Genomic DNA, 115,343 nt, shown 5'->3' with positions numbered 1-115,343 from the left:
GGCAAGCGGCGGCGGCCGCCTTTCCAAGGCGGACGGCTATATCTCTCTGCTCAACTCCAATATCGGTTTCCTGCGCACCAAGGGCATCGATGCCGAGCTCGCCTATCGCGGCCGGTTCGACGATCTCGGCCTGGGCCTGCCGGGTCGCTTCAGCCTGTCGGTCATGGCCACCCATGTCCGCACCTACGACCAGAAGCTCAATCTCGATTCACCGGTGCAGCAATGCGCGGGCACCTATGGCTTTGTCTGCGGACAGCCCAATCCGAAATGGCGGATCAATACGCGGTTCAGCTGGTCGCCGAACGACGATGTGCAGATCACCGCACGCTGGCGCTATGTCGGCGCGGTCACGCTCGACGTCGACAGCTTCAGCGGGACGGTCAGCGACGCGGTCGCGCATCGCATCGGCAGCGAATCCTATCTGGACCTGACCGCGCAGTTCGATGTCGGCAAGGCGTTCGCGCTGCGGGCAGGCGTGATCAACGTCACCGGCAATGGCCCGCCGATCGTTCCCAACACCGCGGCGGGCGCGAACAATCGGGGACTCTCCAATACCTTCCTGGGCACCTATGATCTCGGCCGGCAGCTGTTCGTCGGGCTGACGACGCGGTTCTGACGACAGGACGGTTGATGGATCGGGAGGTGGCCTTGGTTGATCCGGTCTCGAACGACGGCGTGACGCGGCGGGATTTCGTCAATGGGACGATGGTCGCCGCGGGCGCGCTGCTCGCGGGCGGCCGGTCGGCGGCGGCGCCTCCGCAAAGCGAGGCCGCGGCATGGGACGGTTTCGGGGGCGTCGGCGATTATGCCCGCGCGCACGGCAACAGCCATGCGATGCAGGCGGCCGGCCATCTCGTCCGCGACGGCGCTTATGAGGCTGCGCCGCGCACCGTCTCCACCGGCGAGACCTATGATCTGGTGATTGTCGGCGGAGGGCTCAGCGGCATGGCCGCGGCGCTCGAATTCCTCGGCAAGCGCCCCGGCGGATCCTGCCTGATCATCGAGAACCATGCGATCTTCGGCGGGGAGGCGAAGCGCAACGAATTCGATGTCGACGGCATCCGGCTGGCCGGGCCGCAGGGCGCCAACTCCTTTCCGGTGCCGGCCGGCCCTGGCAGCCGTGGTTACGACATATTCACCGCGATCGGCATGCCGCGCAGCTTCGATTATCTGCCGCCCAGCGGCGCGGCGAAGGCGCTGGAATTCAGCAAGGACAATTTCGAGTTCCAATATTGGAAGGACAGGTCGCCGTCCTTCGGCTGGTTCTTCGGCGAACCGGGCGGGGCGGGGCGATGGGCCCGCGATATCTGGAGCGACGATCTTTCCCGCGCCCCTTATCCCGATGCCGTGAAGGCCGATTTCGTCAAATGGCGCGCATTGGTCGCGCCCAATGGCGGCGCGGACCAAAGCGAAGCGGGCTTCCAGCGCTGGCTCGACAGCATGAGCTACAAAGAGCTGATCGAAAAGGTGATGGGCCTGAGCCCGCAGGTGACGGCCTATGCCGATCCGATCGTCGCATCGGCGATTTCGGGCATGGGCTGCGATGTGACCTCGGCTCGGGCGGCCTATGGATCGGCGATGCCGGGCTTCCGCGCACCACAGGACCTCGCCCGGCTGCTGGAGCCCGAACAGCACAGCTTTCCCGGCGGCAACGACGTGCTGACGCGCCACTTTATCAAGGCGCTGATCCCGGCGGCGCTGCCCGGCGATGCTTCGCTCGACGCGATCATGAACGGCCGCGTCGATTTCGCCGCGCTCGATCGCGTCGGCGCGCCGGTTCGTATGCGGCTGGGCGCGACGGCGGTCCGCGTCGCGCATGACGGCCCCGCCGATGCGGCGCGCGGCGTGAAGATCGATTATGCGCAGGGCGGCAAGCTATTCAGCCTCACGGCGCGCGCCGTCGTCATGGCGGGCGGCAGCTGGGTCACGCGGAACATCGTGCACGACCTGCCCGAAGCGCACCGGGCGGCCTATCGGCAATTCCATCGCACGCCTTTGCTCGTCGCCAACGTCGCCGTCCGCAACTGGCGGTTCCTGGCCTCGCTCGGCCTGACGGCATGCCGCTGGTTCGACGGTTTCGGTTATTGCTGCAATATCCGCGCGGCGATGGCGGTGGGCCGCGATCGGCCGCCGCTTGATCCCGACAAGCCGGCGGTGATCACTTTCTACGTCCCCATCTTCTATCCCGGCGAAGGCGGCATCCAGGAACAGGCCGCGCGGGGCCGGTACGAAATGCTCGGCACCAGCTATGCCGATTACGAACGCCGCATCAGGGATCAGATGGGGCGACTGTTCGGCGCCAGCGGCTTCCGTCAGTCCGACATCGCCGGCATCATCCTCAATCGCTGGGGCCATGCCTATCTGTGTCCGCAGCCGGGCTTCTATACCGGCACGGACGGCAATGTGCCGGCGCGCGACACCATCCGGACGGCGCATGGCCGGATCGCCTTCGCCCATTCGGAATTGAACGGACAGCAGAACTGGATCGCCGCGACCGACGAAGGCCGCCGCGCCGCCGAGCAGGCGATGGCGGTTCTCTAGATCCATGCAGCCGCCATCCCGTCATTCCTTTCCAGGCCTGTTTCCGGGGCACCCGCCCGGGCTGACGATCATCGTCCTGACCGGGCTTTGGGAAGTGTTCGCGCTGTTCGGCATGCGGACCATCCTGGTCTTCTATCTGCTCGAACTCGGCTATAGCGCGGGGCAGGCGATCGAGATCTACTCGCTGTCGACTGCCGCCGCCTTTGCGATCACGCTGGTCGGCGCCGTGCTGGCGGACCGCGTGCTGGGCGTGCGTCGCGCCGTCCTGATCGGCGCGACCGGCATGGCCGCGGGGCATTTGCTGCTGGTCTGGCCGGCGATGCTGTTTCCGGCGCTGACCCTGGTCGTGCTTGCCAACGGACTGTTCAAGCCGTCGCTGGTATCGCAGATCGGCACGCTCTACCGCCGCGACGATCCGCGCCGCGACCGCGCCTTCCTGTTGTACAAGGCCGGCTGCAATGCCGGCGCGATCTTTGCGCCGATCGTCTGCGGCCTGATCGGCCAGGCCTATGGCTGGCGTATGGCGATCGCGCTGTGCGGTGTCGGCATGTGCCTTGCGGCGCTGATCTATCTGTTCGGAAACCGGCTGATCCATGCGGTCGAGACCGATGCGCCGGAAGGCACCTCCGCCGCTGCGCCGGACCGGGGAGCCTCGAACCGATGGGCGCTGCTCTTGCTCATTTTCCTGAGCGGCGTGCTGTTCTGGGCCGCGCACGGCCAGCAGGGCGGCACCATCGCGATCTGGGCAAGTCGGTCGGTGGATCGTGGCATCGGCTGGGCGGGCGAGGACTTCATGGTTCCCGCCGCCTGGTTCCAGTCGGTCAATCCCGTCATCATCGTGCTGTTCACGCCGCTATTGGCATGGATCTGGTCGCGCCGCGACCGGCGCGCCGACGGCCGCCACGAACTGCGCAAGATGGCGTTCGGCGCGGTTCTGCTCAGCGCGTCCTTCGCATTGCTCGTCGCGGCGGCGGGCACTGCCGGGCAGGGCCATGTCGCGATGCCATGGCTGATCGCCGCGCTGGTCCTGCTGGCGGTGGGGGAATTATATTTCGACGCGATCGGCCAGGCTCTGCTCGTCCGCCTTGCCCCCGCATCGCTGACCACCGTCTTCATCGGCCTGTGGTTCCTCGTCCAGGCATTGGGCCTGGCCATCGCCGGCTGGCTTGGCGGCACATGGGAAACCATGTCGCCGGCCGCCTATTTCCTGATCGTTGCCGGTCTCGCCTTCGCTGCGGCGATCGTCGCGATATCGGCCGCCACAACATTGCGTGAGCGTATATCATCGTGAACAGCCATGTCCTTTCTCCCGCCGCTTCCCACTATATCGATGGTCAGGCCGCAGCGATCGACGCGCTTTCACCCGACGAGATCGTCGGGCGGATCGAGGCGATGGTCGACATGCAGGAACGCTGGCGCGGATCGAGCCTGAACCTCAACCCGGCGGAAGGGCTGATCTCCCGCCGCGCGCGCGCATTGCTCGACAGCGATCTGGCGACGCGACTGACCGAGGGCATTCCCGGCGACAAACTGTATCCGCACGGGCGGCTCAACGACCATGTCGACGCGATCGAGGCGACGGTGATCGCGCTGGCGCGCCGCCTGTTCGGTGCCACCCATGTCGAATGGCGCCCGGTCAGCAACTCGATGGCCAATATGGCAACCTTCGCCGCATTGCTCGAACCCGGCGATCGGATCCTGGCGCAGGACGAGGATGGCGGCGGCAATTTCAGCTATCACCGCTCGGGCGTCGCCGGCGTGCTGCGGCTCGATCCGATCCCGCTGCCGATCGTCTCCGACTGTTTCGAGATCGACCTCGACGCCGCCGAGCGCCTGGTTGCCATGCATCGGCCGAAGCTGATCGTGATCGGCGGCGGCAAGGTGCTCTTCCCTTATCCGGTGGAGGCATTGCGTGTGCTGGCCGATCGCGTCGGCGCGATCCTCGTCTATGATGCGGCGCATCTCGGCCTTCATATATCGGCGGGCGATTTCCAGCGCCCGCTGGCGGAGGGCGCGCATGTCGTCACGCTCAGCACGCACAAGGTGATGGGCGGCCCGGTCGGCGGCCTGATCCTGACCAACGACGCCGACATCGCACGCCGCGTCGTGCGAACCTGCTTTCCGGGGCTGCTCCAGACCCGCGACCTCAACAAATATGCCGCGCTTGCCGTGTCGCTGTCCGAAACGCTGGCGCATGGCGCGGCACTGTCGCGCGCCATGGTGGTCAATGCACAGGCGCTCGGCCGCACGCTGATCGCCCATGGCTTCGATGTGATCGGCGCCGATCGCGGGATCAGCCGGACGCACCAGCTGTTCCTGCGTTTCGGCGACGGCGACGAAGCCGGGCGCTTCGAGCACGCATGTCATGCGGCGAATATCTTCCTGTCCGACTGCGCCCTGCCGGGCGACATGGCGCTGGGGCGCCGGTCCGGTGCGCGCTTCGCGACGCATGAGGTGACGCGGCTCGGCATGACGCCCGCCGAAATGGAGGAGGTCGCCGGCCTGATCGCGACGGCGGCGCGCGATGGCGACACCATGGCTCTGCAGATCGCCGTCGCCGCCTTGCGCACCCGGTTCCCCGCGATCGGCTATAGTTTCGACCCCCAATCCGGGCCGGCGCGATGACACCACGCTTCGATTTCGCTTCGGACAATATCTCGGGCATCGCACCGGAGGCGCTGGCCGCGCTTGCCGACGCCAATTTCGGGATGTCGGCCGGCTATGGCGAGGATGGAACCACCGAACGCGCGGCGCGGCTGGTGCGCGAATTGCTCGACGTCGACGCATCGGTCCATTTCGTGCCCACCGGCACCGCCGCCAATGCATTGGCGCTCGCCACATTGTGCGGTGCGCATCAGGCGGCGGTCGTGCACGAACACGCCCATGTCCGCAAAGGAGAGGCCGGCGCCCCCGGCTTTTTCGGCGGCGGGCTCGGGCTGGTGCCCGTGAGCGGCGATCATGGCCGGATCGACCTGACGCAACTGGAGGCGTTGCTGGCGCGGCCATATTCCTCGTCCGACCAGCCGATCGCCGCGCTCTCCATTTCCAATCCGACCGAATATGGCGCGCTCTATTCGATGGAGGCGCTCGGCGCGCTCGTCGCGGCGGCGCGCGATCGCGGGCTGATGGTTCATCTCGACGGCGCACGCCTCGCCTGTGCCGCGGCGGCCGGCGTTGATCTGCGCGCCATCGCGCGGCTGGATATTTCGATCCTGGTGCTGGGCGGCACCAAGGCGGGCATGCCGGGCAGCGAAGCGATCGTCGTGCTCGACAAGGCCTGCGATCGGCATTTCGTCGCGCGCATCAAGCAATCGGGGCATCTGCTGTCCAAGGGGCGTTTCCTGGCCGCGCCCTGGATCGGTATGCTCGAAAGCGGCGCCTGGGTCGAACGAAGCCGCCATGCCAACCGGATGGCGCGCCGGCTGATCGAACGGTTGCCCTTCGCGCCGGTGCATCCGGTGGAGACCAATGCGGTGTTCGTCGCGATGAGCGCCGAGCATCGGGAACAGCTGCACGCCATGGGCTGGGTTTTCTACAGCCTGGCCGACGGCAATGCCCGTTTCCTGTGTTCCTGGGCCACCACCGAAACCGCCGTCGACCAATTCGCCGCCGCCATCGTCGCGACGCGCCCATGATTCGTTCGGGAGCAGACATGATGTTGAAGATCCGCCTGGCCGCATTGCTGCTGATCATATCGTCGAGCGAAGCGGCCATCGCCGCTCCGTCGTGCCTTGTCGGCGCTTATGGCGCAGGCACGGAGATTGCGGCGCTTACCGAGACCAATCCGCCGAACGCACCCGGCACGCTGCGCTTCACCAGCGTCGACGGCTCGAACGGCGCGCTGACGCCAAGACCGGACGGCAGCTATGCCGGCACGCTATGGACACCGACGGGAAAGGCCGATGCCGTTCTCAGCGCGAAGAGCTGCGAAACCGGGGAAGTCTCCATCACGATCGGAACCGCACCCGCACGGAATTGGACGCGGTTCAAGCTGCGCGAGACGCCGGTCGCGTTCTCGAGCGATGGCGCGACATTGCACGGCAGGCTGATCGAACCCGATGCCGCGTCGGGGCCGGCGCTTGCGGTTCTGGTTCACGGATCCGAGAACAGCCGCGCGATCGGCGTCTATTCCTTCCCCTATCTGCTCGCGGCGCAGGGCGTCGCGGCCCTGGTCTATGACAAGCGCGGCACTGGATCGTCCGAAGGCAGTTATTCGCAGAATTTCGAGCGACTGGCGAAGGACGCCGCTGCCGCGGCGGGCGCGGCGCGGCGTGCCGCCGGCGATCGCTATCGCCGCATCGGCTTTTTCGGGGCGAGCCAGGGCGGATGGATATCGCCGCTCGCAGCGCGCAAGACCCCGGTCGATTTCGTCGCCGTCGCCTATGGGTTGATCGAAACGCCGCTGGGCGAGGATGCCGAACAGGTCGCCGACGAATTGCGCCGCAAGGGCTATGGCGAGGATGTCATCGCCAAGGCGCGCATCGTGACCGACGCCACCGGCGCCATCGCCGCATCGCATTTCACCACGGGCTTCGATCGGCTGGAAGCGGTCAAGCGGCGTTTCGGCCGCGAACCCTGGTTCAGCGCGTTCGAGGGTGAATATAGCGGGCCGATGCTGCGGGAAACGCCCGAAATGCTGCGGGCTTCGGGCCGGGATCGCTACGACAATCTCGACATCATCTGGAAATATGACGCCTATGGCGCGCTCAAGGCGCTCGCCATTCCCCAGCTCTGGATGATGGCGGTCAACGATATCGAAGCGCCCAGCGCGCATTCGATCGCGCAGCTTCGCCAGTTGCAGCGCGCGGGCAAGCCGATCGATCTGGCGGTGTTTCCCGACGTCGATCACGGCATCCGCGAATATCAGGTCGAGCCGGACGGTACGCGGAGAGGGACGCGCTTCGCCACCGGCTATTTCCCGCTGATCGCCGACTGGATGAAGGGCACGCTCAAACCCTCCTATGGCCGTTCCATTATCGAGCTTGCGCCGGTGTCGGGCCGGCGGCCATAGCCGGACAATCTTTGCGACCAAGGAGACGGTGACCCATGTATCCGACGATCAACATGCATATTGCCGGCGCCGCCATTTCAGCGGCCGATCGCGCGTCGGAACCGGTCATCGATCCCGCGACCGAGGAAGTGCTGGGGCATGTTCCGCACGCGACCATCGACGATCTCGATCGCGCGCTCGCGTCGGTCGATCAAGGTTTCGCCGCGTGGAGCGCCGTGGCGCCGCTGACCCGTGCGCAGATCCTGCGCCGCGCGGGCGACGTGCTCCGCGCGCGCGCCGACGATTATGCCGCCGTCCTGACCGCCGAACAGGGCAAGCCGCTGGCCGAGGCGAAGGGCGAGGTTCTGACCTGCGCCGACGTGCTCGACTGGTATGCGGAGGAAGGGCGCCGCGTCTATGGCCGCACCATTGCCGGGCGCAATCCGGCGGTACGGCATATCGTGGTGCGCGAACCGATCGGCCCCGCATTGGGGCTGACGCCGTGGAATTTCCCGATGTTCATGGCGGCGCACAAAGTGGGCGGCGCGCTGGCGGCGGGATGCTCGCTGATCCTGAAGCCGTCCGAGGAAACGCCCGCCAGCGCGATGCTGCTGGTCGAGGCGATGTACGAGGCGGGATTGCCCGCCGATGCGCTCGCTTTGGTCTTCGGCGTGCCCGCGCAGGTCTCGTCGCACCTGATCGCGTCCGATATCATCCGCAAGGTCTCGTTCACGGGTTCGGTCGCCATCGGCCGTCATCTGATGACCTTGTGCGCCGACGGGCTCAAGCGCACGACCATGGAACTGGGCGGCCATGCGCCGGTGATCGTCAACGACGATGTCGACGTCACCGCGATCGCGCGCCAGGCCGGGGCGGCGAAGTTTCGCAATGCGGGACAGGTCTGCGTCTCGCCCACGCGCTTCTTCGTGCACCACGCGGTGCACGATCAGTTCCTCGAGGAATTCACGAAGGCGGCCTCGGCGATCCGCGTCGGCCCGGGCAGCGATCCGCAATCGCAAATGGGGCCGCTCGCCAATGCGCGTCGCATCCAGGCGATGGAGCGGTTGGTGGCCGATGCCCGGCAGCGCGGTGCGCAGGTCGCGACGGGCGGTGAGCGGGTCGGCAATCAGGGCTTTTTCTTCGCGCCGACGATCCTGCACGATATCGGTGAAGACGCACAGATCATGCAGGAGGAACCCTTCGGCCCGATCGCGACGGTCTCTCCCTTCGCCGACCTGTCCGAGGCGATCGCGCGGGCGAACGAAACGCCTTACGGCCTTGCCGGCTATGCCTTTGCCCAATCGAGCACGGCGCTGGCCGAACTCGGCAATCGGGTGCGCGTGGGCATGCTCGGCCTCAACACCTTCTCGATATCGACGGTGGAAACGCCGTTCGGCGGGATCAAATATAGCGGCCATGGCCGGGAAGGCGGCAATGAGGGGCTGGACGGCTATCTCGACACAAGGCTGCTGACCCAGGCCTGAAGGTTTGATCTGTGCAAGACAGAGGCTGCGCGCACGCCGAATAGGGCGGTGAAGCTCTTAGACGCTGTCCTTTGTTGACCGTGATTTCCGAGCCGGCAGGAGATTCCACCTGTCTCGAAATCACTCCAATTCACCAGCCCGCATGCGACGGGCGATCGGGAGACGCGTGATGTGCCTTGATATGATTGTTGACGATGCGCCCGTGGCGACACCGCTTCGGTTTGTCGCCATTGCCGATCTGGCTGGCTTGCTTGCCGGCCAGGCCGCTCAGGTTCAGGCGCGGGTCGAACAGTCGGGCTTTTCGGGTGCTGCGGGGCAGGTGGTGCAATTGCCCGATGCCGACGGATCCTTATGGGTGGGCGTCGGTGACGGCATTTCGCGCCGTTCGGCCGCGGCGGCGGCGATGGCGGTTCCGCCGGGCGTCTATCGGATCGAGGGCCTGTCGGCGGAGACAGGGACCGAGGCTGCGCTCGGCTGGGCGCTCGGCAGCTACAGCTTCGACCGGCTGAAGCGCACCGACGATGCGCCCAGGGCCCGGCTGGTCTGGCCCGACCAGGCCGATCGTGCGGCGGTCCGCCTGTTCGCGGAAGCGGTCTCGCTGGTGCGCGATCTGATCAATCTGCCGCCGAACCTGATGGTCCCGAACGATCTGGCCGATGCCGCGCGTCAGGTCGCCTCGACGGGCGGCGCGACGCTGGAAGTGATCGAGGGCGACGACCTGCTGACGGCGAATTATCCGCTCGTCCATGCGGTCGGCCGCGCCAGCACCCAGCTGCCATGCCTGATCGACCTGCGCTGGGGCGATGCATCGCATCCCAGGGTGACATTGGTCGGCAAGGGCGTGTGCTTCGACACCGGCGGCTCGAACCTCAAACAGGCGCCGGGTATGCTGCTGATGAAGAAGGACATGGGCGGCGGCGCGCATGTGCTCGCACTGGCGCAGATGATCATGGCCGCAAAATTGCCCGTCCGCCTGCGCGTGCTGGTGCCCGCAGTCGAGAATTCGCTGTCGGGCGATGCGATGCGCCCGCTCGACGTGATCAAGGCGCGCAACGGGCTGAGCGTCGAGATCGGCAACACCGATGCCGAAGGCCGGCTGATCCTGGCCGATGCGCTGGCCGAGGCCGTTACCGAGACGCCCGACCTGCTGATCGATTTCGCAACCTTGACCGGCGCCGCCACCACCGCGCTCGGCACCGATATCGGCGCGATGCTCACCAATGACGAGGCGATCGCCGCCGAGGCTGCGGTTTCCTCCGCGGCCATGGACGATCCGCTGTGGCGGTTGCCGCTCTGGGCACCCTATGCGCCGCACCTCAAGGGCAAGTCGGCCGATCTGATCAACATTCCGGACATGAATATCGGATCGATCTCCGCGGCCGGCGCGATCTATGGCGGGCTGTTCCTCCAGAATTTCGTGCCTGCGGGAACGCCCTGGGTCCATCTCGACATCTTCGCCTGGAATCTCTCGCGCAAGGATGGGCGGCCCGAAGGCGGCGAGGCGCATGGCCTGTTGGCGATGTATGACCTGATCGCGCGCCGGTGGCCGGCGGCGGGATAGACGGTCATGCTCGCGGGTTCGAACTTCCCTGCCGTCGACGGCGATCGGCTTTGGCGGTCTTTGATGGACCTGGCGCAGATCGGCGCGACGCCGAAGGGCGGCGTCTGCCGTCTGGCGCTCACCGACGAGGATCGCCGGGCCCGCGAAACCTTCGTCGAATGGGCAAGGGCGGCAGGCTGCACCATCCGCGTCGATCCGATCGGCAACATCTTCGCGCGGCGCGCGGGCCGCGATCCGGCCCGGCCCGCGGTCATGACGGGCTCGCATATCGACACCCAGCCGACCGGCGGCAAGTTCGACGGCAATTACGGCGTGCTGGCCGGGCTGGAAGTGCTGCGGACGCTCGACGATCTCGGCATCGAGACCGAGGCGCCGGTCGAAGTCGCCGTCTGGACCAATGAAGAGGGATCGCGCTTCGTGCCCGTGATGATGGGATCGGCGGTGTTCGCGGGCGCCTTTCCGCTCGACGATGCCCGCGCCGCGCGCGACGGCGAAGGGATCAGCGTTGGCGAGGCGCTCGATCGGATCGGCTTTGCCGGCCCGTCATGCGACCGGCCGGCGATCGACAGCTATTTCGAAGCGCATATCGAGCAGGGTCCGGTGCTCGAGGATGCCGGCCGGACCATCGGCATCGTCACCGGCGCGCTGGGGCAGCGCTGGTTCGACTGCGAGGTGACGGGGTTCGAGGCGCATGCCGGGCCGACGCCGATGGAATTGCGCCGCGACGCGCTTCAGGCTGCCGCGGTGCTGATGCGGCGTGTCGTCGAGATCGCACTGTCGCACGCGCCGCATGCGCGCGGCACGGTGGGGCAGGTCCAGGTCCGCCCCAATAGCCGCAACGTCATTCCCGGCGGCGTGACCTTCAGCGTCGATTTCCGCGCGCCCGACGATGCGATGCTGGAGGCGATGGAACAGGCGTTCCGCACCGCCATGGCGGCCGTCGCGGCGGATCACGGGGTCGGGACGGTTCTTCGTGAAACCTCTCGTTTCGCAGCGCTCCGGTTCGATCCCGGCCGTGTTTCCGATGTCGCCGCGGCGGCGCGCGAGCTTGGCGCGGAGGCCATGGAGATCGTCTCGGGCGCCGGGCATGATGCGATCCATCTCGCGGCCTGCGCGCCGAGCGCGATGATCTTCGTCCCCTGTGCCGGCGGCATCAGTCACAACGAACTGGAGGACGCCGATCCCGAACACCTCGCGACCGGCGCCGACGTGCTGCTCCGCTGTATCCTCAGCCGCGCGCAAGTGGTGGAGCAAGGCTGAGCGCGGGTCTAAAGATCCAGCACCAGCTTCGCCGTCCGCGCGCGCGAGCAGCAGGGAGTGAAGACCGCGCCGCTCGCCCGTTCCGCGTCGGTCAGGAAGCGGTCATGATGTTCGGGCTCGCCCTCCAGCACCGGCGTCGCGCAGCTACCGCACAGGCCCTGGCGACAGGATGTGACGACCTTCACGCCATTCTCCGCCAATATGTCGGTTACCGTGCGATCGGGCGGAATGTGCAGCACACGCCCGCTGCGCGCCAGTTCGACGTCGAAGGGGCGGGCATCGGGATCGGGAGCATGGGTGGCATCGAACAGCTCGACATGCAGCCGTTCCTCCGCCCAGCCAAGCGCGCGTGCGCTCGCCATCACATCGTCGATCAATCGCGCCGGGCCGCAGACATAGAGCTCGGCATCGGGGCCCGCCGCGGCTAGGGCGGCGCGGCTGTCGAAGCGTGGCCGGCCCGCGAAATGCGGTGAGACATTGCCCACCCAGGCCGTCTGCTCGATCTGCGACAGCAAGGCGGCCTGGGTGGGGCTGCGCGCCGCATAATGGAGCGTGAACGGCCGTCCGATCGCGTGCAGCCGTGCCGCCATCGCCAGCAAGGGCGTGATCCCGATGCCGCCCGCGATGAGCAGGGTGCGGGGCGCGGTCTCGACCAGCGGGAAGCTGTTGCGCGGCTTTCCGATGCGCAGGGTCTGGCCTTGTTCCAGTGCATGGACGGCGTCCGATCCGCCGCGAGAGGCGGGCTCGCGCAACACCGCGATGCAATAACGCTCGCGATCGGCGGGGTCGTTCCACAGGCTGTATTGCCGGATGAGGTCGTCGCCCAGCATGACGTCGATATGCGCACCGGCAGTGAAGGGCGGGAGCGGCGCGCCATCGATCGCGCGCAGTTCGACGCTGCGCACATCCGGCGTCTCGTTCCAGGCGCGCGCGACGCGGACGGTGACGGTGTCGGGCGATGCCAGCACGGGCAGCGCGGCCGCCTGCAACCGCCTGCGCGCCACCCACATCCAGAAGCCGGTGATGCCGAATCCGGCGAGCGCGAGCGCTTCGAACAGGAACAGCCAGCGCCCCGGGGTGCCGAGGAATTCGCCGCTATGGATCGGCAGCATCCAGTCGATAAAGCCATTGCCCGGCGGATTGGTCGCGGCCTCATAGGTGCCGAGCGGTTTGGCGGTATAGCCGTCGAGCCAGATCTGATTGCTGGCGCGGGGACGCGGATAATCATCGGCCTCGAGAAAGACGTTGATCACGCGCCCGGTTCCTCCGGGGAAGCGGACGTTGCGCACTTTCGCGCCGCCATAATGATCGATGGCGGCTTCGACGACGCGATCGAGCGGCAGCAGCGCCGTATCGGTACGTTCCTTCACCTTGACCGAAGGTTTGGCATTGGTCGACGCGACAAGGTTGATCACGGGCTGGAGCGGCGCTTTCCAGACCATGACGATGCCGGTGAAGGCCGAGGTCGCGAGCAACAGTGCGAAGGCGATGCCTCCGACGCGATGCAGGTCGCGCGCGCCGCGATAGCCGCCACCCTTGAACGTGACCGACAGGCCCTGCTTGATCCGGCCACGCCCCGGCCACCACAGGAACGGCCCGGTCAGCGCCATGAACAGCAGCGCGATGCCGCCGATGCCGACCAGCATCGCACCGGTGTCGCCGACCAGCAATTCGTGATGCAGTTCGAACAGCCATTCGATCGGCCAGTCGCCCAGTTCGCCGTCGCGCGTGATCGTGCCGCGATAGGGATCGACCGCAACCATCCGGCGATGGCTGCCGTCCTTGGGTTCTATCCGGAACAGAAAGGCTTCGTCGGCGGTGGTCGGATATTCGATCCGCGTCACCGGGGCATCGCCATGCGCCGCGCGGACCATGTCGAGCATCTGCTGCACCGGCATGGCCGGGCCGGTCGGCACGACCGTCAGCGCATCGGCATGGATGGTGCGATTCAGCTCTTCGCGGAACACGATCGCAACGCCGGTCAGCGCCTGGACGATCAGCAACAGGCCAAAGGCCAGGCCGATCCAGCGATGGATCGACAGCAGGGCAGGGCGGACGGCCATCGGGTCAGCTCCCGGCGAGATCGTCGGCGATCACATTCTCGGTCTCGCTGCGGATCTGGGTCTTGATCGCATTGAGCGCGGCCCAGGCGGGTTCCTTGCGCAGCGGTTCGCGGACCTTGGCGATGGTGGGTTCGCGGCGGCCGAAGGAATCGAGATCCTTGTATTCGTAGATGAACAGCGCATCCCAGCGATCGCCGACCGGATAGCGGTTCATGAAGATGCGATAGCGCGACAGGATGCCCTCGCGCATCCATCCCTTGACCTGCGGGATCACATAGCCGTCGACATATTTTCGATATTCGCCGGCGTCACGATATTCATAGGGAATGACATAGAAGACGCGGCTGCCGCCGGGTGCGGACGCGGTCCCCTCCTCCCAGTCGAGATCGGCCGATGCGGTGAGGATCGGTTGGGCGAGGGCGAGCCCCTGTGCGTCGAGCCCGCCGGGACTGGTGCGCTCCAGCGTCTTCCAGCGTGCGACATCGGCATAGGATTTGAACGTGACGACCGCCATTGCGTCCCACGTCGATGCGTCATTGTACCAGTTGAACAGCAGCTCGAAATTCTTGATCGCCCCCTCGCGCTTCAGCGCCTCGAACCGCGCCGCGCCGGCGCCCTTCAGATAGTCGCGGAATGCAGGCCGGTTGGCCGGTGTGCTGCGATAGGTGATGAGCAGGCTGGTCGGGCCGGTCTCCTCGCTGGCGCGCGCGGGCATCGCCGCGAGCAGCAGCGCCAGCATCGCGGCGACGAGAAGCCAGAGGCGTGCCGCATGCGATCGGCTGAAACGGACAGTCGTCATGAAGATCCCCGGATATCAGGCGCGGGTCGCGCGCACGGTGGGCAGGAAAAGGTCGGCGGAATTGATGTTCACCTTGCGGTCGAACGTCATCGTGTCGCCGGCGAAGCGGCAGATGACGGTGTCGCGGAACGCGGTTTCTGCGAATTGCCAGGTCATTTCGAAACTGTCGGGAGCGGTCCATTGCCCGCCCGCCACGACCACCATCGAATCGGGCTGATATTGATGGTGCAGCTTGTTGCCGGTCATGCTCGTCCGGCCTTCGATCCAGCGGCCCAGCCCGACATCGACCTGATGCTCGCCGCGCACGTCGGTCAGCTTGAAGATGCAGTGATCGCCGTCGAAGGTCAGGCTCATCGCCGTGATTCCTTCCGCGTTCGCCGCCGCGGTGAAGCTCTTGCCGGAAATCTGCGCCGCGAGCGGAGAGGATGCCTCGCCGAGCGGCGGCAGCAGCGACAGATGTTCGGTCCGTCCCGTCAATGCGGCATAGCCATTGTCGTTGTTCGGGCGGCCGGGTGCGGCAAAGGCGCCGGGGAAATGTTTCCAGATGATCGGTTTCAGCTTCTTGCTGCCGTCGATCGCCGCGGTGATCGCCAGCACCGCATCCTGCTCGGGAAAGACGATCGCCATCTGGGTGAACAGGCCGAGCGCGTAATAGGCCTTGCCCGGCCCGATCCACCATTGATAGCCGTAGCGATCGTCGGGATCGTCCTGGTTGCCCGCCTGTAGCGTGCTCGCGGCCGCCACCCATTCGGGCGACAGGATCTGCTGGCCGTTCCATTTGCCTTTCTGGGCATAGAGCATGGCGAGCTTCAGCGAATCCGCCGTCTTCCAGGTGAGCCCGTTGCCGCCGGGATTGATCCCGCCCGGTCCGACGTCCCAGGTGAGCCCGGTGATGCCCAGCGGCTTGAAGAAGCGCGGTTCCATATAGTCGCGCAGCGTCTGTCCGGTCACCTTCGTGACGATCGCGGAGAGCATGAAGCTGGCGGCGCTGGTGTAGACGAATTTGGTGCCCGGCTTGTAGACCACCGGCACTTTCAGGAATTCGGCGACCCAGCTCGTCTTGATCTGGCGCCAGACCGAACCTGAAATCTCCTTCTCATGCCCGGTCTGCATGGTAAGCAGGTCGCGCACCGTCATCGCCGCCAGATTGTCGCTCACCTGGGGCGGCAATTCGTCGGGGAAGAAGGAGATCACGGTGTCGTCGAGCTTGAACCGCCCTTCCTTGAGCGCGATCGCGACCCCGGAAACCGCGACGCTCTTGGTCAGCGAATGCATCATGTGCGGCCGGTCCGCGCGATAGGGCGACCACCAGCCTTCGGCGATGACGTTGCCGTGGCGCGCGAGCATGAAGCTGTGCAGTTCGAGCCCGGCGGCTTTCACCTCGTCGAGGAAATCCAATATGGCCTGCGGATCGACGCCTTCGGTCTCGGGGCGGGCACGGGGGAGGCCGTCGATCGGCGAGACCAGGTTCGCCTTGGGCGACAGGCAGCCGCCGAGCCCCGGCAGCAGGAGCAAGCCGGTGCCGCCGCCGAGCAGCAGGCCGGTGAAGCTGCGGCGCGAAAAAGTCTGGGTTTCCGGTTTCGTCATGCCAGCGATGCCTCCCCTGGCCGCGATTCAATCCCGGCCGTTGGCAAAAGGGTTAGGAAAGCTTGCTGTCGTCAAGCTGTCACATCGCGGTTTCGGCGGCGCTGCGCGCAAGAATCATCGGAATGATCCCGCCGTCGCGCAGAACCGCAAGCTCGAGCGCGGTCTCGATCTCGGCCGTCGCCTCGAAGCGTTCGACGGCGCCGCCGCGACGGCGCAGTGCGACCGAAATCGCGGCGTGCGGCGCGATCCCGGCCTCGCGCGCGTCGATCGTGATCGTGTCGCCGGGCATCAGCGCCAGCGACGACGGGTGGCGATCCGTGGGAAGGCGGAGCGGCATTATGCCCATATTGACGAGATTGGACCGGTGGATGCGCTCGAAACTCGATGCGAGCACCGCGCGTGCGCCGAGCAGCGCCGCGCCCTTCGCCGCCCAGTCGCGCGACGATCCCATGCCGTAACGCTCGCCGGCGACGATCACGACGCTGTCGCCGTCATTGCGGTAGCGCTCCGCCGCATCGCGGAGCGACAGCATGTCGCCCGTCGGCGCATGAATGGTCTGGCCGGGCGGTATCGCGGGGGCGAGCAGGTTGCGCACCGCCTTGTTGGTGAAGAGTCCGCGGACCATCACTTCCCAATTGCCCCGGCGCGAGGAAAAGACGTTGAGATCCGCCGGATCCTCGCCGCGCGCGACCAGCCAGTCGGCGGCTGCGCTGTCGGCCGGGATCGCGCCCGCCGGCGAAATATGATCGGTGGTGATGTCGTCGCCCAGCACGATCAGCGGATGGGCGGTATAAAGGTCCAGATTCTGGCGCCCGTCGACCGATGCGAAGGGCGGGCGGCGCAGATAGGTCGATGCCGGATCCCAGGGATAGAGCGGACTGTCGGGCGCATCGATCGCCGTCCAGGCCGGATTGCGTTCGGCGGCGGCATAGGCCGCGTCATAATCCGCGGCATCGGTCGCTCCGGCCAGCGCTGCGGCGATCGCCGCGTCCGACGGCCAGATATCGGCCAGCCGCACGACATCGCCGTCATGACCGGTGCCGATCGGGTCGGTCATGATGTCGCGCTTCACATCGCCCGCGATCGCGAAGGCGATGACGAGCGGCGGCGAGGCGAGGAATCCCTGGTCGAGCGCTGGGTGGATGCGGCCGGGGAAGTTGCGATTGCCGGAGATCACGGCGACAGGCCGCATGCCGCGATCCATCGCCGTCTGGATCGGTGCGGTCAGCCCCCCCGAATTGCCGATACACACCGCGCAGCCATAGCCCGCGATCGCGAAGCCCAGTGCTTCGAGATCGTCGAGCAGTCCGGCGCGGCGCAGATATCGCTCGGCGGTGGGCGATCCCGGCGCCAGCACGGTCTTCACCCAGTGCGGCACGGTCAGGCCGCGCGCCCGCGCATTGCGGGCCAGCAGCCCGGCGGCGATCAACAGCGACGGATCGGACGTGTTGGTGCAACTCGTGATCGCCGCGATCGCGACCGCGCCGTCGGGCAAGTCGCCCGGCGCATGATCGGGCGCGCTCATCCGGGCCGGCAATTGCGCGGGCGTCAGCAGGTCCTGCGGCCGGCGCGGGCCGGCCAGGCCGGTCCCGACATCGGCCAGGTCGATCGCGATGATCTCGTCATAGATCGGCCGGGCTTCGGGATCGAACCACAGGCCGTGCGCCTGCGTGTAATCGCGCACCATCGCGATATGCGCGGGTGTGCGGCCGGTCGTCGCCAGATAGTCGAGCGTCGCCCGGTCGATCGGGAAATAGCCGGTGGCGCCACCGAATTCGGGCGCCATGTTCGCCACCACCGCACGCGTGCCCGCCGACAAGGTGGAAACGCCGGGGCCGAAGAATTCGACGAAGCGATTGGCCAGGTCGTGCCGGCGCAGCACGCTGGTGACGAACAGCGCAAGATCGGTGGCGAGTATACCGGCGCGCAGATGGCCGGACAGGCGGACGCCGACCACCCGGGGCACGCGCATCATCACCGGCATGCCCATCATCACCGCCTCGGCCTCCAGCCCGCCGACGCCCCAGCCGAGCACGCCGATGCCGTTGACCATCGGCGTATGGCTGTCGGTGCCGATCAGCGTGTCGGGAATGCGCACGCCGCAATCGGTCTCGCTGACCAATGTGGCCAGCCGCTCGAGGTTGATCGTGTGCATGATGCCCGTGCCCGGCGGATGGATCGTCACATTGCCGAGCGCGCGCGTCGCCCATTTCATGAAGCGATAGCGCTCGGCATTGCGCGCCATTTCCTGCGCCATGTTGCGCCCCAGCGCATCGGGTGCGCCGAAATGGTCCATCGCGATCGAATGATCGGTCGAGACATTGACCGGCAGCACCGGGCTCAGCCGCGCCGGATCGCCGCCGCGTTCCGCCAGCGCGCTGCGCGACGCCGCGATATCGACCAGCGCGGGGCCGCAGGTCGTGTCGTGCATCATGATGCGGCGGGGGTAGAAGGCGATCTCGGCGTCGCTGCGGCCATTGCCGATCCAGCCGGGCAGGATCGCGTCGGCCGTCGCCGGGTCAGTGCGGACGATATTCTCGACAAGGATGCGGTGGATCCAGGGCAGATGGACGATCTGTCCGCTGATCGTGTCGAACCGTCGGGAGGTGGGGGCGGGGGATTGCATGGCGGCCGATCGCTGGAAAAGACAATTTTGTATTATGTCATTTCAAAATGTAATCCAACCCGGATTTGGAGAGCGGAGATGCCTGTCAGCCCAATTGCGACAGAGGCAGGGGGGCATTGTTCTTCCTGCCGATCGCGAACGCGGCCTCAATACCGCCTGCTTCGGGCTTGACGTCGATCGTTCGGGCGATCCGAATGAGGGCGTGCTGGTCGTGTTCGGCGACGACCATGATCGCCGCTTGCGGTATGCGGCTTCGGTCCGTGAAGGCAGCGGCACTCAGGGCGACGCTTGCCGAACTTGCGCGTGCGTGACGGTTGCCGCAACATTTCGGGGATCGGTTGGTTGGTGATATGAGCGCGTAGCCGTGAACTCGCTCGTCCCGGTGCTATCGGCGATGCGAGTGGGGCAGGGACGAGGAGTGCCAGCCGTGGAAGCCCCGCAGGATCCCAGGCCGATGTCGCGCAGTGTCGCGATTGCCTATGCGATCGGGTTGCCGCTGTCCCTGCTGCTCTTGCTGTTCCTTCCCGCCGGCGGCCTGGGTTGGCGTGCCGGATGGTTGTTCGTCGCGGTCCTGTTTCTCGGCTTTGGCGCGTCCGCCCTCATTCTTGCCCGGGTGAATCCGGTGATCTACCGCGCGCGCAGTCGGTTTCAGCCGGGGACCAAAAGCTGGGACAAGTCGCTGCTCGCGGTGATCCTGCCGTCGATGGTCGCGATCCTGCCGGTCGCGGCGCTCGATGCCGGACGTTTCCATTGGTCGGCGGTGCCCGGCTGGATCGTGGTGGCGGGCTATGTCGCGACGCTTGCCGGCATGGCGATCACGGCATGGGCACAGGCGGTGAATCCCTTTTTCGAACCGGGCGTCAGGATCCAATCGGAACGCCACCAGCATGTCATCGACACCGGCCCCTACAGGTTTGTCCGCCATCCCGGCTATGTCGCCGCTTTGCTGTTGTTCTTCGGCATGGCGCTCGCGCTCGCTTCGCTCTGGGCGCTGGTGCCTGCCGCCATCGCCTCCGCATTTCTGGTGTTGCGGACCGCGTGGGAGGACCGCCTGCTGCGCGCCGAGCTTCCCGGCTATGCCGATTACGCGCGCAGGGTCCGCGCGAGGCTGATCCCCGGCATCTGGTGACGTCGAAAATCAATTGCGCGGCGATGTCGATTTCCGGAAACCCCGTTCGTCGTTCCGATGTCGGGCCGATCAGGCCGGATTCAACCAGGAGACAGACAATGCGTGTGATGGTGCTCGTGAAAGCGACCGAAGACAGCGAACAGGGCTTCAACCCAACGCCCGAGACGATGGCGATGATGGAGGCGATGGGCAAATTCAACGATGAACTGACAAAGGCCGGCATCATGCTTGCCGGCGATGGCCTCAAGCCTTCGTCCGAGGCTAAGCGTGTCGCGTTCGATGGCCCCGGCCGTTCCGTCATCGACGGGCCTTTCGCCGAAACCCGCGAACTGGTCGCCGGCTTCTGGCTCTGGGAAGTCAAGGACATGGACGAGGCTGTTGCCTGGGTGAAACGCTGCCCCAATCCCATGCCGGGGCCCAGCGAGATCGAGATCCGGCCGATCTACGAATTGGAGGACCTGCTGCCCCATAGCGGCGCATAGGGCTTGCCCGAACTTTCGGGCTGCCCATGACCCGCTTGCCTCCCCCACGGCTTTGGCCGACAAGGCGGCATGGCTGCGGGTGAGACGCAACAGGCGATCGAAGCGGTTTTCCGGATCGAACGGGCCAGGCTCATCGCGGGTCTGGCCCGTGTCGTGCGCGATGTCGATCGGGCGGAGGAACTGGCGCAGGATGCGCTGGTCATCGCCTTGTCCGAATGGCCGAGGATCGGCGTTCCGGCCAATCCCGGCGCCTGGCTGATGACCGCCGCCAAACGCCGCGCCATCGACGCGATCCGCCGCGATACGATGCGCGCGCGCAAGCATGAGGAGATCGCGCGCGAACTGGACGATGCGTATGAGGATAGCGCCGAGGCCGAGATCGTAGCGGCCATGGACGACGATCTGGGCGACGAACTGCTGGGTCTGATCTTCACCGCCTGCCATCCCGTGCTTTCGCCCGATGCCCGTGCGGCGCTGACGCTGCGTATCGTGGGTGGCCTCACGACCGACGAGATTGCCCGTGCCTTCCTGTCGAGCGAGGCGACGATCGCCCAGCGCGTCGTTCGTGCGAAAAAGACGATCGCCAAGGCCGGCATCGGCTTCGAGGTTCCGCGGGGTGCCGAGCGCGCGGCGCGGCTTTCATCGGTGCTGGAGGTGATCTACCTCATCTTCAACGAAGGCTATGCCGCCACGGCGGGGGAGGATCTCGTCCGGCCAAGCCTGTGCCTGGAGGCGCAGCGGCTGGGGCGCATCCTGGCGGGGCTGATGCCCGGAGATACCCCGGAGGCCGCGGAAATATTCGGCCTGCTGGCGTTGATGGAAATCCAGGCGTCCCGCCTGTCGGCACGGACCGGAGCGGACGGCGCCCTCATTCCCCTGACCGAGCAGAATCGCGCACGCTGGGATCAGTTGCTGATCCGCCGCGGTCTCGACGCGCTGGCGCGCGCCGAAGCGCTCGGTGGCAACGGACCCTATGCGTTGCAGGCGGCGCTCGCGGCCTGCCATGCCCGTGCGCACAGCCCCGCCGACACCGACTGGCCCCGCATCGCGGCGCTCTACGACCGGTTGCGCGCGGTGATGCCTTCGCCGGTGGTCGATCTCAATCGTGCGGTCGCGCATAGCATGGCCTTTGGGCCCGAAATGGGCCTGCGGCTGCTGGAGGAGATTGCCGACGATGCCGCGCTGCGCAATTATGCGCCATTGTCTGCAGCGAGAGGCGATTTTCTGTTTCGGTCCGGCCGGCTGGCCGAGGCGCGCCTGGAATTCGAGGCCGCGGCCAGGCTCACCCGCAACGAACGGGAAAGCGCCTTTCTTCTCGCCCGCGCGGACGCGTGTAATTGACGCGATCCTCGTAAAAATCCGCGAAAGACCGGCCTATGGCGCAAAGGCGCGAAGAAAGGCCTCGGCGGCGAATCTCGCATCGGCTTCCATCTTTTGCGCGTCTGCAGGGGGGCGGCCCCACAATGTCTCATGCTGCGAGGCCAGGCAGAGGCTGGACAGTGCGCGTGCAGCGAGTTCGGGGCTGTCCTGACGCAGATGGCCGTTGGCCATATGTTCGGCGAGGAAGTGGGCGAGCATCATCTGCGTGATCCGCGGCGCGCGCTCATAGAAAATCCTGCCGACTTCGGGGAAGCGCCCGGCTTCGGCGGAAACCAGCCGATGAAGCGCGATCGCATCGGGCATGTTCACCTTGCGAACGAAACCGCGGCAGAATTCCATCACCGTATCGCGCAGATCGTCCTGCGTCGCGAGCAGCGATCCGAGTTCCTCGCGATAAGCGGCGACCCGATCCTCGATGACGGCATCGAACAATGCCTCCTTCGACGGAAAATAGCTCCACAGCGTGCCCTTGGATCCACCCAGTTCGGCGGCGATCGCCGACATCGAGGTGCCGGCATAGCCGAGTTCGAGAAACGACTGCGCGGCGATCGCGATAATGGCTTCGCGTCGCTCCTGTTTGCGCGCCTCGCGCTTGCCCGGCGGGGCTCTCTCCTCGGCTTTTATCACAACCGTACTATAGGGTACGATTTCATGTTGACAAGCTTTTCGCGAGGGACCATCTGATACCGTACCAACCAGTACGGTATATTGATGATGCGCTACATGATGCGCCGGGCGTTGCTGACAACGCTTTTCGGCTCGACCCTTCTTGCGTCCTGCGCGGCGGTGCCCGATCTCGGCGCCCGCCCCGAGATACGTCAGCCCGCCAGCTTCGCTGCCGAGCGTTCGCTCGCCGGCGAAGGCGTGTCGTTCTGGCCCGTCGAGCAATGGTGGAGCGGCTATGGCGACGCCCAGCTATCCGGCCTGATCGAGGAGGGGCTGGCCGACGCACCCGATCTTGCCGCCGCCGCGGCGCGGCTGGACAGGGCACGGGCGCTTGCCCAACAGGCCGGCGCCGCGACGCTGCCCAGCCTGATCGCCGATGGCAGCGTCAACGGCAGCAAGCAGAGCTATAACAACGGCATCCCGCCCGCCTTCGTGCCGCATGGATGGCAGGATACCGGGCGTGTCGCAGCGACGCTGAGCTTCGATCTCGACCTGTGGGGCAAGAACCGGGCGGCGCTGCGCGCCGCGACCTCGGACGCCGAGGCCGCACGCATCGAGCTGGAAGAGGCGCGGCTCGTGCTCTCGACCGGGATCGCCGGTGCCTATGCCGATCTCGCGCGCCTCTTCGCCGAGCGCGATGTGCAGGCGACCGCGCTCGATCTGCGCTTGCAGACGCGCAAGCTGGTATCGGATCGCGTCGCCATCGGACTCGATACGCTTGCCGAGCTCAAACAGGCCGATGCTGCGGTGCCCGCGGCGCGCGCGGAACTCGCCGCGACCGACGAGGCGATCGGGCTCACCCGCAATCGCCTCGCCGCGTTGCTCGGTAAGGGGCCGGATCGCGGCCTGACGATTGCACGACCAGCGGCGGCGGTGCAGGCGAGGGGGCTGCCCGATGGTGTCACCACCGACCTGATCGGCCGCCGCCCGGATATCGCCGCGGCGCGCGCACGCGTCGAATCCGCAGCACAGCGGATCAAGGTCGCGCACGCCGATTTCTACCCCTCGGTCAGCCTTACGGCGCTGGCTGGATTCCAGTCGCTCGGGATCGATGCCTTGTTCAAGAGCGGATCGACGTTTGGTCAGGCCGGCCCCGCGATCAGCCTGCCGATCTTTCGCGGCGGGGCGATCGCGGGACAATATAAGGGCGCCCGCGCCAGCTATGACGAGGCGGTCGCGACCTATGACCGCGCCGTTGCCGATGCCTTCCATCAAGTCGCCGACGCCGTGACCAGCCGCAAGATGCTGGCCGTGCGTCTTTCCGAAAGCCGTCAGGCACTGGCGGATTCGGAAGCGGCATTCGGCGTGGCCCGCCAGCGTTACCAGGGTGGGCTGTCGACCTATCTCGACGTTCTGAGTGCCGAGGAGAGGCTGCTGCAGAACCGCACGATCGTCGCCGATCTCGAGGCGCGGGCGTTCACGCTCGACGTCGCGCTGGTCCGCGCGCTCGGTGGAGGCTTTTCCATTCCCCAGGGGGCCGTCGCGGCGGCCCCGATCGTCAAGGACATTCCCCATGGCTGAGGCCGATCCCGCACAGCTCCACCAGATCGAACGGGCCGATGCCGGCCGCACCAGCCTGCGCAAGACGCTGTTGACCGGCATTGCCGGTGCGGTGCTGCTCGTCGGTGCGGTGAGCATCGCCTGGTATGTGCTCGTCGCCAGCCACCGCGTCACCACCGACAACGCCTATGTCGGCGCGGACAGCGCACAGATCACGCCGATGGTCGCAGGCCAGGTCGCGGCGGTCGCCGTGAGCGACACGCAGGCGGTCAGGCGCGGCGACGTGCTGGTCAGGCTCGACGATCGCGACGCGCGGATCGCGCTCGCCGAGGCCGAGGCAGAACTTTCCCGCGCCGAACGCCAGTTCGGCAAGACTTCCGCAACCAGCGCGGCGCTTGCCGCGCAGGTCCAGGCGCGCGCCGCCGATGTCGCGCGCGCCCAGGCTCAGCTCGTCGCCGCGCAGGCCGATTATGAAAAGGCGCGTGTCGATTTCGAACGGCGCCGCGCGCTCGCCCCCAGCGGTGCGGTGTCGGGCGACGAGCTGACCACGGCCACCAACGCCTTTGCTTCGGCACGTGCCAATCTCGACCTAGCCAGGGCCGGCGTCGCGCAGGCGAGTTCGACACGCGGTGCGGCGGCCGGCGATCTCGCCGCGAACGATGCGCTGATCAGCGGGACGACCGTCACGGGCAATCCCGATGTGCTCGCGGCGCAGGCCAGGGTCGATCGGGCGAAACTCGATCTCGAGCGCACGGTGATCCGCGCGCCGGTCGATGGTGTGGTCACGCGCCGCGCGGTGCAGGTGGGGCAGCGTGTCGCGCCCGGCGCCAATGTGATGACGATCGTGCCGCTGGCGCAGATGTTCGTCGACGCGAATTTCAAGGAAGGCCAGCTGGCGCGCGTCAAGGTCGGCCAGCCGGTGACGCTGACTTCCGACCTCTATGGCGGAGATGTCGTCTATCACGGCAAGGTCGTCGGCTTCTCCGGCGGGACCGGCTCGTCCTTTGCGTTGATCCCGGCGCAGAACGCCACGGGCAACTGGATCAAGGTGGTCCAGCGCCTGCCGGTGCGCGTGACGCTGGATTCCAGGGAACTCGCCGAGCATCCGCTGCGCGTCGGGCTGTCGATGGATGCCGAGATCCACCTCAACTGAAGGCAGGTGTCATGAGCGGCAATGCGGATGCGGCGGTCACGCAGCTCAAGGGTGTGCGGCTGCTGCTTGCGGGCTTCGTGCTCGCGCTCACCAATTTCATGGTGGTGCTCGACACCACCATCGCCAACGTCTCGGTGCCGCATATCGCCGGCAGTCTCGGCATCTCGGCGAGCCAGGGAACCTGGATCATCACCTCCTATGCCGTTGCCGAGGCGATCTGCGTGCCGCTGACCGGCTGGCTCGCCGGTCGGTTCGGCACGGTGCGGACCTTCATCTTCGGCATGGTCGGTTTCGGCGTCTTCTCGATGCTGTGCGGCATGTCGACCAGCCTCGGCATGCTCGTCGCCTGCCGTATCGGCCAGGGGCTGTGCGGCGGCCCGCTGATGCCGCTGACCCAGACGCTGTTGCTGCGCATCTTCAGCAAGAAGCAGCATGCCCAGGCAATGGGCGTGTGGGCGATGACCACCGTCACCGCCCCCATCCTCGGGCCGATCCTCGGCGGCACGATCAGCGACAATTGGTCGTGGCACTGGATCTTCTTCATCAACCTGCCGGTCGCTGCCCTTTGCGTGTTCGGCGCGACCAGCCTGTTGCGTGACTCGGAGACCAAGACCGCGAAGCTGCCGGTCGACACGATCGGGCTGGCGCTGATGGTCTTCTGGATCGGCGCGCTGCAGATCATGCTCGATATCGGGCGCGAGCATGACTGGTTCGGTGACGCGCGGATCGTGATGCTGGCGGTGGCGGCGGGAATCGGCTTCCTCGTCTTCCTGGCGTGGGAGATGACCGAGAAGAATCCGATCGTCGATCTCAAGGTGTTCCGCCATCGCGGCTTCAGCGTGTCGGTCGCTTCGCTCGCCTTCGCCTTCGCGGTGTTTTTCGCGACGATCGTGATCATTCCGCAATGGCTGCAGGCGAGCCTCGGCTACACCGCGACCTATGCGGGCTATGTCACCGCATTCAACGGCGTCGCGGCGGTGGTGATGTCGCCGATCGTCGCCAAGCTTTCGACCCGGGTCGATCCGCGCGCTTTGGTGTGCTTCGGCATATTATGGATGGCGTTCACTTCGCTGCTCCGTGTGTTCTGGACCAGCGACGCCGATTTCTGGACGCTCGCTTTCCCGCAGATGCTGCAGGGGTTCGGCATGCCCTTCTTCTTCATCCCGCTGACCACGATCGCGCTCGGCGCGGTCCGGCCGGAAGAGGCCGCTTCGGCGGCGGGGGTGATGAACTTCCTGCGCACCATGGCGGGCGCGATCGGCACCTCGATCGCGGCGACGATGTGGGACGATAGCAGCCGGGTCGCGCGCAGCGAACTGGTCTCAAAGCTCAACACCGACACCGCCGTGTCCGCGCTTCAGGCGAACGGCTTCTCGCTCGATCAGGCAGGCGGCGTGGTGGCGCAACTGGTCGATCGCGAGAGCCTGATGCTCGCGACCAGCCATGTCTTCCTGCTGGGCGCGGTGGTGATGACCTTTGCAGCGCTGCTGATCTGGTTGTCGCCGAGGCCACGGCGGGCGGTGGACAGCAGCGCGGTGCATTGAGCCGGGGCGCGGGCCGTTGAGCGGGTGGATGGGTCGTGTCGATAGCCGCTATCATATGAATGAATTTCAGGTCGTGACGATGGCCTCCTAGGATCGACGGATTCGGCAATTCAACGTCGAATCGAAAGGGCGTCAGGATGCCGTTGAACTATGGAGACATTCTGGATGCTGTTGCGCCATTGCGGGCTTCGCGAACGGCGATATCGAGCGACGAAGGCGAATTGAGCTGGGCAGAGTTCGACCAGCGGACCAATGCACTGGCACGCGGCTTGATGGAGCGCGGCGCTCTACCCGGCGACAAGGTCTGCTTTCTGTTGTTCAACGGTGCGCAATATCTGGAATTGTTGGCCGCTTGCTTCAAGGCGCGTCTCATTCATGTGAACGCCAACTTTCGATACCTGGCGCATGAACTGGACCATATTCTGGAGAATTCGGACAGCAAGGTGCTGGTCTATGACTGGCGTCTGGTCGAAACCGTCGCGAACCTTTCGCCGCAACGGCGCGCCTCCATCGTCCTGGTGGAAGTGGGCCGGGCCGCCGCGACAAATGACGCCATGGCCTATGAGGACGTGATGCGCCGCCAGGAGACCGGGCCGTTGAAGATCGAGCGGTCGCCGGATGACCTGATCTTCATTTATACCGGTGGCACGACCGGCCATCCAAAGGCCGTCATGTGGCCGCATCGCAGCCAGGTTGCCGGCCTGTTGGGCGGTGTCGTCACCGACGGCGTCTTTCCGCAAACGGGGGCCGAGCTCGTCGCAAGGCTGGACGAGCCGAAGCCCTATCTGCGCCCGCTCATCGCATCGCCGCTGATGCATGCCTCAGGCCTCTATGCCGCGATCACGACACTTTGCAACGGAGGGCATATCGTTCTGACCGATAATAGCGAGCCCTTCGATGCGGCGCATCATTGGTCGCTTGTCGACAAATATCGGGTCGATGCCATTTCGCTTGTCGGCGATACCTTCGCCAGGCCCATGCTGGCGGCTCTCGAAGAGGGAAGTTTCGATGGCGGCTCGGTGAGGCTGATCGGTTCGTCGGGCGTGATGTGGAGCCGCGAGGTCAAGCTGGGCCTGCTGAAACATCTGCCACAGGCTACGCTCTATGATGCGCTTGGTTCGTCCGAAGCGATGGGGCTCGGGAGCTCGATCATGACGGCGGCTGGCGAGGCGAAGACCGCGACATTCAGGATCGGTCCCTCGACGAAAGTGTTTACGGAAGAGGGGCTGGAGGTTGCGCCCGGATCGGGAGAGGTGGGCTATCTCGCGCGCAGCGGGCCGATGCCGCTCGGCTATTACAAGGATGATGAAAAGACCGCGGCGGCGTTCCGAACCATCGCCGGAGAACGCTATATCGTTCCGGGCGACCTTTGCACCGTCGATGCGGACGGCACGATCCACCTGCTGGGACGCGGCAGCAATTGCATCAACAGCGGCGGCGAAAAGATATTTCCGGAAGAGGTCGAAGAAGCGCTGAAACGCCATCCCAATGTCGCGGATGCGCTGGTTTTCGGCATGCCCGATCCGCAATGGGGCAGCGCAGTTCAGGCGGTGGTCCGGTTTGAAGCGGGCCTGTCCGCAAATGGCGGCGATCTGAGAGACTATTTGAGGGACGCCATTGCGAGTTACAAAATACCCAAAAAAATAGCCGTTTCCGACAAGGGGTTCCGGCTTGCTAACGGGAAACCGGATTACAACGCGGCGAAGCAGTTTTTCGCGGCTTATTGGAAATCGCTCTAAGTTTCGATCTGTTCAAGATTCGATCTGGACGCCGCAGCTGTTGATGAATGTCGCAAGCGTTGCGTAGGCGCCCACCGTGAAGATGATATCGATGGTTCCGGGAATCCCGAACGCGGAGATCATCGCGTCCCATGTTCTTAGGGAGAGCCGCTTGTTCGCGCTCAGTTCGTCGGCGCAGGCGAGAAGCAGGTTGTGCGCTTCGTTCTCCATCGCACTTCGATCCCGGATCTGCCGAATCTGTTCTTCCGTCATCCCCACTTTCAGCGCAATGTTGCGATGATGATGCCATTCATATTCGCATTCCGCGTTGAGCGCCGCGCGCAGAACGACGACTTCGCGCAAGAGAGGATCGAGGTCCGAATTGCGCATGGTGTAGAGACCGAAATCGCGCCAGGCATCGACAATATCCATATGGTGCGCGAGCGTGCCGAAGACATTGGGATATTCACCGCGCGCGTTTGTGAAGGGCTGCAGGAAACGGCTTTGCCGTTCGTCGAGTTCGGCCGGCTTCAAAGGGGGCAAACGCGAGCTGGCCATGGCATGGCTCCTCTACCGATCGCCGAACGAGTCTGGCGCGTCCCGGTTTTTCGGGATTTTCGAGCTGGCAGGTGAATCCTGCCTGACTTGAAAATACTCTAACAGACCGGATCGAAGCGCGTGATCGATCTTGCAGATACTCCCTATGCGCCAGTTCGATGACCGCCGCTGCCCGGGCCAGCTATCCTGAACCTGGACAACTGCGTCGCCGGGGAGAGAAAAATGAGGCTGGAGGGCAAGGTGGCGATCGTCGTCGGCGCGGGGCAGGCCGACGGCGACACGATCGGCAACGGACGGGCCACGGCCATTTTATTTGCCCGCCACGGCGCGCGCGTCCTGCTTGTCGACCGTGTGGAGGCATCGGCCATCGAGACCATGGAGATGATTTCGGCCGAAGGCGGGATCTCGAGCGTTTGCCGCGCCGACATCGTCGATGAGCGCGATTGCGAGCGCGTCGCCGCGGCTTGCATCGAAGCTTACGGGCGTATCGACATTCTGCAGAACAATGTGGGCATCGGCCATGGCGACAATGACGTAACCCGCCTCGAAGCCGAGGCCTGGGATCGTATTCTCGGCGTCAATCTGAAGGGAATGTACCTGACCTGCAAGCATGTCGTTCCGCACATGCGCGCGCAGAAAAGCGGCGTGATTACCAATATCTCGTCGGGCGCTGCGGTCGTGTCGACGACCTACATCGCCTACAAAGTGTCGAAAGCGGGGGTCAACGCGCTGACTCATTCGCTGGCGATGGCGAATGCCAAATATGGCATTCGTGCGAACGTGATCATGCCGGGGTTGCTCGATACGCCGATGGCGATCGGCCATCATACCGCCGCGCGCGGAATCGACGCGGAAAAGCTGCGTGCCGAGCGCAATGCCATGGTGCCCCTGAAGAACCAGATGGGAGACGCGTGGGACACGGCCTATGCGTCGCTCTTTCTCGCCTCTGACGAAGCGAAATTCATCACGGGAGCGGTATTGCCGGTGGATGGCGGCCAGGCGGCTCGTATCGGGCTATGACCGCCATATCGAAGGAGAACATCGTCGATCCGGCGCTGCTTCCATTTGTGGAAGAGCAGACCCGCCTCAACGCGGCTATCCGCCGAGCCGGCCTGGCCCTGCCGCCGATCGAGCGCATCGATCCCGTTGCGCTTCGCCATTCGCGCAGCCGCAACGAAGATGGCAGCATCAAACCGCCACTCGACGAGATGGCGCATGACGAATGGATCGTCCTGGCGAATGGCCGGACAGTCGCGACCCGGGTTTTCGCGGTGCAGGAACCGAAAAGCGTTTTCGTCCACTATCATGGCGGCGGCTGGGCGCTGGGTTCGATATATGAACAGGACCTCTATCTGGGTGCGATCGCTAGGCAGGCGAGTGTCAAGGTGGTCAGCGTCGATTATCCCCTCGCGCCCGAGCATCGGATGCCGGAGATATTGGAGGTCGGCGCGTCGGCGCTCGGCGCGATCGTCGCCAGCCATCCAGGCACGGTTATTTGTGTGGGTGGTGAATCCGCGGGTGCACATATCGCGCTGACGAGCCTCATCCGCCTGAAAGCGGAAGTGGAGCTTTTCGCCGCAGTCGCCGGGCTTGTTCTCTGCTATCCGATCACCGACCTGTCGATGACGCCCTCGCAGCGCAATTGGGGACCTGATTTCCTGAATCTCTCGACGATATGGCTCGAATGGTTCTACAGTCTGGCGCTGCCAGAACTTTCGCGCGACGAGCGAAGCGATCCGGTATTGTCTCCGCTTTATGCCGATCTCCGCGGCCTCCCGCCCGCCTTATTCTGCGTCGGCGAACTCGACCCGCTGCTCGACGACACGCTGTTTCTGGAGCGGCGATGGGTTGCGGCGGGGAATTGCGGCCAACTGCATCTGTTTCCGTCCGCACCCCATGGATTCAATGGTCAACCGACGCAAATGGCAGCGGCATGCAACCGGCTTATCCGGAATTTCATCGTCGAAAGGGCAGGGGCTCCGAGACTGGACGGGCGGCCCCCGGGCCCCATAGATTGATCGCAGGCAAAAATGATCGGCCATCGATGAAGCGGAGGCCGGCGGGGTGGGAGTTTGGTGTCCATGAAGCCGTCCTATTTGAGGAGCATCGACCTCAATCTGCTGCCGATACTGGATGCGCTGATCACCGAACGGTCGGTGACGAAGGCGGGCCTGAAAATATCCCTCACCCAATCGGCCACCAGCACCGCGCTCCGCCGTCTGCGCGAGACCTTCAGCGACCCCATCCTCGACCGGCAGGGGCAGGCGATGGTCCCATCGCCGAAAGCACTTCAGATCAGCAAGGAACTGAGAGCCGCGCTGTCGAGTCTGAACGATGTCGTCGGTACGTTGAAGAAGAAGGTCGGGCAGCCCGAAGGACGGACCGTCACGATCAGCGCGCCCGAGCATGTGCACCTCACGCTCGCGGACGCCATCCGGAATATCATGTTGAACGAGGATCCGCCGCTTTACGTCGGCGTCCAGACTTTCAATCGCAAGAACATTTTCCAGCTGCTCGAACGCGGCGAGGCCGATCTGGCGCTCGGCATATTCGACAAGCTGGCACCGCCCTTCCATCGTCAAGCGGTCTATGAGGAAGAGATGATCGTGATCCTGCGGAAAGATCATCCGATCATGACATCTTCGTCGGAGGGCGAGCGTATTTCGATGCGCGATTTCACCGCCTTTCCGCACATGGTTGTCGCGGATACTGACAATATCGAGGATGCGAGTATTTCGCGCTGGCTGAGGCGCAAGGCCGTGGTGCGCAAGGTTGGTGCGATCGTCGGTCATATTTCGATGGCCGTGGACGTGTTGCGCAACACCGACCTGATCTGCCTCGGTTCGGTGCGAAGCCTTCAGGCGATCCCCAATGGCGAATCCTATCTGTCGTCGCTGCGACTTCCCGAGGCCCTGGGGCAGGATCATTATCAGGTCGAGATGATCTGGCACGACGATACGGAGCATGATCCGGTGCTCGACATGATCCGCCGGACGCTGATCGATTTCGGGAAGACGCTATGACCTTTGGTGATCGCAGCGCTTTTGGGCAACGATCCTATTCGAAGACGGAGAAGAGAATCTCGCGGACGCTGTCGGCCCCGTTGGGGAGGTCGTCGGTCAGGCCCAGTGTCGCCGCGGCCCGCATGCTTGCGGTGGCGACCGCGTCGATATCCTCCGGCTTGCCGCCGGCCGCGGAAAGCGTGGTGGGCAATCCCAATCCGCCAATGAGCGCCGACAGCCGGTCTGCGGCCTCATCGGCCACGGCTTCGCGTTTGCGCCCCGAGGTCTCGACGCCCATCGCCGCCGCGATCCGCACCTGAGCCCCGAGAGTATCGTCGCGCAGGTAGCGCATGACGGCGGGCAGGAGGATACAGGACGTGATGCCATGCGCTATATGCATGCGGGCGCCGATCTGATGGCCCAGAAAATGGCTGAGGCGCATTCCCGAAGCCCCGACGCCCGCGATCGACATCCATGCGCCCAATTGGCAGGCGGCCCGTGCTTCCAGATTGGCTCCGTGGCGCGTGGCCGGCAGATTGTGAAAGAGCAAACGAACCGCTTCGAGCGCGAGCGCATCAACATAAGGGTGCGGCCGCCGTGACCAGATCGCCTCCAGCGCATGGTCGAGTGCCTTTATGCCGGTGCCCAGCCACAATGCTTCGGGCGTATCGACGGTCGCGGTCGGATCGAGGATTACGCAGGCGGGCGCAACGCGAAAATCGACCACCAGCATTTTTTCGCCCGTGGTGGCGGAGGTGTATCCGGCCCCGGGCGAAAACTCGCCGGCCGAAAGTGTTGTGGGAATGGCGATTTGCGGAACGGGATCGGTGCCGAGACGATCGGCCAATCGGCTGGTCGCCACCTTTACCGTATCGAATACGCTGCTTCCGCCAATCGATAGGATGACGTCCGCGCCGCTCGATTCCAGCGATGCCACGACGCGATCGACATCTTCCTCGGGCGAATGCTCGCGACATTCGGCGAATATGCCGGCCAGCCGGTCTGCGATCAGTGTTTCGATCCGGTGCACATTGGGCGTCTTGGCCAGCACGCTTCTGGAGGTCGCGATCAGCACGCGCTTTGCGGCCATATTGTCCAGCCGCTTCGGAAGGCGGTCGATACTGCCGGCGCCTGACTCGATCCGGTCGGGGCCAATGGCGCGAAAGCTGCGGGGTGCCAAATATGCTGTATTCACGCCGTTTCTTCATTCCTCCCGCATGCGGGGCTCTGTCCGTACGGCACTGTAACATCGGGCATCGATCCCGGCGTCATCCATATCGCAGATGCCACTCATGTCGTTCAGGGATTTGACCTGTTTCCGCTTTGCTGCTTCAAATTGCGTAATAAAATTACAAAAATGCTGCAAATAATGCCCGGCGCGCTCTTCGTGCGGGTTGCGGTCAATCGGCTGGGGAGGGTCAGGATGAAAGCGGATTCAGGTCATTGCGCTGTGGGGCTGCGCAACTTTCTCCGTTCGAAGACGGCGGTGAAGCGATTCTCGTTCGGCGTCTGTTTCCTCGCCGCGATGGGCGCCGGCGGCCCGGCCTATGCGCAGGCGGCCGACCAGGCGAAAGATGGAAGCGCGGCGACTTCGTCGGACGGCGATATCGTCGTCACCGCGTTTCGTCGCGATCAGCGGCTGATCGATATCGGCGCCAGCATTTCGGCACTTTCCTCGGAGAACATTGCCGAAGCACGCATCGAACAGGTCAAGGATATTGCGCGCTCCATCCCCAATATCGACGTCCGTGAATCCATTCCGGGCATCTCGCCGGTATTGACGATCCGCGGGGTCGGTCTGGACGATTTCAGCACAACGAACAGCCCGGCGACCGGCGTCTCGATCGACGATGTTCCATTGTCGTCGATCGCGCTGATGAACACCGACTTTTTCGACATCGAACGGATCGAGGTGGTCAAGGGGCCGCAGGGGACGCTGTACGGCCGTAACACCGTTGCCGGCGCGATGAACATCATCTCGGCCAAGCCAAAAGGCTCCTTCGATGCGGCGGTGTCAGCGGGATACGGAAGTTACCAGACGTTCGATGTCGAGGGGATGGTCAACATCCCGCTGGCCCAGGGTCTGGCCATGCGGCTGAGCGGCAAGACGATCCAGCAGAACAAGGGATTCTGGACGAGCTCGCGGTTGATCGGCGGTGCGATCGGCGAACGCGATGTGGGCGAACGGCATGTCTGGATGGGTCGCGCCCAGCTTGGTTATGCCTCGGGCGAAGGGCTCGATCTCAACCTGAAATATGAATATCAGCAGGCCCGGTCCGAGATGGGCCAGTATGAATTTTTCGGGGCGTTCGTTCCGGGCTCGCCTTTTGTGGCCTGCGCGCCCGTGCTGGCCGGCACGGTCGACAACAGCAAGTGCGCCGACGCCTATGGCTTCACCAACAGCAGCAACGATCCGTACGATATCGATCAGGCTTTCGACCTGCCTTACAACCTCAACCAGCATTCGCTGGCATTCTCGGCAAATTACGACCTGGGCGATGTGAAGCTGACTGCGATAACCGGTTATATCGACTTCAAACGCGCTTATCGGATCGATGTGGACGCAACGCCACGCGTCGCGCTCGACTTCATCCAGCGTGACAAAGTCCGGCAATTCAGCCAGGAACTGCGCCTCGCATGGGATTCGGATCTGGTCGACGTGATCGTCGGTGGTTTCTATTCCTGGGATCGGGCGAGCGGCGTCAACGACAATATGCTGAACGAGTTTCCCCTGGTGTTGTTCGGCTTCCCGGGGCAGGTTGGCACCACCACCTTCGACCAGCGCACAAAATCGGCAGCCGGCTTCGTCAACGGAACCTGGCATCTCGCCGGCAATCTCGACCTGATAACCGGCGCGCGCTACACTTGGGAGCGCCGTCATTACGCCGGCGGCACCAATTTTCCGCTATGCCCAATATCGACAAATCCTTGCGCGCCCTTCGGCATCTTCAGCTCCTATGTCGATACGACGATCAGCGACAAGAATCTCTCGTGGAAACTCGGCCTGGACTACCGCGTCGCGCCGGACACGCTGCTTTACGCCAGCGTGTCGAAGGGCACGAAAAGCGGCGGTTTTGTATCCCGCATCTCCACCGTTCCCGGCCAGTTGTTGCCGTTCAAGCCGGAGGCACTGATCGCCTATGAAATTGGCGTGCGATCGCAACCTTCGCGCAGCGTCTCGGTCAATGCGGCGACCTTCTATTATGAGTTCAAGGATGTGCAGGCGCTCATTCGAGACGGCTCGCTCTCGGTTCCGATCGAACGGCTGGGCAATATTCCCGGCACCTCGAAAATCTATGGCGTCGAAGCCGACGTGACTTTCCGGCCGTTCAGGGGGCTCACGCTGCAGTCCGGAATTGGACTCCTGAATACGAAGCTGGCGACATTCACCAATGGTGGCGGCACGTTCACCGACAATGATTTCGCGAATGCGCCTGGGATCACCTGGAACGGTCTCGCCCGATACGAAACGCCGATCGGGGGCGGGGATCTCAACCTCGCGCTACAGGGCAATTTCGCGCACCAGGGTTCAGCCTTCAAGGATGCGTCGAACAACATCTTCACCGTCCAGAAGCCCTATTGGCTGTTCGACGCCCGCGTTGCGCTGTCGTCGGAAAGCGGAAAATGGGAGGTTGCCTTGTGGGGCAAGAATCTGACCGACGAGGTCTATACCGTGTCGGGATCGACGCTGACCGGGCTGGGTGTCATTGCCCGAACCGTCAATCCGCCGCGCACTTACGGTCTCTCGCTTTCCTGGAAATATTGAGAAGATCGTGATGACGACCGGCACGGAAATCGCAAGGCATTCGGGCCATGTGTTCATCGGCGGCGAGTGGGTCCTTCCAATGGGCGGCAACCGGATCGCCATCGTCTCCCCCGACAGCGAAGCAGAATTCGCGAGTGTCGCCGAAGCGGTGGAAGCGGACATGGACCGGGCGGTGGCGGCCGCCCGGGACGCCTTCGACAATGGCCCTTGGTCGGGGATGGCGGCGAGCGAACGCGCGGCCCTGCTGCGCAAGATGGTCGACTATCTGACGACGGCGGAACCGAGACTGGCGCAGGCATGGACCCGGCAGGTCGGCGGGCTCACCACGCATGCGCCGGGCATGACGACGCTCGGTACGATGACCTTTGCCAACACGCTGTCGATGGCTGACAGTTTCGAATTCGAGACTTTTCGCCGGGGTCAGATGGTCGGTGGCGTGATCGTCAGGCGCGAACCTGTTGGCGTCGTCGCCGCGATCGCGCCTTGGAATGCGCCCTACATCATCATGATCTCCAAAGTCGCCAATGCCTTGTTGGCGGGCTGCACGGTGGTGATGAAGCCGGCACCGGAAACCCCGCTCGAGGCCTATATCATTGCGGAAGCGGCCGAAGCAGCGGGTCTTCCCGCCGGTGTACTGAATCTCGTCTGCGGCAATCGAGCAGCGTCTGATCATCTCGTGCGCAATGTCGATGTCGACAAGGTCAGTTTCACTGGATCGACCGATACGGGAAAGCATATCGGCTCGCTATGTGCCGGACGGGTAGCGCGCTGCACGCTGGAACTGGGTGGGAAATCGGCGGTGATCGTGCGCGACGATTTCGCGACCCAGGACGTGGCGGCGTTGCTCGTCGGCACGATCAGCATGATGAGCGGGCAGATCTGCGCAATGCTCAGTCGCGCGATCGTCCCGAGAAAGCGCCATGACGAACTGGCCGACGCGATCGCCGGCGAAATGCGGAAGATCCGGATCGGCCACAGCGACGATCCGGCAACGCAGATGGGCCCCGTGGCGATGAAGCGGCAGCTCGAAAAGGTCGAAGCCTATATCGCTGACGGCAGACAGACCGCCGACCTGGTCACCGGAGGCAATCGTCCATCCCGCCTCAATCGCGGCTATTTCATCGAACCGACCTTGTTCGCCAATGTCGATAACCGATCGCGTATCGCACAGGAGGAAATCTTCGGCCCGGTTCTCTGCCTTATCGCTGCAGACGACGAGGACCACGCCATTCATATCGCCAATGACAGCCGATATGGCTTGTCCGGCGCGGTTCTGACGCACGATGCCGACGCCGCCTATGCGATTTCCCGGCGCGTTCGGACGGGGACGATGAATCAGAACGGCATCAAGCTCGAACTCGGCGTGCCCTTCGGCGGCTATAAGCAGTCGGGTATCGGTCGTGAGGGCGGGCCGGATGGCTTGATGGCGTATCTTGAGACCAAGACCATCCTGCTGGACGGGGTGCCGGGCAAATTCGTAAACTGATCGTCAGCGGAGCGGTCGGCGATCAGTCCGGCTGTTCGGCCCTGCTGGCCAGCCAATCCTCGACATTGGGCTGCCCCGTGCCGGCCATTCGGCCGCCGTCGACGACGAGCGTCGTCCCGGTCACATAGGACGCCTCGTCGGATGCGAGAAACAGTGCTGCGCTGGCAATTTCTTCGGGACGTCCGGCGCGTCCCAGCGGCAGGCTGCGCATATAATCCCTGGTGAAAGCGGGGAGGGCGTCCAGCGCGCCGTTCAGCATCGGCGTATCGACCAGACCGGGGCACAGCGCGTTGATCCGGATATTGTCCGTCCCGTGATCGAGGGCGAGGGTGCGGGTGTAGTTGATCACCGCCGCCTTGGCCGCACTGTAGGGGGAGAAATCCCGATCGCCGCGCATGCCCGAGATGGACGCGGTGTTGACGATCGACCCGCCCCCCCTTCGCTGCATCAGCGGGATGGCGCGGCGGCAAGCAAAGAATACCGCATGCAGATCGACCTCGATCACCCGCAGCCATGTCTCGATGGCCATATCCGGCGTTTTTCCGTTGCCGCCAATCGCGGCGTTGTTGATCAGTATATCGACCCCGGCACCGGCGGCCGAGAGCCATCGGTCGGCATCGTCGATCATCGCATTGACCTGCTCGGCCTTGCCGACGTCACAATGGACATAGCGGCAATCCTGCTCGCCGAACTGCTGGGCAAGCGAACGCCCGAGATCCTCGTTCACATCGACGACGACCGCCTTGGCGCCTTCGGCGATAAACCGCCGCACGATCGCAGCCCCGATGCCGGACGCCCCCCCGGTCACGATGGCACCGCGGTCCTTCAACCTCATCGGATCTGTCCGGTCGAGTGCATGTCAGCCATGCGGTTTCAGCTTTTCCAGCCGCATATATTTCTCACCCTGTTCGACGATGATCCAGGTCAGCGGCTGATGCAGTTCGATCGGGACGCCGCTCAGCGTTTCCGCATACCAGCCGAATTGCGCGGTCGCTTCGAATCTTTGGTCGGGCAGGGGAGTGACCTCGATCGATTCAAAGCGGTGGGTATTGGATTTGAGCAGCGAAGGCCCCGTCGCGAACCATTCCCTGACGCCATCGAATCCGCGAATGACCGTATCCTCGGTGCCGTCGGTTCCCGCGAGCATCCCCTTCATTTCCTTGAAGTCGGTCACCGTCTCGGCTCGTCCGTCGCTCCGATCCTGCTTGGAGGAGATCAGCCCGTGAAACTCGAGCTGCGGCATGACCAGTTCCTCGAGGCCGGAGGCATCGCCGTTCAACGTATCCATGACGGCCTGCCACTGTATCAGGGCGGCCTTGATCCGGTGCTCGACATAGCTATCGACGAATTCCGCTCGTTCGATCGTCTTGCCCAGCCCGCCGCTAACCCGGGTGAGCACCATGCGCGCGGGGCCGATCTTCTTCAGGATATTGTCGCAGTGACTGTGGCCGCTCACAAGCTCTCCGTCGGTTTCGAGCTGATAGGTGTAGTTCGCCTGAAGCCGGTAGTACCCGTCACCCAAAGCGGTCACCTTGATATCGTTATCGTTGATGGCATGCGACCTGCGAATGCCGGACGGCAGGGCCGCCATGGTGGCCTTGACCGCATCGATGCCGGTGATGTCGACGCCGCCGTCGGGTAAATCGATATGAACATCCTCGTCGAAAAGCCCCTCGTAAAATGGGGCGATGTCCATGCCCTCCGGAGCTTCGAACAGGCCCCACCAGCGATAGAGCATCGACGCCGCGGCATTGTGGTCGCCAAGATCGGCGTCCACATAGGCCGGGCGTGAGGAATGGATGTCAGGCACTGTGTCGGCTCCCTCAATTGGTTGAATGCGGTGCCGGCGTCGTTTGCGCGGCTTCGTAAGTCTTCCATTGCTGTTCTATGGCGAACATATGGATCAGGTCGGCATCGGGCCGTGACAGAACGCTGCTGAAATTGCCCATGCCCTTCGCGGCGCGGCTGCCCTGCATTACGATCGCCATGAAATCCTTGTGCGTTTGTGCGGACATTCTGGAGAGGTCCGGTACCTTGCCGCCCGCCGCCGCGTGGCACACCGCACAGTTCCGCTGGAACAGCTGCGCGCCCGCGCGGTGCTGAGCAGGCGAACCTCGCCGCGGCACAGGCGGCGGCGACAGCATCTCTTCGTCATGACGGGCCAACGGGCGCTGAGGCACAGCGCCGCCGCCCAGCTTGAAGGCGACGATACGCCCGCGATTGCCGAATTCGTAAGCCGCGGTTCCGGGCGGGCCTGCCCTGCCGAGCGCGCCGCCGAGGCCCGCCATGATTGCGACATATTGCTCGCCGTCGATCCTGTAGGTCATGGGTGCGGCCATCATGCTGGTACCGACATCGACGACGCCAAGCTGCTTGCCCGAGGCGGCGTCGAGGATCGCCAGCTCGCCGGTGCTGCGGCCCTGGAATACGAGCCCTCCGCCGGTGGACATCACACCGCCGCCGTTCCAGCTCGCAAAAAAATCTCCGGCCCAGGCGCCCGAAGTATCGACCCGCCAGGCTTCTTTTTCGGCGATCGGATCCCAGGCAAGAAGGAACCCGCGCGTTCGATAATCGGGCTGCCCCTCGGCTAGCACCGCGATCGGAGGCAAGCTCTTGGCTGCTTCACCGTCGAGCCCGAACGGACCAGGCGTCGGAAAGATGACTGAAACCGCGGTGTTGGCGCCGCCCTTCTGGTAAGCGAATTTCCCGACCGGAAGCGTGTAGATCATGGGGAAGCTGTAAGCGGGGATATAGACCAGCCCGGTGTCGGGGCTGAACGACATCGGGTGCCAATTGTGTCCTCCGGCGCTTCCGGGGAAGACAAGCTTCGGCCCGGTCGAATAGTCGCCCTGTCCAGTCTCGACCGGTCGGCCCGTCGCCATTTCGACATGGCTCGCCCAATTGACCGGTACATAGGGTTTGGCGGAGAGCAGTTCTCCGGTCCGGCGGTCCAGTACGTAGAAGAAGCCGTTCTTGGGGGCCTGCATCAACACCTGCCGAACCTTTCCGGCGATCTTGATGTCGGCAAGGACCATCTTCTGCGTAGCCGTATAATCCCAGCTTTCCGCTGGCGTCGTCTGATAGTGCCACAGCAGCCGGCCGCTTTCGGGGTCGATCGCCAGGATCGACGACAGGAACAGATTGTCGCCGCCGACCGGGCTGCGAAGCTTGCGGTACCAGGGCGCCGCGTTCCCGGTGCCGACATAGAGAATGTTCAGCCTGGGATCCCACACCATCGAATCCCACGCCGTACCACCCAGGCCGACGTCCCAGCGACTCTTCGGATCCCAGGACTTCGCGGCCATCGCGAGCTCGGGATGTTCGAAGCCCTTGGCCGGATCGCCAGGCACGGTGAAGAAGCGCCAGGCCTGTTTGCCGGTCTCGAGGTCGTAGGCAGTGAAATATCCGCGCGCGTCCAGCTCTGCGCCGCCATTGCCGATCACGACGACCCTGTCCGCAACCTGCGGCGCGCCGGTGATCGAATAGCCGCGCTGGCGATCTGTGATGGTGTCGACCTTCCACGCGACGGCGCCCGACGCGGCGTTCAGCGCATAAAGATAGCCATCGAGCGATGCGACGTAGACTTTGCCCTTCCAGACGGCGACGCCGCGATTGACGACGCCGCAGCAAAGCTTCTGCATGACGCTGTCGTCGATTTCCGGTGTGAAGGTCCACAGCGCGCTGCCGGTTCTGGCATCGAGCGCATAGACCGCGCCCTTGGGGCCGCTGGCGTACATCACGCCGTCCACGACGATCGGCGTCGCCTCGAACCCGTCGGTGGTGTCGATCTCGTACTGCCACGCAAAGCCGAGCTGCGCAGCATTGTCCCGATCGATCTGCGCCAGCGGCGAAAAATAGCTTTGCTGATAATCCCTGCCGCCCGTCAGCCAGTCGCCGGGCGCCTCGCCGATGTTCAGCAGGCGTTCGGTTGAGACGTCGCCCGGCTCGCGGCGCACCTGACTCCGGCTTGCTCCAGCCATGCAGAGGAGCAGCAGAACCAGCGATGCGATGCTCCGCCGCCGCATGCTCAGTCCGTTTCCGGCAGGTCGAAGCGGTGCACGTCATCTCGTTCTATCCGAATCTCCCTGATCCGGGCAAAGCGTTCGGAAACATCGTCAACGATGCTCCAGGACTGGCGGTTCTTGCTGATAATGCCGCTGCCGTCGGGAAAGAGCGCCTCCGATTCCATGACGACAGTGACGATATATTCGCCGGCTTCGATCGTTTCGAACGAGACGTCGTGGATCATGTGATTGCTGGCGACAACCGATGCCAGTCGGCCAGTGACCCAGTCGTCAAGCATCGCCAAGGTGCTGATCGGAGGCTCGACATAGTGCAGAGCGAATGTGTCGGAGAGCAGTTCGCGAAACGGTCCCGGATCGCGGGCCGGGTTTTCGACCAGACTGGTGAAATAGTGCACGAGGCTCAATAGGCGGTTACGTACAAAAGGATCTTCGGATACGCCGGCTTCGCCGTCCTTGCCCTCGGAAATCTCGATTTTGGTGAAGTGGGGCAGGGCTCCATCCAGAGATATCTCCGCCTCGCAGCGCACCGTCATTCTGCGGACCGCATCGCCCTGCGGCGCGCCGACGTCGTAACAATCGAGTTCAGCCGTCACTGCGACGCGCCCGTCCTGCATGACATCCAGCCTGTGCGATCTGAGGCTGTGCGCACTGGGCTCGCGAAACTGGCACCACCGATGGAGCTGCGCGAGCGCACCATGTTTGACGAAACTCTCCTCCAGCCGCTTTTTCCTGGCAGGATCGATCTGCGGCCACCGGGTCATGCTATGCTGCCTTGGTCAGGTCGAACTCGCCGAAGTCGGGCGCGCGAACCATTTCGTAAAAATCCTGCAACGTCCAAGGCATGTTGACCCCAGAGCGTCCGAATTCATTGACGTAGTAGCTGCCGCCGCCGCCCTTTTCCTCTTCCCACAGCATCTCGCGCATCTCGGCATCCAGCCGGTCGTTATAGGCCTGATAGGCCGGCCGTTTGACTTCGATTGCGCCGCTTCCCGTTTCGATGACCTGCGTGATCAGGTTGCAGATATAGCGTGAGAAGATCTCTACCCAGCTGTGGAAACTGCCTGCGCGAACCCCGGCATTGGGGCCGTAGAGCATGAAGAAATTGGGAAAGCCCGGCATGGTCATGGTCATATGCGCGCGCGCACCGTCCCTGGCCCAATTATCCTGCAACCTGATGCCGTCCCGACCGACATAGTCGACGGGCCAGAGATATTGCGACACCTTGAAACCGGCGCACAGTACGACGAGGTCGAACGCCCGCTCGACGCCGTTTTTATCCAAGATACCGTCTGCGGTGAAACGGGCGATGCCGCTGGTTTCGAGCGTCACGTTGGGCCGGGTCAGGGTCTTGTAGAAGCCGTTGTCGACAACCAGTCGCCGCGAGATCGGCGCGAAGTCCGGAACGAGTTTCTCGAACAGATCGTCGCGGTCACCCACCTGTTTGCGAATGAAGTTCTTCAGCCCCTCGCGGAGCTGATCGTTCTTCTCGTTAATGAGCCCGCCCTTGGCCTGCCACGCGCGGTCGATCCGGTGGAAAGCCTGCATCTGCAGTTGTGACACATGATGGCTGTAGCTGTACCATTGGGCATAGCCGGGCATATTATCGAGCAGCCAGCGCTTCTCCGGCTCGACCTCGTTGCGATAACCCGGAATGCCGGTGACCCAATTTGGCGTCCGCTGGTAGATCACGAGCGATTGCGCCTTGTCGGCCACCCCGCGCACCAGTTGCGACCCCGTCGAACCGGTTCCGACGACGGCCACCCGCTTGTCCGCATAATCATAGCTATGATCCCAGTCGGTCGAGTGGAACATCTTGCCCCTGAATTCGGCAATCCCTGGGATATCTGGCAGCTTTGGCGTGCTGAACAGGCCACTCGCGCTGATCACGAAATTGCTGCGGATGGTTTCTGGTACGCCGTCCGGACCCTCGATCTGGAGGATCCACCTGTTCTCGCCAGGCGACCATTCAGTGCGCGTTACCTTGGTGTTCAGCAAAATCTTGTCGCGCAGGCCGTATTTGTCGACGATATAGTCGACATAGTTGCGCAGCTCATCCTGCGTCGCGAAATAGCTTTTCCACGGATAGTTTTTCTCGAATTTGAACTGGTAGAGGAAACTGGTGATATCGACCCGCGCGCCGGGATAGTCGTTCAGGAACCAGGTGCCGCCAAGCCCTGCCTGCCGCTCGACGATGCGATAGCGAATTCCCAGCCCCTTCAACTGGATCGCAGCGATCAGGCCGCTGAACCCTGCCCCGATGATCGTGACATCATAGTCGGCAATGACCGATGGTGATGGCGGATTTGACCATTGGGCCGCCCGTGGAAAACCCTCGAACGCAAGTTCTTCCCATCCGAAATCATATTCCGAGGGACGAAGTGTATCGCCGGTAAAGAGTTCGATCAGGCGGGCGACCTCGGCTTTCCCGGGTTTTTTCGCAGGTTTGGTGCGGTCGCCTAGGAGGTAAGCCACGGCCTTTTGCCGGACCAGTTCATCGTTTTCCGGCGACAGAACCGAAAACAGAAACGGGCTTCCCGAACGCGCATGTTTGATCACCGTCATCGCGTGAAGTTCGGGGTCCTGGGTGTGCTGATAGAGCGCGATGCGCAGGACGTTCAGATTGGCGTGCTCCAGCGCACGGCGGACAAAGGCCTCGTCGATCTTTGCAGGCGATCGCGCTGTGCCGGCGTTGGGGGCAAATTTTTCGCCGGGGGAGTTTTCCAATGCGCTGAATTGCATTCTTCTCTCCCGGCCTCGTCCTATTTGCCGAATGGGATAGGTCACCGCCGCGGCGATCTTCAAATTCAATGGTCCAATGGTCGGTATCCGCCTCGTGCATCTTGGCACGAGCGTGAAAGCCGGTTCCGGGCAGGCGCAGGATGTGAAGTCTGTCGGAAAAATTCGAGCATGAGCGGGCGGCATCGCCAAATACGCCTTCAGCGCATTTTCAACACTCTCAGGCGGCGGTGCGCAGCATGCGTTCGAGCCAGTCGTTCATCCTGCAGTCGATGACGAGATGGACACGGTCCTCGGTTCCGCGGTTGGCGACGCGATGCGGGTCGGAAAGCCGCAGATACCAGGCGCTGCCGGGACGCATCGCGACAGGGATGCCGTTGAGCATGAATTCCACATCGGGGTTGGTGGTGATCGGTATGTGGATCCGCGCCTTTCCCCAGTCGGCGGCAAGGTCATGGTCCTCATGTTCCTTGATCAGCGACCCCGGGGTCAGCCGCATCAGCCGCGCCGCATCCTTCGGGCAGTCGAATGCCGCCAACACTTCGGTGAGATAGGGGGAGGCGGTCAGATTGGGCCCGTCGACGAATTCGGTCGCGGTCGGATCGGCATAGATCATCCTGACCGGATGGGTCTCGCCCTTGGCGTAGCGCAACGGCAGGACGCTCCAGTCGCCCTCGTAATTCTGCGGCACATAATGCCTGGTCCATGCGTCGCGTTCGAGCCGTTCGAGATCCTCGCGCAGCCGCGCCGGATCGAATGACAGCGGCAGGCACAGTCGATCAGCATAGCTGTGATCGGATTGTTGCGACACGATGAGCATGTTAGGCGGGCACCCCTGACCGGGGTCGATGCCCCGATATCCGGCCAGACTATCGGCCGCGGGGGCGGTTGGAAAGACGGCGTTCACGATCCATGTCAGCCAGCACCGATATCCGTGACGTCGCCGCTTCGCTCGACCGGTTTCGCGACTATGCGATGGGCGATGCCGCGCTGCTCCAGCGCCTTGCCCAGATTTATGACGACGCCGTCTTCGCCGCGGCCGTCGTCGAGGCCGCCATGGCGCAGGGCATAACGCTTTCGACCGGCGATGTCCGCAGTGCATTGATGCCCGACCCCCTCGGCCTGGCGCGGTTCGACGCGACGCCGCCGCGCGGGACTGCCTGGCCCGATCCGCAATGGCTGCCCTCGGCGATGGTTGCGGCCGGGCCGGAGATGGCGGTGGACTGGGTGCATCTTGCCGGCCGGCGCCTGACCGATCCGTTCTTCATGGAGTCGCTGTTCCGCGCGCGGCCGCTGCCGATCAACCGGCTGATGCGCTGTCGCACGTCACTGTCCGGCTTCGCACAGGGCGTGCCGGCAGAGGGCCTCGCCGTTCCGGACGGCTTCGTGTTTCATCTGTCGCGCTGCGGCTCGACGCTCGTCGCGCAGATGCTGGCGGCGATGGACGACGCCATTGTCGTGTCGGAGCCGCCCCCGCTCGATGATGTGATCCAATGGGCCCGCATGCGCGCCGATCTGCCGGCCGAGTTTCGCGTTGATCTCGTGCGGGCGATGATAGGGGCGCTTGGCCGCGATCGGACCGGCGGATCGCGACATTATGTCGTCAAGCTCGACTGCTGGCATATGCTGGCATTGCCGCTGTTACGGCGTGCCTTTCCCGACACGCCATGGGTCTTCCTCTATCGTGACCCTATCGAGATCCTGGTATCGCATATGCGCATGAGGGGTATCCAGACCATCGCCGGCGGCCTCGCCGAAACCTTCGGGATCGTCGATGGCGAAACCATGCCGGTCGAGGAATATACCGCACGCGTGCTGCGCCGCATTTCGGAAGCGGCGATCGAACATCAGGCGCTCGGCGGGGGACTGCTGATCAATTACGACGCGCTGCCGGGCGCGGTGGAGGCGCAGATCCTGCCGCATTTCGGGATCGACCCCGATGACGAGGCCCGCGCGGCGCTGCGAGGGGCCAGTGGGAAGGATGCCAAGGCGCCGGCGCAGGCGTTCAGCCGCGACATCGAACGCAAACAGCAAGCCGCGACGCCGGCGGTCCACACTGCGGTGGCCGAACATCTGGCCGAACCCTATCGTCAACTCGAGGCACTGCGCCTTGCGCAGAGTGCTGTCCCGGTTTCCTAACAAGCGCGATCCGTTATCGTCCCGACCCTTGCCTCTATCTCGGCGCAGGCCGGTATTCCAGGGTTTCGGTTGATGTCGCGCTGGCACGGACCTCGTCGAGGCTGAGCGGAATCTTTTTCAGCTCATTGGTCTCGTGCATCATGGTCTGGTCGGCAAGGTGCGGATTGCCCCTGCCTTTGGGATCGATAAACAGATTCTGGCCGCCCGCATCGATCACCGAATAAAGTGCGCGCCGGTCGCGACCGACCTCCATCAGTCCGACCCAGCTTTCCCCGCCATTGTGCGGTGCCATTGTGGGGCCGAGCCGGAGCACGGCCGACAGGCGGCTCTGCGGGCCGTCTTCCGCAAGCGGCGGGCGCTCCGGCGTCGCGAGGCTGGTGTCGAAATATTTCCAGAAGATCGGCTGCTTCCATTCGGCTATATCCTTGCCGGGAAAGCGGGGCTTGAGCTCCGCGATCACCGCCTTGATCGTGTCGATCATGACGGCGGTGCGGTCGCGCCCGTTGAAATAATCGACGCTCAAGGGCGCGCCGGCATCGCCGCCCTGGAAAGCGCGCAGCAACAGGCTCGTCTGGTAGGTCAGGTAACGATCGTCGTCGATCTTCTTCCACCAGTCGCCCATGTCGTCGCCGAACAGCGTCCGTGGCGCGACCTGCAGCCAGGCCCGGTAAAGCGTCAGCCCCGGATTGTCGTATCTCTGGTCGGCGTCACGGTCCTGATAGAGGCCGTCGAAGCTCAGCATCAATTCGCCGGCGCGCCTGACCTCCGGATCGGTGCTCGTCTCGATCGCCTTGCGGATATAGGGCGCGAAGAAGTCCGGCGCGGCCTGGTTGCGATCGACCGCGCCGAGCGCGTTGAATATCTTGCCGTTGAACTCGCGCATGTCGAGCAGTGTCAGCGCGCGGCCCGCCTTGGCTAGCCGGTCGCCCAGCCAGGTCCGGAACGTCGCGCCGATCCGGGCATTGTCGCCTTCGGGCGACCAGGCCGTCGCCTTGCTGTTCCATGAAAAGAGATAATCCTGGCGCGGATTGATCGTCCGGGGTTTTTCGTCCGGGGTCAGGAAACCGGTCCAGTCATATTCGCCCGTCCCCGGCGTCGGCAGCCGCGGATCGACGCCTGCGGCCTTTTTGGGGAGCGCACCGGCCTCGAAATAGGCGATCGTGCCGTCTTCGCCGCCATAGCAGGCGCCGAGATTCCAGCCGAGACGGTCGACGCCCTTTTCCTTGAATTCGGCCAGGCTCTTCGCGCGGCCCATTTCCGCAAAGGCGACCCATGTGTCGAGTTCCCGGCCATGGACGCCCATTTGCTGCGAATAGGCGACGCCGCTTTCGGCGTCCCAGGAGATCACGGGGCCATGGATCGTCCAGGCGACTTCATGCGCGATGGGCGCGGCATCCTTGACGATGATCGTCTCGGTCCGGTGCAGCATCTTTTTCCACGCACCCTTGTACCAATATTCGTAGCGGGCCCTGGGGTTGAGCTTTTCGGCGAACACGGTGCCGGCTTCGCTGCTGCCCGAGACCAGCAGCCAGCCATGCTGTGCGCCGCGTCCCATCGTCGGGACACCCCAGCCGGTGGTGCCGAAACCCGCATTGTCGAAACCGCCGCCCTGCAAATGGATTTCCGGGCCGTCGGCCGTGGCCTCCAGCATCAGGACTTTCCCGCTTGCCGATTTTTTCGGGCCGATGACCATGCAGCGGCTCGCGCCCTTCGCCGGTTCGACCGGTGCGGCCTGGGCCGCGGCAGACGCCACGCTGCGGTTCGGCGCCAATTGCGCCGGGACAAGGACGGGGACGGGCATCGGCCGGGCAGGGGCGAGGTCCTCTCCGGCGGGGATTGTCGTCGGCGAATCCGGATCGGAGATCGGCACCACGTCGTTGAAGATCTGCCAGGCCTTCTTCTCGCCGTAGCGGGCCGTCATCTCCTTCAGAAATTTGAGATTCTGTATTTCATACGTGTCGCGTCCGAGCGGCGCCGCGGCGATGAGGGCAAGATATTCGACAAGGCTCCAGCGTGTGGGCCGGATGCCCCAGCGGATGAACTCGAGGGGCGTCCTGCGATCGGGATCGGCGTTCACCTCGTCGATGCTTTTGTTGATGCCGTCGACCATCGCTTGGATCATCTTTTGATGCTCGGGCGCCAATGCCCGATAACGGCGCATCAACTCGTCATCGGAAAGCCTGCGGCCCCGCATGACCTTGTCGATTTCGATCGCCGACTTGCCCAATAGCTCGGCGCGGCGGCCCTGTGTGCCATGCCGCGCCAGTTCCATCGCGGCGAGGCGATCATGGGCGATCGCATAGCCTGCGCCGAACATCACCGCGTCCGACGTATCGGCCAATATGTGCGGAACGCCGAACGCTCCGCGATAGATGGTCACCTTTTTCCCGGTCTCGTCCTGTGCATGGGCCGCAGCCAGCATGGCGGGGAGAACCGCCAGGCTGCTTGCCTTGCGCAGGAAGGACGAACGATGATTCCACATGAGAATGGCTCTCCACCGATTGGATCGAAGCGATATGAGGTTCATGCACGCATGTGCGGCATCAACCTCATCCGCGTCGGCCCTGGATCAGAAGTTCAGTTCGATGCCGGCCCGGATCACGGGGCCGAACTGGTCGAAACCGCCCCCGGACGGATCGATGACCTGGACCGATTCCATCACCGGCAAGCGTACGTTGAGGATATTGCTGACGCCAAAGGTGAATTTGGCTTCCTGGCCGCCCCTGATCCGCAGCCGGTACGATGCCGATATGTCGTTGTAGAAACGTGGGCCTGTTCGGTCCGGCGACTGCAATTCCCGGCTGATCCCGGGGGAAATATCGGTCAGGCTCTGGCTCGACTGATAACGGCCCTGCCAGCCGACCGTCAGGTCGCCGACCGAATAGGTGAGGCCGACGACGCCCTTATATTTGGGATAGCCGAAATAGCCGTCGAGCACATTGTACTGATCCGGGCGCGCCTGAAAGGTGAAGGTCCGGAGGCGATGCAGATAGGTGAATGCCAGATTGGCGGAGATGCGGCCGGCGCCGAGCGGGCGGGCGTAGAATAATTGCGTGTCTAGCCCCGATGTCTGCAGCTTCGACGTGTTGACATAGGTGCTGTTGCCGGTGGTGATGCTGAAGAAATTCGCTCCGGGCGTCTTGTCGCGGGTGATCAGCGCGCACAGATCCTTGTCCGGGCCGCCAGCGCGATCGACGCAATTCTCGGCGATTTCCTGTGGGCTGAGGAAACTGATCGCGTCCTCGATCTTGATGTCGAACCAGTCGGCCGAGATCTGGAGGCCCGGCAGGAAATTCGGGGTCAGGACGAAACCGGCCGTCCAGCTGTCCGACACTTCGGGTTTGAGGTTGGGATTACCCGATACGATGAACGGCACGCCGATCCCGCCATTGACCGGGACGAAGCCGGCTGGCCGGCCCAGCGCCGCGCAATTGGCGGCGCGATTGGGATTGTTGCCCAGGTTGTTCTGCGAACAGGGATCGTTGACATTGGTCGTCTGCCCCTCGCTCGGTCGGAAGGCTTCGAAGATGTTGGGCGCACGAATGGCGCGGCTCAGCGTCGCGCGCAGGCGGAAACCGTCGAGCGGTTCCCAGATCGCCCCCGCCTTCCACGAGGTTGCCTGTCCTGCATGGCTGTAGCTCGCATGGCGCACGGCGCCTTCCACCGACAACAGCTTGGCAAAGGGCATGTCGGTCAGGATCGGCACGCTCAATTCGCCGAAGAATTCGGTGACGTGATAGCCGCCCGAATAATCCTGCGACGCCGCCTGGTTGGTCACGCCGGCCTTGATCAGCGGATCGGTGGTCCGGCCGTTGCGTTCCTTGCGATATTCGGCGCCGAGCGCGATGCCGATCGACCCGCCGCCCGGCATGGTGAGGAACTTGCTCGAATCTCCGGCAAGCGAGAAGCCCGCGGTGGTCTGCCGCACAAAGGCATTGGACACCGTCGTCGCGCGCACGAAATCCCGTGCCTGTTGCGAGCTGGCGGTCGAACCGAACGGATTGAAAGGCGCGCAGGCCGCGCTTCCCACGATATTGGGCCGCACATAACCCACCGGCTGCAGCGCCGGCACATCCATCCGGCATCGCACCTGCTGCGTGGCTGGATCGACCACGGCATCGAGCGCCGCGCGCAGATTGGGGATCAGCATGCGGTTGAAACCCGTGAACTTCGCCTTGGTGCGGCCATAGGTGCCGTAGATATCGTATCGGATATCGGAGACGCCGGTTTCGAGCTCACCCTTGAAGCCGCCGACGAAGGACAGGCTGTTGCGATCCACCTGGCTGTAGCGCAGCCCGACATCGGTAAACAGGCGATCGAGCAGCAGGGTCGTCGCGCCGGCCTGCAGAAGATTTTGGCGGAAGCTTTGGTTGAGGTAGGCGTTTTGCGCGATGTTGATCGGCAATGCCGACCGCAACACGGGCTGCCCTCGGCCATAGCTCGACGTATTGTTGTAATCGGCGCCGAAATAGGCGCGCACAGTGTCGCTCAGGTCATAATGCGCGCTCAGGTTGAGATTGTAGCGCTCGATGTCCGGAACCAGCGAAATCGAGTCGTCGAAGCGGAAGCAGGCCGGGCCGCAATTGTCGAATTTCCCGAACAGGCTGCCGTCGGTCAGACGGGCGATGGGGGCCGCGCGCGGCGTGCCGTCATCGTTGAAAATGAACGCGCCCAGGCCCGCCGTGTCACCGCGCACACCCACCGATCCATAGCCGGAGAACTGATATGCCTCGCCGCCGGCGACGACGATCCGGTCGGGAATGCCGTCATTGGGGCCCGTGTCGGCGGGATTGATCATGGCGACATAGTTTTTCATGTCGGCCTGGCGCGGCGTGATTTCCTTCACTTTCGCATAGTCCGCCGCCACGGTGATGTTGCCGCGGCCGTCGCCGAAATTATGCCCGGCGACGAGGCTGCCGCCAAAAGTGAAGCCTTCGGGGCCGCGTGAGGGCTGCGATCCGTTGAAGGACAGGCGGACTCCGTCGAAATTGTCCTTGAGCAGGATGTTCACCACGCCGGAGACCGCGTCCGAACCATAGATCGCCGATGCACCACCGGTGATGATCTCGACGCGTTCGATCAGATTGGGGTTGATCGAGTTGAGGTCGACCGCCGCACTGTCGGTGGTGCCCGAAACCCGGCGCTTGCCGTTGACGAGCACAAGCGTGCGGTTCGAACCGAGGCTGCGCAGATCGACGACGGCAAGGCCGCCGCTGGTCTCGCCGCGCGAGCCCGAAGCGCCGCCTTGCTGGTTCTGCTGCATGCTGCCCGAAAAGCCGATTGCGGGCTGCTGGGCGAGGGCGCGGCCGATGTCGAACTGCGCATTGTTCGATTCGAGCGTTTCGGAACTGACGACGCCGACCGGGGTCGGGAGGTCGAGCACCGGGCGGCCGATGCGCGAGCCGGTCACGACGATATCGCTTGCCGCGGCCGCTTCCTGATCGCCGGCGCCATTGTCCGGCACATCCTGCGCATATGCGGGACCGGCCAGCCCGGCCAGCATCGCTATCACGAGAAGGGAACTCGAAATCCTGAATTGCTTGTCGAATTTGCTGTGCGCAGCCGGCCCCTGGATCATTTTTTTCTCCACCCATGCCCTCTTGCCAAACGTCCCGTTGGTCGGGCGATGCGAGGGCCCGGCCTGTCTAGGTAAAGGGGGGGCATGATCCCAATGCAGGTTCGACATAGAATCATTCATGGATTATTTTGTAAGCAATCTCAGATTCTTGATGGGATTTCCGTTCGCCGTCGCGGCGCAATATGATCAATTCGGTCGAGTGGTCGTTCGACCGATCGCCTTTGAATATGCTCCGGAATGCTTTCACGCGCTCCTCACCGGCCGGAAAGCTTCGATAGCTTCGTTGCGTGGGTGGCGCTGATCCTATGAAAGGAGCAGGAGGCTTTCGACCGCCGTGTCAGCGCGGGCCTGATGCGGCCGCCAGGATGACCTGCTGAATCCGGATCGACGAGCACCCTTCACTTCAGGGCGAGCAACTCCCCGCGCGCACAGGTTCAACCGTTGCGTGTCGCCTTCACCTTGATCCGGATCCGGATCTGCTCCGACACCCACTCCGCCCTGGGGTCGGAGCTCTGGCCCAGATCGGCGCCGCGCCGCTTGATGACGATCTCGCCGCTCATCGATGCGACACCGTCCTGCACTTTCAGCTCGAACGGCAGCGTGACTGGCAGGTCGCGCCCCTTGATCGCGAGCACGCCCGTCGCCTCGAACCGGTCGCCGCCAAGCTTGCGGAACTGAGTGGCGGTGAAGGTGGCGATCGGATGACGCGCGGAATCGAACCATTCGGCCTGGGGCAGGGTCCGGTCGTGAAGCGGGATGCCGTCGCGCGCCGATGCGGTGGCGACTGCCACACGCACCGCCGATTGCGCCGGATTGGCCGGATCGAAGCGGATCAGCGCTGCCCAGTCGCCAAAGGCGCCGTCGAAGGCGACGTCCGCATGCGTTCCCGCGAAGCGGATGCTGCTCGCCTGTCGGTCGACCTGCCATGCCGGTGCCGGGCTGGCGGATACCGGGCCGGGGGATAGGGCGAGCCATGCCTGCGCGGCCGAGTTGACGGGGGCCGGAGATGATGCGGGGGCGGGGGCGCCGCCCGCCATGTCGGGGGTACCGCCGATGCGGATCGCAAGGCTCGCACCGACGAAGAACAGTGCGATCGCTGCAAAACCCAGCGCCAGCGCCGCGACCCGACCCCGCGGTGCAGGCGGCAGCGCGATCGCGCGTGGCGTGACACCGGGGACCATCTGGCCCAGCACTTCGTCGCGATCGACGAACTGGTGCTTCAGCGCCGCGCCGACATGCAGCACGAGCAACGCGACCGCGACCAATGCCATATTGGCGTGCAGCCATAGCAGCAGGTCGGCGGTGCTCGCGCGTGCGCCGTCGGCAAGTGTCGCGAGGCCGGGCAAATGCGGCACCGGCACCAGCCCGAAATAGACGGTGGGCACTTCCAGCGGGCTCGAGGTCGGGCTGCTCCAGCCGGTGGAGGCATAGGCCCAGCCCGACAGCGGCAGGCCGATCATCAGCGCGTAAAAGGCCCAATGCGTCGCCCGTGCCGCCCAGCGCTCCCATGCCGGCTGCTCCGCCGGGGACGGGGGCGGTGCGTGGAACAGCCGCCAGCCGAGCCGCACCAGGCTGAGCGCCAGGATCGTCAGGCCCACTGATTTGTGGATCTGGAATCCCGCCACTGCCTGTGCGCGGGTCTGCGCATCGTCCAGCGCCGTGCTCATCCACCAGCCGAGCAGGATCTGCCAGACGATCCCGATCGCGATCGCCCAGTGAAGGAGGATCGCGACCGTGGTGTAACGCTTGCCGGCCGTCGCCACGCTTATTTCGTCGGTTTGAGGTGCAGGTCCGTTTCGATGTCGAGCTGAACGTCTTCACCCAGCATGCCGGTCATTGCGGTGATTCCGAACTGCGAACGCTTGATGGTGGTGGTGGCCGAAAAGCCGAGCGCGGCCGGCATGTCCGGGTGCATCTCGCCCGCCGCCATCCCGCCGCGGAAGGTGGCGCGCAGCGTCGCCGGCTTGGTGATGCCGTGCAGCGTCAGCTTGCCCTCGACATCGGCGGTGTTGGTCCCGGTCAGCGTGATCTTTTCCGATTTGAAGCTGGCGGTCGGGAATTTCGCGGCGTCGAACAACTCGGCATTGGTGAGCAGCGATTCCTCGAAACTCGCCTCCTTCGCCTTGGGATGGGCTGCGCGATAATCCGAAGTGTAGGGGGTCCGCAGCGAGCCGATCTGCACGGTCGCTTCCAACTGCGCATCCTGCGGCTTGGCGGGATCGATGGTCAGCGTGCCCGAAACCTTGGTGAACTCGACTGGATAATGCGACAGGCCGAGGTGGGAGATGCGCGCGATCACCACGGCATGATCGGGATCGATCGTATAGGTGCCGGCCGGGGCCGTGATCGGCGCGGACGTTGCGGCGCCGGCATTCTCCGTGTGTGCTGCCGCATTGCCTTCCGGCGCGTTCCCGGCCTGTTGACAGCTCGCCAGCGCGAGCGCGAGCGGGGCGGTGATCATCAGCTTCTTCATCTTTGGTCTTCCTTTCCAGGCCGGCGTGCGAATGTGATTAAGAGCAGAGCGACTGTCAAACCAACGGATTCTGGTCTGTTTTCGTTGCAGCGGAGGGCGGAATTGGCGCTCCTTCCGTCGAATGTTCAGGGTCGAATTCGAGAACGCATCAGATCGGCAGTCCGGTGTCGGCATAGCTTCACGGCGTGACTCGGGGCGTAGCGTCGGGTCGACGCCCGCGGAATCTCAGCGGCATATCTGGGTGAGCCGGCTGTGACGGAATGACCTGCCCGGGTACTTCGGGAGTGCAAGCCGGACTCGATGGCGCGCCTGGCTACAACCCTTAGGCAGCTTTGGCCTTGAGCGCCTTCCGGGCAGTTTTGCGCGCCGCTGACAGGGCCTGTTCGCCGCACAGGATATCAATGTAGAGCTGCGTGTTCCTGCGGCGTTCGGCCATGCTTTGCCGGGTGCCGATCGCGTAAAAGCCGATCTGGTGGAAATAGAAGACGCGAGCCCGGATCGCGGCATATTCTTCATCATAGCCGATCGCCTCGAAGAAGCGCTGCAGAACTTCGAGCCGCTCGCGATCCGCACGTCCGATGGCCCATCCGGCGCGCTTGTCGGTGCGCGCCCATTCACGCACCGCAAGGTCGAAACGATAGTCATAGCCGTCGGACTCGATCAGGCGCGCAACGATGCGCTCGAGCCATTCGACGGCGTCACCGGCTTTGGCCGGAGGGGCCTCCTCGGGCAGGAAGCGGCACGCCGCTTCCCAATGGGCGATGAACCGGTCGAAGAATGCGTCGCGATCTTTGAAATAATGATAGAAGCCGCCACGCGTGACACCCAGCCGCCTGGCGAGGCGATCGACCTTCAACCCGGCAGAGCCTTCGTCGATCAGCGTGCGCCGTGCCGTGTCGATCCAGTCCTTCACCGTGGTCTTTGGTGTGCGTCCGGCCATATGCGTTCATATTCCTAGCCGCTATCCGTGCGAGTTGGGCTTGCAACTTCATCGTTTTCCACAAGCATCCTGGAACCGGCTCGTCGCGAAAATCGCTTTTAAGTCAACGGATCGATGGCCGTTTCGGCCCGGACGAAGCCGCTTCTGGCGGTGCTCGAAAGCCTTTTGGCGACGCTCGAAAGCAGTGTGGGCTATGTCCCGAACCGACATCTTGTTGTCCGGGCCAACAAAGCTGACAGGGTTTTGGCGCGTCGATCATTTGGAGAGGGAACATGCACGACGATAATCTTTCGATGGCGACACAGGCGCGTGAAGCTGCCAACTCGCCGGCGCGCTCGCCCGTCGTGCGCCCGGGGGCCGAGCAGTGGGATGTGACGTCCGGGATCACGGGCCGCACCTACCGCATCTATGTCTCCATGCCCGCAGAGAGCGTGCCGCCGCCTCCGGGGGGCTATCCGGTGGTCTACCTCACCGATGCCGACTATATATTCCACACGGCTGCCGACACACTGGCGATGCAGAGCATCGCCATGCAGGCAAAGCCGGCGATTATCGTTGGTATTGGCTACGGCAAGGGCTTCGATGCGGCGACGGTCGCACGTTTTACCGACCTGACCCCTACGCCGCCCGGGGCCGCTATGATCCCTTACCTCGAAGGGACGCCGATGTTCGAGGGCGCGACCTATGGGGGGGCGGAAGGCTTTCATCGTTTTCTGACCGAAGAGTTGAAGCCCCGGATCGACACCGATTACAAAACCGACAAGAGCGACAGCACATTGTGGGGCCATTCGCTGGGCGGCCTGTTCACCCTTCACGTGCTGTTCAACCATATGGAGGCCTACAAGGCCTATGTGATCGGCAGCCCATCGATCGTCTGGAACGACGGAGAGGTTCTCGAGGGAGAGGCCAAGCTGGCCGCATCCCTGGCGGGCGGAACAGTCGCGCCCCGCATATTGCTGACGGCCGGCGGGCTGGAGGAGACGGTGGACGATGACGCCAAGCTTCCGCCGGGCATGACGCGCGAGCAATTGCAGGCGATGTTGAAATCCGCCGGCGTGGTCAGCAGCGTCATTGCCCTGGCCGGTCGTCTCGAGGCGATGAAAGGCCCTCCCGGCTACAGGGTGGAGATGGTCGTCTTCGACGGCGAAACGCATGTCAGTGTCATGCCCGCTCTGATCAGCCGCGGCTTACGGTTTGCTTTGAAGCCCTGAAATTGGAGCGATCTGCAGTCCGATGGAACCATCGAACAGTTCTAAAATCGCGATAAAGCAAACATCCAGATCGATCTGTGTGATCCCGAAATCACGCAGATCGATCTGGAAAACCGGCAATCATCGGCGCTCCTTATTGCGCTGAAGGCGCATGCCGGGAGGCGCTGGCGTTCCGCTGATCGCTTGGCAGGACGCCACGTCTCCGGAGTTCGGAAGGCGTAGCGCCAAAATGGCGCTGGACTGCCACCGAAAAGCTGGAGGCGCGATTATAGCCGACGGCGTAGGCAATTTGGGAAATCGAAATGTTGCGCTCGTTCAGCATCACCAGCGCATGCTGCATGCGCAGGTCCTGCGTGTAATCGAAAACCGACTGGCCCACGATCTGGCGGAAGCCGGCGCACAGGCTACTGCGGCTCAGGCCCACTTCGAGCGCGAGATCCTCCAGCGACGGCGGCGTCACGAAATTCTCCATCAGAAGGCGCTGGGCTTTCATGACGCCCCGAGCCGTCAGCCTTGTCGTATCGGGTGACCCGAAACTTTCGCTATGTTCGAGAGCTTCGATCGCCTGGCACAGGATTTCCACAGCCTTCGACTGCAGGAACAAGCGGCGCTGGAACCCTTCAAGGGCGCTGGCATGCACATCCTCGAGGCAACGCAACAGGGCGGTCCCCAAGGGCAGCGTATGCGCAACACTCTGCTGCAGGGAACCATCGAGGAAGGATTGGAGCACAGCCGGCAGTTCATGCTCACCACCTGCGTAGAGCGCCTTCAGTGACTCGCGATGGATGAACACACAGGCGAAGCGTGTGCGTCCTGCGACCCTGGCTTCGGTTTCGGGGGCGCCGGCCGGCTGGATCAGAATGGCGATGTTCGGTGCGTCCAGGCTGATCGTGTTGCCTTGTGGCGACCCATATTCGAAATCGCCATTGCTCGTCATGTAGATCCGCAAGGTGTCCGGGAATGACATATGCACCAATTGCGGCGTGTCGACTTCCATATCGCCGAACGTGACGAGGAAGCCATCGGCCAGACCGCAAAATTCGTAGCGTCCGCTTCCCAGAAGCCTGGTGCGCCAGCAATAATGCAGGGGGTCGCTCAGCGGCAGGAGACCTTCCCATAGCGCGCGCGCGCCTTCCGCCGGGTCGATCTCGTAATTTTGAAGCGCATCACGAGCAGCCAGGTGCGCGGCATTTTCAGCGGAATTTGGTGGACTCGAAGCGGCCGGGGGCATCGCTGTCGATCGCGCCGCTATGGCACTTTGCACCCCCCGTTCGGCCGCCGGCCAGTCGGTGGTGGAGGATCGCACCTCTGTGGTTCCCTTGGCTGGTCGGTCCATCCTGTTTCCTCTGCTCAATCCAGTTCGACGTGAAATGCCTTTCACGTCAACACATAGATGGCCAAGGCGGCGCTTTCGAAAGGCATTTGGCGATGCTCGAAAGCCTTTTGGACACACTCGAAAACGGTGCGGCCTATATCCTCAGCATATTCCGGGGTCTCAAAAAACGTAACCGATCCGACCCGGCGGACCATATGCGGAGGTGGGGGATATGCGCGACAAGACCATAGCGATCGGCGGCGGCGGACAGGGTTCGACGATCGCGCGGGCCAAGATGATGTGTCGCGCGTCGGCAAGCTTGCTTGCGCTGTGTCTCGCCGCGACCGTTGCCGAAGCCCAGACACAAGCCAGGGCGCAAGCGCCGGCGACCACTGCCGAGCCGGATGACGCGACCTCTGGCGAGATCGTGGTGACCGCGAGCAAACGCGGGGAGAAGCTGCGCAACGTGCCGTCGGCGATTACCGTGCTCGGCGGCGACGAACTCGACAATCTGGGCGTCCAGACGGTTCGCGATTATGCGACGCTGACGCCCGGCCTCGTCGTGGAAGACACCGGTGCCCCGGGCTATGGCAAGGTCTCCATCCGCGGGTTGACCACCGGCTCGCTCCAGCAATCCGCGACGACCGTCTATTATCTTGACGACGTGCCCTTTACGTCGAGTTCGGCCAATGGCGGCGGATCCTTCATCGCGCCGGAACCCGAACTCGCGGATATCGACCGCATCGAGGTGCTGAAGGGCCCGCAGGGCACGCTCTACGGTGCTTCGAGCCTTGGCGGCGTCATACGCCTGATTTCGAAGCGACCCGATCCATCGCACTTTTCCGGGAGCGCGCGGGCAGAGCTGACCGCGATCGATGGTGGCGGCACCGGCTATTCGCTGAGCAGCACCCTCAATATTCCGCTGGTATCGGATCGGCTGGCGGTCCGTGCGACCGGTTTCTACCGCCGCGCGCCGGGCTTTGTCGACAATATCGGCACCGGCACCAGGAACGTCAACGAGAGTGTCGCCAAGGGGGCCCGCCTCGCAATCGGCTGGACGCCGACCGATCGGCTGACCATCGACGCCGTCGGCATGATCCAGGACATCGATACCAAGGGGCTAGCCGCCGAGCATGTCGCACCCGGCACATTCACGCCGGTTTACGGCACGCGCAAGTACAGCAATTTTTTCAATGCACCGACGAATGTCAAATACCGCCTCGCTTCCATCACCGGTAAATATGACGTCGGCGTTGGCCAGGTGATCGCCACTGCAGCCTATCTTGAAAGCGAACTGCATGTCGACCGCGACGTAACCTCGACCTATGCGCCCTTCTTCCCGCTGTTCGGACAGTTCGGTTATGTTTATCCGGCAAACACCGGGGCGGCCGTTCCCTCCACGATTCCCCAGAAGAAGAAGACCGCGGAACTGCGGTTCGTCTCCAATCGGCTCGGCCCGGTCGAATTCATCGTCGGCGGATTCTATACCAAAGAGCGCTCTTCGATACCGACCGACATCGTCGCGCGCGACATGGCGACCAATACGCAACTTCCCGGAGCGCTGGGCTTCATTGTCCGGTCTCCCGTCGAGGACGCCTATGAAGAGCTCTCCGCCTTCGGCAATTTGACATTTTATCTGACGGACAATTTCGACGTCACGGGCGGCGTGCGCTATGCCCACTATAAGGAGAATTTTACGTTCGCCTTCAGCGGCGTATATTATGACCTGTTCCTCGGTGGCCCGCAGCAGCTCCCGCCATTTGCAGGCAGCAACGACAAACTGACCTATCTGGCGACATTGCGCTGGCGGCCGACCAGCACGCTCAGTGCATTCCTGCGTGCGGCGAGCGGCTTTCGGCCTGGCGGGCCGCAGCCTGCTGCGATCCTGCCGCCCGGCGCCCAGACCCAGATCAACCCCGATACCGTCTGGAATTACGAGGCCGGAATCAAGGCAGACATCATCGACAGGAAATTGAGCATCCAGGCCTCGGCCTACCGGATCGATTGGAACGATATTCAACTCTATACGATTTTTCAGTCGCAGCAGCTGCTCGCCAACGCCGGCAAGGCCAGGGTGCAGGGCTTCGAACTCCAGCTGAACGCACGACCGACGCAGTTGCTGAGCATCGGCGCCAATGCCGGCCACACGGATGCACGGATCACACGGGTCGACCCGGGCGTCACTGCCTTGATCGGCGCAGCCGCGGGAGATCCAATTCCACAAACGCCGCGCTGGACGGTATCCGCGACCGCTGATCAGCTGATTCCGCTTGGTGACGATCTCCAGGGACAATTGGGCGCGACGGTGCGGATGCAATCGCACAGGTACACATCCTATCCGAACAGCGTCAGCAATCCCAATGTGCGTCTGCCGGAAATCACCACGGTCGATCTGCGTGCGAGTGTCCGTTACCAGCGCTATCAGCTGCAGTTGCGCGCCGAAAACATCTTCGATCGGAACGGGATAATCAACTACACCTTTGCTGGGGCGGGTGCGCCGGCAGAGGCCTATCTGATCCGGCCACGCAGCTTTACCGTGTCACTGAGCGCCGACTTCTAGGGGTGAGCACTCGGTTATCAGTATTGGACTGGTCCTGTTTGTCGCATTCGGCGACAGGCAGCGATCCCTCCTTCCGCCGCCGGCCGGAAATCCTATCAACCTTTCAAATCGAAGCGATCAGAACATGATCCTACTGGAAAACGCGCGCATTTTTGACGGCGTGAATGGCGACTGCGCCGAAGGCATGTCGGTCCTTGTCGAGGATGGCGCGATCAGGGAAGTGTCCGATCGTCCGATCAAGGCTGATGGCGCGCAGCGGATCGACGTGGTCGGCAAGACGCTGATGCCCGGCCTGATCGACGTCCATATCCATGCCTATTTCTCGGACCTCAATGCCAAGCTGGTCGACAGCCGTGACGCGCCTTACCGAACGGCGCATGCGGTCAAGAAGCTCGGCCACGCGCTCGATTGCGGCTTCACCAGCGTCCGCGACATCGGCGGCGGCGATTATCCGCTGGCATCGGCGATCGAGGACAGGCTGATCCGCGCGCCGCGTTTCTTCTATGCGGGCAAGGTCCTGTCGATGACCGGCGGCCATGTCGACTATCGTACGCCCAACGAAACGCATCACACCCATGGCTATTGCTCATGCGGGTCGATGAACTGGGGCGGGGTCGTCGTCGACGGGGTCGACGAATGCATCAAGGCGGCACGCGAGGAACTGCGCCGCGGCGCGCATTGCGTCAAGATCACCGCATCGGGCGGGGTGATGTCACCCAGCGATCCGATGTGGATGAACCAGTTCCGCGAGGATGAGATCCGCGCGATCGTCAATGAATGCGTGGAGCGCCGCACCTATGTGTCGGCGCATTGCCATCCGGTCAGCGCGATCCGCCGTTCGATCGAATTCGGCGTCCGTTGCATCGAACATGCGACGTTGATCGATGCCGACACGGCGCAATTCGTTGCGGAGCGCGGCGGCTATGTCGTGCCCACCATGTCGGTGATCTTCGTGTCGATGGAGCGCGGCGTGAAACTGGGCATGACGCCCGACAGCATGGCGAAGCTGAAGGTCGCAGCGGATTCGGCGATCGAGGGTCTCCAGCACATGCGCAATGCCGGGGTGAAGATGGGATTTGGCACCGATCTTCTCGGGGAGACCTATGACCAGCAGTGCCGCGAGTTCGAGTTCAGAAGAGAGGTCTTTACCCCGCTCGAAATGCTGCGCCAGGCAACGTCGGTCGGCGCCGAGATCCTCATGCAGGAAGGCAGGCTCGGCTGCGTAACGCCCGGCGCGCATGCCGATCTGATCGTCGTCGATGGCGATCCGCTGAAGGATATCGGCCTGCTCGCCGCCGATGGCCGCAAGCTGGATTTGATCATGCGGGATGGAGAGATCGTCAAGAACCGGCTCGACTAGGGCATTTTGAAGTCAGGTGGACTCATCTGACGGCATCGCGAGATGCGGAAAGCAGGGAATGGGCTGCAAATTCGGCGTATCGGTCGTTGCGCTGATCATGGCATTGGGATCGGCCGTGGGCGGGCTGGTGCTGTTCGATCTTCGGGACCGGTTGAAACCGTCGGAATGATTCGAGAATAAGCCCCCGTCCGCTGCCCGTCTGATCAGGAACTGCCATGAGTGACGTCAATGTTAGAGCAATCGTCGATTTCCTGCGTAGCCGCGAAACCATGGGGCGCGAATGGGGCATCGAGATCGAGGAGGTTCGTGAGGGCTATGCGCGGATCGCCGTGACTGTCAGCGAGACGATGCTCAACGGCTATGCGACCGCTCATGGCGGCGCGCTGTTCACGCTTGCCGACACGGCCTTTGCCTATGCCTGCAATTCCTATGGATTGCAGACCGTCGCCCATGCGGCATCGATGAATTTCCTGAGCCCGGCGCGGACTGGCGACCGCATCGTTGCGGAAGCGCAAGCGGTCATGAAGTCTGGCCGGAGCGGCGCATATAATGTTACCCTGCGCACGATCGATGGTCGCGACATCGCGTCCTTCCACGGCCTTTCGCGCACCGTCGGCGGTGCGATCCTGGATTCAGGCATCTCCGGCGTTGTGCCGACCAGCTGACTTTTGAGGGCACAAACCGGGATGGCCGGAGGGGCGCGGAAGGCGGCCGAAGCCCATGTCACAAAATTACCTGCGAGCGGCTGCAGGACGATTTCAGCGTGGAACGGCAATGGTGTCTTGCTCCCCTTTGGGGATGGGGACCGCGTGATCCCAAGTCATTACCTGATTCTACCAAGCGCGTCCTTCGAATTTGGTTGGAAACGTGCTTCCAGAAAGTCGATGAAACTGCCGGCGATGGGATCGGAATTTCCCGCCACGCGATGCCCGCGCCAGAAGCCGGCATCGAACCCCGTCATTGGTTCCACCACACCTCAAGCATGTGGCGGGCCTGTTCGGGGTCGCCAGTGAAGGCGGCCACCTGGCCCAGGACGTACGTCTGGCTGGTGTCCTTGATCGCAAGGGTTTCGTCCACCGCATCGTCACCGAGCTCGGCCAATGCGTTGGCGACCGTGGCGATGGCGCCCAGGGCAGTGGCAAGGTCGGGCGCAAATCGTTGCGGCGCATTCCAATGCCCCATGCCAGTGTAGTGAAAGAGCACGCTGCCGTCGTTGCGGTCGAAGATGAAGGGGAGCGAGCCCTCCTGCGCGATGACAAGCCAATGCTCCGGCCAATCCTCAAGCTTGTTCTCGGGATTGCGTGACCAGGCATAGCCGTCCTGCCGCGCCCAGAGCTTGTGGAGCGGATGGACCTCCACGGGGTTGCCGCCGGTGTTGATGGTCAGCCCGACGGGGCCGTAGGCCTGGTTATAGACATCGCCCCAGGGGCCGACCTCGCTGTAGAATTCGGCAATGATCGCAGGCAGCGGGAAGGGGCCTTCCCAATCGGCGGCGGGCTGGGGTTTCAGGGATCCCCAAGGGGCGAGGAGTGGTCGAATCCGGTCAAAGCTGGACATGATCAATGACCTGGTTGCGGCTGCATGTATCGGGTCGCTTTGCGTGCCCAATCGATCGATTTTTCTGTTCTTCCCATGTCGACAAACCCATGCGCCCAGCGTGCTATCATATTCATCAGAATAGATTTCCAGCCGAGCCTGGTCTACTCAAACCACGATCGGAGAAGTCCTGAGTCCTGCAGGGCGCCACCTCGACAACTGCCGCAGGAGTATCAGCCGCGACGTGAGCGCATATCTGCGATGCCGGTGGGAGACAAATGAATGAAGCGGCAGAGCATCTTCTTGATCGGCAGCCTTTGGTTTGGACTGGCCACACCAATCATTGCGCTCGCGGGTGGCAGCAAAGCCGAGCATGCCTGTGCACAACTGATCAAGGCGGCGCAAAGCCTGCACCTGGTAGGCATCAAGGCGCGGGGTGCCTATTATTGCGAACGACAGGATGAGGAGTCCGCCCGCTATGTGTTCGCGTTGCGCTGGCGCGGCGACGGCCTTCCTGCCACGGGAAGCAATCTTGTAGGCTATTATCTCGTCGATCCAATCAGCGGCGCAATCCATGTCTGGGACCTGGGCGAGGGCATGCGCGGCGAGGCGGTGCGCTGATGGCGAAGCCGGTCAACGCACTCCATTTCCGTGCGGCGAGCAACAGGCCCTTCTGATGCCCTTCGATCCCGATCACGGCACCTTGCGGCTGACCGACGGCCTGCACCTGCACCACCAGCTGCGCCGCAGCGAGATAATCCAGGACGAGCGTGAATGGGAGGAATGGCTGCATTATCGTGACGAGCCTGTGGCGTGGCGCTGGCTGGGGCAGGATGTGGACCATGGCGAGGAACTGGTGCTGATCCTGTGGTTCTGGCCCGACGATGGCATTCTGCGCGAATGGCAGCTGGGACCGATGCACTTGGGCGACGGAGCGCAGGCGCGCCACGACGGCCCGCATACGCGTGCGCTGCGCAACTGGTTTCTCAAACGACACGGCGCGGCGCTGCCGTGCAAGCGCGCCTGGGGGAACATCGATGCCGTCTACGATCCGCATAACCTCTGCACGACCATCCTGTGCAGATTTGCGTCACCATGAGCCTCGCCGTTGCTTTCCGGATTGCCCGTAGTCGGATGATGCCGTCATGTTGACGTCGAAATTGCCCTCTCGCGCGATCAATTCCTGTCGCTTCCATTGTTGTGATGGCCTTGGTTGCTCGAGCCCCCAGGGGGCTCGTTATCTTGCCTCGTTCCTTGTGATGGGAATTCAGCCATGACGCAAAGCAGCCTTCTCCCCGCCATCGACTGGCCGACATTGTTGCGCCGGGCCCCCTGTTTCAGCGCGGCGATCATGGACGCGCTTTGCGAGGCCGATCCGGAGGACTTCGCGCCTCATGTCCGCGCTGTCTATTATTTCGACCTGTTCGATGCGCAGGTGTCGAATGGCGGCGTGGATCAATATTTCGACAATGTCGCTGCGCATCTGCCCGACGCCATGCAGGTGCCGGCAATCATTGCGCAGAATCCGCTATTTGCGTCGGCCCTGCCGCTCATCGAGGAAGCGCACGCAATCTGGCACAATGTTTCCGCTGCCCATCCGGAGGGAACGGAGAACGATGCGGACGAAGACGAAAACTGGGAAGCCTATCAGGGGCTGCTGGCCCCGCATGCCTCACGGCTCGAAGCGATCGGCGAGGCTTTTTTCGCGATCCACCATGCGATCCGGCAAGATATCGAAGCGGATATCGCGCGCGATCCGCACCGCTATTTCGCGATCGAGGAAGTGCCGGGCCTGCTCGGGGTCGGCGTCGAGCATGTTGTGTTGACGAATGGCGCCTATCGGTTGCGGTTCGAGGATGGTTTCCCGGTCGGCCCGAATATGTTCGAGCATGATGACGGTAGCTGCGATGTCGTGTGGTTCTCGCGCGACCGTACGCTGCTGCAAGCCGAGACGCCGGGGTTTGGCAGCGGGCGGGATCGCAATTGGATTCACTATCCCAGCCAGGCCAGCGGTAGCTGGATGTTCGGTTTCGACTATCTGGGCGAAGGCCGGATAGTGCGCAACGACAGGCTCTCGCTGGGCTTGGGCCATCATGGGCTGCATGAATATTTTGCTGCCGATGGCCGGCGCGAAAGTGCCTCCATCTACTGGCATGGCGAGGAATTGTGCAGCGAGCATTTCTACCCTGACGGCACGCCGCTGCTCCGCTGCAAGCGCCAGGGCCAGCGGGAACATCGAATGCGTTTTTGGCCGAATGGTGCGATCAACACCGAAAGCATCGAGGATCGAGACGGTCGCGAGCGCTACCTGCGTTGCCTCGATCGCGAAGGGCGCGATCTCGCACCGAACGGCACCGGCCGGCTGGAAGAGATGCTCAGCCTGGATGACGGGATCGCCCAATGGCTTGAGGGCGAGCTGGTTGGCGGGTTTCTCAACGGGCCGGTACGCCGCATGGTCCGCCGACCGGATGATAGCGAGCCGCGCGAGACCGAACGCAATTTCTTCAAGAATGGCCGCGCGCAGTAGGGCGCAGGATGGTTCAAATGGCTTTCCAGGGCTCGTTGCGAGCCATCCCATACGCCGGATTGGCGGGGGCGCCGGACCTGCTCGACATGGGCTTTTCGTGGAAAATATTCAGAGTTTGGCCGCTGGAGGATCAATGAACGCAGACGATTATCGGGATGCGCTGCTGACCATTCTCCGCGCCCATTCCGGAGAGGCCTTGGAAACACTTCGCGCCCTGGACGCCGCCTTGCCGGAAAAAGCTCGTGCGATAGAGATTGGCGTTCACCCTAGCCAGGATCGGGATGGTCTGTTCACGATCATGATCCATCTCGATGGACCCGACCTCTATGTTCTGAACAAAGCCGTCGATGCTTGTCGAACCTTGTTCGACGTGCGCTTTGGGGACGCAGGCCGTCCGGAGCCCGATGTTCCTCAGTTCAGCTTGAGCGGGCCGTCATTCGAGGTGAACGACGTGATCGTGGACACAGCCTTTCTTTGGCTCGAAGAGCTCTGGAAAATTCATGGCGGCGGAAGCCGGAGCTTGCCGGTCTCGGCGTTTGGGGACGACGGCTACGGGGCCGAGGCAACCAGAAGGATCAGCCCGTAACAGCGTCAGGTGCAGTGCATGGTTGGTTGGCAAGGCACAGAAGCGATTGCCGCTAAGTCATTGAAAGGGTTTGGTGGATGCATTTGGGCTCGAACCTAGGACCCGCTGACTAAGAGGTGCGGCGCTATGCCGATTTTTATAAATAATATCAGCAATCTAGGTAAATCTGTGTACTGTTCATATGAACTTTGAGCCGCCGCATTTGATCATATTCCACCATCGGCTACGTCACAAACTCACCTATATCGGCAGAGTCCGCTCACGCCCTCATAACGGCCATTGATGGACGGACTCGGCTTCCCGAAACCTGCCATTCATTCATTCGCCACAGGGTGCGTTAGGAATGGATTGGTATGTGTTTCTCCGGCTAGAATCAGAATGACTCCCCTCCCGAGAACATTCGGGCTGCATTTTGATCCGAAAGCAGTCACATGTCTCAGTGCAGCAAGTCGGCTGCTGAATGCATCGTCATGCAGCGCCAACGAGTCGGTACGCGTAGGAAGCCGGGGGTGTTTGATGAACGGATTGCTGAACCGGCTTCGACAGGGGCTCGGCCTTTCCAGCGGTCGATCGGGGGGCGCGGGGAGCGGCCCGCCGGCGGGTAGGATCGCCGATCACTTCAAGGAGCTCCGTAAGGCTTCTTTCGGCTTGCCGACGCAAGTCGCCCGGTTTGTGATCGATGGCGACAATTCATCGGTTCTCTCGACTCTTCAGGGCAATGCGGCGCGAACCGCATGGCAGCAGCGAGCGCATTATTATCCGCCGCGCGATGAGGCCAAGCTGTTCACCAACCTCGCGGCCTGGCGCACGGACCAGATGCGGCGATTGGGCGAGGCGGTCGCGATGCTCCAGTCGATCACTTATGATTACGGGTATTTCGGAACCAAAAAGTCGCCCGACTGGCTTCGGCATGTCGTCACGATCTGGCTCGGCCAAGGCCGCAAGGAACAGCCGATCGAGAGGCTGCAGGCACTGACGGCGGAAACGGGTGACGGCACCGCATTGACGCTCGACATCCTGTTCTGCCGCGACACCGGGAACTACGGGTCCAACAACAGCGTCGGCCGGTTTGCGGGCGTGGGGGAATGGCTGGCCACCTCACGCGATGCGGTTCACGCCGCGCTTCCGGAGCTCGCCGCGGACGTGCGGGCCGAACTGGCGGCGGCGATCGGCCGGTTCAAGCTGCACCAGACCTATCTCGATTTGCTGCTGAACACCGCCACTGGATCCTCGAAGAAGGCGCGCACCACTGCGCGCCAGGCACTGACCGGGGCCGATAGGGCAGCGTTGACCGAAGCGCTTCGCGCGCAGTTCACGAGCGCCGCGCCCGGGCGCAAGGCGGAGTTGATCGAGATCGCGGCCGCGACGCTGGGGGAAGCGGGGGCACCGTTGCTGGCCGAGTGGCGGGACGGCGAAAGTTCGGCCAAGGTGCTCGCCGCATTCGATCGCGTGTCGGGCGCGGTGGCGCCTTCCGTGCCGCTGCCGGGCACTGAGAAGCGTTCGCCCTGGCAGATCGATGGCGCGCAGGGCTATGTCGCGGTTGATGGCAGCTGGGTCGGGCTTTCCGTGCTCGAACCCGCGCCTGGACCGAGTCCGGTGCCGTCCGAAGTGCTACGTCTGCTCGAACCGGCGATGGCGGAGTTCAATCGCTTGCTGATCATCGGGAAGGCCGAAGCGAAAACGGACAAGCACTGGCACTGGAGCCGACAATACCGTCCGAAGGATGCCGGCGATCTGAACAATCTTGCCAAGCTGGCTGAAGGCAATTGGCAAATCGACACAAATGGTAAACGAACCGCGGTGGATTGGCTGGGTTGGCACCAGCTCAAACACCCGGCGGTATCCCAGTTCTTTCACGATGACCGGTTGTCGCTCAGGCATTTGATGCGGCTTGCGGTGGCGATGACCAATGGTCATCTGCAAGGCTTGTTCGGCGACTGGAGCGGGCCGGTGGGTGCCGCCGTCCAGCATCGTCTTGCCAATGGGGCCGACATTCGCACCGTACTCACCCTCTGGCTCGAGGCAGGCGGGCACGACCATATTCAGGAGCATCTCACGCGCCGCTGGTACTGGCCGCTGCCCGATTTGAACCTGCCGCTTTGGCCGGTGCTGTGCCAGCGTTTCGCGCAGCTCGACGAAGCGTTGGGCCTGGTGCCGCAGAGCGGCGGTGAGACCATGCAACGGGTGCCCGCGATCGAGCTGCTCGGGATGTTTCCGAAGCTGCCCGAGCGCTATCAGCGCGCGCTGATGCTGCTGGCTGGCGACAGCTCCGCCCGGCTGCGCCAGGGCGCGCGGGCGCTGCTCCAGGGGACACCCGGACTCGGCAACGCGATCGCGCTGCAGCTTCAGGACGGCAAGCAGGATACGCGCGCGCTCGCCGCGGACTGGCTGGCGGCGCGCGGCGAACGCGAGCAGGCGCCAGTGATCCGCAGGGCGCTGGCGAAGGAGCGCAGCGATGCCGCCCGTGCGGCGATGATCACCGCGCTCGAACGGTTGGGCGAGGACGTCTCAGAATATTTCGACCACGCCGCATTGACGAAGGAGGCGAAGGCGGGTCTCGCCAAGCCGCGGCCGAAGGGGCTGGAGTGGCTGCCGTTTGGCCATCTGCCAGCGCTCAAGTGGAAGGACGGCAAGCCCGTCGATCCCGCGCTCCCGCAATGGTGGGTAGTGCTGGCGGCCAAGCTCAAGCAGCCGGGTGGAAATGCACTGATCAACCTTTGGCTCGACCGGCTGGCGCCAGAGGACGCGCACCGGCTCGGCTGGATGATCCTGACCGGCTGGATCGACGAGGACACGCGCACGCCGACCGACGAGGAGGCCAACGCCTATGCGGCCCAGAATGTCGATGCGACATTGCAGCAGAATATCGCGGCGGCGAAGCGCTGGCCGCACAGCGCCGACTATTATTCCATCGATCGCGCGGTGGTGTTCGCGCAGCTCAAGCGCGCCAAGGCCGGCACTTATCTCGGCAGCGCGGCCGACAGCAAGGGCGTGCTCGCGCTGGCAACGCGGGTCAACGGGGCCGACGCCGCCCAGCGCATCCGCATATTCCTCAAGGACCACGGATCGCGCGTCTCTCAAGCCAAGGCGTTGATCGAGCTGCTCGCGGCGATCGGCACCGGCTCCGCGCTCCAGCTCCTGCTTTCGGCAGCCAACCGATCGAAGCAGCGCAGCGTACAGGCGCATGCTGCGGCGCTCGTCGAAGCCGTCGCGGAGCGTAACGGCTGGAGCGCGGCGCAGCTTGCCGACCGCACCGTCCCGACCGGCGGCTTCGATACCGACGGCACACAGGACGTCGAATGCGGCGAGAATCGCAGCTATCGCCTCCAGCTCGATGCGCAGGATGCGGTGATCATCCTCAATGCTGAGGGACGCGAGGTGAAGGCGCTGCCTGGACCGCGGATCGAGGAGGAGCGTCCGCTGGTCGAGGCCGCCAAGAAGCAGCTCGCCACCGCGCGCAAGGAAGTGAAGCAGGTGCTGGCAGCCCAGGCCGAGCGGCTGCAGGAGGCGATGTGCCTGCAGCGGAGTTGGACGCGTGGCGATTGGGAGAGCTTCGTCGCGGGACATCCGATCGTTGGGCGGCTCGCCGCGCGGTCGATCTGGCAGGGCGTGGATGCCGAGGGGCGACCGGCGAACACCTTCCGCCCGATGGGGGACGGGAGCTACACGGACGCGACGGACGGTGATGTGGACCTCTCGGCATTCGCCGAGATCCGGCTGGTCCATTCTTCGCTGCTCGACAGCGAGACGATCGGCGCCTGGCGCGCGCATCTTGCCGACTATGCGGTGGCGCCACCCTTCGACCAGCTTAGCCGCGACCTGCCACGGCTCGCGGAAACGCAGGGCAAGGATCGCACGATCACCGATCGGGAGGGCTGGATGATCGAGAGCTTCAAGCTGCGCGGTACTGCCACCAAGCTGGGCTACCAGCGGGGCCAGGCGCAGGATGGCGGCTGGTTCCTGACCTATGAGAAGACCTATCGCGAGGCCGGCCTGCTCGTCGAGATCGAGTTCACCGGCAGCCCGCTCCCCGAGGAGAACCGGTCGACCGCACTGCAGTCGCTGAACTTTCGCAAGCTGCGCGGCGGTGCGGGCGGCGGGGGACAGGTCGCGCTCGCCGATGTGCCGCCGGTGCTGCTCGCCGAATGCTGGCGCGATCTCCACGACATCGCCGACAAGGGAACCGGCTTCGATCCCGAGTGGCAGAAAAAGGCGTATATGTGATGGCCGAGATTCAATCGATTCGCCCGCCGGCGGAGCAGCGCTACGCGGCCGAACTCGCGGCGCTGGCGGCCGACGACCACTTTCCCCGGCCGGCGGGATGGCGGCTCTCGCCGCGCGCGGTGCGCCGTTTTCTGGTCGGCGATCCCAAGGTGGGCGTTTCACGCAAATTCTATGGCGATGATCCGCTCGTCGACCGCGCCATCGTCAGCCTGATGAGCCATCAGGGGCTGATGCTGGTCGGGGAACCGGGTACCGCCAAGTCGCTGCTGTCCGAACTGCTCGCGGCGGCGATCTGCGGCACTTCGGCGCTGGTGGTCCAGGGCTCGGCAGGGACGACCGAGGACCATATCCGCTACGGCTGGAACTATGCCCTCCTGCTGGCCGAAGGGCCGAGCGAGCGCGCGCTGGTCCCGTCGCCGGTGCTCAACGCCATGCGCTCGGGGCGGATCGTCCGGTTTGAGGAGATCACCCGCTGTCCGCCCGAGGTGCAGGACGCGCTGATCTCTATCCTTTCGGAAAAGTCCCTGGCCCTGCCCGAACTGGGCGCCGATATGGTTGCCAGCGCCGCTCCCGGGTTCAACGTCATCGCCACCGCCAATCTGCGTGATCGCGGGGTGCATGAGATGTCGAGCGCATTGAAGCGGCGCTTCAACTTCGAAACCGTTCACCCCATCGCGGACGCCGAGTTCGAGCGCGAGCTGGTGCTGAAACAACTTGCCGAGCGGCTTACGCCAACTGGTGTGACCGTGACGGGCGAGCGTGACGTCGCTGACGTGCTGGTGCGTGTTTTTCAGGATCTGCGCACGGGTCGGACTGCAGAAGGAACCAGCCTCAATCGTCCGGACGCCGTGATGTCGACGGCCGAGGCCGTGAACGTGATGCACGCAGCTGCGCTAGAGGCGGTCTATCTCGACAATGGCAAGCTTTCCGCTGCCCATGTCGCGCGACAGTTGCAGGGTGTCGTGCTCAAGGATTCGCCCGAGGACGGCAAGCGCTTGCGCGCCTATGTCGATCATATCGTCAAGGAACGTGCCGGACGATCCGGGGCCTGGAAGGAATTCCACCAGGCGGCGCGAGCGTTGAAGCTGGGTTGACCGGGTGAAGAACCCGGTCGTCCTGGATGCCGAGCGGCAGCTGTGGGTGGTGCCGATCCGGCACCATAGCCCGGCTTGCGCCGCGCATCTGGAGCGGCTGATCGCGGCAGTCGCGCCTGCGGCGATCCTGGTTGAGGGGCCGTGCGATTTCGATCCGCTGATCGACCTCCTCTGCGATACCCGGACCCGGGCGCCTGTGGCCATAGTATCGCTGCGCGAAGCGAGTGCGGGACAGGCAACCCGTCGGGTGGCGAGCTATTTTCCCTTCTGCGCGCACAGCCCGGAGCTGATTGCGCTGCAGGCAGCCAAAGCGCGCGGCGTAGCGGCGCGTTTCATCGACCTGCCCTCAACCGCGCGCGACATGGATCTCGACGGCGACGTACCGCGCGAGGGCAGGTCGCTTCTGGGCAGCGAGCGCCTGTTCGGCGTCGGCGACTATGTGATGGCACTGGCGCGCGAACTGGGATGCCGCGACGGTGACGAAGTGTGGGATCAGCTGTTCGAAACCCGCATCGCCGGGCAGGATTGGCAGACATTCTTCGCCGATGTCGCGCACTACTGCAGCTGCATCCGCGCGGCGACCGATGCCGCCGATATGGAGCATGACGGCACGCTCGCCCGCGAAGCACAAATGCGTGCGATCCTGAGCGAGGTGCGCGCCGCCACGGACGGGCCGATCGTCGCTGTTGTCGGCGGCTTTCACGCCGAAGCGTTGCTGGAGGCGAGCAGCAACAAGCCGCTTGCCCCCAGTCCCGGCGCAGGCCGATCCTATCTTATCCGCTATGGGATGCGTCAGCTCGATGCGCTGCGCGGTTATGGCGCCGGGTTGCCGCTGCCCGGTTTCTATGATCGATTGTGGCAGCGGCGCGAGTCGGGCGGCGCGGAGCTGGGTATCGACCTGATCACGGGCTTTGCCGACCATCTGCGGAGCGGCAAGGGCGAGGCTCCCTCCTTTCCAGTGATAGCCAATGCGATAGAGCAGGCAGAGCGCCTCGCGGCACTGCGCGGGCGGCCGTTTCCGATGCGAGACGATCTGATCGACGCGATCCGCTCCAGCTTCATCAAGGACGAAATTCCGGCCACGCAAGCGCCGTTTCTGGGTGAGCTGAAGGCCTGGCTGACCGGTACGGCCATCGGTGAGGTGCCGCCCTCGGCTGGATCGCCGCCCCTGGTCGAGGCGGCGCGCGCGCAGGCGAGGGTGCTTGGCTTTTCCATCGCCGATGGCGAGCGCCGCAGCCGCGAGCTCGATATCTATCGCAAGCCCCGCCACCGTGCCGCGAGCCGCTTCTGCCATGCCATGGCTCTGATCGGTACATCCTTTGCCGAACGTACCGGTGGGCCCGATTTCCGCAATGACGTGGCGCTCGACCGGTTGCACGAGATCTGGGCCATTTGCTGGTCGCCGCTCGTCGAATCTCGCCTGATCGAACTGTCCGAGGCGGCAGACACGCTGGGCGAGGCCCTGGCCTTCGTTCTCGCGCACAAGGTCGCAGCACTTGCGGAACAGGGCCGAGGGCGCAATGCGCTGCTGGCCATCGATCTGTTCGCCGCAGCCTGCCGGGCGGGACTGGGCAAGGAAGCCTACGCGATCCTCGCCCTTGTCGAAGAACAGGTGATCGAGGATCCGGAAGCGGGGTCGGTCATTGCCGCGCTCACCGATCTGCTGCTGCTGCGCCGCGGCCGTGAAACGCTGGGCATCGAGGATGCCGGCCCGCTCGACCATCTGATCCAGGCAGCCTGGCGCCGCTTGCTGGTGCTGCTCCCGGAAATGGCGGACTCCGGTGCGGATCAGGTCAGCGTGGCCGTCGAGGCGTTGTCCAGCCTGCGCGGTGCGATCGAGCTGGCGAAATCCTCGCAGGCTCCGATCGATCTTGCCCTGTTCGAGGAGGCACTGGACGCATTGTTCGCGCGTCCGCTGCCGCCGATGCTGGCCGGCGCGATCATGGCCTTTGCCTTGCTCGACGGTCGTATCGCCGCCTCCGATCTCGAAGTGCGGCTCAAAGGAGAACTTGCCAGCGGCTATGTCGATCCCGCGGAACGGCTCGCCTTTCTCGGCGGTGTGATCGCGATCGCGCGGGAATTGATCTGGACCGTCCCGGCGATATTGAACGCGCTGCACGGGATCATCGACAGTGTCGATGAAGACGCCTTCGTTGCCCTTCTGCCGCATCTGCGTCTGGCGTTGATGCCACTCGATCCGCGCGAGGTCGATCGATTGGCCGAAGAGGTTGCAGCGAGACTGGAAGCCAGTCCGGGATCGCTGTCGGTCACGGTCGGCATTCCGGAAAGTGAGATGAATGAGAATCTGGAGCTCGATCGGGGCCTCGCAGACGTACTGGCACGGGATTTCGTACTGTGAGCGGGCCGGTCTCGATCCGCCGCTGGCGCCTGGTGCTCGGCCGCTATGCCGAGCGGTCGCTGCCGGGCGATGGCCTGTCAGGAACCGAGCAGCGTACCGATCGTGCGCTGGACTATCTCTACGCCCGCGAGATGGAGCGGCGGGGTCTGCGCCGGGACAAGCGTGGAGGCGGGGCCGGATCGCTCGATCCCAGCCGGCTGACCGCGCTGAGCTGGCTGGGCGAACTCCGCGATCTGTTTCCCCAGTCGGTATACGAGACCGTTCAGGCGCATGCCATCGACAATCTGGGGATGAGCGAGCTGCTCTCCGACCCCAAGGTGCTCGATGCGCTCGAACCCAACAAGGACCTGCTCAAGTCGCTGATCGCGTTCAAGGGGAGCGCCGATCCGGCGGTGCGCGAGAAGATTCGCGAGGTGACGCGCAAGGTGGTCGAGGACATCGTCCGGAAACTTCGGCCCCGGGTCGAAGCCGCGCTGTCCGGTCGGCCCAACCGCTTTCGTCGCAGCCAGCTCAAGGCGATGCAGAATTTCGACTGGCGCGCGACGATCAGGGATAATCTGAAGAACTGGGATGCCGAGCGGAAGGCGATCGTCGCGGATCGCCTTCGCTTCCACGGCCGCAGCCGACGGCGCCTGCCGTGGACGATCATCCTGTGTGTCGATCAATCGGGCTCGATGCTGTCATCGACCATCTATGCCGCGGTCATGGCCTCGATCCTGACTGCGTTGCCCTCCGTCGAGGTCAAGCTGATCGTCTTCGACACTTCCATTGTCGACCTGTCGAGCGAGGCGCATGACGCGGTCGAAGTGCTGATGTCGGTCCAGCTCGGCGGCGGCACCGATATCGCATCGGCGATGGAATATTGCGAAGGCCTGATCACCCAGCCGTCCCGAACGGTTTTTGTGCTGATCAGCGACTTCGAGGAGGGGGGATCAGTCCCCCGAATGCTCGCCGCGACGCGCCGCATGGCGTCGGCTCGCGTCACGTTGTTGGGGCTTGGCGCGCTGAGCGACGATGCCGCCCCGGTCTATGACCGCCGCATGGCGGAGCGTTTGTCGGGCAACGGGATGCAGATCGCCGCGCTGACGCCCGACCGCTTCGCTGAATGGATCGGAAGCGTGATGGCATGATCGACACCACGCTTCGCGACAGCCTGGCCGCCTTTGACGATGCCGCGCTGGCGACGCTCGCCAATGCCGGACTGGTTCGCCGCGCGCACCGCGACGTCGCGGAAGGCAAGGTCCATCTCGTGTCCGGTGAAACCGGCAAGGCCGTCATCGAGGCGGACGGCCAGCGCGTCGATCTCGACACGGGCGGTCCGCGTGCGGCGGTGTGCGCCTGCCGGGCAGTGACGGTCTGCCGGCACCGCATCGCGGCCGTGATCTTTGTCCTGGAGCAGGAAGGCGATGTTGCCGAGGTCCCGGCGGCTGTCACCGAACCCTCGGGTGACCCGGCCGAAATCGTGGCCGCGATGGATCTGGCCAGGCTGGAGAAATGGACCGGCAAGGCGGGCTGGCGTGCGGCGCTGGACCTGGCAGGAACGGCCGTCGCCGTCGAGCCGGCCGCCAATACGCTCGCCGTGACCTTTCCCGATATCGAAGGACCGGTGCGTATTCTGCGCGGGCAGGGGTTCGATGGGATCGTGTCCAAGGTCTCCAAGGCGAGGCTAAAGCCCTATCACGCAGCCGCTGTCCTGGCGGCGTTGCGCCATTTCGGCCAGGATCTCCCCGCTCTCGGCCATGAGCTCGAGCAGGCTTCGCCGGCCGAGCTGGAAATCCATCCCGCCTTTATCGACCATGTGCGGGCGAGCCTGGCCGAGGTCGCCGCACTTGGAATGAACCTTGCCCCCCTCCCTCTGGAGGAAGCCCTGTTCGAATTGTCGGTGTCATCCCGCGCCGACAGCCTTCCACGGCTCGCAGCGCTTCTCCGCGCAGTGGCCGCCCAGATGCGCCTGCGGCGTGGCCGCGCGCTCGATTTCGATCCCGATCGTATGCTCGAGCTCACGGCCACGGCCTTCGCGCTGGTGCGTGCGCTCAAGGCGGCGGATTCCGAACGACGGGTTGCGCTTGCGGGCAGGCTGCGGCGCGATTTCGTTCTTTCCGAACCGCTGCATCTGGTCGGGTGCGGCGGCGAACGGTGGACCACGGCGTCGGGCGCGCGCGGGGTCACGGCCTGGTTCATCGAACCCGCCACCGGCCGCTGGCTCTCGACCACCCTTGCGCGCGGCGCTGGACAGGATCCGACTTTCGCGCCTGCCGAGGCCTGGCGGAACCAGCCGCTCTGGCAGTCGGAACCGTTGGCGGCGCTTGCCCATGCCCGGATCGAGCTCGAAGGCTCGCGCCGTTCGGCCGACGATCGCCTGTCCGCCCCGGCGAGCGCCAGGGCGACAATTATCGAGCGCTCGGTTCGCGCCGGTCCCGATTGGCCGGGCGTCGTGCGCAACTGGAGCGAATTGCAGCGCAACTGGCTCAATCAGGTGGGACTCGGGCTCGACGGTGTGGAGGCGTCGACCGCCTGTCTGATCGCGCCTGACGGGATCGCGCCTCCTTTTTTCGACGACCTTGCCCAGCAACTCATCTGGCCGGTGCGCGATGGGGCAGGCAATTGGCTCGCGCTGACGCTCGATCATGAAGAGCCAGTGTCCAACGCGATCGAGGCGCTCGAGGCCAACGTGAGAACCGGCTGGCAAGGTATGGTGCTGGTCCGCATGGAACGCCGCGGTGACAAGCTTGCCCTCAGGCCCATGACGCTTTTCGGCCGCGACGCGCCTGTTGATCTCTCCCTCTGGGCTCGTCCGTGGCGGCCGGGTGGCGACAAGTCGGTTGTCCGCGATTGGCTGGCTCGGCTGCGGCCGGGCGCCGGACGCCGTTTTGCCGTGCTCCCCCGCAGCGGCACCAATGCGGCGCTGGCGAAGGCCTGGCGGCACCTGCTCGATCGCGCCGAGATCGGTCCGTCGCTCGCGCGCACGCTCGATGGCGACCTGGCCGCTCATGTCCAGCGGCTCGAAACCTATGGCTTGCCGCGCCTCGCATCGCTGTTCGGTGACGGGCATGAAGGCGAGGGATTGCTCGCGGCCGCCTATGGCCTGCTGCTGGCGCGTCAGCAGCGTTGCGCGGCACCGCTGCTGCGATAGCCCTTACCAGGGTGCGATTTTCTCCCAATCGGGATCGAACGCCCCCTTGGCGGCGACGGTATGATAATCCGCCCAGCATTCGGCGAGCATCACGGGGGGCACGTCCTGCAGGCGATAGGCGCCGCGATGCCCCTGTTTGGAGAAGCGAAGCTCCTTCAATGCCACCGGATTATTCTCATCGATGGCGTGGGAGCCAGTGTGGAAGATGGTCGCCGAGATGCCGTGGCTCGGGAATTTCTTCTCATACTCATTGCAGCCGCCGCCATCGCGCATCACCCGTTCATAGCCGCGCTTTTCGGCAATGCCGCGAAAGGTGAGGCTGTCGGCCCTCCACCCCTGCCGGTCGACGACGGACTCAGCCTCGCGCTGTTCCGTGGACAGCGGTGCGCGCAGCGTATCGAACTGCGTTAGAAAGGGCGTGATCTCGTAATCCTCGAGATGCTTGGTCCAGGCCCTGTTGTTGCCTTCGTCCGTCAGCGCGCCGTGGGCGAGTCGTAGCCTGGCGAAACCGTCGATATCAACTGTCGTGTCGGCGGCATCGGTGAAGTCGCCCTCCTGTGTGGGGCGGAACAGGCCGAGTGGCTGGTCCTCCGCGTCGAGCCCCTGCCAGACGAGCCGCTCGATCAGGCGGCGCATCACCGGATGTTCGTGAAGGGCCAGGCGCCAATCGGCCACGGGCCAGGTGCGTTCGACGCACATCGCCTCGAACAGCCGCGTGCCTTGCAGTTCAATGATCTGTGTCAGCTCCTTCCTGGCGGCGGAAAGCGCCTTCTTGGATTCCTTCGTCACCTCATCGTCACCAGCGGGCAGGCTTTTCATTGCCTTGCCTTCTGGGTTGAACAGATGGATCGCCAGCATGGCGTCGAGCCGGGCGGTATAGGGTTTCTCGTCCTCGCCGCAGGGCAAGTCGAGCACCCCGTCATCGTCGAAGCCGGCGCTCGGCACGGTGCGGTCGGCGAGTTCGTCGAAACTCCAGCCGCGATCCTCGGCATAGCGTTCGGCAATCTCGGCCGCGCGTGCCTGGGTGCTTTTCTGCTTGAGGCGGGCTGACGCCGCGATCACCACCTGCAGCGCGCCGGGCTGTCCGATCCCGGCCAGCATTTCGAGCAGCGCCATGGCCTGATTGGAACGGCGCCCGTGCTTCTTCAGGAACCAGCGGACGCGGTTGGCGGCGAATACCGGGTCGGCGCGGCAGGCAAGGGCGAGCATCCCCTTGGTTTCCGAACCCGAGTTGATGAGCTCACCGGTCTTTTCGCGGACGATGTGCGCAATGAGTTCATCCCGTAGTTGCGGGGTCTTCTGCCCGCCGTACATCCAGGAATAATGTTGCTGGTAATTGGCTATCGCATAAGCGGTCGCTTCCTCCAGCGTCGACGATTTGGTGTCATAGGCGACCCAGCTGTCCAGAACCCAATTCGAGAAGCTGCGCGCGTCTTCGGGCAGCAACTGGTCGAGGTAGATCCCGAACTGCCCGCTGGCGGCCGGATCCTTGAGGCGAATGGCGAGAGCCAGCCAGTGCCGCACCACGGGCGGTGGAACGGTGGAGCCGTCACGGAAATGTGGCGCGGGAAGTCCGTTGGCGGCGAGCCATGCGGGCAGTTCCGCTGAAACTTTGGCGCAGTCCGCTTCGGCCTCCGCGATCAGCGTGGTGGGGCCGATCAAGTCGGAAAGGTCGAAGCCCATGCGCTGCAGGCTTTCGATCAGCGCAGCGCGTACCAGATCGCTCTTTTCTTTCTTCAGCCGCTTGCGCAGCGCGCCTTCGCTGGCGGTGGAGCGGATGTCGGCGAGCCAGACGGCTGCGTTGAGCCGCACTTGCTGGCGCTTGTCGTCCAGCAGGGCTTCGATGCGCAGGTGCAGGTCCTTGGCATCGCGCAGCAGGGTCATGGCCTGCCGTCGCAACGGACGCTTTTCCGCAACCGCGATGTCCAGTAGGCGGGGAAAATAGCGTTGCGGGACCTTGGGCAATAAATCGAGCAAGGTGAGAATGCGCGTCAGTTCGATGGGCTTGCTAGCCGCGCGTAGCCCCAGGCCTTCGTCGAACAGTTCGAAACATTGCGCCAGCCAAGGCCACACCGCCTCGCCGGGCAATTCCCGCATGGCTGCAAACAGGTCCGTGCGATAGTAGCTGGGATAGGACTTTCCGAGAAGCGCGCGCAGGTGCTGGCATGGATCGAAATGGGGATCGAGCGCCGCCTGATCGAGCGGCAGACCGGTCTTGCCGGCGTGCTCGGCCAGCGCGATCTCCCGCAAGCCGAAGCCGTCCTTAGCCATCCATTTCTCCAGGTGCTCAAGCCCGAACTTCTGCCTTTCGTAGGTGGAGAAGGAGCCGCCAACGAGAAATCCCATTTCGCCGTGGTTGCCGGCCAAGAGTATGCGCAGCGCCGTGCCTGCGGGAAGTCCATCGAGGTATGCGCCGTACCATGCGCGGCCGTCGTCGCGCCTTCTGATCTCGCTTGAGAGGGCGTAGTTCTTGCTCGGCGGCAAGGGTGTGCCCCGGGTCATCAGTTCAAATGTCGCCTCAATGTCGCTCTTGTCGAGCTTGTAATGGAACCGGGTGCGATCGCAGCTTTCCTCGGATAGGCTGGCGCGATGCGCCGTGATTGCTTCGACCACCTTCATGAAGGCCATGTAATCGCCGTCACTTGGCTCGATCGCTTCTTGTATCGCCATGGCAATCACGGGTGGGAATTCGACGAAGCTGCCGTCGATCGTGGCGTAACCGTTGCCGCGATCCGCAGCGCCTTCGCCCCCAGCGCCTTGATTCGAGGCCTCCAGCAGCGCTTCGATCGCTGCCTTGACCTTCGCCGCCTTCTCCACCTTGCTGCGTTCGGTCAGCAGAGCGAGCACCTCCGGCGTCCCGCAGCGTCCCGCTGCCTGAACCAGACCATGGCGGGTATCGATATCTGCCTTCGGCAGTTCGCGCTGGAGCAAGGCAAGGAGTTGGCCCCGGTCAAGCCGTGCGAGGGCTGACGTGGCGACTTCGCGGTCGTTCTTATCGAATGGCTTGGTCAGCATCGCCACCAGCAAGGCCTCGATTTCGGGCGCTCCGGTCGCATCGATCTGTTCGATCAGCTTTATCGCCTCGCTGCGCTGACCACTAAGGCGGATCGCTTCGGCCAAAGCAGCCGGGTAGGTTTGTGCATAGTCGGCGAAATCGCTGCTGGTCACCCAGCTGCCTTCCGCAGGATGGGTCGGACTGCGCAGTACCAGCGAAAGAAAGTCGGACATCCTGCCACCGACCTGCTGGACATGGGCAAGCAAGGTCTTGGGCGAGATGAGCGAAGCCCACTCAATCTTGTAGTTGATTTCCGTGCGCCTGGCCCCGCCCAACGCCATGTTCGAAAAGCCGGAAAGCACCAACTCTTCCGGTGTGGGTGTCTTGTTATATGGCCGGCTGATCCGGCCAGTGGCGATGCGGATGTGCAGCAGCCTGCCCAGTTCCGGGCCGGGTTCAATCCCGCCGGTTACCAGGGCAACGTCGGTTGCCCCCTCCGCATTGTTCATGCCGATGCTGTCGCCGAAGTAGGGATGAGTATAGCGCGGCACTGTCTTGTACAGGGTTTCGATCCTGGCGACGACTTCGCTGCGCTCGCCGGTCGCGACAAATGCGATGGCGGCCTTGCCTAGTCCAGGCTGAATCAGGTCAAGCCGCTGCAACTCGGCGAGCATCGCAGGATGCAGAGGTTTTCTGGCCATCGCCTGATTGGACGCTGATCCGTCCAATGCCTTGCGGCCGAACAGAACCCTGCGAAACGTGCTTTCGAAGCTCATGGCATGCCCCCTTGCCAACGAAATCGGGCTGGAGGTAATTGGAATTTATGAAAAAGCCATGAGCGAGCGCTAAGCATCGTCAGCGTTGCGCAAGGCGAAGCTGATCACGAATAGGGCAAGTTCGATCGTGAATGCTACCTGGCGCGAAACGATAAGATCAGACCGCTGTCCGATCGTCCCTAATATGTTGGATTATATAGAAAAGGTGGTGGACGCACTAGGGCTCGAACCTAGGACCCGCTGATTAAGAGTTAGAGGGTGCGGCAACGCGTTTCTGCGCGCGCTTCGTCATTCTGGGCTGTTATCGCGGGGGTTCGCTTCCCGTCGTTTCCTTGATGTTCCCGCCAAATCCCGTTACGGTGATTGCTCAGTGATTACTGGAAGGGCGTTCGCATGGCCACGGGCAAGGTTACGCTGGCGACGGTGAAGGCGATGGCGCCGGAGAAGGGTGATACCTTCCTGTGGGATACCGAGTTGAAGGGCTTCGGACTGAAGGTCACGCCGGCCGGTGCACGCAGCTATGTGTTTCAATATCGCATGGGCGGTCGCGGCACGAAGACCAAGCGCTATACGATAGGCGGGCATGGCTCGCCCTGGACGCCGGACAGTGCGCGCGATGAATGCAAGCGCCTGTCGCGGCTGGTCTCGCAAGGGACGGACCCGGCACAGGTGAAGCGGGAGCGCGAGCGCCAATCGGTCACCATGGCGTTTCGCGGCTATGCCGACACGTTCGTCGATGAGTATCTGAAAGCGAACTGGCCAGGCTCTTGGGCAGATGGTCAGAATGCGCTCAGGTTCTATGCCGTGGCCGAGCTGAAAGACAAATCTATTGGCCAGATCGATCGCGCCGACATCAAGGCCGTGCTCGATCGAGCGAAGGGCATGCCGGCGACGCAGCGCAAGCTGTTCGCCATCCTCCGCCTGCTGTTTTCATGGGCGGTCGATCAAGGGGATATCGTCGGTTCGCCTGTCGATGCGATGAAGGCCCCCGCCGGGCCGAGCAGCCGCGACCGGGTTCTCGCAGATTGGGAGTTGCGGCTTGCGTGGCTGGCCGCCAGCGGACTCGGCTATCCGTTTGGGCCGCTGATCCGCCTTCTCATCGCAACGGGACAGCGGCTTGAGGAGGTCGCCGCGCTGGACTGGAAGGAAGTCGACAAGGCGCATGCGACCTGGGACCTGCCCAGCGAGCGCGCGAAGAATGATATCGCGCATCATGTGCCGCTCAACGCCCGGGCGCTGGCAGAGCTTGAAGCGATCTCGCGGCGACGCGTCGGGCATGCCAGCGATGAACGCTGGCCGCGGCGGGGGTTCGTCTTCACCACCACGGGCCAAACGTCCGTGTCAGGCTATTCTCGCGCCAAGAAGCGCCTTGACGCCGCGATGTTGGAGATCGCGCAGAAAGAGGCGATAGACCGCGAAGAGGATCCGAAAGAGGTCGAGATCGCTCCTTGGCGCCTGCACGATCTACGGCGCACGCTGGCGACGGGTTTTCAACGGCTGGGCATCCGCTTCGAAGTGACCGAAGCCGTATTGAACCATGTCAGCGGCGCGAAGTCCGGCGTGGCCGGCATCTACCAGCGATACGACTGGCGGCCGGAGAAGCGTGCTGCACTCGATGCGTGGTCTGCACATATCGACGCGCTGGCCTCAGGCCACGATCAAACGAACGTCGTCCGGATGGCGGCAGCGCGAGCATGAAGACGGATTCGGATGCTTCCTGCAAGATCGATCTGGGAATTTGGGCAGAATTCGTCAGGAAGTCAGAGCTCGTTGAAGCCATGTATCGCCAGACTGACCGAGACCACCCCGCGACGCAAAATGCAGCCATCGCTTCCTTGGCAATCGCGAACCAATTTCTTGAGGACATTGGCGCGCCGTCAGGAATCACTGGCCGACTGAACGCTATCATGCTGGCGCTCGACGAGGCGTCCCATGGGCGCAAACCGGATCTGCTTCAACGACAGGACGTTCAGGGCAGTCCATCGACCAATCTTGACATGGTTGTTGAGGGAGCGGCCGCCGCATGCGTTGGGGTGCTTGTTGCAGCTGGTATGGCCGTGGGCGCAGCCTGCGAGTTTGTCGGCTCACGCCTAGATCATGAACAATTGGGACGCGCTCGCGCTGGGAGGGGGCAGCAGTCTCGAAGCGTGGCACGGTGGTATCGAGCGTCCCGTCCGCGGTCGGAGGATCCGTTGCGGCGGGAAGCCGCAGCGGCGTTAAGCGCGCTGGGCTTGCCCATAAGCTCAAACTCGGCCGCTCAGGCGCGGGAATTCGTCTCACGGCGCTTGCGAGAGACCGAGAAAGACTGGCCACCGTCCCTCGATCGCGCACGTCAAATCGTCAAAGATGAGATAAAGAAAGTCGCGAACCTCGGCCGTAAAGACCAATAGCCCCCCAGGCTGTTGGCTCACCTAATCCTCCAACGTCCTCCTAACGCCCAGCCAATCTCGGAAGGGCCTTGGAGGATCCAATGAAAAAGCTTCTCAGCGAGAGCGAGCAGGCGGAAATGTGGGGCATTTCCAAAAAGACTTTGGCCAATCAGCGGTGCCGCGGCGATGGCCCACCATTCATCAAGCTTGGACGGCTCGTTCGCTACGATCCGGAAGTCACTGCTGCTTGGGCAACGGCACGCACGGCGCTTTCTACCGCCCAGGCAGCGTGATCGCTCATGATCATCCGCAACGGGGGATCGCCCCCTAGACAAGAACGCCGCCCGGTGTTGAGCACCACGCGGCGTTCGTCTCCTTTGCTGGCCGGCTGGGAGGATCGCTTCGATAGCACAACGCTCGACGATGCGGAAGCATGGGGGAACGCCATGCTCTACGCCGTCAATGCATGGAAGCGCAACGCGCGCGGCGGTCGCCATGGCTGATCCGCACCGCATCATCCTGCAGCCCGAGGCGTTCGGCGCCGGTTTCGATGTGCTGGTCGCACCCAAGCCGGCCGGCCTCGAACTGTGCTGCGAATTCAAGTCGTACCGGGAAGCGCGGGGCTACGCCGCCGGCATCGCCGCTGCGCTCGGCTGGCCAATCACTGACACAACCGAAAGGGCCGATCATGTCGACTAAGCCCCCCATCGTCATGCCTGAGGCCATCCGCAAGGCAGCGCGCACGGTGCTGAACGCAGACGCGCCGATCACGCGCAAGGCCGGCCAGTTTCTCGGTCAGCTCGTCGCCGAGCCCTTCAATCTATCCGACGCGCAAAAGGACTGGCTCGATAAGCTGCTCGTCCGCGCAGGCCTCGCGCCACTGTGGGGTGAATAATGAGCGCGCTCGAACTGGCGGCTCGCATGGGGTCGGTCGCGACAAAGCTGCTCGGCGAACCGAACCGCGTCCACACGCGGGGCAACGATTGGCGGTATGGGTCAAAGGGCTCGCTCTCGATCGACGTCGAGCGCGGCGTCTGGCGCGACCACGAAGCGGGCTCAGGTGGCGGCGTGCTGGATCTCATCCAACGCGAACTGAAGTGCGGCACTCGCGAGGCGCTGGAATGGCTGGGCGAGCCGCGCGCAGCACCTGACCGGCCGGTGCGGAGGCAGTCCGAGTCAAAGTCGCGGGAGAACAAGCACGGCGCCCGCGCGCTCGATATATGGGCGGGCACGATCGATGCGCGCGGCACGCTCGCTGAGCGTTATCTCTCCGGGCGCGGCTTGCGTCTCGAGAATTATGTCGCTGAGCAGGTCATGCGCTTTCACCCGCGCTGCCCGTACAAGCCCGCGCCCGATCGGGTCGAGCATTTGCCAGCCCTGATCTGCCTGTTCCGTGACATCGCGACGCGCGAACCGGTGGCGGTGCAGCGCATCCTGCTTAACCCCGACGGCACAAAGCGCACGAAGGCGTCGTTGGGCTTGTCGATGGGTGCGGCAATCATGCTGGTACCTCCGGAATGCATCGATCAGTATGTCGCCATCTGCGAAGGCCCCGAAACCGGGCTGGCGCTGCTCAATGCCGGTGAGCGTTGCATATGGGCATTGGCTGGAACCGCCGGCTTGTTGGCCTTCCCCCTGGTCGGGCGCCTGGACCTGTCCGTCTATGCGGATGCGGACGACGCCGGCAGGCTTGCGGCTCGTGCGGTCGCCGAGCGCTATGTCGCCGATCGCCGTGATGCGCTGATCTTCACCCCGCCCGTCGCTGGAGCGGATTTCGCCGACCTTCAAAGGGAGGCGGTCCATGGTTGATGCGATACTTGGGGCAAATGTCGAGGTGTTGACCCCGCCGCCTGCGGAGCCAGAGCTGCGCGAGGTGCCGAAGCGTCTGCCCATCATCAACATGCGGCGTTGGATTGGGCACATCCCGCCGCAACGCGAGTGGATCGTCAACGAGTGGGTCCCGACTCGTCAAGCGACGCTTCTCACAGGCTCTGGTGGCGTCGGCAAGTCGCTGATCGCGCAGCAGCTCTGTACATGCGTCGCCATGGGTCTGCCGTTTCTGGGTGTGTCGGTTCGCGGCGGCCCGGCGCTGTATCTGTCGTGCGAGGATGACGAAGAAGAGCTTTGGCGACGGCAGGCCGCGATCTGCGAAGGGCTGGGCCTCGCCATAGGCGACGTGCTGGACAAACTGACGCTGTCGTCACTGATGGGGCTGCCTGGCAACGCGCTCGCACACTTCGATGCGAACACGGGCGAGATGAGGCCCACCGATCGGTATCGAGAACTGGAAGGGACCTGTGTTGAAGAGGGGGTCCGCTTCGCGGCGATCGACAATGCAAGCCATTTGATGGGGGGCGATCACAACGATCTGACGCAGGTGGTTGCGTTCCTCAATCTCGCGAACGGGCTGGCACTCCGCATCGACGGTGCAACGCTGGTTCTCCACCACCCGAACAAAAAGGGCGACCACTTCCTCGGGTCGGTCGGCTGGGAAAATCAGGTGCGGTCTCGGTTGTTCATGAGCCGGGAGGGTGAGATTGATCCGGACGCTCGCAAGCTGATCAATCCGAAGGCGAACTATTCCGCGGCAGGTGGCGAAGTCTGCTTTCGCTGGATCAAGGGCGCCTTCATGACCGCGGCCGACGTGCCCGACGATAGACGAAAGGATTTCGAGGACAGCGCCCGTGCGGGTGCCGACAATGCTCTTTTCCTGTCGTGCTTGGCCGAGCGCAATAAGCAGCGTCGGGCGGTGTCGGAGAGGCGGGGACCGACCTTCGCGCCGACCGAGTTCGCCAAAATGGCGGAGGCGAAGGGACTGGGCAAGGATCGGCTTGAAGCGGCGATGGATCGCCTGTTCCGGCTGGGCAAGGTCGAGCGCGCCGAACTGTGGAAGGCGGACAATCGAAAGCCGGTTTTCGGGTTACGCGAAGTTGTGCTGAACGGTGATCGGGGCGAATTGCCCCTGAGTGCTCCGATTCGCCAGGAAACCGCGGAAATCGGCCAATGACGGGCTGCGCTCAACACACTGTGCATCTAACGGTGCACCTAACGCATCCAACGGTCTCTAAGTCGTTGGTTTTGTTTGCACCTAACGCGCTCAACACACTCACTACCCCTAAAGGGGGAGTAGGTTATCCCCCAACGGGCTGCCTGCCTCTGGAAAGGCGGGCGGCATGAGCATCGCCTTCGCGTTCGACAGGCTGCCGCTGATCGGTACGATCTTGCGCGTCGATCGGCAGGATTATCATCTTGTCGACATCCAACCCCACATTCGCCAGGACGGGCGCGATACGGTGCTGCTGCGCTGGGAGAGCGAGTGTCCGAACTGCAGCAAGGCTTTCGAGGTCACGACGCCGATGCGCGGGCAAAGGCTCATGCGCAGGTGTCCGCCATGTCGGGCGACGTGCCGCGGCCGCCGGATTCGGAGGCGTCGCGGCAATAGGCCACTGCCGGTCAGTATCATTGAGGGATAAGGCCATGGACGAAGACGAGCAGCAGCCCGCGCCACGCGTCGAGACGGTGAAGATCGTGAAGGATCCGAATAAGTCGGAAGCGCGCCAACTGGCCGAGGTCGTCATGGAGCCGACGCACCGGGCGGCCTTCATCACCGCGACCATGGGCGCACAGCAATTCGGCGGCATCGACGCTCAGCCGACGCTCGACGATGCGGTCGAGATCATGGCCGATCATGCTCAGCAGGTCCGCGATGGCGACATGACAATCCTGAGCGACACCTTAGCCGGGCAGGTGTCGGCGCTGGACGCATTGTTCACCGAGTTCACGCGGCGGGCGATCACCAGCATGGGCAAGCACCAACAGGCGTTCGAAAGCTACATGCGCTTGGCGTTCAAGGCGCAGGCGCAGTGCAGGGCATCCGCCGAATCACTGTCGAAGATGCACCAGCCGCGCGAGCAGACGGTGCGACACGTCCATGTCTACGAAGGCGGCCAAGCGGTCGTCGCAGAGGAATTCCACCATCACGGGGGAGGGGGGCAAAATGAAGGAATGGCCGATCAATCCCAAGCAGCCGCAACAATTGGCAGAAGCCCCGCGCTGCCTGGCCCGCACCCGCTCGGGCCGCCCATGCCAATCGCCGGTGGTCAGCGGAAAGAAGCGGTGCCGAATGCACGGGGGGACAAACCCAGGCGCACCGATCGGTAATCGAAACGCGTATAAGCACGGCCTAAAGTCGGCGGAGATGATCCAGCTAAAGCGGCTGTTACGGGCGATCCATGAGGGTACGTGATCGGCACCGCGATCGCGCATCAACGCTTAACGCACTCCGTATCTCATTTGAATTTACGATCGCCACATACGCCGCATGCATATCCACCACCGGGCTCACAACTCTTCGATGTCGGCGAAAGCTTATTTGATTGGCAGATGAGAAGCCCATTGAAGCAGGATGGAGCGGAATCGGAGCACCCCCTAAAATAGCCGCCGGGGGTGTCGCTGCACTGAACAACATTGGAAATGTCAGGAATATATTCGCCTTCCGCCTGCACGCATCCCAAGGCTTTGGCCTGACACAGAGTTGTTTTAGCGTCGATCCATAACGCGCTCATGGTAAAACCAAATTCACCCTTTTGGTTGGACATTGGCAAGTCAGGTCCGCGGATCCACGCGTCAATGGCTACCTCCGTGCTAGTTCGCATTAACCTCGCTTTACAAACGAAGGAGGTTTCGCCGGTATTATATGACGATCGGCAATAACGATATCCTGCCGGTGCGGTTAGGCGTTCGGCGTAATGCTGGCTTCTCCTGCTGAAGGCCGTGCCGCTTTGGCGCCAGTGGCGTTCGAGCGTACCACTATTTATGAGTGGAAGCTGACCGATCTCAATTGGTGGCAGAGTGTCAAGCGGAGTTATGGCGCTGAACCTTTCCGAGAACAGCGTTTGGGACCACTTAATTGCCTTGAGATCTTGGGGGGCATGCTCGAAATCCAGTACCATGCGCCCGTCAACGACTTTCGAGCCAATGGCCCAGTGGGAGTTGCGTGCATTGGTCGTGAGTTCTACGTCGCCATTTTTTTGCACTATGAAATCGTAATCACTGTTCATGGCGCGGTACGTGTCATGAATATTTTGTGCAATACCTCGCAGTTTGGTGGATATAGCACGTGCATTCAAAAACTCAGCTTCGCAGCCTTCGCTCTCTCCAAACTTATCGACTGCCCTGCTTGCCGCTTCGGAGGCACCGATCAGTTCATCGAACTTTGCCGGCAAGCTCGCAAAATTCTGGTTGAATGATTCTCCGGCCAGCGTAACCTCTTCAGAAAGGCATGCGTGCTCAAGGTTGGCACGCTTGATGCAGGAGGTATTATCCTTCGAGCAACTTTTGCGTACAAGCTGGCAAGCACCATTCTGCATGAGGGGATTAGGCCGTGGACCGCAACTTTTGACTGCCGCGGCTTCGAGGGTTTTTGGGCAGTTTCGGCTTGGACCAGTCGGGAACAATTTGTCTAGGTCGATGTCGAATCCTGGGCCGGCGTGGGGCCGTATTAATCGTTCTCCGCGAGGCCCTTCCCCTTTCGGTGAATTTTCACCTGGCTGGAATGCGAGAGCCGCAGTCGCGCCAGCAATTAGCAAAAGCGAAGCGGAAACTATCTGCTTAAAGTCCATCGGCCACTCCCCAAGCCAAAAAGACTCGATGAACCTACAGGTGGTTTGCCGAATGTCAAAGTCCGGTCGCAAGGCGAACTGAGCGTTACACTCGAACCAGCATCGCCGCAGCAACAGCGTTTAACAACTCCACTTTAGGAATTGGCACGCTCGCAGTAACATATCCAACATTCTTTGCCCGCCTGATGCCGTACCTCTCGGCCCAGAGGCGCCCGCGCTGCCGCCAAGCGCGCTGCAGCGGGGCCACCGGCATAAGGAAGCATTCGCCGGTCGGCGCGAAGGCATAAGCGATGAAGTCGCAAGCGAGAGACTTTTGCACCCAGCCCGGCACTCGGCGTTCCTCGTCGCTCCACACCTCTAGCAAGATGTCAGGCCATGCCTGCATTCGCACCTTCTCATCGACCGAATAGGTTCGACCACAGGCCAGCGTCAAAAGTCGGTCGATGCCGCCGCGTTGCGCCCAGCCGTCCTTCCTGACTGGTACTGCGGCAACCAGATTGGGAAAGGCGCGCCGATATGTCGGGATCCACCATTCGGCGTCCACATAGCTCTCGGACAGCGCAAGGCTGGTGCGGAAGTCGTGGATACCCTGCCTCAACGCCGAAACGCCCCGACTGGTTAGTCGGGGCGTTGGGAGCTGCAGCGATAACTGCGGTTCGCTCATTGAGGGCTAGGTCCCGTCATCGACCTCATCCACGCCTTGAAGCATTGCCGAGACGACCCGACCGAGCATCGGCCTTGGCAATGAAGGGTTGGTCGCAAGTAGCGCCTCGGGTGGCCCAGTGAGCGACTTGGCGCGAAGTAGGGGCCTGCGCGTCCACGATCTGCGCTGCGGAGTGCTCAAGCACATGCGTCGGGCGCTGCTGACCATCATTCGCCCTCCCTCAGGCCAGCAACAATCGCGGACGCTGTAAGCGCCGCGCCGTCCTGAAGTGCCCAATAGCCCCTGTGCGTGATGTCTTGCACTTCGCGCCGCTGTTCCGGTGTCAGCACCTTCAGGATGGCTAAGAGGATAAGCAGTTCGGGCGTTCGCCGTGTGCCGGCCGTCTCCCGCTCTGCGTCGCGCGTCTGCGGGTCTTTGCGCTCGCCCGGCCATGGCGCTGCCGCCCTTGCCGCGCGAACTGCTACGCATGAGGGCTGTTGGACCATCCGCCGTGCCGCCGTGGGCAGGATTGTCACCTTTGGGTCGTTGCGCCGCTCGATGTCGCGGATGCTGGGTTCGCGCTTCATGGTCGGATCTCGCCGAACGACCGCGCAACCAGATAGGCCGCGAGGGCTTCACCGCGATCGCGCTGCCCTATGATCTCTGCACGGAGCATGTCGAGCCTCTGTCGCGCCTGATGGTCGATGGCGGACGCGCGGGACAGGAACAGCCGATCGGCCGCGACCATGGCGATTCCCCCATTGTCGGACCACGCGGCGAACCACGCGCGCGCGTCGAAGGTGGGAGCGGCGGAAGCCGCCCCCTTGGGTGCTGGTTTTCCCATTGCTCAGGCCTTCCCGACTGCAACGAGCGCAATCAACGCCTCGGCAACGGTTCTCTCGGGCCAATCCAGCTCTTCGCGGTGAGCAGCGATGGTGTCCAGATCGCCGGCGATCACGGCGCGCTCCATCTTCGACCCAATCGACATGTGCTGCAGCGCGATCCACAAGCGCATTTCTGCGACCCGAACTGACTTGCGATCGCACTTTACGATCGCGTCCTCAGTTGTGTCGACGATGCGCCACAGGCGGAAGTCGGCGTCGGGGCGGCCCCAATCCTCTTCGCTGTCTTTGATCGCGAGCAGGTTCTTGCGCCACATCGCGAACTGGCGCTCAAGCTCGGCGTCCACGCTGGCTTGCGTTGCCGAAGCCGGCTGGGCGAGAACCGCGACGGGCGCGGACGCGATGGCACCGAGAACATCCCGCCGACTTGTCTGTGCCGAAATCTGGCTGTTGTCCGGACGCGTGTCAGTGATATGCGTTTGCATAGTCGTATCCCTTCCTACGAGGGTTGTGATGAGACCGGGGTCGGGAGGATTAGGCCCCTCCCGCCTCGGTCGCTTACTGGTGTAAGTTTCACCAATAATCATGCGACAATGGGTTGTGTCAAGCACTAACTGGTGTATGGTTCACCAATGTCGTTAACGCCCCAACTGTGTCGAATGGCCCGTGCAGGGCTCGGTATGAGTAATTCGGATCTCGCGGCCGCTGCCGGCGTCGGCGTCAATACCGTCTCACGCTTTGAGCAGGGTGGCGGCGCACGGCAATCGAGCGTGCTTGCGATCAAGGCCGCGCTTGAGGCTGCGGGGGCGACCTTCCTTGCCGAAAAGGAAGTCTCGATCGCGGGCGGTCCTGGCGTGCGACTGCCCGCCAACTGAACGGCACAATCGAAGGTATATGCATGACACATATACCTTGGCCCTCCCGCCTTGTCATGCTCGCCAGCGTCGCGCATTCTCTGGCCCTCGGAGGGCGCCGCTATGGGCTGGTGGGATTTCGTCGTGCGCGCGGCCGTGTTCGCGATACTCGCGCCGCTATGGTGGCGCGTCGTACGCCTCGCGGACGATGGCGAGTTGAAGGGCGTCGACTATGCCCACCGTCGGCTTGTGCGCGCGCTGTCGAATGCGATCGTCGGTTCCCTCATCATTGCGGCGCTGCTGGTCATCGCCCCATTGCTCCGCGGCATCGTTCGAGATCCGGACATCGTAACCGGCCTGTTTTAGAGCCATGAATCAATTGGCTTTCAAATTCCGGGTGCAGATCGACGTGCCCGAAAAAGACCCAGCGAGCGTCAGGACCGCCGTCCAAAGTTTTGTGAATCAGATGGGCAAAAAGGGGCAATGCCTCGTCATCCAGGGGACTCCGTTCGCGGTGCTTGTTGATTGCGAATGCGCCGATGACGCAATGTTGCTTCAGTTTAAATTTGATGGCGTTTTGCGTGGGCATCCAGGGTCGGCTATTGCGACCACCTAACCCATAGTTAGGCGGTGTGGTGCCTCTGATTAGCCAGAAAAGCGCGTATTTCGTCGAATTCGGCGGGCGATCCTCGTTTTCAGCAAGCGCATAGCAATCACCGCTATGTGATTTACCGTATTGGTGCTATGTCTTCAGGCCTCATCGCCGGGAGGCAGACGAGATGAAATGCGCCGACGCCCCGAAGACCATCGGGCAGACTCCACCCCTAATGCCGCTGCAACTCGTCGCCGCGCGCGACGCCGCTGCCATGCGCGAGACGGCCCGATGGTTGGCGCGCGAAATGAGCGCCGCAATGGCCATCAGCTACGATGGCGCCTGGCAGTTCCTGATCAGCATTCCCGACGACAAGCTAGCGTTGCTGGCATCGCCAATCGGCTGGGGGGCGATCTCGACATTCGCGGCGCGACGCTTCGGCATCGACGCCGAGCCCTGCTTTCCAACTATGCATTGAGGGGAAAAAGATGCTTGAATCATCCGTTGCCGAAAGCGTGCTTGCAGAAGCGGCGAGCGGGAACGCTCCAGCGCAACATGCCTTTCTCGATCACTTCATGCAGGCCGCTCAACAGGAGGGCGGTGGCATCATCGAATGGCTGAAGGCCGAATGCTGGGCCCGGATGCGGGCAGCGTGCGGCGATCCCGAGGGCGTGCGAAAACTGCATGACGTGCTGCTGGCGGTGGCCCTGTTCTATCCCGCCGATAGCGAAGGGCGCATCAATCGGCAGGCTGAAGCGGTGTTGCTGCTCGATCGCCTTACCGATCAGGGGCACGAACCGTCAGCGGCGGCGTTGGAAAGCACCATCGGCTATGTCTCACCAGCTGCGGCGGCGCGGGCGTCGCGATGGTCGCTTGGTCCAAAGGCCGATCGGGGCTCAAAATGCAATGACGTGGCGATAGAGCGCACGCAAGAAACCATCTGCGTCGCCATGCTTCTTGCCCGCAACGGCGATCCGGAATTGCAAACAGGTTTCGACCCTGCCGCATGGGTCGCCGATCACGGCAACGTCGCGCTGGTTCATGGGAGCAACCTCGCGCTGTTCACCGGGGTCGCGCCAGGCGTCTTCGAGGCGCACTGGCTCTTTGCTGCCAGAGGCCGGCAGGCGCTGGACATTGCACGGGCCGCGCTTCGCTCGATGTTCAGCGAACACGGTGCGCAGGTCATTCGCGGGCTGACCCCGATCGAATGCACCGCGGCGGCGTGGTTCAATCGGCAGCTCGGCGGAAAGTCGCTCGGCATCATCGCAACTGTCCATGGCGCGGCGGAATTGTTCGTCCTCGCGCCCGGCATCATCGAAGGGGATACGAAATGGGCTTCCTGACTGGCCTTACAGGCGGAGAGAAATCGAGCAGCACGTCAAGCAATCAGGCATTCGACTGGTTGAAGGACACGTACAGCGGCTCGGCACAGACCGGAACGCAGGCGACGAACGCTATGGCAGCGTTGCTTGGGCTGGGCGGCGATCCCGAGGCAGCGAATGCCGCGTTCGACCGCTACAAGGACTCGACCGGCTTTGATTTCATGCTCGATAGCGGCAGCCGGGCGATCACGGGAAGCGCTGCTGCGCGCGGAATGCTGCAGTCGGGGTCCACCCTCAAGGCTCTGAACTCGTACGGCCAGAAAACCGGCGCGGCATATTTCCAAAATTACTTGGCCAGCCTCGACAAGCTCGCCGAGCAGGGCCAGGGCGCCGGCCGCATCATTGGCGGCGCAGGACAGACCAGTCAGTCGAAGAGCAACAAGAATGACGGCCTGTTCGGGGCGCTGGGGGACATCGGTTCGGCGGTGGGCACTTTCGCCGCGATGTCTGACCGACGGTTGAAAACCGATATCGAGAAACTGGGCGAACTGCCCGACGGCCTCGGCATCTATTCGTGGCGCTATGTGTTCGACCTGGCGCGCCAGCATGTCGGCGTCATGGCCGATGAAGTCGCAAAGCTGCGCCCCTGGGCGCTCGGCCCTCGAGTCCTTGGCTTCGCCTCTGTCAATTACGGGGATCTCTGATGAGGTACAACGCACTTGCTGCCGGCGGGGGCCGGGACATCGACATTGCCACTTTGCGCGCGATGGCGGAGATCGAAAGCGGTGGCGGCCAGCGACGCGCTGATGCACCACCGATCGGCAACCATCTCGCGAGACAGGCGCCACAGGAAGCGCCGATGATGATGCTGCCGACTTCCTCGTTTCCCTCATCGGTTGTCGATCCCCGGCGCCTTCAGCCGTCCAAGTTCCAGAACACTGCCGGACGGATCGGCGACACGCTGGCAGTGCTGGGTGGCCGCAAGCCGACATTTGGGCCGTGGGCAGAGGAACGGCGCTATAAAAATGCCCTGGCCAGCTATGCCAGTGCGCCGGAGGATCCGGGCCGATTCCAGAACTTTCTAGCGGAGGGCGGCGACACGGCGGCCAACATGGCGTTCAAGTTCCGCGACGATCGGCGCGAGGGGCTGAAATCGACACAGGATCTCGACGCCGGCCGCATGAAGATGATGCGCGATGCCAACCGCGGCGCGATCGAGATGCTGAGCGGGGTCAAGGATCAGGCGAGTTGGGAGGAGGCGCTTGAGCGTGCCGATGGTCTCTACGGCCAATTCGGCGCCAACGTGCGCGATCATCTCCCCGAAGTGTTCCCAGGCCCCGATGGGCTTCGCGATATCCTTATGCAGGCGATGGACGTGGATAAGCGCCTGGCCGCAATGGACCGCCGCGATCGGCTGGAATGGGACATGGACGATGATCGGCTCGACAATGAGCGCGCCGACCGCAATGTCAGTTCGCTTGTCGAAAAGCGTAGCCAACCCCCGGCACCTCGCCGCGGTCCCGCGCCTCGCGCTGTCACCACCTCAAGCGTCGTCGGGCCGATCCTGCAGAAGGTGGCTAGGGGCGAAGAACTGACGGCGGGTGAGCGCGAAATCTATACGCGCTATCAGGAAGGGGCCGGCGGCAGAGGCGGCGGCCGTCGCGGGGTGCCAGCGCCTGCACCAAAATCAGCAGGATACAAGATCGGGCAGACGGCCACGCATCCGGTAACGGGTGCCAAGGTCGTATGGAACGGGGCCGGCTTCGTGCCGGTGCGCAAGTAATGGCCGCGCCCCAGGTTCCGACTGGCTTCGTCCTCGACGTCGAGCCGGAGGAAACTCAGCGGCCATCGCGCCGCGCTCGTCGCCGCGCGCGCTCCGCGCCACCGGTGCCGACTGGCTTCGTGCTGGATCAGGAAACGGAGAAGCCGGCGCCAGTCGTGCTGATCCCGAACGGGCAGGCTCCCGATGGCGACACGGTGGGGCTGACCGACGGGCGCAATGCGAGGCTCAAGGGCTATGACGCGTTCGAGACGGGCCAAGTCGGACGCGCCCGCGACAACAGCATCGTGCCGCTGGGGGAGCGGGGCCGCAAGATCATGGCGGACCTGCTGCCAGGCGCTCAACTCACTGGCACGGGCGAGCTGACCTATGGCCGCCCCGTCGTCACCATGGATGCGGACGGCATCGATCCAGGCCAGCCCATCCTGCGTGAGGGTTTCGGCATCGCCGAGCCCAACTATCTGAAGGACGATCCAGAGCGCCGCACCGCGTACATGGAGGCTGAGCGCCTAGCGCGGCTCAACCGGCTGGGCGCGCATGGGGGCAAATTCGAGACGCCCTCTCAGTTCCGGCATAAAGACGGGCCGTGGAAGGCTGCCGAGCCGGGCTCGTTCGGCGAAGGCGAAGCGGTATTCTGGGATGAGCCGACGCCGTTTCAGGGCCTCCGACCCGAGATTGCTCAGGGCTATATGGCCATCGTCAGCGATCCGAAATCAACAAAACAGGATATTCTCAACTACGCCAAGCAATCGGGCTTCACGATCAACGAGGGCCAGATTGATAGTTTCCTGAAGGAGCGTGCCAAGCCGAACACGCGGGTCGGCGGCCTGACCTATGCCGAAGCCCCCCAAGTACTGACCGATCTTGGCGACGGCGCGACAGGATCATTCGTCCGCGGCTTCGCTGATCCAGTGAACATGCTCGACGAGCTGGGTGGCGTGGTGGACTCGCTCGGCGGCACACCCGGTCGGGAGAGCATCTGGAACAGCGAACGGCGCTTTGGCGATGTGTTGTGGAACAATATCGATCAGAACCGCTCTATTCTCGGCTTCGACGATGCAAACCATCCATACGCCCGTTTCGGCGGTCAGCTCGGTAGTGGCCTGATCATCCCCGGCGCGTCGATTGAGGGCATAGGCGCAGCTGCTATGCGCGCCGCGCTGCTCAAGGGCGCGACAGTGGCTGAGGCGAGAGCAGCTGCCCGCACTGCGGTTACAAGGCGACTCGCGATTGCCGGTGCCGTCGAGGGTGGCGTTGCGGGCGGTGGCGCGGGTGAGGGTAATATCATCGACCGCCTGCCAGGCGCGGCACTCGGCGCAGGTGTCGGCGCGACGCTGGGCTATGGCGCAGGCGAGCTCGGGCAAACGGTGGTTGATGCCGTAAAGCGTGCTCGGCGCGGCGTTGCGGAATCGGTGCCGCGTGTCAGTGGTCGCGGGACCGCGGATATAGATCACGTGCTGAACGGCACCGTCGATCCTACTCTCGATGGACCGGCCATCACGCCTCGAGGCATGGACGCGCTCGAGCGATCAGCTGCCGATGGCCCGGTGTTCGCGCCTTCGTCACCGCGCGTCGATCTCCGCGGCAAGGAAACGCCCGAACTGCTGGATGTGGTGCGGCGGACGCTGATGGAGCATTCGGAGCCGGAGTGGGTGCGGGCGGTGCAGGAGGGCGCCGAAGCGCCGCACCTGCGCGAAGCATATGACCGGCTCCGCGGCGTGGTCGATGAATTGGGCGTGCGCGGTGTCGACCTCGCGACCGTCGAGAGGGATATCGCCGCATCGCTGCGCGGCCGTGGCTGGGCGCAGGACCAGATCGACGATGTGATGCCGGAGCGGTTCGCCAATCTCCGAGCGCTGCAGCGTTCGCCGAACCGGCTGGACGTAGCGCAGTCTATACCCGGTGCCGCATCGCTCGATGAGGGGCTAGGTCTTCGCAGCGGACAGCCGGCGATCGACACGCGCCAGCCTGTGCGCCCAGCGCCTCAACCGCGCGACATGGAGGATGTGCAGGGTGATATCGATGCATGGGCGCGAAGCCAGGGGCTTTCGACCGACGATCGCGCCTTGCCCGAAGTCATGCTTCACGGATCACCGAATGGGGCGATCGACGCTTTCGACCCGTATGCCCGAAGCGGCTACGGCCTGTTCGGCACCGGCACCTATCTAACCGATTCCCCCCAAGTTGCGGCCAGCTATAGTCGCAAGGGCATTCGCGACGTAGCCGATGCAGATAGGTCGATCTACGCGGTCGGGCAGAGCGTCCGAAACCCGATTGACATGGACGCGCCGGCCGATCGCACGGCCTGGGCGGCACTGGCAGACGAACACGGTTTCGATGTTCCCGCCGGCGCGACAAACGAGGACGCGTTTCGAGCGCTTGAAAGCGCCATCATGGAGAACGACCCGACGCTGCCCAAGTGGGAAGGCGCAGAGATTGTCAGCGATGCGATCCGCTCCATGGGGCACGACGGAATCACCCATGTCGGGGGCGGACGCGTCGGCAATGGTCCACGCCATCGCGTCGTGATTGCTCTCGACCCAGAGCAGACGGCGATCAAGGGCCGACTGAGTGTTTCGGACCTGCTCAATCCTCCTGCGCCGCGCTCGCCCGACTGGATCGATATTGCGGGCGTCGATATGCCACGGCAAGTTCGTGGCGAGCGCGACGCCAACATGGATGCTGAGGGGCTGGACGACCTGTCCATCTCCGCACCGGTGCGTGAAATCGACCGGATCGATGTTGGCCGGGGTCCGCCGCCGCCAACCGGCTTCATTCTCGATGCGCCGCCGCTCTCCGGCCACGTCCGTCCCATGGATGAGCGCCCATCGCCGGCAGAGCTGGCGGCCATGGCAGAACAGGTCGAACCCGGCGATATCACGCCCATTCCCGGAAACGCGGTGGAAAGTCTCGAGGAAGCCCAGGCGATCGGCGAAGGCTTGCGCCCGCCGGTGCGTGCAGGCGACGAGCGCGCCGAACTGGAAACCCGGTGGTTGCCGTCCACCCGCGATCCGAGTCGCACACTCCCGCGCAAGGGGCCGCTCGATCTGGTGTCCTGGCTGCGCGCAAATGGGGGCGTGAAGCCTCAAGGCGGCGAGCTGGCGCATATGGGCATCGACAACACCCCGCGCGCTCTGGACTTCGCGCAGGCGGAGAACAGGCTTGGCAGGCTGGTCGACGCAGACCGCGGGCTTGATCTCGATGAGGCGGCGTTGCGGGCGTGGGAGGCGGGTTATTTCCCGGATCATGTCGAGCGCCCAACAGTGACGGAATTTCTCGACGCGCTCGGCGCCACGCACGCGGGCCGTAATCGCTCGTTCCGGTCGGAGGATCTTGCGGAGGTCGATGCCTTCGAGGCAGCGCGCCGTCAACGTTTCGCGGTCGAGAAGGCGGCAGACGAAGGGCGTCCGCTGGTCGACGATCTGGGCCAGCCGATCACGCAATCCGATCTGGAGGCGAACGCGCCTCCTGTGACTGCCTATGAGGATTTGCCCAAGGTCGGGGGGCGCGTCGGCAATATCGATTTGTCGAAGGTCGAGACGCGGCACGACATCCGACGGCTGCTGCAAACGACCGAGCACCGGGTAGGGGGCTTCGATGCCGCGCGTCGCGGTCGGATCAGCCAGGGCGAGACGGAAGCGCTCGCGTCCGAGCTCGGAATGACGGCCAGCGATCTGCTGAAGCGCAGGAAGGGGCAAGCGCTCAACGCAGAGGAAGCTCTTGCGGCACGCCAGCTGCTTGCGAAGTCGTCGGATGAGCTGATCAGGCTGGCGCAGCGTGTCGATGGCGGCTCGGATGAAGAACAGGCGGCATTCCGCCAGGCATGGCTGCGGCACGTGGCAATTCAGGAGCAGGTGACCGGGGCAACGGCAGAGGCGGGCCGCGCGCTGGCGCAGTTCAAGATGGCGGCGCGCGGCAATGCGGTGAAGGGCCGCGTGCATGCGGCGATGATCGAGGGCAGCGGCGGTGCCGACCGGCTGAAGGACGCGGCAAGGGCAATTCTCGACCTGCAGGAACGCGGCGTCGCTCCGGGTGCGGTCACGAAATTCGCCATCGATGCGCTCAAGCCGAAATGGTCAGATAAGCTCGTCGAGCTTTGGTATAACTCGATCTTGTCGGGGCCGCAGACGCACGCGGTCAATATCCTGTCGAACACCATCACTGCGGCGTTGCAGCTTCCCGAGATGGCGGCGGCGGCGGCGATCGGTGGCGCACGGCGCGCGGCCCGCCTGGGTGATGAGGATCGGGTTGTCGCCCGCGAATTGGGCGCCCGTACCGTCGGGCTCCTGACAGGTGCGCGGGAGGGGCTGCGCGCCTTCGGCCGCACTCTCAAGACCGGCGAGGTTCCGGACTTCGTGACGAAGGTGGAAGCGCGTACGCAGAAAGCCATCTCGGGCAGCAAGGGCGAGGTCATCCGATTCCCGACCCGGGCACTCGCGGCGGAGGACGAACTGTTCAAGGCCATTGCCAGGCGCATGGAGATCGCCGGTCTTGCCACCCGCAAGGCAACATTCGAAGGGCTCAAGGGCGATGCGCTCCGAGCTCGAGTCGATGAGTTGATCGCCAATCCCGATCAAAAGATGGCGGATATGTCCCTGGACTATGCCCGCTATCTCACCTTCCAGCGTCCGCTTGGGCCTGCCGGACAATCGGTGTCGCGCTTCACCCAGAATATGCCAATCGCCAAGTTGTTCCTGCCCTTCGTCCGGACGCCGGCCAATATCTTCAAGCATGTCTTGGAGCGCTCGCCGGCGGCACCGTTCCTCAAGGAATGGCGCGCGGACATTAAGGCGGGCGGCGCGCAGCGTGATCTTGCCATTGCGCGGGCGTCGCTCGGTACAGGCCTGGGCATGCTGGCGGCGCAACTGGCTGCCGATGGCTATATCACCGGCTCGGGGCCAATGGATCAGGGCGCCGAGACGTTCATGCGCGCCGACGGTTGGCAGCCGTACAGCGTGAAGATCGGAGACCAGTATTATTCCTATCAGCGGCTCGACCCGATCGCGTCCACTCTGGGCGTTGCCGCCGATCTCGCAACGAAGGGCGCGGCGATGACCGAGAAGCAGAGCGAGGAATCGGTAACGCTGCTTGTCGCGTCGATCATGAAGAACCTCAGCGATAAGACCTGGCTATCGGGCATGTCGGATCTCGTCGAAGCGCTTGAGGATCCGGAGCGCAATGCAAAGCGTGTCGTCGGGCGTCTCGCTGGCTCGCTGGCTGTGCCGGCAATCGTCGGTCAGGCCGCGCGCACGCTGGATCCGACCTTACGCGAGACGCGGGACCCGCTCGACTTCGTGAAGGCGCGCATTCCCGGCCTGTCGGACAATCTGCCGGCGAAGCGCGATGTATGGGGCAAAGAGATTGTCCGCGAAGGCGGGGTTGGCCCCGATATCGTGTCGCCGATCTGGACGGGGACGGCGAAGAACGACCGGCTCAACTCCGAGATGCTGGCGGCCGGGGTGCGGATCGGCCTAGTTCCCCGCAAGGTGGGTGGCCGCGACCTGACCCGCGCCGAGCATGATAATTACCGCATGTTGTCTGGCACGATCATGGAATCGGCGATGCGGGATGCGATCGACACGCCCGAATGGAAGAACGGCACCCCAGAGGATCGCCAGGACATTGCCGACGACGTGAAGAAGACGGCGCGCAAGGAAGCGCGGGCAGCACTGTTCGGCGGGTATAAGAAGGCAGTACCGCGCGCGCCGGGCCTGAACATGCCGGCCGATGCTGCGGCTCGGCTGTTCCCCGTGCCAAAAGGCGCACCTCCCCCGCCAACGGGGTTTGTACTGGACAATTGAGAGCAGGGTCGTGTCGTGGTTCGTGCCACTGCCGCCGGTCGGTTTCGGTGTCAGTGGCGGAGCGTTGCGATAATATGTAGCAAATGCACCAAGCCCGATGCCTATGTCACGGGATGCGATGGCGAAGGCCAGCGGGAGTGCGGGCCGTGATTAGCGGGTGGCTATTAGGGCTGGCGCTAGCTCTAGGTGGTGCGCCCAACGTCGAACAGTTCTGCTCGCATGTTCGGCCCTTCGATCCGAGTGAAGCCCTCTGCAAGGCCTCGGTCAACCACCCCGCTGGTAAGTACCCGTTTGAGGATAAAACATCGAGCAGTCTGAGCAGTGGACCATTTGCGTGCCAAACCCGGCGAGCGGTATTGAACACTCGCGGCGACGAAGACTTGCGTGCCGCGAAAACCCTCGTCCTCAAAATAGTCACTTTCATCAATCTCAGTTTCAAACTGAAAGCCAATCGATATTTCTTCGTTCGGCATGAGCGCATCGCCGCCAACCAGCGCCACCCGTCCAGCGCGTTCGAAAAAGTCTATGAGCTTGTCAGCATATTGGTCGTTATTGAGCAGCAAAATGCTATGCTGCTGAAACGCGCGCGCAGGACTTTTGCCGACATTCTTAAAAATTAGATTTCCATCAACGAAGAGGGTTCCTTGGAATTCAGAGCAGGCGGTAAATTCACAATTTATGGCAATCCAGGCGCGACTCAGTTCGCGTGTAATGACGTTCGAAGCCTCCATAGCCTTCGCAGTTGTATTGGCTGCATGGATTGCTTTGGCAGTCTCTTCGCCACCGGCAATGGCTCGTCGAGTGGATCTCGCGTGTTCTCGCATAGCAAGAACATTCGTTTTGCGAGTTTCACGGAAGGTGGTCCAAACCAGCCCAACGCCCACTATGCTCACCAAAAATCCGAGCGAAGCGGCGGCTCCAGCGATCATCGTCCATCTGGCGGCTTGCCGCTGCGCCTGAAGATCAAACTCTCCGCGCTGATCTTCGCGGGAGGATTTTACGGCTTCTTCAATGCACTCCACCATTCCGGAAGGCGGAAGAGCAGCACATTTACCACTGATCTCATTCTCGGCGCGTGCGGCGTGGTTGTCGGCGGCATATCTTGCCTCGGCTACATCGGTGGCCTGATAGGCTGATACGTCCCATATGAAGCCGATCGCGCATGCGATAAGGATCAGCGCAAACGCTAATCGGACAAACGTAGGGACGTGGCGCCGACTGCCTCTAAGCATTGGAGCAGGAACGCAGCGGTGAATCCGCCCCGGCTGATCTTGTTATTGAGATTGCGCGCGTTCTCGGTGACGCCGATAGCCACCAGCTTCGCAGCTTCCATTCCATCGACAGCCCTCCCGCCCAGAACTTGCCCTTGGCGCGGAGATGAGTCCAGCCGGGTTAGGTCCACATTGGCGATCAGGAAGCCGATGGTTCATGATCCATGCGCAGGCCAGCTTGATAGGGGGCGATCAAAATCAACCGCACCAGTTCGGATCGGATGCTGGATTGACGCCTGGCTTTGGCGCGCTCAGCCTGTGTGTTGAGAGCAAGCCCGCGGGGGAGATCAATGATGGTCGCGCTAATAACAACCTGGGGAATCCTCCTCAGCACCATCGTGACCGCAGTGGCGACATTATTCCTGTGGCGCGTGACGCGGGTACTGGCGCTTGAAACGAAGCGCATGGCGGATGCATCCGGGCAACCGCAGGTGGTCGCCAGCCTCGAACCCAATCAGTGGTCGATCATGCATATCGACCTGAGCGTTGAAAACACCGGTAATGCCGCCGCGTTCGACGTGGAGGTCGCCTTTGATCCCCCCTTGACCAAGGGCGACAACGACGATGGACAGGTGCCGTATCAACGCATCAGTCTGCTGAAGCCGGGCCAGCAGCTTTCGAGCTATCTGGGCGAATTTAGCCGCTACCGGGATCAAAGTTTTACGGTCTCGATCAGCTGGGCCGTGTCCCCTCAGTCGACCGACCGCCAGTCACTCGTCTATACCTTTTCAATGGCGGATTTCGCGGGCACGGGTCACCTGGAATCACCGAACCCGCTCGTGAAAGTGGCGGAACACCTCAAGCACCTGAGGGAAGATTGGAAGCATGTCTCTACGGGCTTCCGAAAGATCTCGACGAACACGTACGACGAGAGCGATAGAGCGCGCGAGCGTGCTGCGAACGAAGAGCGCCGCAAATCGCTTGTCAAAATTATGCAAAATCAACCTTCGTCGAACCCCAAGCCGACCGCGAAGCCTAAGGCGCGTGCGTCTCGCAAGGCAGTCCCAAAGGAATAGATCAAAAGGCGGGGCCGCATTCCCGTGCCTAGCCCTCAATATCGAGCCCCGTCAGGCACACTGTCCCGTCTGGCTCGCCCTCGTCCGCCTCGAACTTCATCGTAGCTATCTGCGCCAGCATGTCGCGGTTTTCGGCGACAAGCCCCGGTCCGTCTTGAGGGCCTGTGCCGTGCACCCCACAGCCCTTCCGGAACGGCCGTCCATAGGTCCATGGCATAGTCACTTTCCCTCAACGCACCTCTGCCGGCCGGCAGAATATCCAGGAATTTCAGCAAGCAGTCATCACCGCGTCACCATTGAGTGAAATGAAGAGCGCCGGCTCAAAAAGCCGGGGGTTCGTGACGCCGGATGTCTTGGAGGGGTGCAACCCCGAATCGTGACCTATCGCCGAACCCCTCAACCATTATGGGGCAAGCTCTTGGGCGATATGCTTTGGGCAGGGTTGGATGCGGGAGAGCGGGAAACCAGCCTTTGCGTAATTGATGAAAACGGGAAGCCCGTTCTCGAGGCGTCACTGCCCAGCACGGTCGCCGCGATCGATAAAGCGCTTGCTCTCGTGAAAACTCGCCTGACCCGCGTCGGGATTGAAGGAGGGGTGGGATCGCACCTTGTCCGACACCTCAGAATGCTTGGGTACGACGTCGTCGTGTTTGAAGCCAAGAAGGTTCATCGCTTCCTGACAATCAGGCGGAATAAGACAGATGAGAATGATGCCCAGGGTATCGCCGAGGTCACACGTTTCGGCATCGGGGTGGTCTCCCAAGTCCACATCAAGAATCAGGCATTCCAGCACCTCCAATCGCAGCTCGTTATGCGAGAAATGCTCATTCGGCAGAAGGTGACTGTGGTCGGTGCATTGCAAGGCCTGCTCGCCCTTTACGGGGGGAGGCGCGTATCGACCCAGAGTCCGACGCGGCTTCGGGAAAGTGTGGTGGGTCAGATCGCGGGCATCGAAGGTGTCGAAGGAATTGCCATCAGAGATGATGTTGAGAATCTCCTCGATTTAAGCGAAACAATTCGGGCGCAGGTCATCCGCCTTGATAGGAAGCTAGAGAAGTTTGCGCTTCAGAATCAGGTCTGCCGTCGCCTGATGACGGTCCCCGGTGTCGGACCGAACACTGCTCTCACCTTCTACAGCTTGATCCAAGACCCGTCGCGTTTTCGACGTAATGAAGAGGTCGGGGCTTATCTGGGGTTAGTACCCCTTGTTCGGCAATCGGGCAATTCGCTACGAAAGGGTCGCATCTCTAAAATGGGAAACAAACGTGCGCGCACACTGCTGGTTACAGCAGCGACTTGCCTCCTTCGAAAGGGCACCGCGCCATCTAAACTAAAAGAATGGGGAATCGAGCTTGCCGGCCGCGCCGGCGTCCGCAAAGCCCGCGTCGCGCTGGCAAGAAAACTCGCGATTGTAATGCTTACGATGTGGGATCGGGAGTGCGACTTCATTCCCTATCCTTCCAATCGCCGCTCGGCCGACGAAATTGCGGACGCAGCATGATCTCCCGCCGGGAGCGACAGACCTGGACCTCGACAGACTTTTTGGCGTCCGTGAGGCCGTTCGATGATATGAGGCCAGGTCTGTTCAGCTCACTGTTCGCGCATCCCGCGGCGTGGACATGGCCCGCCAGCTCTAGCTAGCGCGCAATCGTGCCGCCGCAGCGTCCAGGGCCTCCCGGCTATTGCCGTGCTTATCGATCAAGCCGCGCGCCTCGTCCCGGCTCAGACCGTGCTTCTCGGCGAAATAGTCCAGCTCATATTCTTCCTCGGCGGCAACCTTGCTCCGATCGCGTCCGTCCTGCTGGTTCTTGTCGTCTGCCATGATCACCTCCTCACAGCGGCGTAATGTCCGCTGCATGCTCTTGGTTCCCGTTGTTCGCAGGCGCTTGTGCCTGAGGGACGACCGGGTGGCGGTGTCTGCGACTACGGCAAGCCTAAGCCGCTAGGCGGTGGACGGATGGCGGAAAGTGGGTGGTAAGGCGACTGGCGGCTTTCGGGCCGGCCATCGCCGCCATAGCAGACATTTGTCTTCAACGCCTTTCCAGCGTCCGTAACTCGTTCATGAGCGTATCGGACATTGGCGAGCGGCTGACGATTGTGAGGCTTCTGCCGACGTCCGGAACGGCGGCTTTCAACCGAATGTGGAATCGCGAGGCATGGTCGATCTCAAGCGACTCAATTGCTCCATATCCGCCGTAGAGCTGATCTCGCACTTCAGCGTAATGATCCTCGCCGAAGAACTCGTCTTTCGCGTCGGCGTCACTTGGCTTCGAGAGGATAAGGTAGGTAGCGGGCGACCCAGCGAGGTCGAACGCGATTTGCACCACGCCATCCTCCACGGACATGCTCTCCGCGATGCTTTCACATTCCATCTGCCACCCTCCGTTCGGAGTGAACTACCTCGCAGACAGGATGGCAGCAAATAGGAACGCCTTCGATTTGCCTGAATGTCCACTTCTGGGGAGCTTCCTGCCTGACCGCTTCCATGAGCGCCTCTCCGATCGCGAATGACGACAAATGGGTGGTTAGCTGCCGTCCCAATTAATCGCGGGGCAGCTTCTCGGCGATCCGCTCAAACTCGGCCGCTGTGAAACCGGTCAAGGTCGGCATCTCCCGATCAAAGAACCGCTTGTCAGATATCGCATGAAGGATCAGGCTCCGCACGCCTACAAGCTCGCCAAACGACAGGGCCGTGCTTGGAACAACGCCGAGCGCTGTTTCGGCTAATCGATCAGCCAACGGATCAACGCTTGGCGAGGTGACTACGATTTCGCCCTCGCGTTCAAGATCACTTAGAGCCATGGCCATAGCTCGGCTCAACTTTTGGTCGGTCACGCTCTACCCTCTGGCTCATCGATCATGATGGCAGAGGACTGTCATGTCTGCAATTGGGGCGCTAGCCGACCGTCGGGATTCGGGACCCGCCGATGGCGTGCGGAACGACTGGGACTGGGTGGTTAGCGGTCACTTAAGGGCGCTGTCTCGAATCTCTAGATTGGCCATCACTGTGAGCATCCCGCCGTCACGTTTGTAATTGGTCGGCGTCTGCGTGCGGATCGCGACTGCGTCTGCGTCACACCTTGGGCAGGCAAAAACCAGACGGGGCGGTACATATGCCTTTCGGAAGACTTGAAACGTTGATCCGGCGGAGCCGGCGGTTATCTCCGTCCGCCGCAGCGGCACAAACCTAAGATCATCTCGGCCAAGCAGTCCGTTGATTCGGCGCCGGAATTTCTCGCCCGATGAATCTTCCAGCTCGCTGGCGTCCAACTCAGCGACGACGATCTCGTTGCCGACTACGCTCGACAGCGAAGCGATCCCTGTCGTTACCATGTCGGTATCCCCGCTGAGTGTAAGGAGGGACGTCAGATGTCCCTCGACCTCACATTGCACAACGGAAATGCTTCCTTCGATCCAGCGTGTCATGGCGGCGAAGCTAACGCGCCGCCCAATGTCTGCAAGTGGGGCGTTAACAGACCGTCCGGTATGATACCCGCCTGCTACCGCGATCCGTCCTTCACCGTGGTGCCTTTCTTTCGCGCGTATCGGGGGTGCCTCGTCTGAATGCTGTTCCCGCGCGTCGCGTCCATGAACGCCTTCCGGGCGTGCCATTCCTCGTCGGTCAGCGGCTTTTCAGGCTCCCATGGCGGCTTGGGCGGTGGCGGGACATAGGTGGTGCGATCGGGTGGCGCGGGAACCAACGGCCGCACATGGGCGACGTCACCGATCTCGCGCCGCCCCGGCCCGCCGCGGTAGATTCCGGCATCCTTGAACATCGACTCCACATATCTGTTCAGGTCGCGATACCGGCAATAGGCCCATGTCGCGTCTGAGTGATCGCAACTCGGACGGACGAGGCCTTCCCAGATATTCGCTGCAACTTCCTTGGAAATCAGTCCCTGCCGATTGAGATAGGCGAGCGCCAGACGCGTAGACCATGTGCGCTTCATCGGGCCAATCTGCTTGTAAGCGTCGGCGGCCAGGTCCTCCATCACATAGAGGGCAAAGATGGTCAGCCGGTCGGGCTGCTTCTGCACCACAGTCAGGCTTCAGGTTCGATAAGCGCTTCCAGTCGAGCACATATGGCTTCCGCCAGCGCCTGTTCGTCTTCCACCTGTTCACTCTCGCCCTCTGTCGCCCGACGCGCAGCGGCACCGGCCCGGATCAGCGCTTGAGCAATGCGGATGTCTTCGGGCTCGACCATGATGAGAACATCTAGAGAACAAACGAGCGATTCGCTATGGTCAATTTATGCAACCGAGTCGTCAGCTCATATGTTGGAACCGCTATGACAAAGCCCGAAGATGTCGCCGCTGCGATCCACGGCACCCGCATCACTGACATGCGCGCGTGGATCACGCCTCGCCTGCCGGACATGACGGTGGACGACCTTTATGAAGCATGGATCGATGCCATCGAAGGGGTTGCCAGTTTTGCCGGCGACGCCCCCTGGCTCGATCTTGTCGAAGAGGAATATGCTCGACGCGGTATCGAGCCGGGCACTAAGATCGCCGCCGCCAACGATTGAGCCACTATGTGCGTTTTGAAGCGAACGCGTAAGAGCCCCGAAGAGGTCGCCCAATGGTTCAGGGCGGATATCCCTCGCGCCTTCAACATGCCTCTCGAAACGCATCCCGGAACGCCCGGCCTAGCCGTCGTTGAGCATGAGGGTGTCCGCCAGCTTCGATCAATGGTCTGGGGCTTTCCTCTCCTGACCGCTGCCATGCGCAAGCGGGGATCGAAGCCGAAGCCCATCAACCAGGCTGCCGACCTGACCTTGCCGATGTGGCGACGGGTCGCGCCCGACCCTGCGCACCGATGTTTGATCCCGATCACCGATTTTGCGGAACCGGAGGGCCGCAGGGGTGCGATGACGCGGACATGGTTCAGCGTCACAGGCCAGCCACTGATTGCCTGGGCGGGGCTTTGGCGGTCGTCTCATGAATGGGGCAATGTCTATGCCGGCGTGACCACGGCGGCGAACGAAGCGATCAAGCCGATACAGGATCGAATGCCGGTCCTGCTCCTGCCTGACGACTATGAGCGCTGGCTGTCTGGTACGATAGATGATGTAATCGCGTTTCAGGCGCGGACATTCCCGCCTGAACTGATCCATATCGACCACACCGACGAACCTTGGACGGAGCGAAAAATGCAGCAGACCTCTGACCAGCCGGCCCTGCTATGAGCCAGCCGACCGAAGTTGATATGCTAGCCATCATCGCCGCGCTGTCCGAGCAGGTGCCTGACCTGCCGGTTGCAAGCGCGGTATTCGGTCTCGCCCGCTTTATCGCCGAGCACCATGAGGATCTGTCTCAAACGCAAGCGGCCACCCTGACGACGCTCGCCGCGGGCCTCTGGCAACGCAGCATCGACCTCGGCGATACCGTTCCGGAAATCGATGCGATGCTCGCGACGAAGCAGTGACCCCGGAACAGGAGCGCTGGGCATTCGCAGCGAAGGTCATGGAAATGCATGGCGATGAAGTCGGCATTTTCATTGCCGAGCGCATCCGAGCGCTCGCGGAAACGGCCGATCATGATGGCGTGCGGTTCTGGATCGACATCTCGGAGAAGGTCATGCAGTTGGCAGGGCCTGACGAGGGGGCTTGGACACAGTGATTTTAACGATACTGGCCGCCGTCGTGATGACGGGCTGCCAAGCCACTGACGGCGATAGCCTGCGATGCGGATCGGAGCGCGTGCGGCTCCTTGGGATCGACGCTCCCGAGATGGGGCGTTGCCAACCTGGGCGTCATTGCGCCGACGGTGATCCAATCGCATCGCGCGACAATCTGCGGCGCATGATCAGCCGCGGCCCTGTTCGGATCGATCGGGTGAGCAAGGATCGGTATGGCCGAACGATCGCCGTCGTCTATGCGGGCGGCTTAGACCTATCGTGCGCGCAGCTCAAAGCAGGGCACGCGATCTACCGGCAGGATTGGGACAATGGCCGGCGCATCGGGCGGACATGTCGGTGAAGCAAAATGCCGCCAAACCATAATCGACGAAAAATTGCCGCAACGAGCCCAAACCGAAGCGCATCCATGGGCGAGTATGCACGATCTCGAGGGTAATTAGATCACATAGGCATCGCACTTGACGAGTTGCATGCTTTACTAGATGCTTCGTGCAACGAACGGAGCATCATATGGACTGGAACACGGTATCCGCACAGGCCGGGCAGGTTTTCACACCTGGCTCGCCCGTCAATGAGCGCGATCTTTTTTCAGGGCGGATAGAGCAATTTCAAACTGTGCTCGATACCGTTACCCAGCGCGGATATCATGCGGTCATGTACGGCGAGAGGGGGGTGGGCAAAACCTCGCTCGCCAATATGATTACGAACCTGCTCACTGACTCCGGAAACTGGCTAGTTCCTCGCATCACATGTGACGCCACGGACACGTTCACGTCACTATGGCGTAAAGCGTTTCAAGACATTGTGATATCGACACAAAAGCCCGGCTTGGGCTTCTCCGCAGAGGATACCGTCGAAAAGGCGTCCCTAGTCGGGTCACTTCCTGATGAACTGAGCCCCGATCATGTGCGTCGAGTGCTGGCTAACTTATCGGACGGCATAGTGCTTCTCATCATTTTTGACGAATTTGATCGGATTTCGGATCAACGCGTCACCATCCAGATGTCGGACACCATCAAGGCATTGTCCGACTACGCCGTCGGAGCGACAATCCTCCTGATCGGCGTGGCAGATTCCGTTGACGAATTGATCGAGGGGCACGGCTCAATTGAGAGGGTCTTGGTGCAAATCCCCATGCCGCGCATGTCGGCGCAGGAGATCAAGGACATTGTCGAGAAGGGCATGATCAGGCTCGGCATTTCGATCGAACGTAGCGCCGTCGAAGAAATAAGTGCGCTTTCGCAAGGCATTCCCTATATCACCCATCTCCTATCGCTTAACGCGGTACGCGCAACGACGCTGGCGAACCTTGAGATTGTCGATCGAGCTCAGGTCACTGTTGGAATGCGCAGGGCGCTCGATCAATGGCAGCAGTCGATAAAGAATGCGTATTACGACGCCACCAAAAGCCAACAGCCTGGCCATATCTTCAAAGAGGTACTTCTGGCTTGCGCGCTGGCTGAAGTCGACGATCTCGGATATTTCACCGCGGCGTCGGTTCGTGCACCGCTGAGGATTATCACGGATCGAAACTACGACATCCCTAACTTCGCCCGGCATCTGAAGGAACTGAGCGAGGAAAGTCGTGGCGGGATGTTGCAGCGCGTGGGTGAATCTCGGCGGATTCGCTATCGGTTCTCGAGCCCCATCATGCGCCCTTACATCGTTATGCGAGCATTCGCCGACGACCTCATAACACGTGAGAGAATGAAGGTAATCGATCAGCTTTGATTGAGGCGCATGATTGCGAAGATGAGCCGGGGAGCGAAGATATGTCCATAAGATTCTGCAGCGACTGCGTCGGCCGCGACCCATTGCCCAAGCGCTGAAAAACGTGGACCGTTCAGATCAACAGGCTAGAAACAACAAACCCCGGTCACCGAAGTGCCGGGGCTGGCTATGCCGAGAACGGCATCGCGTTGTGAGGGGGCATGTAGTTTGAACGAGGCCGATTGTCAACCAAAAGTTGAATGTAGGGCTGCATTCTACATCGACGGGTTCAATCTCTATCATCCCATAAAGGAGATGAATGAGCCTCATCTCAAGTGGGCTGACCTCTGGAAACTGGGCGAGATTATCTGCGTTCCGCACGGCGCGCAGCTCGTCAAAGTGGTTTTCTGCACAGCGGTGCCCGCCCACCTTCCAGACAGCCGCGATCGCCACAACACCTTCAACGCGGCTCAGCGAGCACGCGGCGTCACCATCATTCCAGGCCATCATGTCCATGACGGCGAGAAGTGGAACGAGAAGCAATCCGACATCAACGTGGCCCTTCATCTCATGCTCGACGGGGTGGACGACGTGTACGATCTGGCGATCCTGCTGAGCGCTGATTCTGACCAAGCAGCAACCGCAAAGGCATTTAGGGGTCGCTTCGAGCATAAGCGGCTTCTCGCGGTTGCCCCACCGACCAAATCCGTTCCGAACAAGGTTCAGCCGCATTGTTTCGCACATTTCAGTTTGTCGAAATTGACATTGGAGCAATGCGTGATGGGCGAAATTGTTGAAGGCAAGAAGGGGCCGATCAGGCGCCCAGCCGAATATGCTCCGCCGGATAGCTGGATACATCCGGATGAGCGCCCCAAAGGCAAGCCTCCAAAGGCCCCCAAAATATGGGGGAAGGCGGTGAAGGGCTGATTTTAATCTCCTAAGAGGTAATGCCCCAACGTGCTGCTATTTGACATGCAGTCTCACAAGCCGGCGCTGACCCGAGCAGCAGCGCGGTGCCCGCAAGCACTACCGATTTCAGCATTCCCCATAACCCTCGGTGGAAAGCCGCACATTGCATCGCAGGACTCGGTGGGGGTACGTCCGGAATGGAGGTTGGGGATTTGACGAGCCACAGGCCGCACCCGGTAAGGGCACGGCCTGTTTGGAATTTGAGCAAGGTCTGGGTGCCGTTATGCAGCGTCAACCAAGATCCGGAACGCCTTCTTGCCATACCAGCTGGCATGGATGCGCTTTCCGTCCTTAGTGACCCACTTTACGAACACCCATTTCTTGCCCGGTGGGGGAAGAGGATGGGAGGCCACGATGGTTCTCCGAACTTTTTGCGGCCCTCGTTCTTGCCTCCTTAACCGATCCCGCCTATCTCGACGGTGCTAATGGCCGGTTTTTGGATAGCTCACCCTTTTCAGGGGCCGCTTCTGATCCAGGCTTTTCCTAAGGGGTGCGGTTCGTCCGTGCCCCTTTTTTCTTTGACCTGCGAGGCGCCGGCTTCGCCGAGACAAGCCGGTGCATCTTCAGATTTCGCGCTCGGCAGCACGCGGCATCCCGGCTGACACCGAAGCGCAACATGGCCTCTTCAATCGATTTGACCTGCCGAAATGCGCACTCCGGCATTAGGAATGCGGCTGCGAAGGCGTCGGCCTGCCATTCGACATCGACACGTTGGTCGTGCTTTCGCAGGAAGGCGAAGCCGGTCTGGCCGGTGTGAAGCAGCACGTGCGCCAGTTCATGGATGCCCGTCATACGCGGTCGCTTCCTGTCGCGGCACATGCCGTCATAAATTGCATCGTCAAAGGTGATGAACGGCTGAGCGCTGTCTGTAACTGCTTCAGCGCGGCCCAGGCTCCCACGCTCCGCAACGCGGATGTGGAAGCCCGAGATCACTTTCGGTACAACATGCTCAAGCAGGTGAGCGACGGGCACGCGCTCGAAGGGCAGCAGCCCAAACGACGCGCGCGCCTGCCAGGCTAGTTCTTCAATCTCGTCGAGCGACCTCGGCCGCGCGATGCGCGTGGCCTTAACCATTGTTGCCCTCCCTTATGGCTTTACGAATTTCTGCCTTTGCTTCGGGCGATAGCCGAGCAAAGGATTCGGCGATGTCAAAAGCCAACGCACGGTCTTCCAAGTTGGCATCTTTGCCCAACGCAATTGAGAACTGGGAGCGCGACAACGCTGCTGCGCGCTTGAGCTCATTCGATTCTGTGGGATTGAGCGAAAGCGCCTTGATCACCTTATCCTCCAGCCCGTCCGGCACGAACCGATGTCCGGTTTCAAGCTGGCTCAGATATGGGGTGCTGATCTTAAGCAGCTTCGCCAAGTCGCCGAGCAGCAGGTTGCGATCCTGCCTCTCGCGACGAAGGAGCTGTCCAAAGGGCGTCACGATAGCCTCCATCTTCTTCGCCCCCAAAATTGGGGTGCGAACGCACGGCCAATTCCGGCCGCAGGAGAGAGTTAGCAAGCTCCTGCTAAATTTGCAAGCTTTTGCTAACCATAAAATCTCGTCGGCAGAACAAGGCACCTGGCTCCTACGCCCACGGCGTGGGACTGAGTTGCCGGCCGCCGCTCAATTTGTTTGGCGCGGCCCGCCTTCGCCGCGGTATCTTCCTGTTGCATGCCCTTTGTCCCGTGCTCGAAGGCCTGGAGTCGAGTCAGGGTAGATCCAGAATGGCGGAACCCTCCAAACTGGATGCATCCCGCATTGCGCGGCGGTCGGTGCGCGCTAGCCTAGGCTTATGAGTCGTGCTTGAGGCGCGCGGAGACCGGGAGGAAACTCCCGGTCTCTTGCTATGAAACGGCTCCAAAAAGTCTCTATGTCGTTGATCTGGATTAATGATTTTGGTGCTGCGCCGAGCTAGATGATTTGCGCCCATAGCCGGGGGGGAACCGGAAATGGAGACGCACCATGACAGAAGATGATGTGAGATATTTCCAGCGGCGGGCTCAGGAAGAGCGCCAGCGCGCCCAGGAGGCGGCAGACAAATGCGCCAAGCAGGCGCATCTTCGCATCGCCAACGAATATGAGCGGATCGCCCGCGAGGGAAATCCTGTCGAGCTGCGGGTGGTGGCGTAATGACAGATGTGACGCCGATCCGTGAAACTCGCGATGTACTGATTATGCGTGCCAAGGAAGCAATGCGCCGCGCAGAAGCTGAAAGACTTCCGCAGCGCGCACGCATTCATGCCCAGGCCGCAGAGACGTGGTTGAGATTGGCGGCACGGAAGCCGAAGTGCGAGGCCAACGCCGCAAACGAGACCGCGCAAGTGCAAGACGTCGTTTAAAGGCGCCGCGGGTTTGAAGAGGGCGGAAGCGGGTCTTTCGTGGACGACGCAATCCCGGCGCTTGCTCTCATGGGCATCGTGATCAAGATTGAACCAGCTCTGTCTGTTACATAGACCGTTAGGGCGACCTCTGTGCTGCCGCTGATAATCTCGTCCGCCATGATCTCGGCGCCTATCCTCATCGCGTGCCGGCGGGCGGCCTCGATTGAGGCAAGGGTCGTTCCCTCGCAATCGGGATGATACCCAGCACCATTATTGATATTGAAAAAGAAGATAGCCATGCACCCTAAAAGCGCATGAGCTTGGAGCGTTCCGTCCTTCAACATGGATCAATACGAATGTCCTATGGTCGGCGCTCGGTTCACTGATTCTGCGGCGCAAAAAGAGCTGCCGGAGTAGATTCGAAACGGGTTGAATAGTGGTGAAACACTTGGCCCTGCCGGCGCGTCGAGCACGCCTCCCTCGATCCGTTTGCGCTTGCAGATCGCACTTGGCCCGGATCTCTGGCGGATCCGGGGCATTCTTTTGCGGTTCTAGTGGAGTGGCAACACCAAGGCGGGGGCGGCCCTGATGCGGCAGCAGCCAGGCTAGCCCAGGTCCCGCCGTATGGCACGGCCAACCTGATCCGATTTCGAGGGATCGGTCCCATCTCCACATTGGGTCGGACATCAAAGGTCAGGGCGGAGACCGGGCTCATCATGTTCACTGGTCGCACTGCGTTAGCGTCTGATAGTCAGGTATCTGACGGCGGTAGAAGGCCCAACGCGCGACATATAGCGATTGGGCGGAAGGAGACCGCCATGAGTGCCAGCATATCTATCGACCCCTCGCAGCTTGCGATGGTGCTGCTCTTCGTTACGCTGACCTGGCGTCGACTGAGTAAGTCAAAATGAACCGACGTCCGCGTGGCGGCTGTGCCGGAAAAACATCAAGTTTCGTGAGGTCATCGGGAAGGGGGAGGGCGCTGCATGTTGAGACCTATGACCTTGAGTTTGTGCGTCGTGCTGGCGGCCTGCAATCAGACGGGCAATCCGACTGTCTGCGGTTCGATCGGTCCACGAGTATCACGCGTGGCGACGAACTGGACCGAGCAGCGCGAGATGCTGGTGTCATGCGTTGACCATTGGGCAGCTCGGATGTCCCTTGCGCCTGATCCTGCCCCGGTTGTCGCTGATGCCACAATCGCCGCGTGCGAAGAGGCAATCCAATACGAAGTGAATTTCTGGAATAAGGAAAACCCGGGCAGGCCGACGACGATCGCAGCTTCAAGCGCTCATCAACGCGGCCAAGCGCTGTTTCGCGTCGTGCAGTGGCGCGCCGGGAAATGCCCGCTGCCCGAGGTCTGAACAGTCAGCCCTTTCCAAGAACCCCACCCGCAGGCGCGATGGTCACCGTGCTTGCCTGGTGATTGCTGGGCCCGATTTTAGGCCCCATTTTGCGAGGGTATCGATTGCCGATTTATCGCAGATTTCTGCGATGGTGGACGCACTAGGGCTCGAACCTAGGACCCGCTGATTAAGAGTCAGCTGCTCTACCAACTGAGCTATGCGTCCGTACCGGCCTTGGTGGCGGGTGCCGAGGAGCACCGCCGGTTGGGAGGCAGCCCGTTAGCATCGGTTTTGCAGGGATGCAAACGGGAAGTTGCGACTTTCTTTGCGATGATATGTCGGCCCCGCGATATCGGGCTTTGCCGGGCTCGATCCTGCCCGCCCGCGCATCGCGA

At 63.1% G+C, this 115,343-nt stretch carries 102 protein-coding genes and 1 tRNA gene (1 of these 103 only partly in view); 64 read left to right on the top strand and 39 right to left on the bottom strand.

What is annotated here, in order from left to right; all coding sequences use genetic code 11:
* From AC3WN8_RS02115 to AC3WN8_RS02075, 9 genes are all read left to right on the top strand, one after another.
* A protein-coding gene (locus tag AC3WN8_RS02115) for a TonB-dependent receptor domain-containing protein (RefSeq protein WP_492667721.1) crosses the window boundary here: on the top strand, nt 1–616 show its end. It extends 2,231 nt beyond the left edge of the window; only the last 616 of its 2,847 coding nucleotides appear in the window; the start codon falls outside the window, past its left edge; the stop codon is at nt 614–616.
* A 32-nt stretch (nt 617–648) separates the two neighbouring features.
* Entirely contained in the window at nt 649–2,541 is a 1,893-nt protein-coding gene (locus AC3WN8_RS02110) for an NAD(P)-binding protein (protein WP_492667720.1), read from the top strand.
* Nucleotides 2,542–2,545: 4 nt separating this feature from the next.
* On the top strand, nt 2,546–3,832 hold the full coding sequence (locus AC3WN8_RS02105) for a peptide MFS transporter (RefSeq protein WP_492667719.1): 1,287 nt from the start codon (nt 2,546–2,548) through the stop codon (nt 3,830–3,832).
* Nucleotides 3,829–5,166 (top strand): beta-eliminating lyase-related protein, encoded by a 1,338-nt coding sequence (locus tag AC3WN8_RS02100; protein ID WP_492667718.1) that lies wholly within the window; start codon nt 3,829–3,831, stop codon nt 5,164–5,166. The genes AC3WN8_RS02105 and AC3WN8_RS02100 overlap by 4 nt, the downstream gene beginning before the upstream one ends.
* The gene (locus tag AC3WN8_RS02095) at nt 5,163–6,176 is read left to right on the top strand and encodes a threonine aldolase family protein (RefSeq protein WP_492667717.1); all 1,014 of its coding nucleotides are present in this window, start codon (nt 5,163–5,165) and stop codon (nt 6,174–6,176) included. The genes AC3WN8_RS02100 and AC3WN8_RS02095 overlap by 4 nt, the downstream gene beginning before the upstream one ends.
* A 17-nt stretch (nt 6,177–6,193) precedes the next feature.
* Nucleotides 6,194–7,552 (top strand): alpha/beta hydrolase family protein, encoded by a 1,359-nt coding sequence (locus tag AC3WN8_RS02090; RefSeq protein WP_492667716.1) that lies wholly within the window; start codon nt 6,194–6,196, stop codon nt 7,550–7,552.
* 35 nt (nt 7,553–7,587) lie between these two features.
* On the top strand, nt 7,588–9,015 hold the full coding sequence (locus AC3WN8_RS02085; RefSeq protein ID WP_492667715.1) for an NAD-dependent succinate-semialdehyde dehydrogenase: 1,428 nt from the start codon (nt 7,588–7,590) through the stop codon (nt 9,013–9,015).
* Nucleotides 9,016–9,217: 202 nt separating this feature from the next.
* Nucleotides 9,218–10,576 carry a leucyl aminopeptidase family protein gene (locus AC3WN8_RS02080; protein ID WP_492667714.1) on the top strand — a complete coding sequence of 453 codons (1,359 nt, stop codon included), beginning with the start codon at nt 9,218–9,220 and terminating at the stop codon, nt 10,574–10,576.
* Between the two features lie 6 nt (nt 10,577–10,582).
* A complete protein-coding gene (locus AC3WN8_RS02075) occupies nt 10,583–11,836 on the top strand; it encodes a Zn-dependent hydrolase (RefSeq protein WP_492667713.1) in 1,254 nt (417 codons plus the stop codon).
* Between the two features lie 8 nt (nt 11,837–11,844).
* On the opposite strand, the gene AC3WN8_RS02070 is transcribed toward AC3WN8_RS02075, so the two are convergent.
* The 5 genes from AC3WN8_RS02070 to AC3WN8_RS02050 form a co-directional block, all read right to left on the bottom strand.
* Nucleotides 11,845–13,899, bottom strand: a complete 2,055-nt coding sequence (locus tag AC3WN8_RS02070) for a PepSY domain-containing protein (RefSeq protein ID WP_492667712.1) — start codon at nt 13,897–13,899, stop codon at nt 11,845–11,847.
* A 4-nt stretch (nt 13,900–13,903) separates the two neighbouring features.
* Nucleotides 13,904–14,698, bottom strand: coding sequence for a hypothetical protein (locus tag AC3WN8_RS02065; RefSeq protein WP_492667711.1), 795 nt, complete (start codon nt 14,696–14,698; stop codon nt 13,904–13,906).
* A gap of 15 nt (nt 14,699–14,713) precedes the next feature.
* Entirely contained in the window at nt 14,714–16,285 is a 1,572-nt protein-coding gene (locus AC3WN8_RS02060) for a serine hydrolase domain-containing protein (protein ID WP_492667710.1), read from the bottom strand.
* Nucleotides 16,286–16,364: 79 nt separating this feature from the next.
* A complete protein-coding gene (gene acnA, locus AC3WN8_RS02055; protein ID WP_492667709.1) occupies nt 16,365–18,911 on the bottom strand; it encodes an aconitate hydratase AcnA in 2,547 nt (848 codons plus the stop codon).
* A gap of 85 nt (nt 18,912–18,996) precedes the next feature.
* Nucleotides 18,997–19,140, bottom strand: coding sequence for a hypothetical protein (locus AC3WN8_RS02050; protein ID WP_492667708.1), 144 nt, complete (start codon nt 19,138–19,140; stop codon nt 18,997–18,999).
* A gap of 198 nt (nt 19,141–19,338) precedes the next feature.
* Here AC3WN8_RS02050 and AC3WN8_RS02045 point away from each other — a divergent pair, with 198 nt between their 5' ends.
* From AC3WN8_RS02045 to AC3WN8_RS02035, 3 genes are all read left to right on the top strand, one after another.
* Complete coding sequence (locus AC3WN8_RS02045; protein WP_492667707.1) at nt 19,339–20,040, top strand: methyltransferase family protein; 702 nt, start codon at nt 19,339–19,341, stop codon at nt 20,038–20,040.
* 98 nt (nt 20,041–20,138) lie between these two features.
* Nucleotides 20,139–20,522, top strand: a complete 384-nt coding sequence (locus AC3WN8_RS02040) for a YciI family protein (protein WP_492667706.1) — start codon at nt 20,139–20,141, stop codon at nt 20,520–20,522.
* 69 nt (nt 20,523–20,591) lie between these two features.
* A complete protein-coding gene (locus AC3WN8_RS02035; protein WP_492667705.1) occupies nt 20,592–21,863 on the top strand; it encodes an RNA polymerase sigma factor in 1,272 nt (423 codons plus the stop codon).
* A 33-nt stretch (nt 21,864–21,896) separates the two neighbouring features.
* Here AC3WN8_RS02035 and AC3WN8_RS02030 read toward each other — a convergent pair whose 3' ends face one another.
* Nucleotides 21,897–22,529: a TetR/AcrR family transcriptional regulator gene (locus AC3WN8_RS02030; protein ID WP_492667704.1), complete on the bottom strand. Its 633-nt coding sequence runs from the start codon at nt 22,527–22,529 to the stop codon at nt 21,897–21,899.
* 84 nt (nt 22,530–22,613) lie between these two features.
* Here AC3WN8_RS02030 and AC3WN8_RS02025 point away from each other — a divergent pair, with 84 nt between their 5' ends.
* The 4 genes from AC3WN8_RS02025 (at nt 22,614) to AC3WN8_RS02010 (ending at nt 28,504) form a co-directional block, all read left to right on the top strand.
* Complete coding sequence (locus AC3WN8_RS02025) at nt 22,614–24,089, top strand: efflux transporter outer membrane subunit (RefSeq protein ID WP_492667703.1); 1,476 nt, start codon at nt 22,614–22,616, stop codon at nt 24,087–24,089.
* Nucleotides 24,082–25,221: an HlyD family secretion protein gene (locus tag AC3WN8_RS02020; protein ID WP_492667702.1), complete on the top strand. Its 1,140-nt coding sequence runs from the start codon at nt 24,082–24,084 to the stop codon at nt 25,219–25,221. The genes AC3WN8_RS02025 and AC3WN8_RS02020 overlap by 8 nt, the downstream gene beginning before the upstream one ends.
* 11 nt (nt 25,222–25,232) lie before the next feature.
* Nucleotides 25,233–26,765: a DHA2 family efflux MFS transporter permease subunit gene (locus AC3WN8_RS02015; RefSeq protein WP_492667701.1), complete on the top strand. Its 1,533-nt coding sequence runs from the start codon at nt 25,233–25,235 to the stop codon at nt 26,763–26,765.
* Nucleotides 26,766–26,902: 137 nt separating this feature from the next.
* Nucleotides 26,903–28,504, top strand: coding sequence for an AMP-binding protein (locus AC3WN8_RS02010; RefSeq protein WP_492667700.1), 1,602 nt, complete (start codon nt 26,903–26,905; stop codon nt 28,502–28,504).
* 12 nt (nt 28,505–28,516) lie between these two features.
* Here the strand turns inward: AC3WN8_RS02010 and AC3WN8_RS02005 are convergent, their stop codons facing one another.
* Entirely contained in the window at nt 28,517–28,915 is a 399-nt protein-coding gene (locus AC3WN8_RS02005) for a carboxymuconolactone decarboxylase family protein (RefSeq protein ID WP_492667699.1), read from the bottom strand.
* A 348-nt stretch (nt 28,916–29,263) separates the two neighbouring features.
* Between AC3WN8_RS02005 and AC3WN8_RS02000 the strand changes: the two genes are divergently transcribed.
* The 3 genes from AC3WN8_RS02000 to AC3WN8_RS01990 all read left to right on the top strand — a co-directional run bounded on the left by AC3WN8_RS02000 (nt 29,264) and on the right by AC3WN8_RS01990 (nt 32,064).
* A complete protein-coding gene (locus tag AC3WN8_RS02000) occupies nt 29,264–30,061 on the top strand; it encodes an SDR family NAD(P)-dependent oxidoreductase (RefSeq protein WP_492667698.1) in 798 nt (265 codons plus the stop codon).
* Nucleotides 30,062–30,312: 251 nt separating this feature from the next.
* On the top strand, nt 30,313–31,059 hold the full coding sequence (locus tag AC3WN8_RS01995) for an alpha/beta hydrolase (protein WP_492667697.1): 747 nt from the start codon (nt 30,313–30,315) through the stop codon (nt 31,057–31,059).
* Between the two features lie 63 nt (nt 31,060–31,122).
* The gene (locus AC3WN8_RS01990; protein WP_492667696.1) at nt 31,123–32,064 is read left to right on the top strand and encodes a LysR family transcriptional regulator; all 942 of its coding nucleotides are present in this window, start codon (nt 31,123–31,125) and stop codon (nt 32,062–32,064) included.
* A gap of 34 nt (nt 32,065–32,098) precedes the next feature.
* On the opposite strand, the gene AC3WN8_RS01985 is transcribed toward AC3WN8_RS01990, so the two are convergent.
* On the bottom strand, nt 32,099–33,238 hold the full coding sequence (locus AC3WN8_RS01985; protein WP_492667695.1) for an iron-containing alcohol dehydrogenase: 1,140 nt from the start codon (nt 33,236–33,238) through the stop codon (nt 32,099–32,101).
* A 228-nt stretch (nt 33,239–33,466) separates the two neighbouring features.
* On the opposite strand from AC3WN8_RS01985, the gene AC3WN8_RS01980 reads away from it, so the two are divergent.
* Together AC3WN8_RS01980 and AC3WN8_RS01975 are read left to right on the top strand one after the other, a co-directional pair.
* The gene (locus AC3WN8_RS01980; protein ID WP_492667694.1) at nt 33,467–35,809 is read left to right on the top strand and encodes a TonB-dependent receptor; all 2,343 of its coding nucleotides are present in this window, start codon (nt 33,467–33,469) and stop codon (nt 35,807–35,809) included.
* 10 nt (nt 35,810–35,819) lie between these two features.
* Nucleotides 35,820–37,295 carry an aldehyde dehydrogenase gene (locus AC3WN8_RS01975; protein ID WP_492667693.1) on the top strand — a complete coding sequence of 492 codons (1,476 nt, stop codon included), beginning with the start codon at nt 35,820–35,822 and terminating at the stop codon, nt 37,293–37,295.
* A 22-nt stretch (nt 37,296–37,317) separates the two neighbouring features.
* On the opposite strand, the gene budC is transcribed toward AC3WN8_RS01975, so the two are convergent.
* The 6 genes from budC to AC3WN8_RS01945 are packed head-to-tail and all read right to left on the bottom strand — an operon-like array spanning nt 37,318 to nt 44,876.
* The gene (budC, locus tag AC3WN8_RS01970; protein ID WP_492667692.1) at nt 37,318–38,130 is read right to left on the bottom strand and encodes a meso-2,3-butanediol dehydrogenase; all 813 of its coding nucleotides are present in this window, start codon (nt 38,128–38,130) and stop codon (nt 37,318–37,320) included.
* A 24-nt stretch (nt 38,131–38,154) separates the two neighbouring features.
* Nucleotides 38,155–39,105 carry a hypothetical protein gene (locus AC3WN8_RS01965; protein ID WP_492667691.1) on the bottom strand — a complete coding sequence of 317 codons (951 nt, stop codon included), beginning with the start codon at nt 39,103–39,105 and terminating at the stop codon, nt 38,155–38,157.
* A 13-nt stretch (nt 39,106–39,118) separates the two neighbouring features.
* Nucleotides 39,119–41,320, bottom strand: coding sequence for a PQQ-dependent dehydrogenase, methanol/ethanol family (locus AC3WN8_RS01960; protein ID WP_492667690.1), 2,202 nt, complete (start codon nt 41,318–41,320; stop codon nt 39,119–39,121).
* Between the two features lie 2 nt (nt 41,321–41,322).
* Nucleotides 41,323–42,081 carry a hypothetical protein gene (locus tag AC3WN8_RS01955; protein ID WP_492667689.1) on the bottom strand — a complete coding sequence of 253 codons (759 nt, stop codon included), beginning with the start codon at nt 42,079–42,081 and terminating at the stop codon, nt 41,323–41,325.
* A gap of 1 nt (nt 42,082) precedes the next feature.
* Complete coding sequence (locus tag AC3WN8_RS01950) at nt 42,083–44,242, bottom strand: flavin-containing monooxygenase (protein WP_492667786.1); 2,160 nt, start codon at nt 44,240–44,242, stop codon at nt 42,083–42,085.
* 34 nt (nt 44,243–44,276) lie between these two features.
* Nucleotides 44,277–44,876, bottom strand: coding sequence for an aspartyl/asparaginyl beta-hydroxylase domain-containing protein (locus AC3WN8_RS01945; protein ID WP_492667688.1), 600 nt, complete (start codon nt 44,874–44,876; stop codon nt 44,277–44,279).
* A 92-nt stretch (nt 44,877–44,968) separates the two neighbouring features.
* Here AC3WN8_RS01945 and AC3WN8_RS01940 point away from each other — a divergent pair, with 92 nt between their 5' ends.
* The gene (locus AC3WN8_RS01940) at nt 44,969–46,195 is read left to right on the top strand and encodes a hypothetical protein (RefSeq protein WP_492667687.1); all 1,227 of its coding nucleotides are present in this window, start codon (nt 44,969–44,971) and stop codon (nt 46,193–46,195) included.
* A gap of 34 nt (nt 46,196–46,229) precedes the next feature.
* Here the strand turns inward: AC3WN8_RS01940 and AC3WN8_RS01935 are convergent, their stop codons facing one another.
* The 5 genes from AC3WN8_RS01935 to AC3WN8_RS01915 all read right to left on the bottom strand — a co-directional run bounded on the left by AC3WN8_RS01935 (nt 46,230) and on the right by AC3WN8_RS01915 (nt 55,186).
* Nucleotides 46,230–48,677 carry a penicillin acylase family protein gene (locus AC3WN8_RS01935; RefSeq protein ID WP_492667686.1) on the bottom strand — a complete coding sequence of 816 codons (2,448 nt, stop codon included), beginning with the start codon at nt 48,675–48,677 and terminating at the stop codon, nt 46,230–46,232.
* An 87-nt stretch (nt 48,678–48,764) separates the two neighbouring features.
* Nucleotides 48,765–51,773, bottom strand: coding sequence for a TonB-dependent receptor plug domain-containing protein (locus AC3WN8_RS01930; protein WP_492667685.1), 3,009 nt, complete (start codon nt 51,771–51,773; stop codon nt 48,765–48,767).
* Between the two features lie 434 nt (nt 51,774–52,207).
* Entirely contained in the window at nt 52,208–53,536 is a 1,329-nt protein-coding gene (locus AC3WN8_RS01925; protein ID WP_492667684.1) for a cytochrome b/b6 domain-containing protein, read from the bottom strand.
* A gap of 2 nt (nt 53,537–53,538) precedes the next feature.
* Nucleotides 53,539–54,246: a YceI family protein gene (locus AC3WN8_RS01920; protein ID WP_492667683.1), complete on the bottom strand. Its 708-nt coding sequence runs from the start codon at nt 54,244–54,246 to the stop codon at nt 53,539–53,541.
* A gap of 322 nt (nt 54,247–54,568) precedes the next feature.
* Nucleotides 54,569–55,186 (bottom strand): TetR/AcrR family transcriptional regulator, encoded by a 618-nt coding sequence (locus tag AC3WN8_RS01915; RefSeq protein ID WP_492667682.1) that lies wholly within the window; start codon nt 55,184–55,186, stop codon nt 54,569–54,571.
* A gap of 272 nt (nt 55,187–55,458) precedes the next feature.
* Here AC3WN8_RS01915 and AC3WN8_RS01910 point away from each other — a divergent pair, with 272 nt between their 5' ends.
* Nucleotides 55,459–56,397 (top strand): alpha/beta hydrolase, encoded by a 939-nt coding sequence (locus tag AC3WN8_RS01910; protein ID WP_492667681.1) that lies wholly within the window; start codon nt 55,459–55,461, stop codon nt 56,395–56,397.
* 133 nt (nt 56,398–56,530) lie between these two features.
* On the opposite strand, the gene AC3WN8_RS01905 is transcribed toward AC3WN8_RS01910, so the two are convergent.
* Entirely contained in the window at nt 56,531–57,733 is a 1,203-nt protein-coding gene (locus AC3WN8_RS01905; RefSeq protein WP_492667680.1) for a helix-turn-helix transcriptional regulator, read from the bottom strand.
* Between the two features lie 211 nt (nt 57,734–57,944).
* Here AC3WN8_RS01905 and AC3WN8_RS01900 point away from each other — a divergent pair, with 211 nt between their 5' ends.
* From AC3WN8_RS01900 to paaI, 3 genes are all read left to right on the top strand, one after another.
* Nucleotides 57,945–60,272, top strand: a complete 2,328-nt coding sequence (locus tag AC3WN8_RS01900) for a TonB-dependent receptor (protein ID WP_492667679.1) — start codon at nt 57,945–57,947, stop codon at nt 60,270–60,272.
* A 124-nt stretch (nt 60,273–60,396) separates the two neighbouring features.
* Nucleotides 60,397–61,632: a metal-dependent hydrolase family protein gene (locus AC3WN8_RS01895; RefSeq protein WP_492667678.1), complete on the top strand. Its 1,236-nt coding sequence runs from the start codon at nt 60,397–60,399 to the stop codon at nt 61,630–61,632.
* Between the two features lie 215 nt (nt 61,633–61,847).
* Nucleotides 61,848–62,297, top strand: a complete 450-nt coding sequence (gene paaI / locus AC3WN8_RS01890; RefSeq protein WP_492667677.1) for a hydroxyphenylacetyl-CoA thioesterase PaaI — start codon at nt 61,848–61,850, stop codon at nt 62,295–62,297.
* 292 nt (nt 62,298–62,589) lie between these two features.
* On the opposite strand, the gene AC3WN8_RS01885 is transcribed toward paaI, so the two are convergent.
* Complete coding sequence (locus AC3WN8_RS01885; RefSeq protein ID WP_492667676.1) at nt 62,590–63,189, bottom strand: hypothetical protein; 600 nt, start codon at nt 63,187–63,189, stop codon at nt 62,590–62,592.
* Between the two features lie 261 nt (nt 63,190–63,450).
* On the opposite strand from AC3WN8_RS01885, the gene AC3WN8_RS01880 reads away from it, so the two are divergent.
* The 9 genes from AC3WN8_RS01880 to AC3WN8_RS01840 all read left to right on the top strand — a co-directional run bounded on the left by AC3WN8_RS01880 (nt 63,451) and on the right by AC3WN8_RS01840 (nt 77,091).
* Complete coding sequence (locus tag AC3WN8_RS01880) at nt 63,451–63,789, top strand: hypothetical protein (RefSeq protein ID WP_492667675.1); 339 nt, start codon at nt 63,451–63,453, stop codon at nt 63,787–63,789.
* Nucleotides 63,790–63,844: 55 nt separating this feature from the next.
* The gene (locus AC3WN8_RS01875; protein WP_492667674.1) at nt 63,845–64,267 is read left to right on the top strand and encodes a hypothetical protein; all 423 of its coding nucleotides are present in this window, start codon (nt 63,845–63,847) and stop codon (nt 64,265–64,267) included.
* A gap of 174 nt (nt 64,268–64,441) precedes the next feature.
* Nucleotides 64,442–65,695, top strand: coding sequence for a DMP19 family protein (locus AC3WN8_RS01870; RefSeq protein WP_492667673.1), 1,254 nt, complete (start codon nt 64,442–64,444; stop codon nt 65,693–65,695).
* 133 nt (nt 65,696–65,828) lie between these two features.
* Entirely contained in the window at nt 65,829–66,281 is a 453-nt protein-coding gene (locus AC3WN8_RS01865; RefSeq protein ID WP_492667672.1) for a DUF6389 family protein, read from the top strand.
* A gap of 516 nt (nt 66,282–66,797) precedes the next feature.
* Nucleotides 66,798–70,505, top strand: a complete 3,708-nt coding sequence (locus AC3WN8_RS01860) for a DUF4132 domain-containing protein (RefSeq protein WP_492667671.1) — start codon at nt 66,798–66,800, stop codon at nt 70,503–70,505.
* The gene (locus tag AC3WN8_RS01855; protein WP_492667670.1) at nt 70,427–71,599 is read left to right on the top strand and encodes an ATP-binding protein; all 1,173 of its coding nucleotides are present in this window, start codon (nt 70,427–70,429) and stop codon (nt 71,597–71,599) included. Before AC3WN8_RS01860 ends, AC3WN8_RS01855 begins: the two co-directional genes overlap by 79 nt.
* 4 nt (nt 71,600–71,603) lie before the next feature.
* Nucleotides 71,604–73,958, top strand: a complete 2,355-nt coding sequence (locus AC3WN8_RS01850; RefSeq protein WP_492667669.1) for a DUF5682 family protein — start codon at nt 71,604–71,606, stop codon at nt 73,956–73,958.
* Entirely contained in the window at nt 73,955–75,088 is a 1,134-nt protein-coding gene (locus AC3WN8_RS01845) for a VWA domain-containing protein (protein WP_492667668.1), read from the top strand. Before AC3WN8_RS01850 ends, AC3WN8_RS01845 begins: the two co-directional genes overlap by 4 nt.
* Entirely contained in the window at nt 75,085–77,091 is a 2,007-nt protein-coding gene (locus AC3WN8_RS01840; RefSeq protein WP_492667667.1) for a YehQ C-terminal OB-fold domain-containing protein, read from the top strand. The genes AC3WN8_RS01845 and AC3WN8_RS01840 overlap by 4 nt, the downstream gene beginning before the upstream one ends.
* A gap of 3 nt (nt 77,092–77,094) precedes the next feature.
* On the opposite strand, the gene AC3WN8_RS01835 is transcribed toward AC3WN8_RS01840, so the two are convergent.
* Complete coding sequence (locus AC3WN8_RS01835) at nt 77,095–80,862, bottom strand: DUF4132 domain-containing protein (protein WP_492667666.1); 3,768 nt, start codon at nt 80,860–80,862, stop codon at nt 77,095–77,097.
* Nucleotides 80,863–81,255: 393 nt separating this feature from the next.
* Here AC3WN8_RS01835 and AC3WN8_RS01830 point away from each other — a divergent pair, with 393 nt between their 5' ends.
* The 11 genes from AC3WN8_RS01830 (at nt 81,256) to AC3WN8_RS01780 (ending at nt 87,477) form a co-directional block, all read left to right on the top strand.
* A complete protein-coding gene (locus AC3WN8_RS01830; RefSeq protein WP_492667665.1) occupies nt 81,256–82,560 on the top strand; it encodes a tyrosine-type recombinase/integrase in 1,305 nt (434 codons plus the stop codon).
* Nucleotides 82,557–83,252 (top strand): hypothetical protein, encoded by a 696-nt coding sequence (locus AC3WN8_RS01825; RefSeq protein ID WP_492667664.1) that lies wholly within the window; start codon nt 82,557–82,559, stop codon nt 83,250–83,252. The genes AC3WN8_RS01830 and AC3WN8_RS01825 overlap by 4 nt, the downstream gene beginning before the upstream one ends.
* Nucleotides 83,253–83,332: 80 nt before the next feature.
* On the top strand, nt 83,333–83,524 hold the full coding sequence (locus AC3WN8_RS01820) for a helix-turn-helix transcriptional regulator (RefSeq protein ID WP_492667663.1): 192 nt from the start codon (nt 83,333–83,335) through the stop codon (nt 83,522–83,524).
* Between the two features lie 54 nt (nt 83,525–83,578).
* Nucleotides 83,579–83,734 carry a hypothetical protein gene (locus AC3WN8_RS01815; protein WP_492667662.1) on the top strand — a complete coding sequence of 52 codons (156 nt, stop codon included), beginning with the start codon at nt 83,579–83,581 and terminating at the stop codon, nt 83,732–83,734.
* The gene (locus AC3WN8_RS01810) at nt 83,727–83,930 is read left to right on the top strand and encodes a hypothetical protein (RefSeq protein WP_492667661.1); all 204 of its coding nucleotides are present in this window, start codon (nt 83,727–83,729) and stop codon (nt 83,928–83,930) included. Before AC3WN8_RS01815 ends, AC3WN8_RS01810 begins: the two co-directional genes overlap by 8 nt.
* Nucleotides 83,920–84,126, top strand: coding sequence for a hypothetical protein (locus AC3WN8_RS01805; protein WP_492667660.1), 207 nt, complete (start codon nt 83,920–83,922; stop codon nt 84,124–84,126). Before AC3WN8_RS01810 ends, AC3WN8_RS01805 begins: the two co-directional genes overlap by 11 nt.
* Nucleotides 84,126–85,040: a DUF7146 domain-containing protein gene (locus AC3WN8_RS01800; RefSeq protein WP_492667659.1), complete on the top strand. Its 915-nt coding sequence runs from the start codon at nt 84,126–84,128 to the stop codon at nt 85,038–85,040. The genes AC3WN8_RS01805 and AC3WN8_RS01800 overlap by 1 nt, the downstream gene beginning before the upstream one ends.
* Nucleotides 85,033–86,238 (top strand): AAA family ATPase, encoded by a 1,206-nt coding sequence (locus tag AC3WN8_RS01795; protein ID WP_492667658.1) that lies wholly within the window; start codon nt 85,033–85,035, stop codon nt 86,236–86,238. The genes AC3WN8_RS01800 and AC3WN8_RS01795 overlap by 8 nt, the downstream gene beginning before the upstream one ends.
* Before the next feature lie 166 nt (nt 86,239–86,404).
* Nucleotides 86,405–86,704: a hypothetical protein gene (locus tag AC3WN8_RS01790; protein WP_492667657.1), complete on the top strand. Its 300-nt coding sequence runs from the start codon at nt 86,405–86,407 to the stop codon at nt 86,702–86,704.
* Between the two features lie 4 nt (nt 86,705–86,708).
* The gene (locus tag AC3WN8_RS01785; protein ID WP_492667656.1) at nt 86,709–87,392 is read left to right on the top strand and encodes a hypothetical protein; all 684 of its coding nucleotides are present in this window, start codon (nt 86,709–86,711) and stop codon (nt 87,390–87,392) included.
* Nucleotides 87,328–87,477 (top strand): hypothetical protein, encoded by a 150-nt coding sequence (locus AC3WN8_RS01780; protein ID WP_492667655.1) that lies wholly within the window; start codon nt 87,328–87,330, stop codon nt 87,475–87,477. The genes AC3WN8_RS01785 and AC3WN8_RS01780 overlap by 65 nt, the downstream gene beginning before the upstream one ends.
* Before the next feature lie 43 nt (nt 87,478–87,520).
* Here AC3WN8_RS01780 and AC3WN8_RS01775 read toward each other — a convergent pair whose 3' ends face one another.
* The 5 genes from AC3WN8_RS01775 to AC3WN8_RS01755 form a co-directional block, all read right to left on the bottom strand.
* Nucleotides 87,521–88,852, bottom strand: a complete 1,332-nt coding sequence (locus AC3WN8_RS01775) for a hypothetical protein (RefSeq protein ID WP_492667654.1) — start codon at nt 88,850–88,852, stop codon at nt 87,521–87,523.
* An 85-nt stretch (nt 88,853–88,937) separates the two neighbouring features.
* Nucleotides 88,938–89,516 carry a hypothetical protein gene (locus AC3WN8_RS01770; protein WP_492667653.1) on the bottom strand — a complete coding sequence of 193 codons (579 nt, stop codon included), beginning with the start codon at nt 89,514–89,516 and terminating at the stop codon, nt 88,938–88,940.
* A gap of 206 nt (nt 89,517–89,722) precedes the next feature.
* The gene (locus tag AC3WN8_RS01765) at nt 89,723–90,082 is read right to left on the bottom strand and encodes a hypothetical protein (RefSeq protein WP_492667652.1); all 360 of its coding nucleotides are present in this window, start codon (nt 90,080–90,082) and stop codon (nt 89,723–89,725) included.
* On the bottom strand, nt 90,079–90,339 hold the full coding sequence (locus AC3WN8_RS01760; protein WP_492667651.1) for a hypothetical protein: 261 nt from the start codon (nt 90,337–90,339) through the stop codon (nt 90,079–90,081). Before AC3WN8_RS01760 ends, AC3WN8_RS01765 begins: the two co-directional genes overlap by 4 nt.
* Nucleotides 90,340–90,342: 3 nt before the next feature.
* Entirely contained in the window at nt 90,343–90,822 is a 480-nt protein-coding gene (locus AC3WN8_RS01755; RefSeq protein ID WP_492667650.1) for a hypothetical protein, read from the bottom strand.
* Between the two features lie 147 nt (nt 90,823–90,969).
* Here AC3WN8_RS01755 and AC3WN8_RS01750 point away from each other — a divergent pair, with 147 nt between their 5' ends.
* From AC3WN8_RS01750 to AC3WN8_RS01720, 7 genes are all read left to right on the top strand, one after another.
* On the top strand, nt 90,970–91,212 hold the full coding sequence (locus AC3WN8_RS01750) for a helix-turn-helix domain-containing protein (RefSeq protein ID WP_492667649.1): 243 nt from the start codon (nt 90,970–90,972) through the stop codon (nt 91,210–91,212).
* A gap of 102 nt (nt 91,213–91,314) precedes the next feature.
* Entirely contained in the window at nt 91,315–91,557 is a 243-nt protein-coding gene (locus AC3WN8_RS01745) for a hypothetical protein (protein WP_492667648.1), read from the top strand.
* Nucleotides 91,558–91,970: 413 nt separating this feature from the next.
* A complete protein-coding gene (locus AC3WN8_RS01740) occupies nt 91,971–92,261 on the top strand; it encodes a hypothetical protein (RefSeq protein ID WP_492667647.1) in 291 nt (96 codons plus the stop codon).
* Between the two features lie 10 nt (nt 92,262–92,271).
* A complete protein-coding gene (locus AC3WN8_RS01735; RefSeq protein WP_492667646.1) occupies nt 92,272–93,126 on the top strand; it encodes a hypothetical protein in 855 nt (284 codons plus the stop codon).
* Complete coding sequence (locus tag AC3WN8_RS01730; RefSeq protein WP_492667645.1) at nt 93,114–93,809, top strand: tail fiber domain-containing protein; 696 nt, start codon at nt 93,114–93,116, stop codon at nt 93,807–93,809. Before AC3WN8_RS01735 ends, AC3WN8_RS01730 begins: the two co-directional genes overlap by 13 nt.
* Nucleotides 93,810–93,964: 155 nt before the next feature.
* The gene (locus tag AC3WN8_RS01725; RefSeq protein WP_492667644.1) at nt 93,965–94,888 is read left to right on the top strand and encodes a hypothetical protein; all 924 of its coding nucleotides are present in this window, start codon (nt 93,965–93,967) and stop codon (nt 94,886–94,888) included.
* 104 nt (nt 94,889–94,992) lie between these two features.
* Entirely contained in the window at nt 94,993–100,686 is a 5,694-nt protein-coding gene (locus tag AC3WN8_RS01720; RefSeq protein WP_492667643.1) for a hypothetical protein, read from the top strand.
* 182 nt (nt 100,687–100,868) lie between these two features.
* Here AC3WN8_RS01720 and AC3WN8_RS01715 read toward each other — a convergent pair whose 3' ends face one another.
* On the bottom strand, nt 100,869–101,918 hold the full coding sequence (locus tag AC3WN8_RS01715; RefSeq protein WP_492667642.1) for a hypothetical protein: 1,050 nt from the start codon (nt 101,916–101,918) through the stop codon (nt 100,869–100,871).
* On the bottom strand, nt 101,873–102,019 hold the full coding sequence (locus AC3WN8_RS01710) for a DUF6471 domain-containing protein (RefSeq protein WP_492667641.1): 147 nt from the start codon (nt 102,017–102,019) through the stop codon (nt 101,873–101,875). Before AC3WN8_RS01710 ends, AC3WN8_RS01715 begins: the two co-directional genes overlap by 46 nt.
* A gap of 228 nt (nt 102,020–102,247) precedes the next feature.
* Here AC3WN8_RS01710 and AC3WN8_RS01705 point away from each other — a divergent pair, with 228 nt between their 5' ends.
* Together AC3WN8_RS01705 and AC3WN8_RS01700 are read left to right on the top strand one after the other, a co-directional pair.
* Complete coding sequence (locus AC3WN8_RS01705) at nt 102,248–102,973, top strand: DUF8453 domain-containing protein (protein ID WP_492667640.1); 726 nt, start codon at nt 102,248–102,250, stop codon at nt 102,971–102,973.
* A 427-nt stretch (nt 102,974–103,400) separates the two neighbouring features.
* Nucleotides 103,401–104,474 (top strand): IS110 family RNA-guided transposase, encoded by a 1,074-nt coding sequence (locus tag AC3WN8_RS01700; protein ID WP_492667785.1) that lies wholly within the window; start codon nt 103,401–103,403, stop codon nt 104,472–104,474.
* Between the two features lie 132 nt (nt 104,475–104,606).
* Here the strand turns inward: AC3WN8_RS01700 and AC3WN8_RS01695 are convergent, their stop codons facing one another.
* From AC3WN8_RS01695 to AC3WN8_RS01670, 6 genes are all read right to left on the bottom strand, one after another.
* Entirely contained in the window at nt 104,607–104,795 is a 189-nt protein-coding gene (locus AC3WN8_RS01695; protein WP_492667639.1) for a DUF3606 domain-containing protein, read from the bottom strand.
* A gap of 208 nt (nt 104,796–105,003) precedes the next feature.
* On the bottom strand, nt 105,004–105,345 hold the full coding sequence (locus tag AC3WN8_RS01690; RefSeq protein ID WP_492667638.1) for a hypothetical protein: 342 nt from the start codon (nt 105,343–105,345) through the stop codon (nt 105,004–105,006).
* Between the two features lie 169 nt (nt 105,346–105,514).
* The gene (locus AC3WN8_RS01685; protein ID WP_492667637.1) at nt 105,515–105,808 is read right to left on the bottom strand and encodes a hypothetical protein; all 294 of its coding nucleotides are present in this window, start codon (nt 105,806–105,808) and stop codon (nt 105,515–105,517) included.
* 129 nt (nt 105,809–105,937) lie between these two features.
* On the bottom strand, nt 105,938–106,306 hold the full coding sequence (locus AC3WN8_RS01680; protein ID WP_492667636.1) for a hypothetical protein: 369 nt from the start codon (nt 106,304–106,306) through the stop codon (nt 105,938–105,940).
* Between the two features lie 167 nt (nt 106,307–106,473).
* Nucleotides 106,474–107,010, bottom strand: a complete 537-nt coding sequence (locus AC3WN8_RS01675; RefSeq protein ID WP_492667635.1) for a hypothetical protein — start codon at nt 107,008–107,010, stop codon at nt 106,474–106,476.
* Between the two features lie 5 nt (nt 107,011–107,015).
* The gene (locus tag AC3WN8_RS01670; protein WP_492667634.1) at nt 107,016–107,177 is read right to left on the bottom strand and encodes a hypothetical protein; all 162 of its coding nucleotides are present in this window, start codon (nt 107,175–107,177) and stop codon (nt 107,016–107,018) included.
* Nucleotides 107,178–107,261: 84 nt separating this feature from the next.
* Here AC3WN8_RS01670 and AC3WN8_RS01665 point away from each other — a divergent pair, with 84 nt between their 5' ends.
* From AC3WN8_RS01665 to AC3WN8_RS01635, 7 genes are all read left to right on the top strand, one after another.
* Nucleotides 107,262–107,501: a hypothetical protein gene (locus AC3WN8_RS01665; protein ID WP_492667633.1), complete on the top strand. Its 240-nt coding sequence runs from the start codon at nt 107,262–107,264 to the stop codon at nt 107,499–107,501.
* Nucleotides 107,502–107,507: 6 nt separating this feature from the next.
* Complete coding sequence (locus tag AC3WN8_RS01660; RefSeq protein WP_492667632.1) at nt 107,508–108,161, top strand: SOS response-associated peptidase; 654 nt, start codon at nt 107,508–107,510, stop codon at nt 108,159–108,161.
* Nucleotides 108,158–108,400, top strand: coding sequence for a hypothetical protein (locus AC3WN8_RS01655; RefSeq protein ID WP_492667631.1), 243 nt, complete (start codon nt 108,158–108,160; stop codon nt 108,398–108,400). Before AC3WN8_RS01660 ends, AC3WN8_RS01655 begins: the two co-directional genes overlap by 4 nt.
* Nucleotides 108,397–108,594 carry a DUF6961 family protein gene (locus AC3WN8_RS01650; protein ID WP_492667630.1) on the top strand — a complete coding sequence of 66 codons (198 nt, stop codon included), beginning with the start codon at nt 108,397–108,399 and terminating at the stop codon, nt 108,592–108,594. Before AC3WN8_RS01655 ends, AC3WN8_RS01650 begins: the two co-directional genes overlap by 4 nt.
* Nucleotides 108,591–108,953 (top strand): thermonuclease family protein, encoded by a 363-nt coding sequence (locus AC3WN8_RS01645; RefSeq protein ID WP_492667784.1) that lies wholly within the window; start codon nt 108,591–108,593, stop codon nt 108,951–108,953. The genes AC3WN8_RS01650 and AC3WN8_RS01645 overlap by 4 nt, the downstream gene beginning before the upstream one ends.
* Nucleotides 108,954–109,123: 170 nt before the next feature.
* Nucleotides 109,124–110,344: an AAA family ATPase gene (locus AC3WN8_RS01640; protein ID WP_492667629.1), complete on the top strand. Its 1,221-nt coding sequence runs from the start codon at nt 109,124–109,126 to the stop codon at nt 110,342–110,344.
* A 207-nt stretch (nt 110,345–110,551) separates the two neighbouring features.
* Nucleotides 110,552–111,250 (top strand): NYN domain-containing protein, encoded by a 699-nt coding sequence (locus AC3WN8_RS01635; RefSeq protein ID WP_492667628.1) that lies wholly within the window; start codon nt 110,552–110,554, stop codon nt 111,248–111,250.
* 525 nt (nt 111,251–111,775) lie between these two features.
* Here AC3WN8_RS01635 and AC3WN8_RS01630 read toward each other — a convergent pair.
* Nucleotides 111,776–112,366 carry an ImmA/IrrE family metallo-endopeptidase gene (locus AC3WN8_RS01630; protein WP_492667627.1) on the bottom strand — a complete coding sequence of 197 codons (591 nt, stop codon included), beginning with the start codon at nt 112,364–112,366 and terminating at the stop codon, nt 111,776–111,778.
* Entirely contained in the window at nt 112,359–112,733 is a 375-nt protein-coding gene (locus AC3WN8_RS01625; protein WP_492667626.1) for a helix-turn-helix domain-containing protein, read from the bottom strand. Before AC3WN8_RS01625 ends, AC3WN8_RS01630 begins: the two co-directional genes overlap by 8 nt.
* 510 nt (nt 112,734–113,243) lie before the next feature.
* Here AC3WN8_RS01625 and AC3WN8_RS01620 point away from each other — a divergent pair.
* Nucleotides 113,244–113,411, top strand: a complete 168-nt coding sequence (locus AC3WN8_RS01620; protein ID WP_492667625.1) for a hypothetical protein — start codon at nt 113,244–113,246, stop codon at nt 113,409–113,411.
* 205 nt (nt 113,412–113,616) lie between these two features.
* On the opposite strand, the gene AC3WN8_RS01615 is transcribed toward AC3WN8_RS01620, so the two are convergent.
* On the bottom strand, nt 113,617–113,901 hold the full coding sequence (locus AC3WN8_RS01615) for a DUF6894 family protein (RefSeq protein WP_492667624.1): 285 nt from the start codon (nt 113,899–113,901) through the stop codon (nt 113,617–113,619).
* Nucleotides 113,902–114,588: 687 nt separating this feature from the next.
* Here AC3WN8_RS01615 and AC3WN8_RS01610 point away from each other — a divergent pair.
* Nucleotides 114,589–114,966, top strand: a complete 378-nt coding sequence (locus tag AC3WN8_RS01610; RefSeq protein WP_492667623.1) for a hypothetical protein — start codon at nt 114,589–114,591, stop codon at nt 114,964–114,966.
* 131 nt (nt 114,967–115,097) lie between these two features.
* Here AC3WN8_RS01610 and AC3WN8_RS01605 read toward each other — a convergent pair.
* Nucleotides 115,098–115,173: transfer RNA gene (locus AC3WN8_RS01605), tRNA-Lys, on the bottom strand.
* Nucleotides 115,174–115,343 lie beyond the last annotated feature (170 nt).

This window comes from Sphingobium sp. FW305-3-2-15-F-TSA7 (assembly GCF_058787155.1).
The sequence above is the reverse complement of the archived record's forward strand: the minus strand, read 5'-3'. Positions and strand labels throughout refer to the sequence as shown.

Coding starts and splice junctions, on each gene's coding strand:
- AC3WN8_RS02105 (WP_492667719.1), top strand. CDS start 2,546: ATGCAGCCGCCATCCCGTCATTCCTTTCCAGGCCTGTTTCCGGGGCAC.
- AC3WN8_RS02095 (WP_492667717.1), top strand. CDS start 5,163: ATGACACCACGCTTCGATTTCGCTTCGGACAATATCTCGGGCATCGCA.
- AC3WN8_RS02090 (WP_492667716.1), top strand. CDS start 6,194: ATGATGTTGAAGATCCGCCTGGCCGCATTGCTGCTGATCATATCGTCG.
- AC3WN8_RS02085 (WP_492667715.1), top strand. CDS start 7,588: ATGTATCCGACGATCAACATGCATATTGCCGGCGCCGCCATTTCAGCG.
- AC3WN8_RS02075 (WP_492667713.1), top strand. CDS start 10,583: ATGCTCGCGGGTTCGAACTTCCCTGCCGTCGACGGCGATCGGCTTTGG.
- AC3WN8_RS02070 (WP_492667712.1), bottom strand. CDS start 13,899: ATGGCCGTCCGCCCTGCCCTGCTGTCGATCCATCGCTGGATCGGCCTG.
- AC3WN8_RS02065 (WP_492667711.1), bottom strand. CDS start 14,698: ATGACGACTGTCCGTTTCAGCCGATCGCATGCGGCACGCCTCTGGCTT.
- AC3WN8_RS02060 (WP_492667710.1), bottom strand. CDS start 16,285: ATGACGAAACCGGAAACCCAGACTTTTTCGCGCCGCAGCTTCACCGGC.
- acnA (WP_492667709.1), bottom strand. CDS start 18,911: ATGCAATCCCCCGCCCCCACCTCCCGACGGTTCGACACGATCAGCGGA.
- AC3WN8_RS02050 (WP_492667708.1), bottom strand. CDS start 19,140: ATGGTCGTCGCCGAACACGACCAGCACGCCCTCATTCGGATCGCCCGA.
- AC3WN8_RS02040 (WP_492667706.1), top strand. CDS start 20,139: ATGCGTGTGATGGTGCTCGTGAAAGCGACCGAAGACAGCGAACAGGGC.
- AC3WN8_RS02035 (WP_492667705.1), top strand. CDS start 20,592: ATGGCTGCGGGTGAGACGCAACAGGCGATCGAAGCGGTTTTCCGGATC.
- AC3WN8_RS02025 (WP_492667703.1), top strand. CDS start 22,614: ATGATGCGCTACATGATGCGCCGGGCGTTGCTGACAACGCTTTTCGGC.
- AC3WN8_RS02020 (WP_492667702.1), top strand. CDS start 24,082: ATGGCTGAGGCCGATCCCGCACAGCTCCACCAGATCGAACGGGCCGAT.
- AC3WN8_RS02015 (WP_492667701.1), top strand. CDS start 25,233: ATGAGCGGCAATGCGGATGCGGCGGTCACGCAGCTCAAGGGTGTGCGG.
- AC3WN8_RS02010 (WP_492667700.1), top strand. CDS start 26,903: ATGCCGTTGAACTATGGAGACATTCTGGATGCTGTTGCGCCATTGCGG.
- AC3WN8_RS02005 (WP_492667699.1), bottom strand. CDS start 28,915: ATGGATATTGTCGATGCCTGGCGCGATTTCGGTCTCTACACCATGCGC.
- AC3WN8_RS02000 (WP_492667698.1), top strand. CDS start 29,264: ATGAGGCTGGAGGGCAAGGTGGCGATCGTCGTCGGCGCGGGGCAGGCC.
- AC3WN8_RS01990 (WP_492667696.1), top strand. CDS start 31,123: ATGAAGCCGTCCTATTTGAGGAGCATCGACCTCAATCTGCTGCCGATA.
- AC3WN8_RS01980 (WP_492667694.1), top strand. CDS start 33,467: ATGAAAGCGGATTCAGGTCATTGCGCTGTGGGGCTGCGCAACTTTCTC.
- AC3WN8_RS01975 (WP_492667693.1), top strand. CDS start 35,820: ATGACGACCGGCACGGAAATCGCAAGGCATTCGGGCCATGTGTTCATC.
- budC (WP_492667692.1), bottom strand. CDS start 38,130: ATGAGGTTGAAGGACCGCGGTGCCATCGTGACCGGGGGGGCGTCCGGC.
- AC3WN8_RS01960 (WP_492667690.1), bottom strand. CDS start 41,320: ATGCGGCGGCGGAGCATCGCATCGCTGGTTCTGCTGCTCCTCTGCATG.
- AC3WN8_RS01955 (WP_492667689.1), bottom strand. CDS start 42,081: ATGACCCGGTGGCCGCAGATCGATCCTGCCAGGAAAAAGCGGCTGGAG.
- AC3WN8_RS01950 (WP_492667786.1), bottom strand. CDS start 44,242: ATGCCGCCCGCTCATGCTCGAATTTTTCCGACAGACTTCACATCCTGC.
- AC3WN8_RS01945 (WP_492667688.1), bottom strand. CDS start 44,876: ATGCTCATCGTGTCGCAACAATCCGATCACAGCTATGCTGATCGACTG.
- AC3WN8_RS01940 (WP_492667687.1), top strand. CDS start 44,969: ATGTCAGCCAGCACCGATATCCGTGACGTCGCCGCTTCGCTCGACCGG.
- AC3WN8_RS01935 (WP_492667686.1), bottom strand. CDS start 48,677: ATGTGGAATCATCGTTCGTCCTTCCTGCGCAAGGCAAGCAGCCTGGCG.
- AC3WN8_RS01930 (WP_492667685.1), bottom strand. CDS start 51,773: ATGATCCAGGGGCCGGCTGCGCACAGCAAATTCGACAAGCAATTCAGG.
- AC3WN8_RS01920 (WP_492667683.1), bottom strand. CDS start 54,246: ATGAAGAAGCTGATGATCACCGCCCCGCTCGCGCTCGCGCTGGCGAGC.
- AC3WN8_RS01915 (WP_492667682.1), bottom strand. CDS start 55,186: ATGGCCGGACGCACACCAAAGACCACGGTGAAGGACTGGATCGACACG.
- AC3WN8_RS01910 (WP_492667681.1), top strand. CDS start 55,459: ATGCACGACGATAATCTTTCGATGGCGACACAGGCGCGTGAAGCTGCC.
- AC3WN8_RS01905 (WP_492667680.1), bottom strand. CDS start 57,733: ATGGACCGACCAGCCAAGGGAACCACAGAGGTGCGATCCTCCACCACC.
- AC3WN8_RS01900 (WP_492667679.1), top strand. CDS start 57,945: ATGCGCGACAAGACCATAGCGATCGGCGGCGGCGGACAGGGTTCGACG.
- AC3WN8_RS01895 (WP_492667678.1), top strand. CDS start 60,397: ATGATCCTACTGGAAAACGCGCGCATTTTTGACGGCGTGAATGGCGAC.
- paaI (WP_492667677.1), top strand. CDS start 61,848: ATGAGTGACGTCAATGTTAGAGCAATCGTCGATTTCCTGCGTAGCCGC.
- AC3WN8_RS01885 (WP_492667676.1), bottom strand. CDS start 63,189: ATGTCCAGCTTTGACCGGATTCGACCACTCCTCGCCCCTTGGGGATCC.
- AC3WN8_RS01880 (WP_492667675.1), top strand. CDS start 63,451: ATGAAGCGGCAGAGCATCTTCTTGATCGGCAGCCTTTGGTTTGGACTG.
- AC3WN8_RS01875 (WP_492667674.1), top strand. CDS start 63,845: ATGCCCTTCGATCCCGATCACGGCACCTTGCGGCTGACCGACGGCCTG.
- AC3WN8_RS01870 (WP_492667673.1), top strand. CDS start 64,442: ATGACGCAAAGCAGCCTTCTCCCCGCCATCGACTGGCCGACATTGTTG.
- AC3WN8_RS01865 (WP_492667672.1), top strand. CDS start 65,829: ATGAACGCAGACGATTATCGGGATGCGCTGCTGACCATTCTCCGCGCC.
- AC3WN8_RS01860 (WP_492667671.1), top strand. CDS start 66,798: ATGAACGGATTGCTGAACCGGCTTCGACAGGGGCTCGGCCTTTCCAGC.
- AC3WN8_RS01855 (WP_492667670.1), top strand. CDS start 70,427: ATGCTGGCGCGATCTCCACGACATCGCCGACAAGGGAACCGGCTTCGA.
- AC3WN8_RS01840 (WP_492667667.1), top strand. CDS start 75,085: ATGATCGACACCACGCTTCGCGACAGCCTGGCCGCCTTTGACGATGCC.
- AC3WN8_RS01835 (WP_492667666.1), bottom strand. CDS start 80,862: ATGAGCTTCGAAAGCACGTTTCGCAGGGTTCTGTTCGGCCGCAAGGCA.
- AC3WN8_RS01830 (WP_492667665.1), top strand. CDS start 81,256: ATGGCCACGGGCAAGGTTACGCTGGCGACGGTGAAGGCGATGGCGCCG.
- AC3WN8_RS01825 (WP_492667664.1), top strand. CDS start 82,557: ATGAAGACGGATTCGGATGCTTCCTGCAAGATCGATCTGGGAATTTGG.
- AC3WN8_RS01820 (WP_492667663.1), top strand. CDS start 83,333: ATGAAAAAGCTTCTCAGCGAGAGCGAGCAGGCGGAAATGTGGGGCATT.
- AC3WN8_RS01810 (WP_492667661.1), top strand. CDS start 83,727: ATGGCTGATCCGCACCGCATCATCCTGCAGCCCGAGGCGTTCGGCGCC.
- AC3WN8_RS01805 (WP_492667660.1), top strand. CDS start 83,920: ATGTCGACTAAGCCCCCCATCGTCATGCCTGAGGCCATCCGCAAGGCA.
- AC3WN8_RS01800 (WP_492667659.1), top strand. CDS start 84,126: ATGAGCGCGCTCGAACTGGCGGCTCGCATGGGGTCGGTCGCGACAAAG.
- AC3WN8_RS01795 (WP_492667658.1), top strand. CDS start 85,033: ATGGTTGATGCGATACTTGGGGCAAATGTCGAGGTGTTGACCCCGCCG.
- AC3WN8_RS01790 (WP_492667657.1), top strand. CDS start 86,405: ATGAGCATCGCCTTCGCGTTCGACAGGCTGCCGCTGATCGGTACGATC.
- AC3WN8_RS01785 (WP_492667656.1), top strand. CDS start 86,709: ATGGACGAAGACGAGCAGCAGCCCGCGCCACGCGTCGAGACGGTGAAG.
- AC3WN8_RS01775 (WP_492667654.1), bottom strand. CDS start 88,852: ATGGACTTTAAGCAGATAGTTTCCGCTTCGCTTTTGCTAATTGCTGGC.
- AC3WN8_RS01770 (WP_492667653.1), bottom strand. CDS start 89,516: ATGAGCGAACCGCAGTTATCGCTGCAGCTCCCAACGCCCCGACTAACC.
- AC3WN8_RS01765 (WP_492667652.1), bottom strand. CDS start 90,082: ATGAAGCGCGAACCCAGCATCCGCGACATCGAGCGGCGCAACGACCCA.
- AC3WN8_RS01760 (WP_492667651.1), bottom strand. CDS start 90,339: ATGGGAAAACCAGCACCCAAGGGGGCGGCTTCCGCCGCTCCCACCTTC.
- AC3WN8_RS01755 (WP_492667650.1), bottom strand. CDS start 90,822: ATGCAAACGCATATCACTGACACGCGTCCGGACAACAGCCAGATTTCG.
- AC3WN8_RS01750 (WP_492667649.1), top strand. CDS start 90,970: ATGTCGTTAACGCCCCAACTGTGTCGAATGGCCCGTGCAGGGCTCGGT.
- AC3WN8_RS01745 (WP_492667648.1), top strand. CDS start 91,315: ATGGGCTGGTGGGATTTCGTCGTGCGCGCGGCCGTGTTCGCGATACTC.
- AC3WN8_RS01740 (WP_492667647.1), top strand. CDS start 91,971: ATGAAATGCGCCGACGCCCCGAAGACCATCGGGCAGACTCCACCCCTA.
- AC3WN8_RS01735 (WP_492667646.1), top strand. CDS start 92,272: ATGCTTGAATCATCCGTTGCCGAAAGCGTGCTTGCAGAAGCGGCGAGC.
- AC3WN8_RS01730 (WP_492667645.1), top strand. CDS start 93,114: ATGGGCTTCCTGACTGGCCTTACAGGCGGAGAGAAATCGAGCAGCACG.
- AC3WN8_RS01725 (WP_492667644.1), top strand. CDS start 93,965: ATGATGATGCTGCCGACTTCCTCGTTTCCCTCATCGGTTGTCGATCCC.
- AC3WN8_RS01715 (WP_492667642.1), bottom strand. CDS start 101,918: ATGCTTAGAGGCAGTCGGCGCCACGTCCCTACGTTTGTCCGATTAGCG.
- AC3WN8_RS01710 (WP_492667641.1), bottom strand. CDS start 102,019: ATGGAAGCTGCGAAGCTGGTGGCTATCGGCGTCACCGAGAACGCGCGC.
- AC3WN8_RS01705 (WP_492667640.1), top strand. CDS start 102,248: ATGATGGTCGCGCTAATAACAACCTGGGGAATCCTCCTCAGCACCATC.
- AC3WN8_RS01700 (WP_492667785.1), top strand. CDS start 103,401: ATGCTTTGGGCAGGGTTGGATGCGGGAGAGCGGGAAACCAGCCTTTGC.
- AC3WN8_RS01695 (WP_492667639.1), bottom strand. CDS start 104,795: ATGGCAGACGACAAGAACCAGCAGGACGGACGCGATCGGAGCAAGGTT.
- AC3WN8_RS01690 (WP_492667638.1), bottom strand. CDS start 105,345: ATGGAATGTGAAAGCATCGCGGAGAGCATGTCCGTGGAGGATGGCGTG.
- AC3WN8_RS01680 (WP_492667636.1), bottom strand. CDS start 106,306: ATGGTAACGACAGGGATCGCTTCGCTGTCGAGCGTAGTCGGCAACGAG.
- AC3WN8_RS01670 (WP_492667634.1), bottom strand. CDS start 107,177: ATGGTCGAGCCCGAAGACATCCGCATTGCTCAAGCGCTGATCCGGGCC.
- AC3WN8_RS01665 (WP_492667633.1), top strand. CDS start 107,262: ATGACAAAGCCCGAAGATGTCGCCGCTGCGATCCACGGCACCCGCATC.
- AC3WN8_RS01660 (WP_492667632.1), top strand. CDS start 107,508: ATGTGCGTTTTGAAGCGAACGCGTAAGAGCCCCGAAGAGGTCGCCCAA.
- AC3WN8_RS01655 (WP_492667631.1), top strand. CDS start 108,158: ATGAGCCAGCCGACCGAAGTTGATATGCTAGCCATCATCGCCGCGCTG.
- AC3WN8_RS01640 (WP_492667629.1), top strand. CDS start 109,124: ATGGACTGGAACACGGTATCCGCACAGGCCGGGCAGGTTTTCACACCT.
- AC3WN8_RS01630 (WP_492667627.1), bottom strand. CDS start 112,366: ATGGTTAAGGCCACGCGCATCGCGCGGCCGAGGTCGCTCGACGAGATT.
- AC3WN8_RS01625 (WP_492667626.1), bottom strand. CDS start 112,733: ATGGAGGCTATCGTGACGCCCTTTGGACAGCTCCTTCGTCGCGAGAGG.
- AC3WN8_RS01620 (WP_492667625.1), top strand. CDS start 113,244: ATGACAGAAGATGATGTGAGATATTTCCAGCGGCGGGCTCAGGAAGAG.
- AC3WN8_RS01615 (WP_492667624.1), bottom strand. CDS start 113,901: ATGGCTATCTTCTTTTTCAATATCAATAATGGTGCTGGGTATCATCCC.
- AC3WN8_RS01610 (WP_492667623.1), top strand. CDS start 114,589: ATGTTGAGACCTATGACCTTGAGTTTGTGCGTCGTGCTGGCGGCCTGC.